The organism is Streptomyces sp. NPDC037288 (genome assembly GCF_055603265.1).
Window position 1 is genome coordinate 60449 of sequence record NZ_JBVJVY010000006.1, and the last position, 113948, is coordinate 174396.

General features: G+C 70.3%; 97 protein-coding genes, 3 tRNA genes and 3 pseudogenes (1 of these 103 cut by a window edge). 57 read left to right on the plus strand and 46 right to left on the minus strand.

What is annotated here, in order from left to right:
* Nucleotides 1-119: 119 nt before the first annotated feature.
* A complete protein-coding gene (locus ACZ7GZ_RS09200) occupies nucleotides 120-1505 on the minus strand; it encodes a serine hydrolase domain-containing protein (protein ID WP_471022323.1) in 1386 nt (461 codons plus the stop codon).
* 39 nt (nucleotides 1506-1544) lie between these two features.
* A complete protein-coding gene (gene dnaB / locus ACZ7GZ_RS09205) occupies nucleotides 1545-3023 on the minus strand; it encodes a replicative DNA helicase (RefSeq protein ID WP_471022325.1) in 1479 nt (492 codons plus the stop codon).
* Nucleotides 3024-3505: 482 nt separating this feature from the next.
* Between dnaB and ACZ7GZ_RS09210 the strand changes: the two genes are divergently transcribed.
* On the plus strand, nucleotides 3506-4843 hold the full coding sequence (locus ACZ7GZ_RS09210) for an MATE family efflux transporter (RefSeq protein WP_471022327.1): 1338 nt from the start codon (nucleotides 3506-3508) through the stop codon (nucleotides 4841-4843).
* Nucleotides 4844-4998: 155 nt separating this feature from the next.
* Here the strand turns inward: ACZ7GZ_RS09210 and rplI are convergent, their stop codons facing one another.
* The 4 genes from rplI to rpsF all read right to left on the minus strand — a co-directional run bounded on the left by rplI (nucleotide 4999) and on the right by rpsF (nucleotide 6708).
* Nucleotides 4999-5445 carry a 50S ribosomal protein L9 gene (rplI, locus tag ACZ7GZ_RS09215; RefSeq protein WP_471022328.1) on the minus strand — a complete coding sequence of 149 codons (447 nt, stop codon included), beginning with the start codon at nucleotides 5443-5445 and terminating at the stop codon, nucleotides 4999-5001.
* A gap of 18 nt (nucleotides 5446-5463) precedes the next feature.
* Nucleotides 5464-5700, minus strand: coding sequence for a 30S ribosomal protein S18 (gene rpsR / locus ACZ7GZ_RS09220; RefSeq protein ID WP_003949403.1), 237 nt, complete (start codon nucleotides 5698-5700; stop codon nucleotides 5464-5466).
* A gap of 57 nt (nucleotides 5701-5757) precedes the next feature.
* On the minus strand, nucleotides 5758-6339 hold the full coding sequence (locus ACZ7GZ_RS09225; protein WP_471022329.1) for a single-stranded DNA-binding protein: 582 nt from the start codon (nucleotides 6337-6339) through the stop codon (nucleotides 5758-5760).
* A 78-nt stretch (nucleotides 6340-6417) separates the two neighbouring features.
* Nucleotides 6418-6708, minus strand: coding sequence for a 30S ribosomal protein S6 (rpsF, locus tag ACZ7GZ_RS09230; protein ID WP_043502363.1), 291 nt, complete (start codon nucleotides 6706-6708; stop codon nucleotides 6418-6420).
* Between the two features lie 271 nt (nucleotides 6709-6979).
* Between rpsF and ACZ7GZ_RS09235 the strand changes: the two genes are divergently transcribed.
* From ACZ7GZ_RS09235 to ACZ7GZ_RS09245, 3 genes are all read left to right on the plus strand, one after another.
* A complete protein-coding gene (locus ACZ7GZ_RS09235; RefSeq protein WP_471022332.1) occupies nucleotides 6980-7291 on the plus strand; it encodes a hypothetical protein in 312 nt (103 codons plus the stop codon).
* 185 nt (nucleotides 7292-7476) lie between these two features.
* Entirely contained in the window at nucleotides 7477-8598 is a 1122-nt protein-coding gene (femX, locus tag ACZ7GZ_RS09240; protein ID WP_031164375.1) for a peptidoglycan bridge formation glycyltransferase FemX, read from the plus strand.
* Between the two features lie 83 nt (nucleotides 8599-8681).
* Entirely contained in the window at nucleotides 8682-9713 is a 1032-nt protein-coding gene (locus ACZ7GZ_RS09245; protein ID WP_471022333.1) for an alanine racemase, read from the plus strand.
* Between the two features lie 78 nt (nucleotides 9714-9791).
* Here ACZ7GZ_RS09245 and ACZ7GZ_RS09250 read toward each other — a convergent pair whose 3' ends face one another.
* Nucleotides 9792-11324, minus strand: a complete 1533-nt coding sequence (locus ACZ7GZ_RS09250) for a glycosyltransferase family 87 protein (RefSeq protein WP_471022335.1) — start codon at nucleotides 11322-11324, stop codon at nucleotides 9792-9794.
* A gap of 242 nt (nucleotides 11325-11566) precedes the next feature.
* Nucleotides 11567-13846, minus strand: a complete 2280-nt coding sequence (locus tag ACZ7GZ_RS09255; protein ID WP_471022336.1) for a transglycosylase domain-containing protein — start codon at nucleotides 13844-13846, stop codon at nucleotides 11567-11569.
* A 789-nt stretch (nucleotides 13847-14635) separates the two neighbouring features.
* On the opposite strand from ACZ7GZ_RS09255, the gene ACZ7GZ_RS09260 reads away from it, so the two are divergent.
* The 3 genes from ACZ7GZ_RS09260 (at nucleotide 14636) to ACZ7GZ_RS09270 (ending at nucleotide 17808) form a co-directional block, all read left to right on the plus strand.
* Nucleotides 14636-15319 carry a PadR family transcriptional regulator gene (locus tag ACZ7GZ_RS09260; RefSeq protein ID WP_471022338.1) on the plus strand — a complete coding sequence of 228 codons (684 nt, stop codon included), beginning with the start codon at nucleotides 14636-14638 and terminating at the stop codon, nucleotides 15317-15319.
* Between the two features lie 43 nt (nucleotides 15320-15362).
* Complete coding sequence (locus ACZ7GZ_RS09265) at nucleotides 15363-16445, plus strand: inositol-3-phosphate synthase (protein WP_471022340.1); 1083 nt, start codon at nucleotides 15363-15365, stop codon at nucleotides 16443-16445.
* Nucleotides 16446-16548: 103 nt separating this feature from the next.
* Nucleotides 16549-17808: an MFS transporter gene (locus ACZ7GZ_RS09270; protein WP_471022341.1), complete on the plus strand. Its 1260-nt coding sequence runs from the start codon at nucleotides 16549-16551 to the stop codon at nucleotides 17806-17808.
* A 114-nt stretch (nucleotides 17809-17922) separates the two neighbouring features.
* On the opposite strand, the gene ACZ7GZ_RS09275 is transcribed toward ACZ7GZ_RS09270, so the two are convergent.
* On the minus strand, nucleotides 17923-19389 hold the full coding sequence (locus ACZ7GZ_RS09275; protein ID WP_471022343.1) for a CCA tRNA nucleotidyltransferase: 1467 nt from the start codon (nucleotides 19387-19389) through the stop codon (nucleotides 17923-17925).
* Between the two features lie 277 nt (nucleotides 19390-19666).
* Here ACZ7GZ_RS09275 and ACZ7GZ_RS09280 point away from each other — a divergent pair, with 277 nt between their 5' ends.
* The 7 genes from ACZ7GZ_RS09280 (at nucleotide 19667) to trxA (ending at nucleotide 29607) form a co-directional block, all read left to right on the plus strand.
* On the plus strand, nucleotides 19667-22045 hold the full coding sequence (locus tag ACZ7GZ_RS09280) for a DUF6049 family protein (RefSeq protein WP_471022344.1): 2379 nt from the start codon (nucleotides 19667-19669) through the stop codon (nucleotides 22043-22045).
* A 45-nt stretch (nucleotides 22046-22090) separates the two neighbouring features.
* Nucleotides 22091-24448, plus strand: a complete 2358-nt coding sequence (gene murJ / locus ACZ7GZ_RS09285; RefSeq protein WP_471022346.1) for a murein biosynthesis integral membrane protein MurJ — start codon at nucleotides 22091-22093, stop codon at nucleotides 24446-24448.
* Nucleotides 24449-24566: 118 nt separating this feature from the next.
* On the plus strand, nucleotides 24567-26288 hold the full coding sequence (locus ACZ7GZ_RS09290; protein WP_471022348.1) for a protein kinase family protein: 1722 nt from the start codon (nucleotides 24567-24569) through the stop codon (nucleotides 26286-26288).
* 26 nt (nucleotides 26289-26314) lie between these two features.
* Complete coding sequence (gene sigM, locus ACZ7GZ_RS09295) at nucleotides 26315-27040, plus strand: RNA polymerase sigma factor SigM (protein WP_471022350.1); 726 nt, start codon at nucleotides 26315-26317, stop codon at nucleotides 27038-27040.
* Nucleotides 27037-27921: an anti-sigma factor gene (locus tag ACZ7GZ_RS09300; RefSeq protein ID WP_471022351.1), complete on the plus strand. Its 885-nt coding sequence runs from the start codon at nucleotides 27037-27039 to the stop codon at nucleotides 27919-27921. The genes sigM and ACZ7GZ_RS09300 overlap by 4 nt, the downstream gene beginning before the upstream one ends.
* A 333-nt stretch (nucleotides 27922-28254) precedes the next feature.
* On the plus strand, nucleotides 28255-29223 hold the full coding sequence (gene trxB, locus ACZ7GZ_RS09305; RefSeq protein WP_471022353.1) for a thioredoxin-disulfide reductase: 969 nt from the start codon (nucleotides 28255-28257) through the stop codon (nucleotides 29221-29223).
* A 51-nt stretch (nucleotides 29224-29274) separates the two neighbouring features.
* The gene (gene trxA / locus ACZ7GZ_RS09310; RefSeq protein WP_471022354.1) at nucleotides 29275-29607 is read left to right on the plus strand and encodes a thioredoxin; all 333 of its coding nucleotides are present in this window, start codon (nucleotides 29275-29277) and stop codon (nucleotides 29605-29607) included.
* Nucleotides 29608-29659: 52 nt separating this feature from the next.
* Here trxA and ACZ7GZ_RS09315 read toward each other — a convergent pair whose 3' ends face one another.
* The 9 genes from ACZ7GZ_RS09315 to rpmH form a co-directional block, all read right to left on the minus strand.
* Nucleotides 29660-30277, minus strand: a complete 618-nt coding sequence (locus tag ACZ7GZ_RS09315; RefSeq protein ID WP_471022356.1) for a GNAT family N-acetyltransferase — start codon at nucleotides 30275-30277, stop codon at nucleotides 29660-29662.
* A 322-nt stretch (nucleotides 30278-30599) separates the two neighbouring features.
* Entirely contained in the window at nucleotides 30600-31700 is a 1101-nt protein-coding gene (locus ACZ7GZ_RS09320) for a ParB/RepB/Spo0J family partition protein (protein WP_471022357.1), read from the minus strand.
* Nucleotides 31697-32770, minus strand: a complete 1074-nt coding sequence (locus ACZ7GZ_RS09325) for a ParA family protein (RefSeq protein WP_471022637.1) — start codon at nucleotides 32768-32770, stop codon at nucleotides 31697-31699. The genes ACZ7GZ_RS09320 and ACZ7GZ_RS09325 overlap by 4 nt, the downstream gene beginning before the upstream one ends.
* A gap of 343 nt (nucleotides 32771-33113) precedes the next feature.
* On the minus strand, nucleotides 33114-33830 hold the full coding sequence (rsmG, locus tag ACZ7GZ_RS09330) for a 16S rRNA (guanine(527)-N(7))-methyltransferase RsmG (protein WP_471022360.1): 717 nt from the start codon (nucleotides 33828-33830) through the stop codon (nucleotides 33114-33116).
* A gap of 117 nt (nucleotides 33831-33947) precedes the next feature.
* The gene (locus ACZ7GZ_RS09335) at nucleotides 33948-34460 is read right to left on the minus strand and encodes a Jag family protein (RefSeq protein WP_471022361.1); all 513 of its coding nucleotides are present in this window, start codon (nucleotides 34458-34460) and stop codon (nucleotides 33948-33950) included.
* 15 nt (nucleotides 34461-34475) lie between these two features.
* Entirely contained in the window at nucleotides 34476-35753 is a 1278-nt protein-coding gene (yidC, locus tag ACZ7GZ_RS09340; protein ID WP_471022364.1) for a membrane protein insertase YidC, read from the minus strand.
* A 3-nt stretch (nucleotides 35754-35756) separates the two neighbouring features.
* Nucleotides 35757-36122, minus strand: coding sequence for a membrane protein insertion efficiency factor YidD (gene yidD / locus ACZ7GZ_RS09345; protein ID WP_471022365.1), 366 nt, complete (start codon nucleotides 36120-36122; stop codon nucleotides 35757-35759).
* The gene (gene rnpA / locus ACZ7GZ_RS09350; RefSeq protein ID WP_471022366.1) at nucleotides 36119-36490 is read right to left on the minus strand and encodes a ribonuclease P protein component; all 372 of its coding nucleotides are present in this window, start codon (nucleotides 36488-36490) and stop codon (nucleotides 36119-36121) included. The genes yidD and rnpA overlap by 4 nt, the downstream gene beginning before the upstream one ends.
* Before the next feature lie 21 nt (nucleotides 36491-36511).
* Nucleotides 36512-36649 carry a 50S ribosomal protein L34 gene (gene rpmH / locus ACZ7GZ_RS09355; protein WP_015659252.1) on the minus strand — a complete coding sequence of 46 codons (138 nt, stop codon included), beginning with the start codon at nucleotides 36647-36649 and terminating at the stop codon, nucleotides 36512-36514.
* A gap of 395 nt (nucleotides 36650-37044) precedes the next feature.
* On the opposite strand from rpmH, the gene dnaA reads away from it, so the two are divergent.
* The 9 genes from dnaA (at nucleotide 37045) to ACZ7GZ_RS09400 (ending at nucleotide 50107) form a co-directional block, all read left to right on the plus strand.
* Nucleotides 37045-39057: a chromosomal replication initiator protein DnaA gene (dnaA, locus tag ACZ7GZ_RS09360; protein WP_471022368.1), complete on the plus strand. Its 2013-nt coding sequence runs from the start codon at nucleotides 37045-37047 to the stop codon at nucleotides 39055-39057.
* 942 nt (nucleotides 39058-39999) lie between these two features.
* Nucleotides 40000-41130, plus strand: a complete 1131-nt coding sequence (gene dnaN, locus ACZ7GZ_RS09365) for a DNA polymerase III subunit beta (protein WP_471022370.1) — start codon at nucleotides 40000-40002, stop codon at nucleotides 41128-41130.
* Between the two features lie 276 nt (nucleotides 41131-41406).
* On the plus strand, nucleotides 41407-42282 hold the full coding sequence (gene gnd, locus ACZ7GZ_RS09370) for a phosphogluconate dehydrogenase (NAD(+)-dependent, decarboxylating) (RefSeq protein WP_471022371.1): 876 nt from the start codon (nucleotides 41407-41409) through the stop codon (nucleotides 42280-42282).
* A 91-nt stretch (nucleotides 42283-42373) separates the two neighbouring features.
* Nucleotides 42374-43495, plus strand: coding sequence for a DNA replication/repair protein RecF (gene recF / locus ACZ7GZ_RS09375; RefSeq protein WP_471022373.1), 1122 nt, complete (start codon nucleotides 42374-42376; stop codon nucleotides 43493-43495).
* Nucleotides 43492-44040, plus strand: coding sequence for a DciA family protein (locus tag ACZ7GZ_RS09380; RefSeq protein ID WP_471022374.1), 549 nt, complete (start codon nucleotides 43492-43494; stop codon nucleotides 44038-44040). The genes recF and ACZ7GZ_RS09380 overlap by 4 nt, the downstream gene beginning before the upstream one ends.
* A 374-nt stretch (nucleotides 44041-44414) precedes the next feature.
* Nucleotides 44415-46511 (plus strand): DNA topoisomerase (ATP-hydrolyzing) subunit B, encoded by a 2097-nt coding sequence (gene gyrB, locus ACZ7GZ_RS09385; protein WP_471022376.1) that lies wholly within the window; start codon nucleotides 44415-44417, stop codon nucleotides 46509-46511.
* A gap of 42 nt (nucleotides 46512-46553) precedes the next feature.
* The gene (gyrA, locus tag ACZ7GZ_RS09390; RefSeq protein WP_471022377.1) at nucleotides 46554-49151 is read left to right on the plus strand and encodes a DNA gyrase subunit A; all 2598 of its coding nucleotides are present in this window, start codon (nucleotides 46554-46556) and stop codon (nucleotides 49149-49151) included.
* Between the two features lie 18 nt (nucleotides 49152-49169).
* Nucleotides 49170-49907: a DUF3566 domain-containing protein gene (locus ACZ7GZ_RS09395; RefSeq protein ID WP_471022378.1), complete on the plus strand. Its 738-nt coding sequence runs from the start codon at nucleotides 49170-49172 to the stop codon at nucleotides 49905-49907.
* Nucleotides 49908-50030: 123 nt separating this feature from the next.
* Nucleotides 50031-50107 (plus strand) — tRNA-Ile (locus ACZ7GZ_RS09400).
* A 196-nt stretch (nucleotides 50108-50303) separates the two neighbouring features.
* Here ACZ7GZ_RS09400 and ACZ7GZ_RS09405 read toward each other — a convergent pair.
* Both ACZ7GZ_RS09405 and ACZ7GZ_RS09410 read right to left on the minus strand, forming a co-directional pair.
* Nucleotides 50304-54368, minus strand: a complete 4065-nt coding sequence (locus ACZ7GZ_RS09405; protein ID WP_471022379.1) for an nSTAND1 domain-containing NTPase — start codon at nucleotides 54366-54368, stop codon at nucleotides 50304-50306.
* Nucleotides 54369-54730: 362 nt separating this feature from the next.
* Nucleotides 54731-55261: a hypothetical protein gene (locus ACZ7GZ_RS09410; protein WP_471022381.1), complete on the minus strand. Its 531-nt coding sequence runs from the start codon at nucleotides 55259-55261 to the stop codon at nucleotides 54731-54733.
* 210 nt (nucleotides 55262-55471) lie between these two features.
* On the opposite strand from ACZ7GZ_RS09410, the gene ACZ7GZ_RS09415 reads away from it, so the two are divergent.
* Both ACZ7GZ_RS09415 and ACZ7GZ_RS09420 read left to right on the plus strand, forming a co-directional pair.
* Entirely contained in the window at nucleotides 55472-55951 is a 480-nt protein-coding gene (locus ACZ7GZ_RS09415; RefSeq protein WP_471022382.1) for a hypothetical protein, read from the plus strand.
* Nucleotides 55952-56105: 154 nt separating this feature from the next.
* On the plus strand, nucleotides 56106-56294 hold the full coding sequence (locus tag ACZ7GZ_RS09420) for a ferredoxin (RefSeq protein WP_471022384.1): 189 nt from the start codon (nucleotides 56106-56108) through the stop codon (nucleotides 56292-56294).
* A 21-nt stretch (nucleotides 56295-56315) separates the two neighbouring features.
* On the opposite strand, the gene ACZ7GZ_RS09425 is transcribed toward ACZ7GZ_RS09420, so the two are convergent.
* Entirely contained in the window at nucleotides 56316-57134 is an 819-nt protein-coding gene (locus tag ACZ7GZ_RS09425; RefSeq protein ID WP_471022385.1) for a glycosyltransferase family 2 protein, read from the minus strand.
* 140 nt (nucleotides 57135-57274) lie between these two features.
* Nucleotides 57275-57631 carry a DUF6344 domain-containing protein gene (locus tag ACZ7GZ_RS09430; RefSeq protein ID WP_471022386.1) on the minus strand — a complete coding sequence of 119 codons (357 nt, stop codon included), beginning with the start codon at nucleotides 57629-57631 and terminating at the stop codon, nucleotides 57275-57277.
* A 349-nt stretch (nucleotides 57632-57980) separates the two neighbouring features.
* Here ACZ7GZ_RS09430 and ACZ7GZ_RS09435 point away from each other — a divergent pair, with 349 nt between their 5' ends.
* Together ACZ7GZ_RS09435 and ACZ7GZ_RS09440 are read left to right on the plus strand one after the other, a co-directional pair.
* Nucleotides 57981-58109 carry a DLW-39 family protein gene (locus ACZ7GZ_RS09435; protein ID WP_003999697.1) on the plus strand — a complete coding sequence of 43 codons (129 nt, stop codon included), beginning with the start codon at nucleotides 57981-57983 and terminating at the stop codon, nucleotides 58107-58109.
* Nucleotides 58110-58507: 398 nt separating this feature from the next.
* A complete protein-coding gene (locus ACZ7GZ_RS09440) occupies nucleotides 58508-59758 on the plus strand; it encodes a hypothetical protein (RefSeq protein ID WP_471022387.1) in 1251 nt (416 codons plus the stop codon).
* Here ACZ7GZ_RS09440 and ACZ7GZ_RS09445 read toward each other — a convergent pair.
* Together ACZ7GZ_RS09445 and ACZ7GZ_RS09450 are read right to left on the minus strand one after the other, a co-directional pair.
* Nucleotides 59722-61182, minus strand: coding sequence for a serine/threonine-protein kinase (locus tag ACZ7GZ_RS09445; RefSeq protein WP_471022388.1), 1461 nt, complete (start codon nucleotides 61180-61182; stop codon nucleotides 59722-59724). The two genes, ACZ7GZ_RS09440 and ACZ7GZ_RS09445, sit on opposite strands and share 37 nt — an antisense overlap.
* 156 nt (nucleotides 61183-61338) lie before the next feature.
* The gene (locus ACZ7GZ_RS09450; RefSeq protein WP_360084580.1) at nucleotides 61339-61887 is read right to left on the minus strand and encodes a helix-turn-helix domain-containing protein; all 549 of its coding nucleotides are present in this window, start codon (nucleotides 61885-61887) and stop codon (nucleotides 61339-61341) included.
* A gap of 183 nt (nucleotides 61888-62070) precedes the next feature.
* On the opposite strand from ACZ7GZ_RS09450, the gene ACZ7GZ_RS09455 reads away from it, so the two are divergent.
* Nucleotides 62071-62143: transfer RNA gene (locus tag ACZ7GZ_RS09455), tRNA-Ala, on the plus strand.
* Between the two features lie 270 nt (nucleotides 62144-62413).
* Here the strand turns inward: ACZ7GZ_RS09455 and ACZ7GZ_RS09460 are convergent.
* Nucleotides 62414-63016, minus strand: a pseudogene (locus tag ACZ7GZ_RS09460) (macro domain-containing protein); the annotation flags it as partial.
* Nucleotides 63017-63120: 104 nt separating this feature from the next.
* On the minus strand, nucleotides 63121-63834 hold the full coding sequence (locus ACZ7GZ_RS09465) for a DUF5324 family protein (RefSeq protein ID WP_471022389.1): 714 nt from the start codon (nucleotides 63832-63834) through the stop codon (nucleotides 63121-63123).
* 280 nt (nucleotides 63835-64114) lie between these two features.
* On the opposite strand from ACZ7GZ_RS09465, the gene ACZ7GZ_RS09470 reads away from it, so the two are divergent.
* Together ACZ7GZ_RS09470 and ACZ7GZ_RS09475 are read left to right on the plus strand one after the other, a co-directional pair.
* The gene (locus ACZ7GZ_RS09470) at nucleotides 64115-64645 is read left to right on the plus strand and encodes a peptidylprolyl isomerase (RefSeq protein WP_471022390.1); all 531 of its coding nucleotides are present in this window, start codon (nucleotides 64115-64117) and stop codon (nucleotides 64643-64645) included.
* A gap of 120 nt (nucleotides 64646-64765) precedes the next feature.
* Complete coding sequence (locus ACZ7GZ_RS09475; protein WP_471022391.1) at nucleotides 64766-65653, plus strand: rhomboid family intramembrane serine protease; 888 nt, start codon at nucleotides 64766-64768, stop codon at nucleotides 65651-65653.
* A gap of 270 nt (nucleotides 65654-65923) precedes the next feature.
* Here the strand turns inward: ACZ7GZ_RS09475 and crgA are convergent, their stop codons facing one another.
* Nucleotides 65924-66178: a cell division protein CrgA gene (gene crgA / locus ACZ7GZ_RS09480; protein ID WP_471022394.1), complete on the minus strand. Its 255-nt coding sequence runs from the start codon at nucleotides 66176-66178 to the stop codon at nucleotides 65924-65926.
* Between the two features lie 102 nt (nucleotides 66179-66280).
* Here crgA and ACZ7GZ_RS09485 point away from each other — a divergent pair, with 102 nt between their 5' ends.
* Genes ACZ7GZ_RS09485 through ACZ7GZ_RS09510 form a run of 6 tightly spaced genes read left to right on the plus strand, consistent with a single transcriptional unit; the run spans nucleotide 66281 to nucleotide 70504 of the window.
* Nucleotides 66281-67075: a DUF881 domain-containing protein gene (locus tag ACZ7GZ_RS09485; RefSeq protein WP_471022395.1), complete on the plus strand. Its 795-nt coding sequence runs from the start codon at nucleotides 66281-66283 to the stop codon at nucleotides 67073-67075.
* A gap of 24 nt (nucleotides 67076-67099) precedes the next feature.
* Nucleotides 67100-67765: a class E sortase gene (locus ACZ7GZ_RS09490; protein ID WP_471022397.1), complete on the plus strand. Its 666-nt coding sequence runs from the start codon at nucleotides 67100-67102 to the stop codon at nucleotides 67763-67765.
* Nucleotides 67766-67817: 52 nt separating this feature from the next.
* On the plus strand, nucleotides 67818-67979 hold the full coding sequence (locus tag ACZ7GZ_RS09495) for a hypothetical protein (protein ID WP_208614037.1): 162 nt from the start codon (nucleotides 67818-67820) through the stop codon (nucleotides 67977-67979).
* Nucleotides 67976-68614 carry an aminodeoxychorismate/anthranilate synthase component II gene (locus ACZ7GZ_RS09500; RefSeq protein ID WP_471022398.1) on the plus strand — a complete coding sequence of 213 codons (639 nt, stop codon included), beginning with the start codon at nucleotides 67976-67978 and terminating at the stop codon, nucleotides 68612-68614. The genes ACZ7GZ_RS09495 and ACZ7GZ_RS09500 overlap by 4 nt, the downstream gene beginning before the upstream one ends.
* A complete protein-coding gene (locus tag ACZ7GZ_RS09505) occupies nucleotides 68611-69711 on the plus strand; it encodes a class E sortase (protein WP_471022399.1) in 1101 nt (366 codons plus the stop codon). Before ACZ7GZ_RS09500 ends, ACZ7GZ_RS09505 begins: the two co-directional genes overlap by 4 nt.
* Nucleotides 69712-69748: 37 nt before the next feature.
* A complete protein-coding gene (locus tag ACZ7GZ_RS09510; protein ID WP_471022400.1) occupies nucleotides 69749-70504 on the plus strand; it encodes a class E sortase in 756 nt (251 codons plus the stop codon).
* A gap of 120 nt (nucleotides 70505-70624) precedes the next feature.
* Here ACZ7GZ_RS09510 and pknB read toward each other — a convergent pair whose 3' ends face one another.
* The 7 genes from pknB to ACZ7GZ_RS09545 all read right to left on the minus strand — a co-directional run bounded on the left by pknB (nucleotide 70625) and on the right by ACZ7GZ_RS09545 (nucleotide 79583).
* Entirely contained in the window at nucleotides 70625-72616 is a 1992-nt protein-coding gene (gene pknB / locus ACZ7GZ_RS09515) for a Stk1 family PASTA domain-containing Ser/Thr kinase (protein ID WP_471022401.1), read from the minus strand.
* Between the two features lie 195 nt (nucleotides 72617-72811).
* Entirely contained in the window at nucleotides 72812-74290 is a 1479-nt protein-coding gene (locus ACZ7GZ_RS09520) for a peptidoglycan D,D-transpeptidase FtsI family protein (protein ID WP_471022402.1), read from the minus strand.
* Nucleotides 74291-74537: 247 nt separating this feature from the next.
* Nucleotides 74538-74882 (minus strand): SH3 domain-containing protein, encoded by a 345-nt coding sequence (locus ACZ7GZ_RS09525; protein ID WP_471022403.1) that lies wholly within the window; start codon nucleotides 74880-74882, stop codon nucleotides 74538-74540.
* A 122-nt stretch (nucleotides 74883-75004) separates the two neighbouring features.
* Nucleotides 75005-76474 carry an FtsW/RodA/SpoVE family cell cycle protein gene (locus ACZ7GZ_RS09530; protein ID WP_471022404.1) on the minus strand — a complete coding sequence of 490 codons (1470 nt, stop codon included), beginning with the start codon at nucleotides 76472-76474 and terminating at the stop codon, nucleotides 75005-75007.
* 27 nt (nucleotides 76475-76501) lie between these two features.
* Nucleotides 76502-78052: a Stp1/IreP family PP2C-type Ser/Thr phosphatase gene (locus ACZ7GZ_RS09535; RefSeq protein WP_471022406.1), complete on the minus strand. Its 1551-nt coding sequence runs from the start codon at nucleotides 78050-78052 to the stop codon at nucleotides 76502-76504.
* Between the two features lie 132 nt (nucleotides 78053-78184).
* Entirely contained in the window at nucleotides 78185-78715 is a 531-nt protein-coding gene (locus ACZ7GZ_RS09540; protein ID WP_450795258.1) for an FHA domain-containing protein FhaB/FipA, read from the minus strand.
* A 10-nt stretch (nucleotides 78716-78725) separates the two neighbouring features.
* On the minus strand, nucleotides 78726-79583 hold the full coding sequence (locus tag ACZ7GZ_RS09545) for an FhaA domain-containing protein (protein WP_471022407.1): 858 nt from the start codon (nucleotides 79581-79583) through the stop codon (nucleotides 78726-78728).
* A gap of 510 nt (nucleotides 79584-80093) precedes the next feature.
* Between ACZ7GZ_RS09545 and ACZ7GZ_RS09550 the strand changes: the two genes are divergently transcribed.
* The 4 genes from ACZ7GZ_RS09550 to ACZ7GZ_RS09565 all read left to right on the plus strand — a co-directional run bounded on the left by ACZ7GZ_RS09550 (nucleotide 80094) and on the right by ACZ7GZ_RS09565 (nucleotide 83138).
* Nucleotides 80094-80177 (plus strand) — tRNA-Leu (locus tag ACZ7GZ_RS09550).
* 218 nt (nucleotides 80178-80395) lie between these two features.
* A complete protein-coding gene (locus tag ACZ7GZ_RS09555) occupies nucleotides 80396-81856 on the plus strand; it encodes a DUF2252 domain-containing protein (protein ID WP_471022408.1) in 1461 nt (486 codons plus the stop codon).
* A 76-nt stretch (nucleotides 81857-81932) separates the two neighbouring features.
* Nucleotides 81933-82739 (plus strand): hypothetical protein, encoded by an 807-nt coding sequence (locus ACZ7GZ_RS09560; protein WP_471022409.1) that lies wholly within the window; start codon nucleotides 81933-81935, stop codon nucleotides 82737-82739.
* A gap of 69 nt (nucleotides 82740-82808) precedes the next feature.
* Complete coding sequence (locus tag ACZ7GZ_RS09565) at nucleotides 82809-83138, plus strand: rhodanese-like domain-containing protein (RefSeq protein WP_471022638.1); 330 nt, start codon at nucleotides 82809-82811, stop codon at nucleotides 83136-83138.
* 121 nt (nucleotides 83139-83259) lie between these two features.
* On the opposite strand, the gene ACZ7GZ_RS09570 is transcribed toward ACZ7GZ_RS09565, so the two are convergent.
* The 6 genes from ACZ7GZ_RS09570 to paaA all read right to left on the minus strand — a co-directional run bounded on the left by ACZ7GZ_RS09570 (nucleotide 83260) and on the right by paaA (nucleotide 88187).
* The gene (locus tag ACZ7GZ_RS09570) at nucleotides 83260-84402 is read right to left on the minus strand and encodes an acyl-CoA dehydrogenase family protein (protein WP_471022410.1); all 1143 of its coding nucleotides are present in this window, start codon (nucleotides 84400-84402) and stop codon (nucleotides 83260-83262) included.
* Between the two features lie 150 nt (nucleotides 84403-84552).
* Entirely contained in the window at nucleotides 84553-85617 is a 1065-nt protein-coding gene (locus ACZ7GZ_RS09575) for a 2Fe-2S iron-sulfur cluster-binding protein (RefSeq protein ID WP_471022412.1), read from the minus strand.
* The gene (gene paaD, locus ACZ7GZ_RS09580; protein WP_471022413.1) at nucleotides 85617-86144 is read right to left on the minus strand and encodes a 1,2-phenylacetyl-CoA epoxidase subunit PaaD; all 528 of its coding nucleotides are present in this window, start codon (nucleotides 86142-86144) and stop codon (nucleotides 85617-85619) included. Before paaD ends, ACZ7GZ_RS09575 begins: the two co-directional genes overlap by 1 nt.
* A complete protein-coding gene (paaC, locus tag ACZ7GZ_RS09585) occupies nucleotides 86138-86869 on the minus strand; it encodes a 1,2-phenylacetyl-CoA epoxidase subunit PaaC (RefSeq protein WP_471022414.1) in 732 nt (243 codons plus the stop codon). The genes paaD and paaC overlap by 7 nt, the downstream gene beginning before the upstream one ends.
* Complete coding sequence (gene paaB, locus ACZ7GZ_RS09590) at nucleotides 86866-87153, minus strand: 1,2-phenylacetyl-CoA epoxidase subunit PaaB (protein WP_014673816.1); 288 nt, start codon at nucleotides 87151-87153, stop codon at nucleotides 86866-86868. The genes paaC and paaB overlap by 4 nt, the downstream gene beginning before the upstream one ends.
* On the minus strand, nucleotides 87150-88187 hold the full coding sequence (paaA, locus tag ACZ7GZ_RS09595; protein WP_471022415.1) for a 1,2-phenylacetyl-CoA epoxidase subunit PaaA: 1038 nt from the start codon (nucleotides 88185-88187) through the stop codon (nucleotides 87150-87152). The genes paaB and paaA overlap by 4 nt, the downstream gene beginning before the upstream one ends.
* A gap of 356 nt (nucleotides 88188-88543) precedes the next feature.
* Between paaA and ACZ7GZ_RS09600 the strand changes: the two genes are divergently transcribed.
* From ACZ7GZ_RS09600 to ACZ7GZ_RS09610, 3 genes are read left to right on the plus strand one after another with little or no spacing between them, the layout of a single operon-like run.
* Nucleotides 88544-89635 carry a DUF5819 family protein gene (locus ACZ7GZ_RS09600; protein WP_471022416.1) on the plus strand — a complete coding sequence of 364 codons (1092 nt, stop codon included), beginning with the start codon at nucleotides 88544-88546 and terminating at the stop codon, nucleotides 89633-89635.
* Nucleotides 89632-90921: an HTTM domain-containing protein gene (locus ACZ7GZ_RS09605; protein ID WP_471022418.1), complete on the plus strand. Its 1290-nt coding sequence runs from the start codon at nucleotides 89632-89634 to the stop codon at nucleotides 90919-90921. Before ACZ7GZ_RS09600 ends, ACZ7GZ_RS09605 begins: the two co-directional genes overlap by 4 nt.
* A complete protein-coding gene (locus ACZ7GZ_RS09610; RefSeq protein ID WP_471022420.1) occupies nucleotides 90918-91673 on the plus strand; it encodes a TrmH family RNA methyltransferase in 756 nt (251 codons plus the stop codon). The genes ACZ7GZ_RS09605 and ACZ7GZ_RS09610 overlap by 4 nt, the downstream gene beginning before the upstream one ends.
* Here the strand turns inward: ACZ7GZ_RS09610 and paaN are convergent.
* Nucleotides 91670-93361, minus strand: a complete 1692-nt coding sequence (paaN, locus tag ACZ7GZ_RS09615) for a phenylacetic acid degradation protein PaaN (RefSeq protein WP_471022421.1) — start codon at nucleotides 93359-93361, stop codon at nucleotides 91670-91672. The two genes, ACZ7GZ_RS09610 and paaN, sit on opposite strands and share 4 nt — an antisense overlap.
* Before the next feature lie 206 nt (nucleotides 93362-93567).
* Between paaN and ACZ7GZ_RS09620 the strand changes: the two genes are divergently transcribed.
* Both ACZ7GZ_RS09620 and ACZ7GZ_RS09625 read left to right on the plus strand, forming a co-directional pair.
* Nucleotides 93568-95085 (plus strand): 3-hydroxyacyl-CoA dehydrogenase, encoded by a 1518-nt coding sequence (locus tag ACZ7GZ_RS09620; RefSeq protein WP_471022422.1) that lies wholly within the window; start codon nucleotides 93568-93570, stop codon nucleotides 95083-95085.
* Nucleotides 95082-95669: a TetR/AcrR family transcriptional regulator gene (locus ACZ7GZ_RS09625; protein ID WP_471022424.1), complete on the plus strand. Its 588-nt coding sequence runs from the start codon at nucleotides 95082-95084 to the stop codon at nucleotides 95667-95669. Before ACZ7GZ_RS09620 ends, ACZ7GZ_RS09625 begins: the two co-directional genes overlap by 4 nt.
* A gap of 3 nt (nucleotides 95670-95672) precedes the next feature.
* On the opposite strand, the gene ACZ7GZ_RS09630 is transcribed toward ACZ7GZ_RS09625, so the two are convergent.
* Nucleotides 95673-96155: an Lrp/AsnC family transcriptional regulator gene (locus tag ACZ7GZ_RS09630; RefSeq protein ID WP_471022639.1), complete on the minus strand. Its 483-nt coding sequence runs from the start codon at nucleotides 96153-96155 to the stop codon at nucleotides 95673-95675.
* Between the two features lie 190 nt (nucleotides 96156-96345).
* Between ACZ7GZ_RS09630 and pdhA (ACZ7GZ_RS09635) the strand changes: the two genes are divergently transcribed.
* The 7 genes and pseudogenes from pdhA (ACZ7GZ_RS09635) to ACZ7GZ_RS09665 all read left to right on the plus strand — a co-directional run bounded on the left by pdhA (ACZ7GZ_RS09635) (nucleotide 96346) and on the right by ACZ7GZ_RS09665 (nucleotide 103913).
* Complete coding sequence (gene pdhA / locus ACZ7GZ_RS09635; RefSeq protein WP_471022425.1) at nucleotides 96346-97500, plus strand: pyruvate dehydrogenase (acetyl-transferring) E1 component subunit alpha; 1155 nt, start codon at nucleotides 96346-96348, stop codon at nucleotides 97498-97500.
* On the plus strand, nucleotides 97497-98501 hold the full coding sequence (locus tag ACZ7GZ_RS09640) for an alpha-ketoacid dehydrogenase subunit beta (protein WP_471022427.1): 1005 nt from the start codon (nucleotides 97497-97499) through the stop codon (nucleotides 98499-98501). Before pdhA (ACZ7GZ_RS09635) ends, ACZ7GZ_RS09640 begins: the two co-directional genes overlap by 4 nt.
* A complete protein-coding gene (locus ACZ7GZ_RS09645) occupies nucleotides 98501-99964 on the plus strand; it encodes a dihydrolipoamide acetyltransferase family protein (RefSeq protein WP_471022428.1) in 1464 nt (487 codons plus the stop codon). The genes ACZ7GZ_RS09640 and ACZ7GZ_RS09645 overlap by 1 nt, the downstream gene beginning before the upstream one ends.
* 33 nt (nucleotides 99965-99997) lie before the next feature.
* Entirely contained in the window at nucleotides 99998-100897 is a 900-nt protein-coding gene (locus ACZ7GZ_RS09650; protein ID WP_471022429.1) for an NTP transferase domain-containing protein, read from the plus strand.
* Nucleotides 100897-102252: a molybdopterin molybdotransferase MoeA gene (locus ACZ7GZ_RS09655; RefSeq protein WP_471022430.1), complete on the plus strand. Its 1356-nt coding sequence runs from the start codon at nucleotides 100897-100899 to the stop codon at nucleotides 102250-102252. Before ACZ7GZ_RS09650 ends, ACZ7GZ_RS09655 begins: the two co-directional genes overlap by 1 nt.
* Before the next feature lie 25 nt (nucleotides 102253-102277).
* Nucleotides 102278-102855, plus strand: a pseudogene (locus ACZ7GZ_RS09660) (NAD(P)-binding protein); the annotation flags it as partial.
* A 77-nt stretch (nucleotides 102856-102932) separates the two neighbouring features.
* Nucleotides 102933-103913 (plus strand): NAD(P)H-quinone oxidoreductase, encoded by a 981-nt coding sequence (locus tag ACZ7GZ_RS09665; protein ID WP_471022431.1) that lies wholly within the window; start codon nucleotides 102933-102935, stop codon nucleotides 103911-103913.
* Nucleotides 103914-104036: 123 nt separating this feature from the next.
* On the opposite strand, the gene ACZ7GZ_RS09670 is transcribed toward ACZ7GZ_RS09665, so the two are convergent.
* Nucleotides 104037-104756, minus strand: a complete 720-nt coding sequence (locus tag ACZ7GZ_RS09670; RefSeq protein ID WP_471022432.1) for a hypothetical protein — start codon at nucleotides 104754-104756, stop codon at nucleotides 104037-104039.
* Nucleotides 104757-104930: 174 nt separating this feature from the next.
* Between ACZ7GZ_RS09670 and ACZ7GZ_RS09675 the strand changes: the two genes are divergently transcribed.
* Nucleotides 104931-105476: a bacterial proteasome activator family protein gene (locus ACZ7GZ_RS09675; protein ID WP_471022433.1), complete on the plus strand. Its 546-nt coding sequence runs from the start codon at nucleotides 104931-104933 to the stop codon at nucleotides 105474-105476.
* A 111-nt stretch (nucleotides 105477-105587) separates the two neighbouring features.
* On the opposite strand, the gene ACZ7GZ_RS09680 is transcribed toward ACZ7GZ_RS09675, so the two are convergent.
* Nucleotides 105588-107216, minus strand: coding sequence for a Stk1 family PASTA domain-containing Ser/Thr kinase (locus tag ACZ7GZ_RS09680; protein WP_471022436.1), 1629 nt, complete (start codon nucleotides 107214-107216; stop codon nucleotides 105588-105590).
* A gap of 343 nt (nucleotides 107217-107559) precedes the next feature.
* Between ACZ7GZ_RS09680 and ACZ7GZ_RS09685 the strand changes: the two genes are divergently transcribed.
* The gene (locus tag ACZ7GZ_RS09685) at nucleotides 107560-109212 is read left to right on the plus strand and encodes a protein kinase domain-containing protein (RefSeq protein WP_471022437.1); all 1653 of its coding nucleotides are present in this window, start codon (nucleotides 107560-107562) and stop codon (nucleotides 109210-109212) included.
* Between the two features lie 127 nt (nucleotides 109213-109339).
* Here ACZ7GZ_RS09685 and ACZ7GZ_RS09690 read toward each other — a convergent pair whose 3' ends face one another.
* Together ACZ7GZ_RS09690 and ACZ7GZ_RS09695 are read right to left on the minus strand one after the other, a co-directional pair.
* Nucleotides 109340-110383, minus strand: a complete 1044-nt coding sequence (locus tag ACZ7GZ_RS09690) for a phosphotransferase (RefSeq protein ID WP_471022438.1) — start codon at nucleotides 110381-110383, stop codon at nucleotides 109340-109342.
* A 92-nt stretch (nucleotides 110384-110475) separates the two neighbouring features.
* Nucleotides 110476-110917: pseudogene (locus tag ACZ7GZ_RS09695) on the minus strand (response regulator transcription factor).
* A gap of 322 nt (nucleotides 110918-111239) precedes the next feature.
* On the opposite strand from ACZ7GZ_RS09695, the gene pdhA (ACZ7GZ_RS09700) reads away from it, so the two are divergent.
* The 3 genes in view from pdhA (ACZ7GZ_RS09700) to ACZ7GZ_RS09710 are tightly spaced (at most 10 nt apart) and all read left to right on the plus strand, a layout consistent with a single transcriptional unit that may run on beyond the window.
* Nucleotides 111240-112448 carry a pyruvate dehydrogenase (acetyl-transferring) E1 component subunit alpha gene (pdhA, locus tag ACZ7GZ_RS09700; RefSeq protein WP_471022441.1) on the plus strand — a complete coding sequence of 403 codons (1209 nt, stop codon included), beginning with the start codon at nucleotides 111240-111242 and terminating at the stop codon, nucleotides 112446-112448.
* Nucleotide 112449: 1 nt separating this feature from the next.
* Nucleotides 112450-113427 carry an alpha-ketoacid dehydrogenase subunit beta gene (locus ACZ7GZ_RS09705; protein WP_450795287.1) on the plus strand — a complete coding sequence of 326 codons (978 nt, stop codon included), beginning with the start codon at nucleotides 112450-112452 and terminating at the stop codon, nucleotides 113425-113427.
* A gap of 10 nt (nucleotides 113428-113437) precedes the next feature.
* A protein-coding gene (locus ACZ7GZ_RS09710; RefSeq protein ID WP_471022443.1) for a dihydrolipoamide acetyltransferase family protein crosses the window boundary here: on the plus strand, nucleotides 113438-113948 show its start. The gene runs 872 nt beyond the window's last position; the window shows 511 of its 1383 coding nt (coding positions 1-511); the start codon lies at nucleotides 113438-113440; its stop codon lies off the right edge, out of view.

The following is a 113948-nucleotide window of genomic DNA, read 5'->3' on the forward strand; positions in this document are numbered from 1 at the left end:
GGGAGGAGTTGGGGGGTGGAAAAACAGAGAGGGAGGGGCAAAGGGGGGGCGGGGAGCGGAAGGGGCCCGGGGGGGGGGGGGGGTTTCTCCCCCACCACCCCCCCCCCACCGCTCAGGCTCTAGCGGATACCCCGCCACCCCTCCGGGTCCACTCCGCCGGGGATCGGCGCCTCGGGGTCGTACGGCTGCCGCGTGAACATGAACGAACCGAGGTCGAGGTGGCTCACAGCCCCGGCCGGACGTCGTACGGGCCGCAGCAACTCTCCGGCGAAGTAACCCTCCAGGCCCGTCCAGGTGCCGTCACCGTTCGAGCGGAAGCGTGCGCGCCGGCCACTGCCGGTCAACGGGCCGAGCGCGAGCAGACCGTCAGCAGTCACCCGCAGGCCGAAGGCATGGGTCCCCCAGTACCACTGCCCGGCCAGCTCAAGGACCGCCGGGTCGACCGCGCGCAACGGACGCCAGGGTTCCGGGATCCGCGGCTCCGCCTCGGCGACGATCCGGACGAGGTCCGCACCGACCGCTCCGAGCAGCGGTCCACTCGTGCAGTTGGCGAGCACCACTGCCGCCACGTCGTCCTCCACACTGATGGTGAGGTTGGCCAGGAAACCCGGCAGCGAACCGGAGTGCCCGACGAGCAGTCGGCCGTCGCGGCGCTGGATCTGCAGACCGAGGCCGTAGGTGGCTCCGTCCAGCACGTCCGCCGTCTCTGCGGGCGCCGCAGGCGTGCGCATCTCCCGCACCGACTCCGTACTCAGTACCCGGTCGTCACCCGCGGCCAGGAACGCGGCGAACCGTGCCAGGTCCCCCGTGGTCGACCACAGCTGACCGGCCGGAGCCATCCTGCCCAGATCCTCCAGCGGCTCCGGCAACATCGCGTCCGCCCACGGATGCACGGCCCATCCGCCGGCATGCGGGGCCTCGGGCTGCGCACTCGTGCGGTGCAGACCGAGCGGCTCGAGGATCTCACTGCGCAGCACCTCCTCCCAGGGAGCGCCACGCAACTCCTCCACCAGTGCTCCGAGCACCGTGTACCCGGGGTTGGAGTAGTGGTGCCGTCGGCCGACGGGGTGCAGCAGGGGCTGTTCACCGAGCACATCGGCCAGTTCCGGACGGAGGGTGCCCGGGGTCCGCTCCCACCAGGGGCCGGGTGACTCGGCCGCCAGCCCCGCGGTGTGGGCGAGCAGGTCCGCGATCGTCGCCTCGCCCGCGCCGGTACCCGGAAGATGCTTCTCCAGGAGATCACCGAGGTCGAGCAGGCCCTCGTCGCGCAAACGCATCACCAGGACGGCCGTGAAGGTCTTGGTGATGGACCCGATCCGGTACTGCACGTTCTCGTCCGGACCGTGGCCGTCCACCGAGGTGCGCGCCCCGTGCCACACGGCCCGCCCGCCCCGCACGACGGCCGCCACCAACGACGGCGACCGTCCTTCGGCCTGTGCGACGGCGATCCGGTGCAACAGGGCTCGCCGGGTCGTGGGCAGCAGCTCTTCCTGAGGTGTCGTCATGGGCCCAGTGTCCCCCGGGTGGATCACCTGGATGGGCGATCAGGTCTGGGCCATGTCCACGAAGCGGGAGTAGTGGCCCTGGAAGGCGACCGTGATCGTGGCGGTGGGGCCGTTTCGGTGCTTGGCCACGATCAGGTCGGCCTCGCCCGCGCGCGGGGACTCCTTCTCGTAAGCGTCCTCGCGGTGCAGAAGGATCACCATGTCGGCGTCCTGCTCGATGGAGCCCGACTCACGCAGGTCGGAGACCATCGGCTTCTTGTCGGTGCGCTGCTCGGGACCACGGTTGAGCTGCGAGAGCGCGATGACCGGGATCTCCAGCTCCTTGGCGAGCAGCTTGAGGTTACGGGACATGTCCGAGACCTCCTGCTGGCGGCTCTCGGCGCGCTTGGAGCCGCCGGACTGCATCAGCTGGAGGTAGTCGATGACGACCAGCTTCAGGTCGTTGCGCTGCTTCAGGCGCCTGCACTTGGCGCGGATCTCCATCATCGACAGGTTGGGCGAATCATCGATGTAGAGCGGTGCGGCCGAGACGTCCGGCATGCGGCGGGCGAGCCTGGTCCAGTCCTCGTCGGTCATCGTGCCGGACCGCATGTGGTGCAGGGCCACCCGGGCCTCGGCGGACAGCAGACGCATCGCGATCTCGTTGCGGCCCATTTCGAGCGAGAAGATTACACTCGGCAGGTTGTGCTTGATCGAGGCGGCTCGCGCGAAGTCCAGTGCGAGCGTCGACTTACCCATGGCGGGACGGGCCGCGATGACGATCATCTGGCCCGGGTGCAGACCATTCGTCAGCGAATCGAAGTCGGTGAAACCCGTCGGCACACCGGTCATCTCGCCACTGCGCGAGCCGATCGCCTCGATCTCGTCGAGGGCGCCTTCCATGATGTCGCCGAGCGGCAGATAGTCCTCGCTGGTGCGCTGCTCGGTGACGGCATAGATCTCGGCCTGGGCGCTGTTGACGATCTCGTCCACGTCGCCGTCGGCCGCATATCCCATCTGCGTGATGCGCGTACCGGCTTCGACCAGGCGGCGCAGCACGGCCCGCTCATGGACGATCTCCGCGTAGTACTCGGCGTTGGCCGCCGTCGGCACGGTCTGGACGAGGCTGTGCAGATACGCGGCCCCGCCGACCTTGTTGATCTCGCCGCGCTTCGTGAGTTCGGCAGCGATGGTGATCGGGTCGGCCGGCTCGCCCTTGGCGTAGACGTCCAGGATCGCCTGGTAGATCGTCTCGTGCGCGGGCTTGTAGAAGTCGTGACCCTTGAGGATCTCGACGACGTCGGCGATGGCGTCCTTCGACAGCAGCATGCCGCCCAGAACCGACTGCTCGGCGTCCAGGTCCTGTGGCGGCACCCGCTCGAAGGAGGAGCCCCCGCGGTCCCAGGAGTCGTTCTCCCGGCCCCGGTCGTGCTGCTCCTCACGGCTCCGGCCGCCGTCACCGCGTCGCCGGGAGGCCGGCAGACGATCACTGGGCCCGGTATCGGCCCACGGATCGTCCAAGGGCTCGGAAATGCTCACCGAGCCACCTCCTCCCCGTCCGCACGGCGGACCTCGCCGTGTCCTCTTTTGTACGGCACGGCACTGACAAATGAGAGGCCCAACTCCGGTTCCGGCGCGTCGGGTTTGTGACGATTCCAGGGCCGAGGGAAGGACGCTTCCCAGGCCTGGGGAAGGAGTGGGCGCCGGACCACGGTAGGCCCGTCGGCACCGTCAGCCAATCTGGTTATCCACAGGCCATGTGGACGACAGCCCGGATGCTGTGGAGAACTCGCCGAAACCTGTGCACGACCCGGTGGACAGCCCTGTGAACAAGCCCTCCCTCCTCCCCACCAGACCGCACTGACCTGCACTTTTATCGTCCACCGGCTGTGCAGAAGAAAAACTTCCCCAGTCGGACCAAGATCGTGTCGAACGGTGCGCCAAAGGACACACCCGGAGAGGAGAGGTAAGGGTCACAAACGCATTGCATCACTTACCTGTGGACGATTAGATTAGTGCACATGACACAGGCTCCCGCGATACCCAAGGCCACCCGCCGGCGGCACGACAGAGAGATCGTCACGCTGGCCGTCCCAGCCTTCGGCGCACTCGTCGCCGAGCCTCTCTTCGTCATGGCGGACAGCGCCATCGTCGGCCATCTCGGGACCGCTCAGCTCGCCGGTCTCGGCGTTGCCTCCGCCCTCCTCACCACCGCGGTGAGCGTCTTCGTCTTCCTCGCTTACGCGACCACCGCCGCCGTGGCCCGGCGCGTCGGCGCCGGCGATCTGCGGGCAGCCATTCGCCAGGGCATGGACGGCATCTGGCTGGCGCTGCTGCTCGGCATCGCCGTCATCGCCGTCGTGCTTCCGCTGGCACCCGGCATCGTGGACCTCTTCGGCGCCTCCACGACCGCGGCCCCTTACGCCACGACGTATCTGCGCATCTCCTCACTGGGCATCCCGGCCATGCTCATCGTCCTCGCCGCTTCGGGAGTGCTCCGCGGACTGCAGGACACCAGGACCCCGCTCTACGTCGCTGGCGCAGGCTTCGTCGCCAACGGCGCACTCAATGCAGGACTCGTCTACGGCGCCGGGCTAGGCATCGCCGGTTCGGCCTGGGGCACGGTCATCGCCCAGTGCGGCATGGCAGCCGTCTATCTGATCGTGGTCGTCCGCGCAGCCCGTCAGCACGAGGCCTCACTTCGCCCGGATGCCGCCGGCATCCGGGCCTCGGCTCAGGCAGGCGTTCCGCTCCTGGTCCGGACACTGTCGCTGCGGGCGATCCTGATGATCGCGACGGTGGTCGCGGCACATCTGGGCGACGCCGACATCGCCGCCCACCAGATCATCCTGTCCCTGTGGAGCCTACTGGCCTTCGCTCTCGACGCGATAGCGATCGCAGGTCAGGCCATCATCGGCCGTTATCTCGGCGCGGACGACGCCCAAGGAGCGCGTGAAGCCTGCCGCCGCATGGTCCAGTGGGGCATCGCGACCGGAGTGATTCTCGGTCTGCTCGTGGTGGCCACCCGGCCGCTCTTCCTGCCACTGTTCACCAACGACTCTGTGGTCAAGGACGCGGCACTGCCCGCACTGCTGATGGTGGCGCTCTCGCAACCCGTCTGCGGGATCGTCTTCGTGCTGGACGGAGTACTGATGGGCGCGGGGGACGGACCGTATCTGGCCGGGGCGATGGTCGTCACCCTAGCGGTGTTCGCTCCCCTCGCCCTGCTCGTCCCGACTCTCGGCGGCGGCCTCACCGCGCTGTGGACTGCGATGACCCTCATGATGGCGATCCGCATGCTGACCCTGTGGCTGCGCACCCGCTCGGGTCGCTGGATCGTCACGGGCGCCACCCGCTGACCGTTTCACTTGGAACAAGCCGGGTGTCGTGTTTCACGTGAAACACCCGCCCTCCTCCACGTTGTGCCCGTGCGAGTCCCACCCAGCCCATACGAAAGGGGCCGTGCCCGTGAAGGCGCGGCCCCTTTCGGAGCTGCTCAAGCAGAGCGCAGCGATCAGGCCGCGACGACCTCGATGTTGACCTTGGCGGCAACCTCGGGGTGCAGACGCACGGACGTCTCGTGGGCGCCCAGGGTCTTGATCGGGGCGGCCAGCTCGATGCGGCGCTTGTCGACCTCGGGGCCACCGGAAGCCTTGATCGCGGACGCGATGTCGGCCGGGGTGACGGAACCGAAGAGACGACCGGCGTCGCCGGAGCGGACGGCCAGGCGGACCTTCACGCCCTCGAGCTGGGCCTTCACCTGGTTGGCCTGCTCGATGGTCTGGATCTCGTGGATCTTGCGAGCGCGACGGATCTGCTCGACGTCCTTCTCGCCACCCTTGGTCCAGCGGATAGCGAACTTCCGCGGGATCAGGTAGTTGCGAGCGTAACCGTCCTTGACGTCGACAACGTCGCCAGCGGCACCGAGGCCGGTGACCTCGTGGGTGAGGATGATCTTCATGAGTGGGTCACCCTTCCCTTAGCGCGCGGTGGACGTGTAGGGCAGCAGCGCCATCTCACGGCTGTTCTTGACGGCCGTGGCGACGTCACGCTGGTGCTGCGTGCAGTTGCCGGTCACGCGGCGGGCACGGATCTTGCCGCGGTCGGAAATGAACTTCCGCAGCATGTTCGTGTCCTTGTAGTCCACGTACGTGACCTTGTCCTTGCAGAAAGCGCAGACCTTCTTCTTCGGCTTGCGCACAGGCGGCTTCGCCATGGTGTTTCTCCTGTGTGATCAAGAAGTTGGGGTACGACCCACCCTTGGTCCGAGGACCTAGAAGGGGGGCTCGTCCGAGTAGCCGCCACCGCCGCCGGAGCCTCCGCCCCAGCCGCCGCCACCCTGCTGCTGGCCACCGGCGGGAGCGCCGGTCGCCCACGGGTCGTCGGCCGGAGCACCGCCGCCCTGCTGGCCGCCACCGGGGCCTGAGCCCCAGCCGCCGCCACCCTGGCCGCCACCGCCGCCGTAACCGCCCTGGCCACCGCGAGCGCCACCGGCGGTCTTGGTGACCTTGGCCGTGGCGTTACGCAGGCTGGGGCCGACTTCCTCGACGTCCAGCTCGTAGACCGTGCGCTTGACGCCCTCACGGTCCTCGTAGGACCGCTGCTTCAGCCGGCCCTGCACGATGACGCGCATGCCTCGCTGGAGCGACTCGGCGACGTTCTCCGCCGCCTGACGCCAGACCGAGCAGGTCAGGAACAGGCTCTCGCCGTCCTTCCACTCGTTCGTCTGGCGGTCGAAGGTGCGGGGAGTGGACGCGACACGGAACTTCGCGACCGCCGCACCGGACGGGGTGAAGCGCAGCTCGGGGTCGTCGACAAGATTGCCGATGACCGTGATGACGGTCTCGCCTGCCATGGGGGAACCTCTCGGCGGGTTTGCTGCTGGCTGCTTGGTGCTGCTACTCGAATCCCGAGATCAGCTGAGCGGGAGAGCTCAGTGCATCTCGGGACGGAGGACCTTGGTCCGGAGGACCGACTCGTTCAGGTTCATCTGGCGGTCGAGCTCCTTGACGACCGCAGGCTCGGCCTGCAGGTCGATGACCGAGTAGATGCCCTCGGGCTTCTTCTTGATCTCGTAGGCGAGACGACGACGGCCCCAGGTGTCGACCTTCTCAACCTTGCCGCCGCCGTCACGGACGACGGACAGGAAGTTCTCGATCAGCGGGGAGACAGCACGCTCCTCGAGATCGGGGTCGAGGATGACCATCACCTCGTAGTGACGCATGTGGAACCCACCTCCTTTGGACTCAGCGGCCACGGTCGCTCCGTGGCAGGAGGGTTGTGATGCGTACGCAACGGTATCGGCCGCCACTGACAATCGGGGGTCCTGAAGGATCCCGCAGTGTTACCTGGGCAGGCGTGGGCAGACACCAGTGCAGACGGTACAGACTACCCGCACACCCGCTTCCGGTTGAAATCCGGGCGTGGAGGCCGTCACCCTGTACACGTCGGGTGTGTACGGCGCTACTATGCGCCGCCTTCCGCAGGAGGTGCCCATGGCACAGACATTGCATCCCAACGTCGCCGGATCCCTCTTCGCCACGGACGGCAAGACCCGTCCGCTTCAGGACACGCTGATGGCGGTGACCTTCGTCCTCGGCGCGCTGTCCCTTGTCACGTCCTTCTTCCCCGGCCTCCACCTGCTCAGCTCGTGGTCGGGTCTGGTGGGCCTCGCCGTCGGCATCTATGGACAGTGGATCTCGGTGACCACTCGGGAACGCTTCGTTCTGATCCTGGGTCTCGGCGCTGCGGGAGTAGGTTTCCTGATCAGCATGTCGCACGGCGGGCTGTTCGGCGGACTCCTCTGAAGCCGACCGCCGGGCGACGCCCGCACCACGCCTTTTCGAACACCGCGAACCGCCCCGGTCGCCCGCCCGGCCGGGGCTAAGGCCCGTACGCCCAGTCGGGGCGTTCGCAAGGCGCAGTAGGCTTCGGCGCGAGAGCCGGAGCCCCTGTACCCATGGGGACACACCAGCCCGAGGAGCGCCCCGACATGAGCCTGACCCTGAGGACCATCAGCCGCGAGCAGCATCTGGCCTACATCCAGAGCCTGCCGTCGGCGAGCCACATGCAGGTCCCGGCCTGGGCCGATGTGAAGGCGGAGTGGCGCTCGGAGAACCTCGGCTGGTTCGACGAGCGCACCGGCGAGATGGTCGGCGCGGGCCTGGTCCTCTACCGCCAGCTGCCCAAGATCAAGCGCTACCTCGCCTACCTCCCCGAGGGCCCGGTCATCAACTGGTTCGCGCCGAACCTGGACGACTGGATCCAGCCGATGCTGGCGCACCTGAAGCAGCAGGGTGCCTTCTCGGTGAAGATGGGCCCGCCTGTGATCATCCGCCGCTGGAACGCGGAAACGATCAAGAAGGGCATTCAGGACCAGGACGTGAAGCGCCTGCGCGACATGGAGGCCGACTTCATCGAGCCGCGCGCGTTCGAGGTGGCCGACAAGCTGCGCCGTATGGGCTGGCAGCAGGGCGAGGACGGCGGCGCCGGTTTCGGCGACGTGCAGCCGCGCTACGTCTTCCAGGTGCCGCTGGCCAACCGGTCCCTGGAAGAGGTCCACAAGAACTTCAACCAGCTGTGGCGCCGCAACATCAAGAAGGCCGAGAAGGCCGGCGTCGAGGTCGTCCAGGGCGGCTACCAGGACCTGGCCGAGTGGCAGAGGCTGTACGAGATCACGGCGGTGCGCGACCACTTCCGGCCCCGCCCGCTGTCGTACTTCCAGCGCATGTGGACGGCCCTCAACACCGAGGACCCGAACCGGATGCGGCTGTACTTCGCCCGCCACAACGGCGTGAACCTGTCCGCGGCGACGATGCTGATCGTCGGTGGACACGTCTGGTACTCCTACGGCGCCTCCGACAACATCGGCCGTGAGGTCCGGCCCTCGAACGCGATGCAGTGGCGGATGCTGCGCGACGCCTACGCGCTCGGCGGCACCGTCTACGACCTGCGCGGCATCTCCGACTCGCTGGACGAGACGGACCACCTCTTCGGTCTGATCCAGTTCAAGGTCGGCACCGGCGGGCAGGCCGCCGAGTACCTCGGCGAGTGGGACTTCCCGCTGAACAAGCTGCTCCACAAGGCCCTCGACATCTACATGTCGCGCCGCTGAGCCGCGGGCGTTTGGTTCCATAGGCTCCACAGCGTTCACACCTCTGATACACCGCAGCCACGAGAAAGGTTCCAGGTCCGGCCATGGCGCTCACGCTCTACGTCGACACCGCGCGCTGGCGGGCGCACCACAAGCACGTGCACGAGCAGTTCCCGGGCCTGGTCCCGGTCTGCAAGGGCAACGGCTACGGCTTCGGGCACGAACGGCTGGCGGAGGAGGCCACGCGACTGGGCGCGGACCTGCTCGCGGTCGGCACGACGTACGAGGCCGCGCGTATCAAGGACTTCTTCAGCGGTGACCTGCTGGTGCTGACGCCGTACCGGCGCGGCGAGGAGCCCGTACCGCTGCCCGACCGGGTGGTGCGCTCGGTGTCGTCGGTCGACGGCGTGTACGGCCTCGTCGGGGCGCGGGTCGTCATCGAGGTGATGTCCTCGATGAAGCGCCACGGCATCAGTGAGCAGGACCTGCCCCAGCTGCACCAGGCCATCGAGAACGTCCGGCTGGAGGGCTTCGCCATTCATCTGCCGCTGGACCGCACCGACGGTTCGGACGCCGTCGAGGAGGTCATCGGCTGGATGGACCGGCTGCGCGCCGCCCGGCTGCCGCTGCACACGATGTTCGTCAGCCATCTCAAGGCCGATGAACTGGCCCGGCTGCAGCAGCAGTTCCCGCAGACCCGGTTCCGTGCCCGCATCGGCACTCGGCTGTGGCTGGGGGATCACGACGCGACCGAGTACCGCGGTGCCGTTCTGGACGTCACACGTGTGGCCAAGGGCGACCGGTTCGGCTACCGGCAGCAGAAGGCGGCCTCCGACGGCTACCTGGTGGTCGTGGCAGGCGGAACGTCGCACGGCGTGGGCCTGGAGGCCCCGAAGGCCCTGCACGGCGTCATGCCGCGCGCCAAGGGCGTCGCACGGGCCGGCCTCGCCACGGTCAACCGGAACCTTTCTCCGTTCGTCTGGGGCAGCAAGCAGCGCTGGTTCGCCGAGCCGCCGCACATGCAGGTGTCGATCCTGTTCGTCCCGTCGGACGCTCCGGAGCCGCAGGTCGGCGACGAGCTGGTGGCCCATCTGCGGCACACCACCACACAGTTCGACCGGCTCGTGGACCGCTGACCCGGCCAGAACGGCAAGAGGCCGTACACGCCGTGTGCGGGTACGGCCTTCTTCATGGCCTTCCGCCGGCGTGTTCGCTCAGAGCGAACGATCCTCGGGGGACGGCGGGACGGGCCTGCCCCAGTCCACCTGAGGACCCCCGAAGTGGGCGGCGTGCCGCGGTGGATGGGCTGCCGCGCCGAACACGAGGACGTCCTGCGCGCCGTCGAGCACCCCGCCCGACGGGTCGTCGTCGCCCGACCGGCGCACCACGTCCCGCTCCGGCATGAGGATGTCCCGCACGACGACGGCGCACAGGTACAGCGTGCCCACCAGATGCAGCACGATCGCCCATTGATAGCCGTGCGTGGGCAGACCCTTGTGGGCGTCCCCGCTGGTCGTGTAGGCGAGATACATCCAGATGCCCAGGAAGTACGCCACCTCGCAGGCCTGCCAGATCAGGAAGTCGCGCCACTTGGGCCGGGCCAGGACCGCCAGCGGCACCAGCCACAGGACGTACTGCGGTGAGTAGACCTTGTTGGTGAGGATGAACGCCGCCACCATCAGGAAGGCCAGCTGCGCGAAGCGGGGCCGGCGCGGAGCGGTGAACGTCAGTGCGGCGATACCGAGGAAGCACAGCACCACCAGCACCAGGGCAGCGGTGTTCACGAAGCCGGTGCCGGGCGGGTTGCTGGAGTTCTGCGCCCAGACCAGCCAGAACGACCCGAAGTCGACGCCCCGTTCCTGGCTGAACGTGTAGAACTTCGACCAGCCCTGGAAGGCGAAGAGCATCACCGGCGCGTTCACCACGAGCCAGGCTATCGCCGCGCCGCCCACGGCCTGGGTGTACTCCCGCCACTTGCCGGCCCGCCAGCACAGCACGAACAGCGGGGCGAGCAGGAACACGGGGTAGAGCTTGGCGGCCGTGGCGAGGCCCAGGAGAACACCGAAGGCGACGGGACGGCTACGGGACCACATGAGCATCGCCGCCGCCGTGAGCGCCACGGCCAGCAGATCCCAGTTGATGGTCGCGGTGAGCACGAAAGCGGGCGCCAGGGCGACCAGCAGGCCGTCCCAGGGGCGCCGGCGGTGGGTGCGGACCACACAGACCGCGATGACGGCCGCGCAGACCATCAGCATCCCGGCGTTGACGAACCAGTACCACTGCTCCTGGCGCTGGATGCTGCCGCTGTGCGGGGTCAACCAGGACGCCACCTCCATGAACACGCCGGTCAGCACCGGGTATTCGAGGTAGTCCATGTCGCCCGAGAGCTTGTCGAAGTACGGCACGAGATGATCGGCGAATCCACGCCCCTGGTAGAGGTGCGGGATATCCGAGTAGCAGGCATGCGTGTACTGACTGCTCGCGCCGAAGAACCAGGCACTGTGATAGCAGGGCGCCTTCTGGACCAGGCCGAGGGCGAACATGCCGATCGCCACGAGCGCGACGACCCGTACGGGGGTCCACCAGGAGGTCGCGAGCAGGGCACGCCGCCCCAGCGGACCGCCGATCAGCTCACTGCCTGCCCGGGCGATCTCGTCCTCACTGGTCGGCCGCACCGGTTCTGCCGTGACGGGCCGCACGGGCTCGGGCTCGTGCATGCTCGCGGGCATCATCTCTGCACTGGGCATGGGCCACATCCTGCCGTATCGAGCTGTGAGCGCCGCGAGGCCTGCACCCCTTTCTTCGCCAGTCCGGCAGGCGCCTCGGGTTCCGTTTCGACCCGTGGCTGGAACTACGGCTCCATACCCAAGGGCTTCCACGAACGACCCGTCCCAGCTTTTCGGCCATCCGAAACGGCGGCCGCAGACAAGCACGGAGGCCGGTGTTCGGCACCTGAAAGGGTGCCGAACACCGGCCTGCGGCCATTCGGTCAGCCTGTCGGCCCGCCGAAGATGCCTCCATTGCCATTGCCACGGGTGTTACCGCCGGGTCCGGTCGTGTCCGTGACGCTGGGCGACGGATCGGTGCCTCCGGTGGTGCCGCCCGTGTCCGTGCCGCCGTTACCGTTGCCGTTGCAGGGGTTGCCCCAGCTCCACTGGCAGGTGTCGCTCGCCGACGGGGACGGAGACGGAGACGTGTCGCTGGGCGACGGGCTCGGCGAGTCGCTCGGCGTCGGGCTCGGCGTGATGCTGACGGTCGGGGTCGGAGTCGGGGACGGTGCTCCGACCTCGTCCTGCGTCTCGCCGATCTCGGTGGCGGCCGGGAAGCCGGGGTCGTTCTGCCCCTTCAGCGCGGCCTTCATGTACTCGGTCCACACCGACGTCGGGATGTCACCACCGTGGATCGACGGGACGCCGGCCGTGCCGTTCATGGACAGCAGCTCGTGGTCCTTCGGGTTCTCACGGAACATCGCCACCGACGTGGACAGCTGCCGGGTGTAGCCGACGAACCAGGCCGACTTGTTGCTGTCGGTGGTACCGGTCTTGCCCGCCGCCGTACGGCCCAGGGCCTTGGCGTTCTGACCCGTACCGTTCTGGATGACGTTCTGCAGGACGTCCGTGACGTTGTTCGCCACGTTGGCCGTCATCGCCGTGGTGACCTTCGGCTGGGTGAAGCCCGGCAGCTCCTGGCCGTCCTTCTTCACCGAGATCACGGAGTACGGGTCCGTGTGCTGGCCGGACGCGGCGAAGGTCGCGTACGCGTCGGCCATGCGGATCGCGCTCGGGGTGGAGGTGCCGATGGCGAACGATGGATTGAGGCTCTTGGGCATGCTCTGATCCAGGATTCCGGATGCTCGGGCAACACCCCTCACCTTCTCCAGCCCCACGTCCACGGCAAGCTGCACGAAGGGAGTGTTGATGGACTGCTCCATCGCCTTGCGCAGGGTGATGTATCCCCAGGCACGCTTGCTCTCGTTGTTCTGGTAAAAGGTCGAGTTGTCCCTGGTGAGATAGACCGACCCGTCCGGCTTGTACACCTTGAGATGGTCGTTGCCGTTGTACTTGCTCAGCGGGGAAATTCCCTGCCCCTCGGACCTGTAGGTCCCGTCCTCCATGGCCGCGGCGAGGACAAACGGCTTCCACGTCGAACCGACCGGGACACCGGAGGTGTCGGCGTTGTTCGTGAAGTGGCCGTTCTCGTAGCCGTCACCGCCGTAGAGAGCGACGATCGCGCCGTTGTTGGGCCTCACCGACGCCGCACCGAACTGGACGTACTTGTCCAGGTCGCGGCGCTTCGGATCGATCCGCTCCTTCTGGATCTTCTTCACGGCCGCGCTCAGCTCGTTGACCTTGGCCTTGTCGAAGGTCGTCTTGATCTGGTAGCCGCCCCTGTCGAAATCCGCCTCCGAGATGTCGGAGTGGGCGAGGACGTACTTCTTCGCCGTGTCGACCAGGTAGCTGATCTGGCCGGTCATCCCCTTGGTCGCCTTGCGGCCGTCGGGCATGGGGTACTTCGCGATGGCTTTCTGGTAGGCGTCGTCGCTGAGGTGGTGATCGTTGTGCATCTGCTCGAGGATCCACTGCCAGCGTTCCTGCGAGCGCTTCTTGTTGGCCGTCGCGTTCGCCGAGGGGTCGAGATCCGCGTTGCCGGCCGGGTCGAAGTACGTCGGGCCCTTGAGCAGCGCTGCGAGGACCGCGCACTGGCTCGGCGTCAGGTCCACCGCGTTCTTGCCGTAGTACGTCTGCGCAGCCGCCTGGATGCCGTACGCGCCCCGGCCGAAGTACGACGTGTTGAGGTACCCCTGCAGGATCTGGCTCTTCTTGAGCTTCGTCCCCACCTTGATGGAGATGAACAGCTCCTTGAACTTACGGGTGACCGTCTGCTGCTGGCTCAGATAGGTGTTCTTGACGTACTGCTGGGTGATCGTCGAACCACCCTGGGTCTGGCCGCCCCGCGCCATGTTGACCACGGCGCGCGCGATGCCCATGGGGTCGACGCCCGAGTCCTGGTAGAAGCTCTTGTTCTCGGCCGAGATCACGGCCCACTGCATGGCGTCGGGAATCTGGTCGATGCTGACGTTCTGCCGGTTGACGCCCGTGCCCGTGGCCACCATCTGCTTGCCGTCGGCCCAGTAGTAGACGTTGTTCTGGGACTTGGCGGCATCGTTCTCGTTGGGGATCGAGACCATCGCGTAGCTGACGCCGACCAGCGCCACCAGGCTTCCGACGAAACCGATGAAGAGCCCGGAGACGAGCTTCCAGGAGGGCACCCAGCGGCGCCAGCCGTACCTTCCGGCACGGGGATAGTCGATCAGCCGCTTCTTGCCGGGTGCGGTCGACGCACGACCCCTGCCGCGCCCGGGACCGGTCGGGCCGCCGGGAGTGCCGCGCCGGCCACCCGGGCCGGCGTTGTCCGCGCCTCTGCGGCGACTGCCTCTCTGCGCCGCCCGGCGGGCCTCGGCACGGCCACTGTAGGGACGCTCGTCACCTCCCGGACCACTGGCACCCGACCCATAGGAACTGGACCCATAGGAGTCGGCTGGGGACCCGGTGGCGCCCCGCGGTGCCGCGCGGCGACCGGAGGCCGAGCCGGACGGGTCGCGTCGGGCCGCGGCACGTCCGCCTCCCTGCGGCTGCGGCGGTTTGCGACGGTGCTCGCTCATCGAACGATTACTCCTCGGGCAGGCGCACCCGTGCGCGCCTGGAACGGCGGCTGGTTTCCGGTCCCCCCGAAGTACGGATGTGGTCGGTTCTGCATTCACCCGTACTGCACCGGGGACGAGGACGCTCCCCGGGCGTCACGCGGTTCCCGGTGGTGTGCATGCCGCACAGACTACGCATCCCCAAAACCTGCCGAGCCCTGAAGTTCACCCCAAATCGTGCAACTTGCATCGTATGAATCGGTGATGTGATCCCGTTCACCACCGTCACCCTTGTCGCCCGCGGAAGGCCGTTCTATCGTCATGATGTATCGAGTCGATACATCAGCGCGAGATAAAGACGCTGAGAGGTACTGCGAGACCCGCGGGAGCGATCAGCGGGACCGAGAGGAGGCGACGATGAGCCGACGTTCCGGCATCCTCGAGTTCGCCGTGCTCGGCCTGCTCCGCGAGTCCCCGATGCACGGCTATGAGCTGCGCAAACGGCTCAACACGTCCCTGGGTGTGTTCCGGGCGTTCAGCTACGGAACCCTGTATCCCTGCCTCAAGACACTGGTCACCAACGGCTGGTTGATCGAGGAACCGGGCAGCACCCACGAGGACGCCCTCGCCGCTCCGCTCGCCGGACGCCGCGCCAAGATCGTCTACCGGCTGACGGCGGAGGGGAAGGAACACTTCGAGGACCTGCTCTCGCAGACCGGCCCCGACGCGTATGAGGACGAGCACTTCGCCGCACGCTTCGCCTTCTTCGGGCAGACGTCGCGCGATGTGCGCATGCGCGTCCTGGAAGGCCGGCGCAGCCGCCTGGAGGAGCGCCTGGAGAAGATGCGCACCTCCCTGGCGCGCACGCGGGAGCGCCTCGACGACTACACACTCGAGCTCCAGCGCCACGGGATGGAGTCCGTGGAGCGCGAAGTGCGCTGGCTGAACGAGCTCATCGAGAGCGAGCGGGCCGGACGGGACCTGCGGGGTTCCGTGTCCGGGGGGTCCGCTCAGCAGGACACCACCACTGGATCGACGGGCGGCCTGCCCCGTCCCGGGGACACCCCCCGGACGGATACGCCCGGCGACACCGCCACGTGAGTCCCAATCAGGGCCTCACTCGTACACACAGGGAGCAACCGGAATGGGTTCGGTTCGCGTAGCCATCGTCGGCGTGGGCAACTGCGCTGCGTCGCTGGTGCAGGGAGTCGAGTACTACAAGGACGCCGACCCGGCGTCGAAGGTCCCCGGCCTGATGCACGTGCAGTTCGGTGACTACCACGTGCGCGACATCGAGTTCGTCGCCGCGTTCGACGTGGACGCCAAGAAGGTCGGCCTCGACCTCGCGGACGCGATCGGCGCCTCCGAGAACAACACCATCAAGATCTGCGACGTGCCCACCTCCGGTGTCACCGTCCAGCGCGGTCACACCCTCGACGGCCTCGGCAAGTACTACCGCGAGACCATCGAGGAGTCCGACGCCGAGCCGGTCGACGTCGTCCAGGTCCTGAAGGACAAGCAGGTCGACGTCCTGGTCTGCTACCTGCCGGTCGGATCCGAGGACGCGGCGAAGTTCTACGCCCAGTGCGCCATCGACGCCAAGGTCGCCTTCGTCAACGCCCTCCCGGTCTTCATCGCCGGCACCAAGGAGTGGGCGGACAAGTTCACCGAGGCCGGTGTGCCGATCGTCGGTGACGACATCAAGTCCCAGGTCGGCGCCACCATCACGCACCGCGTCATGGCGAAGCTGTTCGAGGACCGCGGTGTCATCCTCGACCGTACGATGCAGCTGAACGTCGGCGGCAACATGGACTTCAAGAACATGCTCGAGCGCGAGCGCCTGGAGTCCAAGAAGATCTCCAAGACCCAGGCGGTCACCTCCCAGATCCCCGACCGGGACATGGGCGCGAAGAACGTCCACATCGGCCCGTCCGACTACGTGGCCTGGCTCGACGACCGCAAGTGGGCCTACGTCCGCCTCGAGGGTCGTGCCTTCGGTGACGTCCCGCTGAACCTGGAGTACAAGCTCGAGGTCTGGGACTCCCCGAACTCCGCCGGAGTCATCATCGACGCCGTGCGCGCCGCGAAGATCGCCAAGGACCGCGGCATCGGCGGCCCGATCCTGTCGGCGTCCTCCTACTTCATGAAGTCCCCGCCGGTCCAGTACTTCGACGACGAGGCCCGCGAGAACGTCGAGAAGTTCATCCGCGGTGAGGTCGAGCGCTAAAACCCTGAGGGGAATCGCTCGCACCAGAACGCTCCTGCCAGGGCTGTGAAGGTCCCCGGGTCCACCGACCCGGGGACCTTCCGCATGTGTGAGGCTGTGCCCCATGCCCGTCGTCCGTGACCTGCGCGTCCTGTTGCGCCTGCGGTACTTCCGACGTCTGCTGTACATCCGCCTCCTGTCCCAGGGCGCCGACGGCGTCTACCAGGTCGCGCTCGCCGCGTACGTCGTCTTCTCCCCGGAGAAACAGACCTCGGCCACCGCCATCGCCTCCGCGATGGCAGTCCTGCTGCTCCCCTACTCCCTGGTCGGCCCGTTCGCCGGCGTCCTGCTGGACCGCTGGCGGCGCCGACAGGTCTTCGTATACGGCAATCTGCTGCGCGCCCTGCTGGCCGCGGTCACCGCCGCGCTGATGGCCGGCCACGTTCCGGACTGGCTGTTCTACGTCTCCGCGCTGTGCGTCACGGCCGTCAACCGCTTCGTCCTCGCCGGGCTGTCCGCGTCCCTGCCCCGCGTGGTGGACGCCGAGCGTCTGGTGCTCGCCAACTCGCTGTCGCCGACGGCCGGAACGCTCGCCGCGACCGCGGGCGGCAGTCTGGCCTTCGGCGTACGGCTCGTGGCGTCGGGATCCGACGCGGCGGTGGTCCTCCTCGGGGCCTTCCTCTATCTGTGCGCGGGACTCAGTGCCCTCACCATGGCGCCCACGCTCCTCGGCCCCGACCAGCAGCCCAAACCGCAGATGTCCACCGCCCTCGCGGACACGGCACGCGATCTGCTCGCGGCTGTCCGCCACCTGGCCGCACCCCAGCGGAGAGAAGCCGCCTGGGCTCTGGCCGCGATGACGCTGATGCGCTTCTGCTACGGCGCGCTGCTGGTCCTTCTGCTCATGCTCTGCCGGTACGCCCTCTCCACGACACCCGAGGAGGGGCTCCGACTGCTCGGACTCGCACTGGCGGTGTCCGGTGCGGGGTTCTTCGCGGCGGCTGCGGTGACACCGTGGGCGGCGGGACGCCTCGGTCCCGGGCGGTGGATCGCGGTGTGCTCCGGCGCCGCCGCCGTACTGGAGCCTGCACTCGGGCTCACCTTCGCCGCCGGCCCTCTCCTTGCCGCGGCCTTCATCCTGGGTCTGATCACTCAGGGCGCCAAGATCGCCACGGACACCATCGTCCAGGCCTGCGTCGACGACGCGTTCCGCGGCCGGATCTTCTCCCTGTACGACGTCCTCTTCAACGTGGCCTTCGTCGTCGCGGCCGGAGTGGCAGCTGCGATGCTGCCGCCGGACGGCCGCTCGACACTCCTGGTGATCCTGGTCGCCGTCCTGTACGGCGGGGTCGCCACGGCTTTGGCTCGCTTCGAGCGTCGCTGAGGCAGTGGCCGGGAAACGGAGAGGGCGATGTTTCACGTGAAACATCGCCCCTCGACGTCGGAAGCCCCGGGCGGTGTTTCACGTGAAACATCGCCGAGCCCGGCACGGCAGAGTTCAGCTCTGCTCTGCCCACCAGTCCTTGAGAGCCCTCACGGCCGCGTCATGCTCCATCGGGCCGTTCTCCAGCCGTAGCTCCAGCATGTGCTTGTAGGCCTTGCCGACGACAGGGCCGGGCCCGACACCCAGGATCTCCATGATCTGGTTGCCGTCGAGGTCCGGGCGGATCGCGTCCAGTTCTTCCTGCTCCTGCAGCTGGGCGATGCGCTCCTCCAGGCCGTCGTAGGCCTTCGAGAGCGCGGCCGCCCTCCGCTTATTGCGGGTGGTGCAGTCCGAGCGGGTCAGCTTGTGCAGGCGATCCAGCAGCGGACCCGCGTCACGGACGTAGCGCCGCACCGCCGAGTCCGTCCACTCTCCGGTGCCGTAGCCGTGGAAGCGCAGGTGAAGTTCGACCAGCCGTGAAACGTCCTTCACCAAGTCGTTGGAGTACTTCAGGGCGGTCATGCGCTTCTTGGTCATCTTGGCACCGACCACCTCGTGGTGGTGGAACGAGACCCGGCCGTCCTTCTCGAAGCGGCGCGTCCGCGGCTTGCCGATGTCGTGCAGTAGCGCCGCCAGCCGGAGCGTGAGATCGGGACCGTCCGTCTCCAGGGCGATCGCCTGCTCCAGGACGATCAGCGTGTGCTCGTAGACGTCCTTGTGCCGATGGTGCTCGTCCCGCTCCAGGCGCAGCGCCGGCAGCTCGGGCAGCACGTGACCCGCGAGCCCGGTGTCGGCGAGCAGCCTCAGTCCCTTGCGTGGGTGTGCGGAGAGAATCAGCTTGTTCAGCTCGTCCCTGACCCGCTCGGCCGAGACGATCTCAATGCGTCCGGCCATGTCCGTCATCGCGGTGACGACCTCAGGGGCCACCGTGAAGTCCAGCTGGGCGGCGAACCGCGCGGCCCGCATCATCCGCAGGGGATCGTCCGAGAACGACTCCTCGGGCGTACCCGGTGTCCGCAGAACCCGGGCCGCGAGATCCTCAAGGCCACCGTGCGGGTCGATGAACTCCTTCTCGGGCAGCGCCACGGCCATCGCGTTGACCGTGAAGTCCCGGCGGACCAGATCCTCCTCGATGGAGTCGCCGTACGACACCTCGGGCTTGCGCGAGGTGCGGTCGTAGGCCTCCGACCGGTAGGTGGTGATCTCGATCTGAAAGTGCCCATCAGTGTCTCCGACACGGGCACTCTTGTGCGCGCCCACGGTGCCGAAGGCGATGCCGACCTCCCAGACAGCGTCCGCCCATGGCCGCACGATCTTCAGTACGTCCTCGGGGCGGGCGTCGGTCGTGAAGTCCAGGTCGTTGCCGAGCCGGCCGAGCAACGCGTCGCGCACCGATCCGCCGACCAGGGCGAGCGAGAACCCGGCCTCCTGGAATCGGCGGGCGAGGTCATCGGCGACGGGCGCCACCCGCAGCAGCTCGGCGACCGCGCGCTGCTGCGCCTGGCTCAGGGCAGAGGGAGTGTCTTCGTTGGGGTTCGGCACAACAGAAGAGGGTACGTGCCCCGGCGACCAGGGGCGCCCTCCATTTCCTCCAGCGACGGCCCTGGCAGGGTTGCGGACGGCTCCCGGCATACCCACCGCAAGCATCGCTCTCGCGACGTTCGGAAGCTCTCGGCTCGATACTGGATATAGAGGACGGGCCGTCGAGGATCCTCGATCTTGTGGAGGAGACCGCGGCACTTCCCCTCAGCGCACATCGTTACCATGCGTGGACGCACATTCCGACGACCACTGACGACGACGAGGGACGGGCGAGCGCGTGGCCGAGGCGGCAGACTTCCAGGGGACCAGTGCCTCACCTGCCCGCCGGTGGCTGCGGCGCACCGGCGCGCTGCTCGCGGGGGCGCCTCTGCTGGCCGGGCTGCTGCAGCTGCCGGCCGCAGCGCCCGCCCAGGCCGCCTCCTCGGACACGGTGTCCGTCTCCCTGGACTCGCTCGGCCCCAGCGCCCCCACGGACGGGGACACGCTGACGGTGTCGGGCACGGTGACCAACAACGGCAAGCAGACGGTCACCGGTGCCCACGTGGGTCTGCGGGTGGGGCCCATGCTGAACACCCGCTCGGAGATCGACTCGGTCGCCCGGCACTCCGACGACCTGCAGGGCGGCACCGGCTCCGAGGTCGGCGGCAAGTACGAGGAGAAGTTCGCCAAGCTGACCCCCGGCGTCGCCGAGCACTTCAGCATCTCCGTCCCCGTGGACAAGCTCGACCTCGGCGACGACGGCGTCTACGAGTTCGGTGTCTCCCTCTCCGGTCAGACCGCCACGCAGCCCTGGGACCAGGTGCTCGGCATCCAGCGGACGTTCCTGCCGTGGCAGCCGTCCGAGGCCGACACCAAGACCAGGACGACGTTCCTGTGGCCTCTGCTCTCCACCGTCCACATGACGGCCAAGACGGGCGCCGGCGAACTGCAGACGCCGGTGTTCCTCAACGACGACCTGGCCAAGGAACTGGCGCCGGGCGGGAGGCTGGCCCAGATGGTGGATCTGGGCAAGGACCTCGACGTCACCTGGGTGATCGACCCGGACCTGCTGGCCTCGGTGGACAGGATGGCGACGGGCAACTACCGGCTGCCGGGTGACGGAGACACCACCACGCCCGGCCCGCGGGAGCACCAGGCGGTCGCCAAGCAGTGGCTGGCGAACCTGCAGAAGGCGGTGGCGGGCAAGGAGGTCGTCGCGCTCCCCTTCGGCGACCCTGACCTGGCCTCCCTTGCCCACAACGGCACCAGCGTCACCGGCTCACTCAGCCACCTCAAAGACGCCACCGACGTCGCCGCCATCACGGTCAAGACCGTGCTCCACGTCACGCCGAGCACCGACTTCGCCTGGCCGGTGGAGGGTGCCGTGGACCCGGCGATCATGAAGGTCGCGACCTCGGCCGGGGCCGACCGCGTGATCGCCCGCAGCGACAGCCTCCAGGAGACGGCCGGGCTGTCGTACACGCCTTCCGCCGCCCGCCCGGTCGGCGGTGGCACCACGGCGGTGGTCTCCGACGCCCGGCTGTCCACGGCCTTCGAGGACGATCTGACGAAGGCGGACTCGGCCACGCTCGCCGTGCAGGAGTTCCTGGCCCAGAGCCTCGAGGTGAACGCGCAGACGGACAAGCAGCGCAGCATCGTCGTCGCCCCGCAGCGCATGCCCACAGGGAGCCAGGCGCAGGCGATGGCGGCGGCGCTGAAGGCGCTCCAGGGCGGGAACTGGTCCCAGTCCCAGGATCTCGGCGCGGCGGCCAAGGACAAGCCCGACCCGGAGGCCACCACACGCATCCCGTCCGGGTCCGCCTATCCCTCCTCGCTACGCTCGCGGGAGCTGCCGCGAGCGGCCTTCGAGCAGATCGCGCGCACGCAGGGCAAGCTCGACAGCTTCCAGGTGATCCTCTCCGACCAGTCCCGCGTCGTGACCCCCTTCGGGCGGGCCATAAACCGTGAGATGTCCGCGTCGTGGCGGGGCAGGAGCGCGGAGGCGGGCAGCTACCGGGACGGCGTCGAGGGCTGGCTCGATCACCTGGCCGACCAGGTCAAGCTGATCGACAAGTCGGAGACCAAGCTCTCCGGCCGCAGCGCCACCATCCCGGTGACCGTCCAGAACAACCTCGTCCAGCCCGTCGGCCATCTGGTCCTGCGTCTCACCTCGAGCATGCCGACCCGCCTGAAGATCGGCGGCAAGGCGTACTACGAGCAGCCGGTCGAGATCTCCGGCGGGCACAGCCAGTCCGTGAAGTTCACCACCTCGGCCAACGCCAACGGCCGGGTCACCGTGGTCGCTCAGCTGTACACCGAGGACGGCGTGAGGTACGGCGACCCCGTCAGCTTCGACGTGAAGGTCACCGAGATCACGCCCACCGTGATGCTGGTCATCGGCGGCGGCGTGCTCCTCCTCGTCCTCGCCGGATTCCGGATGTACACCCAGCGCAAGCGCGCCGCGGCCCGCCGCAAGGAGGACGGCACCGGCACGGCGGACGAGAGCACCGACGAGCCGGGGAACCCCGACACCCCCATGGATCGTCTCCCGGAAAAGCCGGAAGAATCCGGCTCGCCCTCCGGGGCAGACGACCCGGAGCACCCGAGTGACCCTGCGCCGGACACCGCACCGGAAAGCACCGACCCGTCCGGGACGGGTGAGAGAGTGGACCGTTGAGCGATGTCGTGGCCGGTGAGCCAGGGACGATGAGGTGGGGTAAGCATGAACGCGCCGTACGACGGTGATCGCGGCCAGGGCGCGGCCGGCTCGGGCTACCCCGAGACGCCGCCGGAGCCTGGTCAGGTACCGCCGCAGCAAGCGGCGGACATGTACCTCCAGGACGCCTACGACCAGGACCCCTACCGGGCGCACGACCTGGCCGCGCAGGACCCGGTCGCCGAGGCGCTCTACGACCGCGCCGCACACCCGCCGCCCCCTGCGGGCAGCTACGAGCAGCAGCAGCCCCTGTACGGCCCGCCCGCCCCGTCGCCCTACGCGCCCGATCCGCAGGTATGGGCGCAGACGCCGGCACCGGAACCGGAGAGTGCGACCCCGTACATGCCGTACGGCGACGACCCCCGCACGACCCAGTTCGTGGGCGTGGACGACCTGGTCACGCACTCGGGCGAGGAGTACCACGAGCCGGACGCCTTCGCGCACCTCTTCAAGGACCAGCAGCAGAGCGGTGGGCAGGCGCCCATGAACCCGTCCGGCTTCCCCGGAGCGGCCGCCGCTCCGTCCACCGGGTACGGTCCCGCCGGCCAGTACCCGGCGGACGGGCAGGGCCCCCAGCAGGGCACCCCGTACGCCGAGGCCCCCTACCCGGCTGCCCCGGCGAACCCGATGCAGCCCCCGGTGCCCGCCCCGGCACCGGCACCGGATCCCGCAGGTCCGAACACGGATACGGCGGCCGTGGCGGCAGCGGCTCCCGCCGCGCCCGCGAAGAAGGGCGGCAAGGCCGCCGGGCTGCTGAAGTCCAGTGCCGTGATGGCGGCGGGCACGATGGTCTCCCGTCTCACCGGCTTCATCCGCTCCGCACTGATCGCCGCAGCGCTCGGCCTCGGTTTCCTCGCCGACTCCTTCCAGGTGGCCTACCAGCTGCCGACGATGATCTACATCCTCACCGTCGGCGGCGGGCTCAACTCCGTCTTCGTGCCGCAGCTGGTGCGGTCCATGAAGGAGGACGAGGACGGCGGCGAGGCGTTCGCCAACCGCCTGCTGACCCTTGTGATGGTGGCCCTGGCCGCGCTGACCGGTCTGGCGATGTTCGCGGCGCCGCTGCTGGTGCGGTTGCTGTCTCCCACCATCGCCAGCAACCCGGCCGCAAACGAGGTGGCGGTCACCTTCACCCGCTACTTCCTGCCCTCGATCTTCTTCATGGGCATCCATGTGGTGATGGGACAGATCCTCAACGCCCGCGGCAAGTTCGGCGCGATGATGTGGACGCCGGTCCTGAACAACATCGTCATCATCGTCTCGCTCGGCTTGTTCATCTGGGTCTACGGCAGCGCCGCCAACTCCCACCTGGACGTCACCAACATTCCGCCTCAGGGGCAGCGGCTGCTCGGTGTGGGTGTGCTGCTCGGACTGGTCGTCCAGGCGCTGGCGATGATCCCTTATCTGCGCGAGACCGGCTTCCGGATCCGGCTGCGGTTCGACTGGAAGGGCCATGGCCTGGGCAAGGCCGCCATGCTCGCCAAGTGGACGGTCCTGTTCGTCCTCGCCAACCAGGCAGGCGCCATGGTCGTCACCCGTCTGTCCACCGCCGCCGGCAAGGACTCCGGCGTCAAGGGCACCGGCTTTGCCGCCTACGCCAACGCCCAGCTCATCTGGGGTCTGCCGCAGGCCATCATCACGGTGTCTCTGATGGCCGCCCTGCTGCCGCGCATCTCGCGCGCGGCCGCCGAGGGGGACGCCGGTGCCGTCCGCGACGACATCTCGCACGGCCTGCGCACCACCGCCGTCGCCATCGTCCCGATCGCGTTCGGTTTCCTCGCGCTCGGAATCCCGATGTGCACCCTGATCTTCGGTTCCGCGGGCACCGGCTCGGCCACCAACATGGGCTACATGCTGATGGCCTTCGCCCTGGGCCTGATCCCGTACTCGGTGCAGTACGTCGTCCTGCGGGCCTTCTACGCCTACGAAGACACCCGCACCCCGTTCTACAACACCGTCATCGTGGCGGCGGTGAACGCGAGCGTCTCCGTGCTGTGCTACTTCCTGCTGCCGGCCCGCTGGGCGGTCGCGGGTATGGCCGCCGCGTACGGTCTGAGCTACGCGATCGGCGTGGGCGTCGCCTGGCGCCGGCTGCGCAAGCGGCTCGGCGGTGATCTGGACGGTACCCGGGTGCTGCGGACGTACGCGCGCCTGTGCATCGCCTCGGTGCCCGCGGCCCTGCTCAGCGGCGCAGCCTGCTACGGCATCGGGCACACCCTCGGCCAGGGCGTCGTCGGGTCCTTCGCCGCGCTGCTCGCCGGTGGTGCCGTTCTGCTCGGCGTCTTCTTCGTCGCCGCCCGCCGGATGCGCATCGAGGAACTGAACTCGCTCGTGGGCATGGTCCGCGGACGTCTGGGCCGCTGAGGCGGGGGTAGGTGCACAACCATCGTCCGCCGCCGTGTGTCGTGCATAGCAGCGGACTGTGGGCACAATTGGTTTCGGCGTCGGACAGCGTGCAACGGATGGGGAGGCAGGGACGACGGTGGCGGAACGGAGCACAGCTGCCGTCGACGTGGCAGACAACAGCGGTGAACAGCCGCTGACCGCCAAGGCGGACCAGTCCACGGCCGACGGGGTGGCCAAGAACCCGGAGCGGGACACGAACAGCGACGAGGCACGGGGGAGCGGCGAGAGCGAGGGGCCCGGGAAGAAGGCCTCGCCTCCCGAACTGCACAGCGGTCACAAGCTCGCCAGACGCTACCGACTGGAGGAGTGCGTCACCCGTCTGGACGGATTCAGCAGTTGGCGTGCCGTCGACGAGAAACTCCGTCGTGCCGTCGGCGTGCATGTCCTTCCCGCGGACCATGCGCGGGCCCGTTCCGTCCTGGCTGCCGCCCGTTCCTCCGCGCTGCTCGGCGATCCGCGCTTCGTACAGGTCCTGGACGCCGTCGAGGAGAACGACCTCGTCTACGTCGTGCACGAGTGGCTGCCCGACGCCACCGAGCTGACCACGCTCCTCGCGACCGGCCCGCTGGAGCCGCATGACGCCTACCAGTTGGTCAGTCAGGTGGCCTCCGCCATGGCCGCCGCGCACCGCGAGGGCCTCGCCCATCTGCGGCTGAACCCGAACGCCGTGCTGCGCGCCTCGACCGGCCAGTGGCGCATCCGGGGCCTCGCCGTGAACGCCGCGCTGCGCGGCATCAGCTCCGACACCCCACAGCGCACCGACACCGAGGCGATCGGCGCCCTGCTGTACGCCGCGCTGACCGAGCGCTGGCCGTACGAGAGCGACGCGTACGGTCTGTCCGGCCTCCCCAAGGGCGTCGGTCTGATCGCACCGGACCAGGTGCGGGCCGGGGTGCACCGGGGCCTGTCCGAACTGGCCATGCGCGCACTCGCCAACGACGGGGCCACCGCCTCCCGTCATGAGGCTCCGTGCACCACGCCGGAGGAGCTGGTGAAGGCGATCGGCGAGATGCCCCGCATCCGCCCGCCGGAGCCGGCGTTCACCGCTCCGCCCGAGTACCAGCGCACGACCTACCAGCAGGGCACGTACGGCCGACCGGCGCCGCACCCCGGCGTGGCCCAGCCGATCGTGACCCCGCCGCCCCCGCTGCAGAGCCGCACCGGCAAGGCCCTGAAGTGGGCGGTGTCCGCCCTCCTCATCGCCGCCCTCGGTCTGGGCAGCTGGCAGCTGGCGGACGCCCTGATGGACCGGAGTGGCAAGCCGGAGAACCCCAACAAGAGCCAGACGACGAACGACGGCGGCAAGGGCGCCGCGAAGCCGAAGCCGCAGCCCATAAAGATCCAGAACAGCCGGGAGTTCGTAGCCGAGGGCGGCGCCCAGAACTCCGGTGCCGAACCCAGGACCTACGACGGCGACCCGTCGACGTACTGGAAGACCAAGAGCTTCGACGCGGGCCCGCAGATCGCGCCGTACAAGCCGGGTGTCGGCATCGTGTACGACTTCGGCTCGGCGAAGAATCTCAGCACCGCCGCCCTCGACCTGCGCTTCGGCAGCGACCACACGACGATCGAGCTGTACGCTGCGGACTCGTTGACGCCGGCGTCGCTGGGCTCCATGACGAAGATCGGCAGCGTCACGACCACAGGCACCAGCGCCACGGTGAAGGTCACCAAGTCGGTCAAGACGCAGTACGTCCTCGTCTGGCTGACGGCCGTGCCGTACTCGGGGTACGACTCCACCCTGTACGCCCGCGCCGGCTGGAAGCAGGCCATCGGCGAAGTCAAGTTCACAGGCTGACGTCGCACCCGGACCGGAGGGGGCAGATGGCGGAGGACGCCGGATACGACGGAGTGAGCGACAAGGATCTGCTCGCCCGCCATGTGGAAGGCGACTCCCATGCCTTCGGTGAGATCGTCCGGCGGCATCGGGATCGGCTCTGGGCGGTCGCGCTGCGGACGCTGGGGGACCGCGAGGAGGCCGCCGACGCGGTCCAGGACGCCCTGGTGTCGGCCTACCGGGCCGCCCACACCTTCCGGGGCCAGTCGGCTGTCACGACGTGGCTGCACCGCATCACGGTGAACGCCTGCCTGGACCGTGCCCGCAAGGCAGCCTCGCGGAAGACCGCTCCGGTTGACGACACCGAGCGGCTGGAGCAGCTGCTGGAGCCGCACGAGTCGGCTTCGGCGCCGGCCGAGCGGAACGATGTGCACCGCCAGCTCCTCGAAGCACTCGGCACGCTCCCGCACGACCAGCGGGCCGCCCTGGTCCTCGTCGATATGCAGGGGTATCCCGTGGCCGAGGCCGCCCGGATCCTCGAGGTACCGACGGGCACGGTGAAGAGCCGGTGCGCCCGGGGAAGAGCCCGGCTGCTGCCTCTGCTGGCTCATCTACGGCCCGAAGGTTCCGGAAGCGGAAAAGAACCCGGCGCGGGACGGAACCGGGTGGAGGGGACATCCGTCCCACCGGCAACGGAGACTCCGAACAGGAGCCCCGAGGACGCGGGACCGAGCGATTCAGCCGTAGTGAAGGGCGGAGGTGGGCGAGCGTGACTTCCACGACAGACACGGCCGGGCACCCGGACGTCGAGGAGATCTCCGACCTCACCGAAGGCCTTCTCCCTCCGGACCGCAGCAGCGCCATACGACAGCACCTCGACTCGTGCGAGCTGTGCGCCGACGTCCATGCCTCACTGGAGGAGATCCGAGGACTGCTGGGGTCCGTATCGGAAACCGTGCGCATGCCGGCCGGCGTGGCCGGTCGTATCGATGCGGCGCTCGCCGCCGAGGCCCTGCTCAGCGCCTCCGAAGACGACATCATCGGTCATGTTTCACGTGAAACACCGGTTACGGCTTCGCGCCCCGCCGGACGCCCACAGGGGGCAACCGGGCCAGGACGGAAGAAGAGCGGACGCAGCCGCCGGAGGACCGTCGTCCTCGGGGGTGTGTTGACCGCGGCCGTGCTGGGTGCCGGGGCTCTGGTAGTCCAGGTGTTCGGCAGTGGGACGTCAACCACGACGGCTCACGACAAGCCGAGTCCGTCCAGCAGCGCCTTCTCCGGTGTCAGTGTCCAGAACCAGGTGCGGGACCTGTTGGCTTCGAACAAGGACATCACACCGCGAGACACCGGTCAGCGACCACGCTCCGGCACCGACTCCGGACGGGACACGCCGGGGGGCACAGAGAGCGCCAACACACTGCTTCAGACCGAGATCCCGGTACCTAGCTGTGTCCGGCGGGCCATCCCCCGGGGTGACCGCGCTCTGGCCTCGAAGGTGGGCAGCTACGCCGGGAGGAGCGCCTACCTCGTCGTCGTACCCGATGCCCATGACAGTGCCCGGGTCACGGCTTATGTCGTCGACGCGGCCTGTATGCGTCAACCTCCCACGGCCTCGGGCACCGTCCTCTTGAAGGAGTCCTACCCTCGCTCCTGAAATCCGCACAGTCCTACAGTCGGAATCCGTTCCCCCACAGGCTGTGCACCTCTGGCCGTGACCGGAACCCTCTCCCCGGCTGCCGCATGCCAGCTTCGCACCAGCGGCCATGGTGCCGACCGCGGAATACTTCGTCCCCGCCACGCACGTTAAGCGTCTCGCCAGACAGATTCGTGAGGTGGCAAAGTCTTGGCGCTGTCCGTGGCCTCGACGCATGCGTGCGCCCCGACACAGCGGGAATGCGCGCCCCGTAGGATCCGTTGGGTGGGGTGGGAGCTCTGAAAGGCGCTCCCACCGGTCGACAGACGCAGACCAGAGACGAGGAAACAAGCCGTGAGCGACGTCCGTAACGTGATCATCATCGGCTCCGGGCCCGCAGGCTACACGGCGGCGCTCTACACCGCGCGCGCGTCGCTGAAGCCCCTGGTGTTCGAGGGCGCCGTCACCGCCGGTGGCGCGCTGATGAACACCACCGAGGTCGAGAACTTCCCGGGCTTCCGCGACGGCATCATGGGCCCCGACCTCATGGACAACATGCGGGCGCAGGCCGAGCGTTTCGGCGCCGAGCTGGTCCCGGACGACGTCGTCTCCGTGGACCTCGCCGGTGAGATCAAGACCGTCACCGACACCGCCGGCACGGTGCACCAGGCGAAGGCCGTCATCGTCACCACCGGCTCCCAGCACCGCAAGCTGGGCCTGCCGAACGAGGACGCGCTCTCCGGCCGCGGTGTCTCCTGGTGTGCCACCTGTGACGGCTTCTTCTTCAAGGACCAGGACATCGCGGTGATCGGCGGCGGCGACACCGCGATGGAGGAGGCGACCTTCCTCTCGCGCTTCGCCAAGTCCGTGACGGTCGTCCACCGCCGGGACACCCTGCGCGCCTCCAAGGCGATGCAGGAGCGCGCCTTCGGAGACCCGAAGATCAAGTTCGTGTGGGACAGCGAGGTAGCCGAGATCCAGGGCGAGCAGAAGCTCTCCGGTCTGAAGCTGCGCAACGTCAAGACCGGCGAGCTGTCGGAGCTGCCCGTGACCGGCCTGTTCATCGCGATCGGCCACGACCCGCGCACCGAGCTGTTCAAGGGCCAGCTGGACCTGGACGAGGAGGGCTACCTGAAGGTCACCTCCCCGTCCACCCGTACCAACCTCACCGGTGTCTTCGCCGCCGGTGACGTGGTCGACCACACCTACCGCCAGGCGATCACCGCCGCCGGCACCGGCTGCTCCGCTGCTCTCGACGCCGAGCGCTTCCTCTCCGCCCTCGCGGACGAGGACAAGGCGGAGCCCGAGAAGACCGCCGTCTGACCTTCCCTCTTCCCCCTCGCCTCACCGCACGATCGAGTTAAGGAGCCCGCCGTGGCCGGCACCCTGAAGAATGTCACTGACGATTCCTTCGAGCAGGACGTCCTCAAGAACGAAAAGCCCGTCCTGGTGGACTTCTGGGCCGCCTGGTGCGGCCCGTGCCGCCAGATCGCCCCGTCCCTCGAGGCAATCGCTGCCGAGTACGGCGACAAGCTCGAGATCGTCAAGCTGAACATCGACGAGAACCCCGGTACGGCCGCCAAGTACGGCGTCATGTCCATCCCGACCCTGAACGTCTATCAGGGTGGCGAGGTCGCCAAGACCATCGTCGGCGCCAAGCCGAAGGCCGCGATCGTTCGCGACCTCGCAGAGTTCATCGCCGAGTGACGTTTCACGTGAAACACGAATGGGCCAACCCGGATGGGTTGGCCCATTCGCTTTAGAGGGGTCGCAGCGCAGGCTCCTTCTGTACCGCTCCCAGAAGCCGGTCGAGCGCCATCTCCACGTCTTCCTTCCACGAGAGCGTCGAGCGCAACTCCAGCCGCAGCCGAGGATGTGTGGGGTGCTGCCGGACCGTCTTGAACCCCACGGCCAGAAGATGATCCGCCGGCAACAGGCAGGCGGGTTCCTTCCAGCGGGCGTCGCCGAAGGCCTCGATCGCCCTGAAGCCTCGGCGCAGCAGATCCTTGGCGACCGTCTGCACGAGCACCCGGCCCAGCCCCTGGCCCTGATAGCCGGGCATGATGAACGCCGTCATCAGCTGCACGGCGTCCGGCGAGACGGGGCTTGTGGGAAAGGCCGTCGAGCGTGGGACATAGGCCGGAGGGGCATAGAGCGCGAAACCCACCGGCACGTCGTCGACGTACACCACCCGGCCGCACGACCCCCAGTCCAGGAGGACGGCGGAGATCCAGGCCTCCTTCTCCGCGGCGGAAGTGCCCGCCTTTACCGCCGCTTCACCGCTGACGGGGTCCAGCTCCCAGAAGACACACGAGCGACAGCGTGAGGGAAGGTCCTGAAGGTTGTCCAGCGTGAGCGGCACGAGCCGACGCCCCATGAAGGCTGTTCCTCGCTTCCTTCGCCCGCCGCATCGCAAGCGGCTGTCAGAGCGCTCCGCTCCCTGAGAAGGCTGCCGACGAATCCGCCGACCGCTCCAAGGCCCAGGCCCGCGCTCACCAGTCCGGTGCGGCTCATCGATCGCATGGCCCCCGACTCCCCACTCAGAGATGCAGACGCTGTCCGGTGGATGTGCCATACCCGATCGCATCGTATCCACGATGCGATTCCCTCGATACCGACTCAAAGCAAAGAGTGGGCCGTGTTCCGGTACACACCGGACACGGCCCACTCTCTGTACGACCGAGTCGGTTGAGCGAGGGTCAGTCGTCCTGGTCCTCCGCCGCGTTCTCCTGCAGCTCGCCCTGCAGCACTGGCCCCTCGTCCGGCGCGAGGGTGCTCAGGATCCGCTGCAGATCGTCCACGGAGGCGAACTCGACGGTGATCTTGCCCTTCTTCTGGCCGAGGTCGACCTTCACCCGGGTCTCGAAGCGGTCCGACAGGCGGGTCGCCAGTTCGTTCAGTGCCGGCGAGAGTCGGGAGCCGGCGCGCGGGCCCTTGGAGCGCTGAGGCTTCTGGGGCCGCGAGCCCATGAGGGTCACGATCTCCTCGACGGCTCGCACGGACAGCCCCTCGGCCACGATGCGGTGAGCCAGCCGGTCCTGCTCCTCGGGGTCTGTCACGGAGAGCAGGGCTCGGGCGTGACCGGCGGAGAGAACCCCGGCGGCAACCCGCTTCTGAACCGTCGGCGAGAGCTTCAGCAGACGCAGGGTGTTGGAGACCTGGGGCCGGGAGCGCCCGATCCGGTCGGCCAGCTGGTCGTGCGTGCAGTTGAAGTCCTTCAGCAGCTGGTCGTAGGCGGCGGCCTCTTCCAGCGGGTTCAGCTGCGCGCGGTGCAGGTTCTCCAGCAGCGCGTCCAGAAGGAGCTTGTCGTCCTCCGTGGCACGGACGATCGCCGGGATGGCCTCCAGGCCGGCCTCACGGCAAGCCCGCCAGCGGCGCTCACCCATGATCAGCTCATAGCGGCCGGGCCCCAGCTGCCGTACCACGACGGGCTGCAGCAGACCGACCTCCTTGATGGAGGTCACCAGCTCGTGCAGCGCGTCCTCGTCGAAGACATCACGCGGCTGGCGGGGGTTGGGCGAGATCACATCCAGAGGGATCTCGGCGAAGTGCGCGCCCATCGGAGGAGCTGGCGTCTCGGTGACCGGGGTTGCCGGGGGCTCCTCGGTTTCATGTGAAACAGGCGGCAGCGTGGCCACCTTCGCCGCGGCGACTCCACGGTCAGTCGTCAGCACCGGGACCGCTGCCGGGGAGGTGGAAGCTCCGCCTCCCAGCGCGGCCGGAGCCGGGGTCTTCTCGGTTGGGGCAGCGGGGATCAGTGCGCCGAGCCCACGGCCCAGCCCCCTCCGTCGCTCACTCACTGGATCCCCTCCACCATGCTCGGGTCGTTCTGGGCGCCGATGTGGGCCTGGCTCGCGTCGTAGCTGATGCCAATGCCTCTCAGCGCGATTTCTCGGGCCGCCTCAAGATACGAGAGGGCACCGCTCGATCCAGGATCGTAAGTCAGCACCGTCTGCCCGTAGCTCGGCGCCTCGGAGATACGGACCGAACGGGGAATGCTCGTCCGCAGCACCTCGTCGCCGAAGTGGGTGCGCACCTCTTCCGCGACCTGGGAGGCGAGACGCGTCCGGCCGTCGTACATGGTGAGCAGGATGGTCGACACATGCAGCGTGGGGTTGAGGTGCCCCCGCACCAGGTCGACGTTGCGCAGCAGCTGGCCCAGACCCTCGAGCGCGTAGTACTCGCACTGGATCGGGATCAGGACCTCCTGGCCCGCGACCAGCGCGTTGACCGTCAGCAGGCCGAGCGAGGGCGGACAGTCGATGAGGATGTAGTCCAAGGGCTGTTCGTACGCCTGGATCGCCCGCTGCAGCCGGCTCTCCCGGGCCACCAGCGACACCAACTCGATCTCGGCACCGGCGAGATCGATGGTGGCGGGAGCGCAGAAGAGACCTTCCACATCGAGGACCGGTTGGACGACCCCGGCCAGAGGCTTGCTCTCCACCAACACGTCGTAGATGGAAGGGACTTCGGCGTGGTGGTCGATCCCGAGGGCGGTGGATGCGTTGCCCTGTGGGTCGAGGTCGATCACCAGGACACGGCTGCCGTGCAGAGCCAGCGAAGCGGCAAGGTTGACGGTCGTCGTCGTCTTGCCCACGCCCCCCTTCTGGTTGGCGACCACGATGACTCGGGTCTGCTCCGGTCGCGGCAGACCTTCGCCGGCGCGGCCCAGAGCCTCTACCGCCAGTTGGGCCGCACGACCGATGGGAGTGTCGTCCATCGGAGGCGGTGTTTCACGTGAAACATCCGCCCCCATCGACTCGGTACGGGGACCGGGGACCGGATCGGTCATCGGTCCCGCGATGTTGGCGTCGGACCGCAAGGATTCACTCTCCTCGACTTCAGGCTCGCAATGAACAGAGCCTCCCATGCCTTCGGGGTCGTGAACCAGTGAGGCCTGGTCTTCTGTGGAGAAATCCACCTCTGTGGACAGCTCCGTGCCTCTGGAGAGGGACGAAGTGCCGGGAGAGACGGGCTCCTCCCTCAGGGAACCGAGGGGCTTGCGGTCGCGTGGTTCGGCCGCAGCGCGGCCGCGACTGATGATGCCGTGAAGCAGTGAGCGACGTTTCACGTGAAACACGATGCACAGCGGCGGCGACCGGACCTTCGCGACACTCCGACCTGCGTAGGTTTGGCAGCTTGTGTGGAGTACGTCTCGTCGTCAGGACGGATCAGAGGCGCCCACGCCTCCCGGCATGGACGCCTCCCTCAAATCAGCGGCGTCGACGGACCCGGCCGGTCCGGGCCGCCTTCGCCCGCTTCGCCGCGAACCGCACACCGCCGGGGCTCTCGCCGACCTCGACCCGCACGACGGTGGACAGGGGGTCCACCACTCCCTCGCCCACGTGCAGGATGGACGTTTCCACCGCTCCGAGCTTGCTGAGTGCCGTGGCCGCGGCCTTCAGCTCCTCCTCCGCGGTGTCTCCCTTGAGCGCGAGCATCTCGCCGTAGGGACGCAGCAGCGGGATACCCCACGTGGCCAGACGGTCCAGCGGGGCCACGGCCCGGGCGGTCACCACATGGACCGGCGGCAGCTTCCCCAGAACCTCCTCGGCGCGGCCCCGCACGACCGTGACGTGATCCAGACCGAGCAGCTCGACGACCTCGGTGAGGAAGTTGGTGCGCCGCAGCAGCGGCTCCAACAGCGTGATGTTCAAGTCCTCCCGCACCAGAGCGAGCGGAATGCCGGGCAGTCCGGCGCCGGAGCCGACGTCGCAGACCGTCACTCCCTCGGGGACCGCCTCGGAGAGCACCGCACAGTTCAGCAGATGCCGCTCCCACAGGCGGGGCACTTCCCGCGGGCCGATCAGGCCACGCTGCACGCCCGCCTCGGCGAGCAGCTCCGCGTAGCGGACCGCATCGGCGAAGCGATCACCAAAAACTTCCCGCGCCTGTTCGGGCGCGGGGGGAAGCTCCGCTGCCTCCGTCACGGGGACCGTCCTTCCGTACAGCGCCGGCGCATCGCGCACCGGCCACCAGAACTACCAGGCTGACAAAGTTCGGCCCCGTCTGCTCAACAGACGGGGCCGGTGGAACGTGGGTGCCGATCAGGCGGGCAGTACGACGACGAACCGCTGCGGCTCCTCGCCCTCCGACTCGCTGCGCAGCCCCGCGGACTTGACCGCGTCGTGCACGACCTTGCGCTCGAACGGGGTCATCGGCTTGAGCTTGACGGGCTCACCGGTGCTCTTCACCTCGGCGGCGGCCTTGGCTCCGATCTCGGACAGCTCGGCCCGCTTCTTGGCCCGGTAACCCGCGACGTCGAGCATCAGCCGGCTGCGTTCGCCGGTCTCCCGGTGCACGGCCAGGCGCGTCAGCTCCTGCAGTGCCTCCAGCACCTCGCCGTCCCGGCCGACCAGCTTCTGCAGGTCGCGGCTGCCGGTGTCACTGATGATCGACACGGAGGCGCGGTCGGCCTCGACATCCATGTCGATGTCGCCGTCGAGGTCGGCGATGTCCAGCAGACCCTCCAGGTAGTCCGCCGCGATCTCACCCTCCTGCTCCAGGCGGGTGAGGGTGTCTGCACCCTCGGCAGCGGCGGAGGTGGTGCCTTCCGTCACGGGATGGGCTCCTTCTTACTTCTTGGACGGGGACTTGGGCCGCTGCGGGCCACCCTTGCGCTGGCCGGACTGGGCCTTGCTGCGGGTGCCGGAGCCGGGCTTCGGGGGCTGCTGGGCAGCGGCGGGCTTGGCGTCCTGCGGCTCGTCGGACTTCTCCAGCGAGGTGGTCCCGCCGGCCTGCTTGGTCCCACCGGTCTGACGCTGGGACTTGGACTGACGCTTGGGCTGCTGGCGCCGCGCCGCGGTACCGGCCGCCGCCGAGGTGGTCTCCGCACCGTCCGCGGTCTGCGCCTCGGCCTGGGTGACGCTCTTCACCACGGTGCCGTCGGCCTGGGCGGCGAGACCGGCCTTGTTCAGGGCGTTGATGAACTTGCGCTCGAACTCGTTGCGGTCGCGGCCCTTGGCGACGATCGCCTTGACGATGGTCTTCTCGCTGCGGCGGCGGACCTTGCCGACGTGCGTGACGTGCTTGGTCAGGCGCTCCAGGTAGGCGGCCTGGGCCTTGGAACCCGGGGTCGGGTTGTTGCGGATGACGTACATCTGCTGGCCCATGGTCCACACGTTGGTGGTCAGCCAGTAGACGAGGACACCGACCGGGAAGTTGATACCGAAGACGGCGAACATGACCGGGAAGACGTACATCAGCATCTTCTGCTGCTGCATGAACGGCGTCTTGACCGTCGTGTCGACGTTCTTCGTCATCAGCTGGCGCTGCGTGTAGAACTGCGACGCCGACATCAGGACGATCATGATCGCGGTGACGACCCGGACGTCGGTCAGCGTGGCGCCGAGCGCGGCGACCTTGTCCGCGCTGTCCGTGAACTTCGCAGCGAGCGGGGCGCCGAAGATGTGCGCCTGACGGGCGCTGGCGAGCAGCGGCTCGTTGATGACGCCGATGGTCTTGCCCGTCGCGATGCCGTTGAGCACGTGATACAGGGCGAAGAAGAACGGGGACTGCGCCAGGATGGGAAGGCACGAGGAGAGCGGGTTGGTACCCGTCTCCTTGTACAGCTTCATCATCTCTTCGGACTGACGCTGCCGGTCGTTCTTGTAGCGCTCCTGGATCTTCTTCATCTCCGGCTGGAGCGTCTGCATCGCGCGCGTCGACTTGATCTGCTTCACGAAGAGCGGGATCAGGCAGATGCGGATCAGGATCACCAGGGACACGATGGACAGGCCCCAGGCCCATCCGGTGTTAGGGCCGAAGATCGCCCCGTACACCTTGTGGAACTGGACGATGACCCAGGAGACGGGCCAGGTGATGAAACTGAAGAGGCTGGCAATCGTGTCCACTAATCATGCTCCTTGGGCATGGGACGAAGTCTCTGCGGCCGGGCTCGGAGGAAGCTCGGAAGAGAGCTTCTCTTCGGTGGCCGGTTCGGCGGCGGAGGTCCCGCCCCTGCGTGCACGCCAAGCGTCGCGCAGCATTTCGTGCCACCGCGGGCGCTTGCGCGGCGGAACATGGTCCACACCGCCCAGCGACCACGGATTGCACCGGAGGATGCGCCAGGCGGTGAGCGCCGTTCCCTTGATCGCACCGTGCCGGTCGATGGCCGTGTAGCCGTAGTGGGAGCACGACGGGTAGTACTTGCACACCGGCCCCAGCAGTGGACTGATCGTCCACTGGTACAGCTTGATCAGAGCCAGCAGCGGGTACTTCATCGCGCGCCCCCTCCCAGCAGCCGCTGAAGGGCGGCATCCAGGTCTCGGGCCAGCTGTGCGTGGTCTGCGTCGCCCGATCCGGGCAGCGCTCGTACGACTACCAGGCTACCGGGGGGAAACAGGGCGACTCGGTCACGCATCAGATGACGCAGTCTGCGCTTCACTGTGTTGCGCACGACCGCACCACCCACCGCCTTGCTGACGACGAAACCCGCACGCGTCGGGGGAGCGCTCTCCCCAGGCGCGTGCGGGTCCGTGGCACCGCTACGAAGGTGGACGACGAGAGTCGGGCGTCCTGCCCGGCGTCCTCGTCGGACCGCGGTCGCGAAGTCCTCGCGCCGCCTCAGCCGATGCTCGGTAGGCAGCACGACGTCATGACCTGATCAGGATCAGGCGGACAGGCTGGCGCGACCCTTGGCGCGACGGTTCGCGAGAATCGCGCGGCCGGCACGGGTGCGCATCCGCAGGCGGAAGCCGTGGGTCTTCGCGCGACGACGGTTGTTCGGCTGGAAGGTGCGCTTGCTCACTCGGGGGCTCCAGAAAGAATCGGTAGTGGCGGGGTGCCGTCTTGGCTGTCACCGTGCGCCCACGAGTAGCTCGCGTCACGCCCGAGTGCACCGCTTCCCGATCACCTGACGTGACCTGTGCCCATCGGAGGCAGGCGGCAGCAGCCATCGACAACTCGACCTGGTTACGGTACGCGGGGCTACGCCATCCGGTCAAACCGAGGGTCACGGAGAGACACTATCCACAGGCTGGGGACAACAACTTGAACCGCACCCGCCGCGCTGACTACCGTGGCTGAACTCCGATTCGTTCTTTTGTCCCCCGCCCTGGCGGGTTTGACCCACCGACCACCCGATGTACCCCCCGACCCGTCCCGTGATCACACGTTCGTGGGACCTGTGAGAGAGCGTGCCCTGTGGCTGACGTACCTGCCGATCTTGCCGCAGTGTGGCCACGAGTACTGGAGCAGCTCCTCGGAGAGGGCCGCGGACAGGGTGTCGAGGCGAAGGACGAGCACTGGATCCGGCGCTGCCAGCCGCTCGCGCTGGTGGCGGACACCGCGCTGCTCGCCGTACCGAACGAATTCGCGAAGGGCGTACTGGAGGGCCGTCTCGCACCGGTCGTCAGCGAGACGCTGAGCCGCGAGTGCGGCCGTCCCATCCGCATCGCGATCACCGTGGACGACTCCGCCGGCGAGCCGCCGGCTCCCGCGGCGCCGGTGCAGCAGACGCCGAAGCCGCGCTACGAGGAGCCCGAGCTGCCGTCCGGCCCCTCGTACGAGGAACGGCCGTACGAGGAACGACCGTACGAGGGCTACGGCCGCCACCGCGCCCCGGAGCAGCCGCCGGCAGAGCAGCAGCCCCGCGCCGATCAGCTGCCGCCCGGTCGCGCCGACCAGCACCCGGTCGTGCGCCCGGCGTATCCCTCCGAGTACCAGCGCCGCGAGCCCGGCACCTGGCCCCGTCCCGCGCAGGACGAGTACGGCTGGCAGCAGCCGCGGCTCGGCTTCCCCGAGCGCGACCCGTACGCCTCGCCCTCGTCCCAGGACGCCTACGCCTCCGGACCGGACGTCTACGGCCCGCCGTCGCCGGACTACCGCTCGCAGGGCATGGACCGGCCGTCGTACGAGCAGCAGCGCGGCGAGTACGACAGCCCGCGCGCGGACTACGACTCCGGGCGCGCAGACTATGACTCCGCACGGCCCGAGTACGAGCCGTCGCGCACCGAGTACGACCAGCGCGATCCCGTCCGCCGTGAGCTGCCCGAGCAGCCGCCGGGCGGCGGCCCGGCGCACCGCGGCGGTCCGGGCCGCCCGGACCTGCCCCCGCCCGGCGGCCCCGGAGCGCCCGGCCCGCTGGCCGCACAGCCCGCGCCGGCGAGCGGGCCCGGCGAGCCGACGGCACGGCTGAACCCCAAGTACCTCTTCGACACGTTCGTCATCGGCGCCTCCAACCGGTTCGCGCACGCGGCCGCGGTCGCCGTCGCCGAGGCACCGGCGAAGGCCTACAATCCCCTCTTCATCTACGGGGAGTCGGGACTCGGCAAAACGCACCTGCTGCACGCGATCGGGCACTACGCGCGCAGCCTCTACCCGGGCACACGCGTGCGGTACGTCAGCTCGGAGGAGTTCACCAACGAGTTCATCAACTCCATCCGCGACGGCAAGGGCGACAGCTTCCGCAAGCGCTACCGCGAGATGGACATCCTGCTCGTCGACGACATCCAGTTCCTCGCGGACAAGGAGTCGACGCAGGAGGAGTTCTTCCACACCTTCAACACGCTCCACAACGCGAACAAGCAGATCGTGCTGTCCTCCGACCGGCCGCCGAAGCAGCTGGTCACGCTGGAGGACCGGCTGCGGAACCGTTTCGAGTGGGGTCTGATCACCGACGTCCAGCCGCCCGAGCTGGAGACACGCATCGCGATTCTGCGCAAGAAGGCGGTACAGGAGCAGCTGAACGCGCCGCCGGAGGTGCTGGAGTTCATCGCCTCCCGGATCTCGCGGAACATCCGTGAGCTGGAGGGTGCGCTGATCCGGGTGACGGCGTTCGCCTCGCTCAACCGGCAGCCGGTGGACCTGGGCCTGACCGAGATCGTCCTGAAGGACCTGATCCCCGGCGGCGAGGACTCGGCTCCGGAGATCACGGCCACAGCGATCATGGCGGCCACCGCGGACTACTTCGGACTGACGGTGGAGGACCTGTGCGGTACGTCGCGCGGGCGGGCGCTGGTCACCGCGCGGCAGATCGCCATGTATCTGTGCCGTGAGCTGACGGATCTGTCGTTGCCGAAGATCGGGGCGCAGTTCGGTGGGCGGGACCATACGACCGTGATGCACGCCGACCGGAAGATCCGGGCGCTGATGGCTGAGCGGCGGTCCATCTACAACCAGGTCACCGAGCTGACCAACCGCATCAAGAACGGCTGACGTGCGCTGACGCCGGTCGTACGCCGACGCTGAGGGCGCCTTCGGGAACACCTGTCCCGGGGGCGCCCTTCGGCATGCCGGGCTGTCGACAGGGCCGCTGTCCTCGTGGGTGCCCGGTGCGGGTGCCGGGCACAGGTGGGGTCGCATCCCCGCGTCGGCGGGTTCCTCGCTCGCCACCGTGCGTTCGATTTGCTGCAGGGTTACGGCCACCCTCCACAGATTCGGTGACTTTCTTCCGTCCACATCCTGGGGACTGTGAAGTTGTCCCGAACGGCATCCACAGGCAGCTGGTTCATATGCTGTTCGCCCAGCTCAGCACCCTGTGGAATCGTGGACGAACGATCTCCACAGCCTGTGGAAAAAGAAAGGATCCACAGGCTGTGCACGGAGTTGTCCACCGCCGACCCACAGGCCGGCGCCGGTTGTCCCCAGTGATCCCCAGCTTCTCCACATGGCTGTCCACTGTTCGGCAACGCGACGCACCCCCTCACCGCGTCGAGTGAAAGCCGTCACACGAAGGTGCCGGGTTGGGGTGTGGGAAACGTGGGTAAACCTGGGGACGCAGCTGGGGAGAACTGCCCTCAGGCTGTGGGCGGCGTGTGCAGAACTTTCTGTTCTCCACAGATACCCCCGGTTGTCCACCGCCTCCACCCACAGGCCCGGTGGACAAAATTTCTGCCCTGAGCTGGGCAAACGCGGTTATCCACGGTATCCACAGGCCCTACTACTACTCCCGACTAGAGAGAGTTCGGCAATCGTTTTGAAGCGGGGCCTGTGCACAACTCGCCGTCTCGCGCCCGGCTGCCCCTCGGAGCGACTTGACCCCGACAGGCACCTACTGTCAGTGCGGTGCGTCAGACTGGTCCCCGGTGTCCCTCCCTTCGCAGTGGGCGGTGACACCGAGTCGGAGGACTCAGTAGCAACAGCAGGAGGCGGCTTACGGTGAAGATCCGGGTGGAACGCGACGTACTCGCGGAGGCAGTGGCGTGGGCGGCACGCAGCCTCCCGGCCCGTCCACCGGCGCCTGTCCTCGCCGGCCTCCTCCTCAAGGCCGAGGACGGCCAGCTGAGCCTGTCGAGCTTCGACTACGAGGTTTCCGCGCGGGTGTCCGTGGAAGCCGAGGTCGAGGAGGACGGCACCGTCCTCGTCTCCGGCCGGCTGCTCGCCGACATCTCCCGCGCTCTCCCCAACCGGCCGGTGGAGATTTCCACAGACGGTGTACGGGCGACCGTGGTCTGTGGATCCTCCCGGTTCACCCTGCACACCCTGCCGGTGGAGGAGTACCCGGCACTGCCGCAGATGCCGAACGCCACCGGCACCGTCCCCGGCGAGGTCTTCGCGGCCGCCGTCTCCCAGGTGGCCATCGCCGCCGGCCGTGACGACACGCTGCCCGTCCTCACCGGTGTGCGCATCGAGATCGAGGGCGACACGGTCACCCTGGCCTCCACCGACCGCTACCGCTTCGCCGTCCGCGAGTTCCTGTGGAAGCCGGAGAACCCGGACGCCTCCGCGGTCGCCCTGGTTCCGGCCAAGACGCTGCTGGACACCGCCAAGTCGCTCGGTGCCGGTGACAGCGTGACGCTGGCGCTGTCCGGGTCGGGCGCGGGCGAGGGGCTGATCGGTTTCGAGGGCGCGGGGCGTCGTACGACCACGCGACTGCTCGAGGGCGACCTGCCGAAGTACCGCACGCTGTTCCCGACGGAGTTCAACTCCGTCGCCGTGATCGAGACCGCGCCCTTCGTGGAAGCCGTCAAGCGTGTGGCGCTGGTGGCCGAGCGGAACACCCCGGTGCGGCTGAGCTTCGAGCAGGGGGTGCTGATCCTGGAGGCCGGGTCCAGCGACGACGCACAGGCTGTGGAAAGGGTCGACGCCCAGCTGGACGGCGATGACATCTCCATCGCCTTCAACCCGACGTTCCTGCTGGACGGTCTGAGCGCGATCGACTCGCCGGTGGCTCAGCTGTCGTTCACGACGTCCACGAAGCCGGCGCTGCTCAGTGGGAAGGCGGCGTTGGATGCCGAGTCCGACGACGCGTACAAGTACCTGATCATGCCGGTGCGGCTCAGCGGCTGATCGTCCGTCCACAGCTGTGGACAGCGCCGGGTGCCTGTTGTGGGTGCCGGGCGCTGGTGCCGGCCGGGGCGGGTCGCTTGCCGGTGCTGCCCGGGTGCCGCCTGCGCCCACGCCGCTCAGCAGCACGACTGGCCGCGGCTGCGCCGGTGAATCCACAGGTCAGGGGCCTATCGCATGAGCGCGTATGCCCACAGCTGTGCGGGAGTGGTCGGGTTTAGGCTCGGCTCGGCACGAAGGTGCCTCTCCTGCCACACAGCGACCTAAGGAACACAACTGATGGAGCTCGGTCTCGTCGGCCTCGGCAAGATGGGCGGCAACATGCGCGAGCGGATCCGCCGCGCGGGCCACACCGTCATCGGATACGACCGCAACGCGGACCTCGCGGATGTCCACAGCCTGGAAGAGCTTGTGGGCAAGCTCAGCGGTCCGCGTGTGGTCTGGGTGATGGTCCCGGCCGGCGAGCCCACCCAGTCGACCATCGACCAGCTCGCCGAGCTGCTGGAGCCCGGCGACGTGGTCGTGGACGGCGGCAACTCCCGCTGGACGGACGACGAGAGGCACGCCGAGGAGCTGGCGGCCAAGGGCATCGGCTTCGTCGACTGCGGCGTCTCCGGCGGCGTCTGGGGCCTGGAGAACGGGTACGCGCTCATGTACGGCGGCGACGCCGGGAACGTCGCCAAGGTGCAGCCGGTCTTCGACGCGCTGAAGCCGGAGGGCGACTTCGGAGCGGTGCACGCCGGCAAGGCCGGCGCGGGCCACTTCGCGAAGATGGTCCACAACGGCATCGAGTACGCGATGATGCAGGCCTACGCCGAGGGCTGGGAGCTGCTGGAGAAGGTCGACTCCGTCACGGACGTCCGCGAGGTGTTCCGCTCGTGGCAGGAGGGCACCGTCATCCGGTCCTGGCTGCTGGACCTCGCCGTCAACGCCCTCGACGAGGACGAGCACCTGGAGGGCCTGCGCGGTTATGCACAGGACTCCGGTGAGGGACGCTGGACCGTGGAGGCCGCGATCGACAACGCGGTGCCGCTGCCGGCGATCACCGCGTCGCTGTTCGCGCGGTTCGCCTCCCGTCAGGAGGACTCGCCGCAGATGAAGATGATCGCCGCGCTGCGCAACCAGTTCGGCGGGCACGCCGTAGAGAAGAAGTAATCCACAAGGACCCGTGGGGATCCACCGGGCCGCTTTGCGAGCCCCGCGATCCACAGTCCATCAGCACTCCGGGGAAGGCCGGCGGAACACCATGCACGTCACGCATCTTTCGCTGGCCGACTTCCGCTCGTACGCCCGGGCCGAGGTTCCGCTCGACCCGGGTGTCACCGCCTTCGTCGGCCCGAACGGGCAGGGCAAGACCAATCTGGTGGAAGCGGTCGGATACCTCGCCACCCTCGGCAGCCACCGGGTCGCCTCCGACGCCCCCCTCGTCCGCATGGGCGCCGAGCGCGCCGTCATCCGGGCGCAGGTCCGCCAGGGGGAGCGGCAGCAGCTGGTCGAGCTGGAGCTGAACCCCGGCAGGGCCAATCGCGCCCGCATCAACCGGTCCTCGCAGGTCAGACCGAGGGACGTGCTGGGGATCGTACGGACCGTGCTGTTCGCGCCGGAGGATCTCGCGCTGGTCAAGGGCGATCCCGGGGAACGGCGGCGGTTCCTCGACGAGCTGATCACGGCCCGGTCGCCGCGCATGGCCGGTGTGCGGTCCGACTACGAGCGCGTCCTGAAGCAGCGCAACACGCTGCTCAAGACGGCCGCTCTCGCGCGCCGGCACGGCGGGCGGTCCATGGATCTGTCCACGCTCGACGTGTGGGACCAGCACCTCGCGCGCGCGGGCGCCGAACTGCTCGCGCAGCGGCTGGACCTGATCGCCGCGCTGCAGCCGATGGCCGACAAGGCGTATGAGCAGCTGGCCCCCGGCGGTGGGCCGCTGGCGCTGGAGTACAAGCCGTCCGCGCCCGGCGAGGCCCACGCGCGCGAGGATCTCTACGCCCAGCTGATGGCGGCTCTGGCGGAGGCGCGCAAGCAGGAGATCGAGCGCGGGGTCACCCTCGTGGGGCCCCATCGGGACGATCTGGTCCTCAAACTCGGTCAGCTGCCGGCCAAGGGGTACGCCTCGCACGGCGAGTCCTGGTCCTACGCGCTCGCTCTGCGGCTGGCCTCGTACGACCTGCTGCGGGCCGAGGGCAACGAGCCGGTGCTGGTCCTGGACGACGTCTTCGCCGAGCTGGACACGCGCCGCCGCGAGCGGCTGGCCGAGCTGGTCGCGCCCGGTGAGCAGGTGCTCGTCACCGCGGCCGTGGACGACGACGTACCGCATGTGCTGGCCGGGGCGCGGTACGCCGTGGCCGGCGGGACGGTGGAGCGCGTATGAGCACCGACGGACCCGCCCCCGAGAAGGCCTCCGAGAAGGCTCCGGAACCCTCCGGTGTCGACCTCGCGCGCGTGGCGTTGCGCGCGGCGAAGGAACAGGCACGCGCGCGTGGTGACGCGGCACGGCAGAAGAAGCAGGCGCGGCGGGGCGGTGGCCTGCGCTCCGGCGCGCGCGCCGACGGGCGCGATCCCATGGCGCTGGGTGCCGCGATCAACCGGCTGCTGACCGAGCGCGGCTGGGAGACCCCCGCGGCGGTGGGCGGTGTGATGGGCCGCTGGCCGCAGATCGTCGGCGAGGACCTGGCCAAGCACTGTGTGCCGCAGCGCTACGACGAGGACGAGCGGGTGCTGGTCGTGAGTTGCGACTCGACGGCCTGGGCGACCCAGCTGCGCCACCTCGCGCCCGCGCTGGTGGCCCGCCTCAACGAGGACCTGGGGCACGGCACCGTGCGGATGATCAAGGTGCTCAACCCGGGCGGACCGGCCCGCCGCTACGGCCCGCTGCGGGCCCCGGGGAGCTCCGGACCCGGCGATACGTACGGGTGACGTACATCACGTCCAGGAGGGGGACCGTGCCGTCGGCGTGGCGCCGTATCACAGGTGGGGAGAGCCACCGCGGCACGGGCGGATCGCCATCTGACCCCCCAGTAGCCAAGGGTTGACGGCCCGAAGCGCTGAGTGCCGCTGTGAGCCCCTCGGAGCCCCCATCCGCATATCGGGACCCGGTCGAGGTCGGTTCAGGGCGGCACATGGGGACTCAGGTACCGGCAAACCCCCATCGATGTCAGAGCTACCGGTAGACTGGAAGACAATCCCGCCCCATCGTGGGGACCGCCCGGGAAAAGCTGAGCAACGCTGATCAAGGCTTACCAACGCAACATGCCGCAGCCGCTCCGGCAACCTGCCGACGAGCCCGGCTCGTGCTGTGCCAGAAAGGGCGCTTCGTGGCCGATTCCGGCAACCCCAACGAGAACATCCCGTCCACCGACGCAGGCGCGAACGGCGAGCCCGCCGAGGCCGCCGTGAACGCCGAGGCCACCGCCTCGGCTTCGTACGACGCCAGCGCCATCACCGTGCTCGAAGGGCTGGACGCGGTCCGCAAGCGGCCCGGCATGTACATCGGTTCCACGGGCGAGCGCGGTCTGCACCACCTGGTGTACGAGGTCGTCGACAACTCGGTCGACGAGGCGCTGGCCGGGTACGCGGACACGATCGACGTCACGATCCTCGCCGACGGCGGCGTCCGGGTCGTCGACAACGGCCGTGGCATCCCGGTGGGCATCGTGCCCTCCGAGGGCAAGCCGGCCGTCGAGGTCGTGCTGACCGTGCTGCACGCGGGCGGCAAGTTCGGCGGCGGCGGTTACGCCGTCTCCGGCGGTCTGCACGGTGTGGGCGTGTCCGTCGTGAACGCGCTGTCCACGAAGGTCGCCGTCGAGATCAGGACCGACGGCCACCGCTGGACGCAGGACTACAAGCTCGGCGTTCCGACGGCCCCGCTGGTCCAGCACGAGGCGACGGACGAGACCGGCACCTCGGTCACCTTCTGGGCCGACCCCGACATCTTCGAGACCACCGAGTACTCCTTCGAGACGCTGTCGCGGCGCTTCCAGGAGATGGCCTTCCTCAACAAGGGCCTGACGCTCCGGCTCACCGACGAGCGCGAGTCGGCGAAGGCGGTCGCCGGCGCGGACGAGGCGGGCGCGGACGAAAAGGCCGAGGTCAAGACCGTCACGTACCACTACGAGGGCGGCATCGTCGACTTCGTGAAGTACCTCAACTCCCGCAAGGGGGAGGCCGTCCACCCGACGGTGATCGACCTGGAGGCCGAGGACAAGGACAAGAGCCTGTCCCTCGAGGTCGCGATGCAGTGGAACAGCGGCTACAGCGAGGGCGTGTACTCCTTCGCGAACATCATCCACACGCACGAGGGCGGTACGCACGAAGAGGGCTTCCGTGCCGCGCTGACGTCGCTGATCAACAAGTACGCGCGCGACAAGAAACTGCTGCGTGAGAAGGACGACAACCTCACCGGTGACGACATCCGTGAGGGTCTGACCGCGATCATCTCGGTGAAGCTGAGCGAGCCGCAGTTCGAGGGCCAGACGAAGACCAAGCTGGGCAACACGGAGGCCAAGACCTTCGTGCAGAAGGCGGTCTACGAGCACCTCAACGACTGGCTGGACCGCAACCCGGTCGAGGCCGCGGACATCATCCGCAAGGGCATCCAGGCGGCCACCGCGCGCGTGGCGGCCCGCAAGGCGCGCGACCTGACGCGCCGCAAGGGGCTGCTGGAGTCGGCGTCCCTGCCGGGCAAGCTCTCCGACTGCCAGTCGAACGACCCCACCAAGTGCGAGATCTTCATCGTCGAGGGTGACTCCGCCGGCGGCTCGGCCAAGTCCGGCCGCAACCCGCAGTACCAGGCGATCCTCCCGATCCGCGGCAAGATCCTGAACGTGGAGAAGGCCAGGATCGACAAGATCCTGCAGAACCAGGAGATCCAGGCGCTGATCTCGGCCTTCGGCACGGGTGTGCACGAGGACTTCGACATCGAGAAGCTCCGCTACCACAAGATCATTCTGATGGCGGACGCCGACGTCGACGGCCAGCACATCAGCACCCTGCTGCTGACCTTCCTGTTCCGCTTCATGCGGCCGCTGGTCGAGGCCGGGCACGTGTACCTGTCCCGTCCCCCGCTGTACAAGCTCAAGTGGGGCCGGGACGACATCGAGTACGCGTACTCGGACCGTGAGCGCGACGCGCTGATCGAGATGGGCCGGCAGCGTGGCAAGCGCGTCCGCGAGGACTCGATCCAGCGCTTCAAGGGCCTTGGCGAGATGAACGCCGAGGAGCTGCGCGTGACCACGATGGACCAGGAGCACCGGGTCCTCGGCCAGGTCACCCTGGACGACGCCGCACAGGCCGACGACCTGTTCTCGGTCCTCATGGGCGAGGACGTCGAAGCCCGCCGCGCGTTCATCCAGCGCAACGCCAAGGACGTCCGCTTCCTCGACATCTGAGTCGGTCTCAGCTGACCGCACCAGGAAGGATCTTCACCAGCAATGGCCGACGAGAACACTCCAGAGACTCCTGAGACCGAGGGCGGCGAACTCGCGATGCGTGTCGAGCCCGTGGGGCTCGAGACGGAGATGCAGCGCTCGTACCTGGACTACGCGATGTCCGTCATCGTGTCCCGTGCGCTGCCCGACGTCCGGGACGGCCTCAAGCCCGTCCACCGGCGCGTGCTGTACGCGATGTACGACGGCGGCTACCGCCCCGAGCGCGGCTTCTACAAGTGCGCCCGCGTCGTCGGCGACGTCATGGGCAACTACCACCCGCACGGCGACTCCTCGATCTACGACGCGCTGGTGCGCCTCGCGCAGCCGTGGTCGATGCGGATGCCGCTGGTGGACTCCAACGGCAACTTCGGCTCGCCGGGCAACGACCCGGCGGCGGCGATGCGCTACACCGAGTGCAAGATGGCGCCGCTGTCGATGGAGATGGTCCGGGACATCGACGAGGAGACCGTCGACTTCACGGACAACTACGACGGCCGCTCCCAGGAGCCGACCGTTCTGCCGGCCCGCTTCCCGAACCTGCTGATCAACGGCTCGGCCGGTATCGCGGTCGGCATGGCGACCAACATCCCGCCGCACAACCTGCGCGAGGTCGCGTCCGGTGCCCAGTGGTACCTGGAGAACCCCGAGGTCTCGCACGAGGAGCTGCTGGACGCGCTCATGGAGCGCATCAAGGGCCCCGACTTCCCGACCGGCGCGCTCGTCGTCGGCCGCAAGGGCATCGAGGAGGCGTACCGCACCGGTCGTGGCTCCATCACGATGCGCGCGGTGGTCGAGGTCGAGGAGATCCAGGGCCGTCAGTGCCTGGTGGTCACCGAGCTGCCGTACCAGGTGAACCCGGACAACCTGGCGCAGAAGATCGCCGACCTGGTCAAGGACGGCAAGATCGGCGGCATCGCGGACGTCCGCGACGAGACGTCGTCCCGCACCGGCCAGCGCCTGGTGATCGTGCTGAAGCGGGACGCGGTCGCCAAGGTCGTGCTGAACAACCTGTACAAGCACACCGACCTGCAGACGAACTTCGGCGCCAACATGCTGGCGCTGGTCGACGGCGTGCCGCGGACGCTGTCCCTGGACGCGTTCATCCGCCACTGGGTGACGCACCAGATCGAGGTCATCGTCCGCCGTACGCGCTTCAGGCTGCGCAAGGCCGAGGAGCGGGCGCACATCCTGCGCGGTCTGCTGAAGGCCCTGGACGCGATCGACGAGGTCATCGCGCTGATCCGGCGCAGCGACACCGTCGAGATCGCGCGCAGCGGCCTGATGGGCCTGCTGGAGATCGACGAGATCCAGGCCAACGCGATCCTGGAGATGCAGCTGCGGCGTCTGGCGGCCCTGGAGCGGCAGAAGATCGTCCAGGAGCACGACGAACTCCAGGCGAAGATCAGCGAGTACAACGAGATCCTCGCCTCGCCGGTCCGCCAGCGCGGGATCGTCAGCGAGGAACTGGCCGCGATCGTCGAGAAGTACGGCGACGACCGTCAGACCAAGCTGATCCCGTACGAGGGCGACATGTCCATCGAGGACCTGATCGCCGAGGAGGACATCGTCGTCACCGTCACGCGTGGCGGCTACGTCAAGCGGACCAAGACGGACGACTACCGGGCGCAGAAGCGCGGCGGCAAGGGCGTGCGCGGCACGAAGCTGAAGGAAGACGACATCGTCGACCACTTCTTCGTCTCCACGACCCACCACTGGCTGCTGTTCTTCACCAACAAGGGCCGGGTGTACCGGGCGAAGGCGTACGAGCTGCCCGAGGCAGGCCGGGACGCGCGCGGGCAGCACGTGGCGAACCTGCTCGCCTTCCAGCCGGACGAGGCGATCGCCGAGATCCTGGCGATCCGCGACTACGAGGCGACGCCGTACCTGGTGCTGGCCACCAAGTCCGGTCTGGTCAAGAAGACGCCTCTGAAGGATTACGATTCGCCCCGCTCCGGCGGTGTGATCGCGATCAACCTGCGCGAGCGCGAGGACGGAACGGACGACGAACTGATCGGTGCGGAACTCGTCTCGGCCGACGACGATCTGCTTCTGATCAGCAAGAAGGCACAGTCGATCAGGTTCACCGCCTCGGACGACACCCTGCGCCCGATGGGCCGCGCCACGTCCGGCGTCAAGGGGATGAGTTTCCGCGCAGGCGATGAACTTCTGTCGATGAATGTTGTTCGACCCGGTACGTTCGTGTTCACTGCCACCGACGGTGGGTACGCGAAGCGGACCGCCGTCGACGAGTACCGTGTCCAGGGCCGCGGCGGCCTCGGCATCAAGGCCGCCAAGATCGTGGAGGACCGCGGTTCGCTCGTCGGCGCGCTGATCGTCGAGGAGAGTGACGAGATCCTCGCGATCACCCTCTCCGGCGGTGTGATTCGCACGCGAGTCAGCGGGGTCAGGGAGACGGGCCGTGACACCATGGGCGTCCAACTGATCAACCTGGGCAAGCGCGATGCCGTGGTCGGTATCGCACGTAACGCCGAGGCGGGGCGCGAGGCGGAGGAAGTCGACGGCGACGTGGCCGTGGACGAGACCGCCGAAGGCGCCGCGACCACCGGCACGGACGAGGGCGAGGCACCCTCGGCTGAGTAGCACGAGGAGTGAGTCATCGTGAGCGGAGCCACGGGCGCCGGATCGGCCGGTACCTCCACGGGTACGGAAACGGACGGCGGCGGCCGTGGCTCCGCCGCGAACGGGACGGGTGCGGGGAGCGTGACCGATCCGCACACGACCAACCTCAAGCCGGTGCAGGTGTCCGGTACGGACTCCTCCGGCACGTCTGGAACCAAGGGGGGCACTGTGACGGACACCCGAGGCCCGGCCGCGGCCGGCGAGGCCCAGCAGCCGTCGTCCCCGCTCCCCGGTGAGCGGCGCCCGGAGCAGCCCGCCGGGCCGTACCACCCGCCGCAGGCCTATCCGGCGCAGGCCCCGGCCGGCGCCGTACGCCGGCCCCGTACCGGCGCGCGCACGGCCCCGCGCACCCGTAAGGCACGGCTGCGCGTGGCCAAGGCCGACCCGTGGTCGGTGATGAAGGTCAGCTTCCTGCTCTCCATCGCGCTCGGCATCTGCACGATCGTCGCCTCGGCGGTGCTGTGGATGGTCATGGACGCGATGGGCGTGTTCTCGACGGTGGGCGGCACGATCTCCGAGGCGACCGGCTCGAACGAGGCGAACGGCTTCGACCTCCAGGCGTTCCTGTCGCTCCCCCACGTCCTGATGTTCACGACGATCATCGCGGTCATCGACGTGGTCCTGGCCACGGCGCTCGCGACGCTCGGCGCGTTCATCTACAACCTCTCCGCGGGCTTTGTGGGCGGCATCGAGCTGACCCTGGCGGAGGACGAGTGACCCCGCTCCGACGCCCTGCGGGCCCCTGACCTGACGGTCCCCCGACAACCGATTTTGGGACTGACGTGGTCGTGCGCTAATCTTCAGGAGTCAGCGCGCGGGACACACACCGCACAGCGCGGCGGGGCTATAGCTCAGTTGGTTAGAGCGCATCCCTGATAAGGATGAGGCCACAGGTTCAAATCCTGTTAGCCCCACCAGTTCGAAGACCCCCAGCCGGTATCGGCTGGGGGTCTTCGGCGTTCTGGGGCCCCGGCTGCCGGGAACGGAACGTGCACAGGAAAAGGCCCGACCGCTGGCGACGGGGGATGCACCAGCGATCGGGCTGTGGCCAAGGGTAACAAGCCTGAGCGCCTGGCGGGGGAAGTCAGGCAGGAAATAAGTCAGGTTCGTCGATCAGGGACCGCAGGGCGGGTCGTAGGAGAGGCGGGGCAGGTACTCGTGCCACTTCTGCGGGGTCAGTACGCCCCGCGTGACCGTGCAGATGTGCTCGATCGCCGTGTCGGCGTCCAGGCTCAACAGGCGGACCGTGTCGGTACCGCTGGAGAGCCCGAGGACATTGCTCCTGCGGCTGAACGTCAGGAAGGTGCCCGACCTGGCGTTGGGGCTCATCGACTGGCCGATGGGGGTCGCCGAGGCGGGGTCCGTGACGTTCCAGAGCCGGACGGTGTTGTCGTTGCCACCGCTGGCCAGAACATGCCCGTCCCGGCTGAACGTCAGCAGCTTGACCGCCTCGGTGTGGCCGGTGAGCGGCGCGCCCAGCGCGGTCGCCGAGGCGGAGCCGGTGACGTTCCACAGCCGGACCGTGTCGTCGTCGCCGCCGCTGGCCAGCACGTGCCCGTCCGGGCTGAAGGCGATCGCGTTGACCGGTCCCGAGTGGTCCGTGAGCCGGCCGCGCGCGGTCGGCCGGGCCGGGTCGGTGACGTTCCAGAGGCGGACCGTGCTGTCCGCGCTGCCGGAGGCGAGGGTCCGGCCGTCGGGACTGAAGACGATGGCGTTGACGTAGCCCCGGTGGCCCGTCAGCGGCTTGCCGAGCGCGGTGGGGTGCGCGGGGTCGGTGATGTCCCACAGCTGGATGGTGGTGTCGTCGTAGGCGGTGGCCAGGGTGCGGCCGTCCGGGCTGAAGGCGAGCGTGGCCGGCCCCGCGAAGCGTGTCCGCAGGGCGATGGGCGATCCGGCGGCGACCGGGTGGGACGGATCGCTGACGTTCCACAGATACACCGCATGGTCGTAGGTGAGGACGGCGAGAACGCGGCCGTCGGGGGAGAACCGCAGCGCACGATGGCCGGCGTCTCCCCGCATGAACGGCTTGCTCAGCAGCACCGGACGGTCGGGCCGCGTCACGTTCCACAGCCGGAGCCTGCCGTCCCGCGCCGCGGTGCCCAGCACCCGTCCGTCCGGCCGGAAGGCGCCGGTGCGGCCGATGATGTCCGAGGCCGGCAGCGACCACAGACGTACCTTGCTGTCGCCGCTGCCGGTGGCCAGGGTCCGCCCGTCGGGGCTGAACCCCAGGGCGTACATCTCCCCGCTGCTGCCCGCGAGCGGCTCTCCGACCTGCGAGGGGGACAAGGGATCGCTGACGTTCCACAGGCTCGCCGTGCTGTCCGCGCTCGCGGCGGCCAGCCTGCTGCCGTCCGGGCTGAAGGCCACCGACCAGATCGGTGCGGCGTGGCCGGTCAGCGGTGAGCCGAGCGCGGACGGGCGGGCGGGGTCGGCGACGTTCCACAGCCGGATGGTGTCGTCCGCGCTGCCGCTGGCCAGGGTGCGGCCGTCCGGGCTGAACGCCACCGAGTGCACGATGTCCGTATGGCCCTTCAGCGCCGTGCGGTACGGCCGCGGCCGGCGCGGGTCGGCCGTGTTCCACAGCAGGATCGTGTCGTCGTCCCCGCCCGCCGCGAGAGTGCGGCCGTCGGGACTGAACGCCAGACTGCGCGCCGCGGCGGTGTGCCCGCGCAGGACCTGGAGCTGCTGCGCCCGGCGCGGGTCGGCCGTGTTCCACAGCCGTACCGTGTGGTCCTCGCCGGCCGAGGCCAGGGTGTGTCCGTCCGGGCTGAACGCGATCAGGTAGATCGTGCCGCGGTGGCCGGTGAGCGGCTTGCCGATCGGTGCCGGGCGGGCGGGGTCGGTCACGTCCCAGAGCCGGATCGTGCCGTCGTCGCCGGCGCTCGCGAGCGTGTGCCCGTCCGGGCTGAAGACGGCGCTGCTCACCCAGCTGGTGTGGCCGGTCAGCGGCTTGCCGAGCGGCGCGGGCCGACGCGGGTCGGCCACGTTCCACAGCCGGACGGTCCGGTCGTAGCTGGCCGTGGCCAGGGTCTTGCCGTCGGGGCTGAACGAGGTGAGGTAGACGGCACCGGTGTGGCCGGACAGCGGGGTGGCCAGCGGCGCGTTCACGATCGAGATCAGCCTGCTGTACGTCCCCTCGTCGTCCGGGCGCAGCCGGTGGGCGACCAGGTCGAGCTGGGCGGCCAGGGACGGATCCGTGCGTTCGACCCGGTCGGCCTCGGCGACCACCTGCTCGAACACGGCGTCGTCCCGCTGCTTCCAGGCGATCACCGCCGTACCGCCCGCGACCAGGGCCAGCGCCACCAGCGCCGCCACCGCGGCGCGGCTGAGCCACACCGAGCGCCTGCGCAGCCGGACCGCCGCGGCCAGGAACTCCACCGCGCTGCGGGTCAGATACGTGTCCCCGGCCGACCTCGCCCAGCCGCGCGCCTGCTCCAGCCGGGACCCCCGGTAGAGCAGCGAGCTGTCCCGGCCCGAGTCCTCCCAGGCCCGGCCGTCCTCCTCCAGCCGCTGGCGCAGCAGCTGATCGCCCCGGTCGTCGTCGATCCAGTGCCGCAGCCGGGGCCAGGCGTGCAGCAGCGCCTCATGGGTGATCTCCACGGTGTCCGCGTCCAGCGTCACCAGCCGGGCCCGTACGAGGGCCTCGAGGGACTCCTCCGTCTTGCCGGGGTCCGCCGACTCCTGCGCCAGCTGCCGCCGGGTGCCCCGCCGCCGGGTGGCCTGGGTGTCCTCGCCCAGCCTGACCAGCCGCAGCAGGAGCAGCCGGGCGGCCGTACGGGCCGCGGGGTCGAGCCCCGACCAGGCACGCTCGGCGGTCGCCGCGACGGCTCCCTGGATCCCGCCCGCCGCGCGATAGCCGGCCAGTGTGAGCCGTCCGGCCTTGCGGCGCTGCCAGGTGGCGAGCAGGGCGTGCGACAGCAGGGGCAGCACGCCCGCGTCGTGCGCACCGCGCGGTCCGTCCGCGCTCACCTCGCGGATGATCAGCTCGGCGAGCCCCGGTTCCAGCTCCAGCCCCACCGCCTTGGCCGGTCCGGTCACCGCGTCGCGCAGTTCGGCGCTGGTCAGCGGGCCGAGCACCATGTGCCGGTGCTGGAGCGCGTCGGCGAGTTCCGGGTAGCCGAGACACTGCTCGTAGAAGTCGGCACGGATACCGAGGACGACGAGCACCGGGGCGGGCCCGTCCGGGCCGGCGGGCGGGGTGCAGGCGGCGTGCAGGAGCTGGAGGAACGTACGCCGGTCCGCCTCGTCGGGGCAGAGGGTGAACGCCTCCTCGAACTGGTCCACGATCAGGACCGGCCGGCTCTCGCCGCTCCCCTCGCGGCGCGCCCACGCCGCCACGGCCTCTCGCGCCGCCCGCGCCACGCGTGGAGCGTCGGAGCCGGGAACCGCCGGGTTCTCCGTCGCCTCCTGCTCGGCGCGGCGCGCGTCGGCGGCGACGGCGCCGAGGTCGGGGATACGGCGAACCAGCTCACCCAGCGGGTCGGCACCGGGGACGAGGTGCAGCACGCAGTCGGCGGTGCCGTTGCCGGGGGTGGGGGGCGCTACGCCCGTGCCCTGGCCGTCGCGCAGGGCACCCCCGCGGACGGCGGGGACCAGGCCGGCGTTGAGCAGGGACGACTTCCCCGCTCCCGAGGCGCCCACCAGCATCACCAGGCCGCCGGTCCGCTCCGCGGCGCGCAGCTGGGCGACGAGCGCGCTCGTGCTCCGTTCCCGGCCGAAGAACCAGCGGGCGTCCTCCTGCCGGTACGGCGCCAGCCCGCGGTAGGGGCACACGCCGCCGGCGACGGGCGGGGCCGGGGCGGGCGGCGGCCGGTTCTCCTCGGCGGGCGGTGCGGGCCGGTCGCCGACCGGGTCGGCCAGCGCGCGCTCCCACAGCCGCTGCCAGTGCGCGAGGTCGTACAGGCCCGGGGACACCGGCGCGGGCCGCAGCCGCCGTGCCTCCGGGATCAGGATGTGCAGCACCGCCGCGAGGGCGGTGAACTGGGCCGGTACGTTCCTGGCCCGGCGCCAGTCGCTGATCCGCTGCGCGGACACCCGCACCGGCCGCCCGCGCTCGTCGACCCGCTGCAGCCGTACGACCGCCTCGGCGACGCTCTTGAGGGGAGGATTTCCAGCCTCCTTGTACAGCAGCGCGAGCCGCTCGGCGAAAGCTGTGCGTGTCCCTGAGTCGGAACTCAAGGTCCCACCCCTTTACTTTCCCCCCGCGTCTGGACGTCCGGACCGGAAAACCCACCTTATACGTCTGACCTGCGGATAAGCACGGGGCAGGGGTGCTGAGGTCTCCTCGGCGCGGGCAACAGATGGCAGGATCCGGACCCGTCAGCGGACCCCTTGCACACCGTCCGGACAGGCCACGGACCTGTGCGTGGAGAGAGGGCCCGTGGCACCGACTCATCTCGGCCAACTTCCCCCCTTCTTCGATCCGCGCCGAGCCGACGCGGCACGGGTCGACACCTCGCACCGTCCGGCACCGGTCCCCACGAGGGGAGGGACCGGTGCCGGCGGGCGGGGGTGTGGCCTTTCCGGCCTCCTCCGGCTTCTCAGCCGTCCGCCGGGTGGACGTCGAGCCAACCGGCCGCTCGGGCCGCGGCCACGGCGTGCCGCTCGGCCTCCTCGGCGGAGGCGTTCAGGGCCGCGTTCCGCCCCCGTGCACTGCCGCCGGCCGCGACCGCGGCGGCCTGGGACGCCGCGAGCGCCGCGCGCAGGGCCGGGGCGGACGCCGTGGCGCTGCCGGTGCTGTCAGCGCTGTCCCGTGTCGCGGCCACCTGCGCGGCCACCTGCGCGGCCAGCGCCGCCGTCGCGGCGGTGTTGCGGGCGCAGCGGGCGTCGGCCGCCGGGTCCGGGGCGCTCGCGGCCAGCGCGGCGAGCGACTCGGCCGACAGGCGCAGCGCGCTGGCGGCCCGGCCGACGGGGTCCCTCGGTACGGCCTCGGCCGCGTCCTCGCCGACACCGGCGTACCGGCACGCGGCGACCGCACGGTCGTAGGCGCTGTGCGCGCGGGCCGCGTGCAGCCCCCGCAACGCCTCGGCGTCGGTGACCGCTCCGGCCGCCGTCTCTTCCCGTCCGCTCATCCTCGGCCTCCCTCGTCCGGGACGACACCGCACCCCCCGCTCCGGGGTGCGGGCAGGGTGCCACGTCGGACGCGAAGAGGCCAGAAGCACGGGGGGCCGGGCGCCGGCGAGGCGGGCGGGCCCTGGATATCTGACTGACCGTCAGATATGGTCGGTCCGCCTGCGGTTCCCCAAGGGCTGGGTCCGGCTGCTCCCGAAGGGGTGAGTGACATGCACAAGCGTCCCCCGTGCCCGCGACCACCCGGTGCGCCGCGCTGGGTCGCGATGTTCCACCGGCCCGCGCGGGACTCCTGGACGGTGGGCGCCGAGTCGCCCGACCGGGACCCCGTGCTGTACGCCGTCGGAGACATGACCCAGACCGTGCGGGCGCGTGGCGAGGAGGTGACGGTCGCGCTGTGGGGGCCCGAGGACGGTGCCTGGCGCCTGTACGACACCCCGGCCGCGGTCGGCAAACCCGCCCCCGCCGCCACGACCGGCCGGCCCGCGCCCGGCTCCGGTGAACCGGCCAAGCTCGCGGAACGCATGACGGACCGCCGGCACCAGGTGCTCATGGCCGGTCTGAGCAAGGCGGGCCTGTACGACCTGAGCGCCGAGGACGGCGAGGCGGTACGGGCCATGACCGACCTGCTCGACGAACCCACGGTCCGCCGGGTGGCCCACTGGCTCTCGCTCGCGGGTGGGGGGCGGTAGGGAGCGGCCGGCCGCAGGCGGCGTGGCTGCGGCCGCAGGCCGGGAGGCGGTGGTCGGTTCGGGGCGCCTTGCGGCGGGCAGGGACGTCCTGGAGGTCACCGAGTCGACCCGCGGCCGGACCCGTCGGCCGGGGTCGTTGACGACTGGAGGACGTATGAAGGTCTCCGTCGACCGCGCGCTGTGCTACGGCTCCGCCGAGTGCGCGCACCGGGCGCCGGCCGTGTTCGCGTTCGAGGACGGATACGGGGTCGTACGGCCGGGCCGGGCGGAGTCCACCGACGACCCGCAGGTCAGGGAAGCGGCCGAGAAGTGCCCCGCGCAGGCGATCCTGCTCGGTGAGTGACGCGGTGGGCGGCCACCCGGCTCATCGAGCGGCCGGCCGGCCGGCCGGGTAGGCCCAGGTGAGGTCGGCCAGCGCGCGGGCCCGGGCCTCCGCGACCGCCATGCGGGCCTCGCGCTCGACGGGGTCGACATGCGACGCCTGGCCCGTGACCTGCCCCTCCCACTTCCGGTACAGCAGGCCGGCCTCCGCCGAGAACCAGCCGCGGCTCACCGCGTCCAGCGCCAGCAGCAGGCCCGTGTCCTCGGAGGCCGGCAGGGCCATCCAGCCGCCGAGCGCGAGGAGCAGCTCCCGCCGGACGCACAGGCTCGCCGGATGGACCGGCGCACGGAAGCCGTTCTGTTTCCAGTGGCCGAGAACGGCACCGCGTTCGAGAGGGCCGTCCTCCGGGTCGCCGGGGAAGCCCGCCGTCGTGCCGTCGGGCAGCAGGTCGAGGGCCCGGGACGTCGTCCAGCCGACGGTGGGATCCGCCTCCAGCACGGCCAGATCGCGGGTCAGCGCGCCCGGCGTGAGCTGGTCGTCGGCGTCCAGGACCTTCACATACGCGCCCCCTGCGCGCGCCAGCGCGATCGTACGGGCGACTCCCGGCCCGCCGGGCCGTCCCTGGCCGAAGCTCACGCGTGCGTCGTCGGGGACATGGGGGCGGACCTGGTCCGTGCTGCCGTCCTCCTGGATCACCCACTCCCACTCCCAGTCACCGGGGAGCCGCTGCCGGCACAGGGAGGCGTAGGCGTCCGGCAGGAACCGCGCGGAAGGGCCGTGGACAGCGGTGACGACGGTGACGCGCCGGGTCACGGCAGCACTCACCACCTGGTGCTGAGGTGCGGTCGGTGTGTCGCTCATGGTCCCAGGTAACAACAGCCCATGGGCGGGAACAGCGCGAGACCCCCGGCCAACCCGGCCGGGGGTCTTTCCGTTTCGACTGATGCGTACGCAAGTCGCCGTGGTGTCGAGACGTTGCGGTACTGCGAGGGGCGGGAGGGTCAGCAGTCGAGTCTGGCAGCCGAGGCCTGTTCGGGGATGGTCACGGTCTCCGCCTGGCCGTCGGGGAGGGGCCGGTGCCGGCACCTCGGGGACTTTCCGTGGGCCTCGGCCCGGATGCGCTGCTTCATCGTGGGGGGCAGGGCCCTGCCGTGGGACCAGGCCCAGTGATGTGTCGCCGGGATCGTCGGGACCGCCGGGATGGTGCGGTGCGCGGTGCCGGTACGGGGGTTCTCGCTGCGAGGCGCGGCCGCCGCGGTGGCGGCGGACGAGGCGGCGACGAGTCCGAGCGCCGTGCAGAGCGCGAAGAAGGCGGCGACGATGGCGGTCCACAGCTTCATGACCTTGTTCTCGGTCATGGCCCCTCACTTTCGGGTTGGGCGATTTGCGTACTTTCCTCATGATGTGTATGTGGGCCGTGAAGTGGTGGACCGACGCCCGTGGCGCGTTGATGTTCCGATGAACACCACCCGGATGGACGCAGGGGGACCGGAAAACCCCCGAAACCTCGTGAGGACGAGCGAAAAGGGAGCGGGGTAACCGTCCGTGGAGGTGTGATCACCCTCCGATCGGAACGGCGCCGGACCTGGCCTATTGCTCTGCCGGAGGCGGGAGTTGGGGCTCGACGTAGGTCACCGATCGATATCGGTCGGTGTGTATAGTCGGGCGCCAGAGGTCCCCTACGTCAAGGAAAGACGAGGTCGCGCGGTGAAGAAGCTGCTCCTGGTCGCACTGGCCGCCATCGGCGGGCTCCTCGTGTACCGCCAGATCCAGGCGGATCGCGCCGAGCAGGATCTGTGGACGGAGGCGACTGACTCCGTGCCCACGGGTTCGTGAGTGCCGACACCAGAGTCTGAACAGACCCCGACCGCGCCTTCGCGGTCGGGGTTTTGCGTTGCCCCGCGGCTCCACGCGCTGCGGCTTACCCGTGTTGCGGGGGCCCGCCGGGTGCGGTAGGCGTTCGCGGAACGCTGGGCCGTCGCGCGGATCCGCTGCGGGGCGTTGCCGGGCTTTTCGGACGGCCGTACGCGTTGCCCGGATGGGGCAAGGGCGCTCGGGGCAGGATGGGACGCGGTCCGGTACGGCGAGCGCGCCGGCCGCGCGGCGACGACAGGGGAGGGCGGCAGGTGCGGGGGCGAGGGCGACGTACGGCGTGTGGGCGGCGGTACGGTCGCCGGGCGGTCCCCGGCATTCTGCGGACGGCCCTGGTTCCGGGGCTGTGCGCGCTGCTCGTTGTGCCGGCCGGCAGCGCGTCCGCGACCGCCGCTGACTCCCCGCAGCCGTACGCCTTCGCGCCCGGTGCCCGTACCGTCGCGGGCGCGGCAGGCACCGGCACGGCCGAACGGCTGGAACCCGGCCGTACCTACCGCAGCACCCTGCCGAGGAACGGCACGCTCTACTACCGGCTCGACCTCACGGCCGCCGACACGGCGTACGTCCCCGTCACCGCCGTACCCCCGCCGGACACCACCGTTTCCGCCACCGACGGCATCAGGGTGTCCCTCCGGGACGCGCACGGCACGCCCTGCTCCTTCGCCTTCGCCCGCTTCGGCGCCGGGCTGAGCGCGCGCCCGGTCACCGCGCTGGGGCGGCGGGAGGCGGACAAGACGGTGTGCCGGGGCGGAGGGACGTACTACGTGCTCGTCCAGCGCCTGGACGCCGAGGGCCCCGGTACGGCGGTCCCGGCGCAGCGCTGGGACCTGGAGATCGCGCCCGTCACGGAACCGCGCCCGGCCCGGGCCGGGACCACCTCCGCGCCGCCGGCCTGGGACTCCGCCACGCCCGGGCAGCCCACCGGTGAGCCCCGCGACCGTTCCGGCGGCACCGGGTTCGCCTCGGCCCGCCCGCTGGACCAAGGGGTCTGGCGGACCGCGCTGGTGCCCGGCGAGACGCGGTTCTACAAGGTGCCGGTCGACTGGGGCCGCCAACTGCACGCCTCCGTCGAACTGGACGGGGCCCAGGGCCACGGCTACGTCGGCGGCGCCCTGAACCTGTCCGTCTACAACCCCGTCCGCGGCTACGTCGAGGACGCCGCCGTCGGCTACACCGGCACCCGGAAACCCGCCGTGCTCGCCCCACTGCCGCCGGTGGAGTACGCCAACCGCTACGCCGCGCCCGCCGCCGTGACCTCCGTCCGTTTCGCCGGCGACTACTACCTGGTCCTGCACCTCAGCGAGCAGATGACCGGCCTGTTCGGGCAGGGGCCGTTCGGTGTGACGCTGCGGGTCGGGGTGGCCGGGCAGGCGCACGCGGGACCGCGGTACGCCGGGCGGACCGTGCCGGGTGACGTGTTCACGGTCACCCAGCAGGACCGGGAGGCGGCGCTGACCGGGAGCCCCGGGGGCGGGGGCGGCGACCGTGCGATGAAGCTGGTCGCGATCGGCGGGATCGGCCTGGGAACGGTGCTGCTGGCGGTGCTGGCCGGCTGGACGGTGGCGGCCCGGCGGGCTCAGACGCGGGTCAGCGCCCAGAAGCCCACCGCGTAGCAGGCCAGCGCCAGCAGCAGAATCGGGATCGCGGCCTTGGCCGGCGGCCCGGCCCGCCTGCTCCGGCGCGCACGGCGCGCCCTGTGCCCTCGGGGGACCACGGCGGAAGCGGGCGCGCCGTAGACCGGCTGGGCCGGAGAGGGACCCTGCGCGTCGTGAGCGGTGTACGCCGCGGTGGAGGTATCGGCACGGTGTGTCTGCAGCGCGCTCGGGGAGGGGATGTGGGGGGTGAAGTACGGCTGGTGGGCCGGGGGTTGAGGGGGAAGTGAGGGCTGCGGAACGTACGGGGAGTAGGGGAAGGGAACACCGGTGGACTGAGATACCTGCTCCTGGGGCGGCGGCAGACGGAAGCTGCCGGTGTCCGAGGGGGAGCCCGTGGTGTCGGTGGTGTCGGCGGTGTCGGCGGTGTAGGCGGTGCCGGTGTGGCCCGGCAGCGCAGCCGCGGCCCCGGAATCGGCGCCCGTGCCGGGGCCCGCATCCGCATCCGTATTCGCCTGCGCATCAGGGTCTGCGGCCATTCCCGGGGCCACTCCGGACGCCCTCTTGAGCGGTCCTTCGGGGGCGAACCCGGGTGGAAGCGGCGGGAGTTGGTCGAAGATCTCGATGGACTCGTCGTCGGTCTCCGGCTCCGGCAGGAGTTCCGCGGCGGAGGCGAGGGCCTTGCGCGCCCCCGTGGCGGTGCGGAAACGCGCGGCCGGGTCGGGCTGGAGCAGCGTGGCGACGACCTGCCAGAGCGGTTCCGGTATGCCCTTGGGCGGGCCGGGCGTCCCCTGCTCCGCGAAGTACTGCACGAGCGCCTTGGTGTCGGGCTTGGCGCCTTCGAGCAGATACAGCGCCACCAGGCCCACGGCGAACAGGTCCGTGGGAAAGTCGGGTTCCGCGCCGAGCATCTGCTCCGGCGCCAGGTAACCGGGCGTACCCACCACGAGGTTGGTCTCCGTCAGGCGGGGTTCGCCGAGCCGCATGGCGATCCCGAAGTCGGACAGCCGCAGCCGCGGCCTGCCGGTTCCGGTGGCTTCGAGGAGGACGTTGGCGGGCTTGACGTCCCGGTGGATGACGCCTTCGGCGTGGACGGCGGCGAGACCGGACAGGAGCTGGTCGAGCAGGGTGCACACGAACGCCGGCGGCAGCGGGCCGTAGTCGCCCACGAGGTGGACCAGCGAACCGCCGGCGACCAGGTCCATGGTGAAGAGGACCTGGTCGTCGTCGGCGGCCCAGCTGGCCGGGGCGAGGACATGCGGATGATCGATCCGCAGGGCCTGCTCGCGTACGAAGCGGAGCAGCGAGTGGGCGTCGCGCTGCTGGAGCACCTTGGCGGCCACATAGCGCCGTCGGCGGTGGTCCCAGGCTCGCCATACGGCACCCACGCCCCCGCGTCCGATCGGGTCGGCCAGCTCGTAGCGTCCGGCGAACACCTCACCCATGGCAGCCCATCGCTCCTCCCCCTGAACCCGTGGCCCGTCCCCCGGCCCCTGCTTCCCCTACCCCGCGTCTCCCCCCTGTCACGCCGGTCCCCCCGCGTCCACGAACCGGCCCCCGCCCGGGTGACCGGACCCCCTCCGGTCAGCGGGCCGGGTGTCTCAGTTCTGGTGGGACTGGTAGTGCGCGACGGCGTCGGAGGTGCGGCCGGCGCCATAGACCCGGAGGAACTCCGCCAGTTCGGGATGGGCCGGGGCGAGGCTGTCCGCGGCGTCGATGATGTCGCCCGCGGCGGCCACCGAGCGCAGCAGCGACTGGATCTCGCGGACCACGCGCTTGACGGTCGGCGCGCCCGAACCGCTCGTGGTCTGCGTGGTGTTGCTGAGCACGGAACCCCCCTGCGACTTCTTGATCTCGTCCATGCGCTCGGTCGCCTCGGCGGCGCTGACACTGCCGTCCGCGACCTGGGCCGCCAGCTCCTGCAGCAGCTGCACCCGCTGGACCACGGCGGGATTGCCGATCTTCGCGCGCTGGCCGCTCATCAGCTGCGAGAGCATCGGGGCGGACAGCCCCAGGACCGCGGCGAGACGGGCCTGATTGAGCCCGAGATCGTCGATGAGCTTACGGAAGAGCGCCCCCAACGGCTCCCCGTACCAGTTCCGCTGCAGCTCCCGCGCTCTCGCGGTGGCTTCCTGCTGTGCGGCGTCCATTGCGTCTCCCCATCGCTTCCCCTGAAAAACCGCGGTTCGCTGTAGCGAACCACGTCGAGCATCTTACGGAGAGTGGTCATCCGCGGGGACCCCCAATCTTTTTGCGGGATACCCGGGGTGACCCGGTACTCTGGTCTCCGGCGCCCGCCGGAACACGGTTCCTCCGGCAGGCCGCTGCTTTCCGGGGCCTTAGCTCAGTTGGTAGAGCGCCGTCTTTGCATGGCGGATGTCAGGGGTTCGACTCCCCTAGGCTCCACCCGTGAAATGCCCTCTGACCTGGGGAAACTCAGTTCAGGGGGCATTTTTGGCGACGGCGGCGGCGAGGCGGGACTCGTCAAGGCGGGTGCCCAAGGCGCGTACGGTCTGTGTCGAGCCCGCGAAGACGTCCTCATCAGCGTCAGCAGGGTCGGTATCCGCTGGCCGCAGGCGCACCGGCGCCGATGTCCACTGGCGGGCCCCGGCGGGTGACGCGAGCCGCCCAGGGGGCTCCCCCACTGCACCCCGCCCGAGCGACCCGTCCCTCCAGTCAGACGGACCGGCCGGGCGCCGACTGGCCGCGCGCCGGGCGGGTCCTGGCCGGGATCCGCTCCAGCACCCGCGCCGCCTCCGCGTCCCGTACCACGAAGTGCACGTCCCAGCGCGCCCCGCGCGCCAGTTCCGCCCCGACGGCGCTCCACACCGCGGCGGCGCTCACCGGGTACGGAAGCCCGCCGCGCCCCGAGCCGAGCAGCGGGAAGCACACCGAGCGCAGCGGCGGGGCGTGCCGGTCGTGCTCCCCGGCCGGCAGCGCGAGCGCGCGCGAGGTGGCGCGGGTGATGTCGGCGGGCAGCACGTCGTAGTCGTTGGTGCCGGCCCGGGGTACGGCCACCGCCGCGTGGCAGACGCGCCGTACGCCGTACGCGGCCATGGCTCCCGAACCGGTCGCCGCCACCGTGCCAGGCACCAGCGGACGCCCCCAGGTGCCGTGCCGGGCCGCCCAGGTGCGCGGCTCGTCGTGGACCGGGTCGTCCAGCAGGTCGCCGGTCACCCCGCGCACGGAGGCGGCCCGGCGCAGCGAGGCGGAGACCGAGGACTTGTACGGCTCGGGCAGCGCGAAGTAGGTGTTGGCCGGGGAGACCACCACGTCCACCCGGCACACCCGGCCGCGACCCACAGGGCCCCTCCGGTCACCGAGAGGTGACCGGAGGGGCCCCGGACTGCTTCCGAGCACCCCGCAGGAACGGGGCCGGACCGCTACTGGTCGTCCCGGTCCGCGGCATCCTCCTCCGCCTGCTTCGCCTGTACCTCGGGATCCAGCCCCGAGGCACTGCTGCCGTCCACCGAGCTGAGCCGGCCGCCCGACTCGGGCACCTCGGTCGCGGCGGGCGGTTCCACCAGCCAGTCGGGGTTGGCCTGCTTGTCCCACCACTTCCAGGCCGCGAAGGCGCCACCGGCCAGTGCGGTCAGCACCGCCAGCACCTTCACCGCCCGGCCGGCCCTGGACCGGCGCTCGTGCCTGCGGGCCAGCTTGTGGATCTCCTCCGCCGAGACCTGGCCGCGCAGTGCGGCGAGCGTCGCGGCTCCCGCGGCGGCGCCCCGCGCGGCTGCCTCGTCACGGACCGGACCGGTCGCGGCCACGGCCTGCTCGATCTTCGGACGCGAGTAGTCGGCGGCCTGCCGGGCCGCCTTACGGGCGCGCACGGCGGCCTCGTGCGCCGCCAGGTCCACCTTCGGCGGCACATGCGCACGGGCCTGTTCCAGACGTGGGGCGAGCCGGGCGTCGTACTGCTCGCGGGCCTGTTCGGCGGCCTGCGAGACCACGGGCGCCAGCCGTACGCGTGCCTCATGCGCGTAGAGCGCGGCACGCTCCTTGGCCGTGTCGGCGTAAGGCGCCACCACTTCCGCGGCGTGCAGCACGCTGTCCTTTGCCGAGCCGGTCGCGGCGCGCACGCTGTCGATGCGGGTCACGGGTTCCTCCTCCTCGGTGGCGTACGGTATTTCGACTTTCCACCCTTTTACGGATCATGCCTGTCCGCGGTCCGCGCGGCATGCGAGGGCGGGCATACGGGTGCTGATCGCTCCCATCGACTCGATCCGGCTGATAACCGGGCAACCCGAGCCTGCCTCGACCCTGCCACGAAACACCGCCCGGCGCTGCCTTGCGGGCGGAACCCGTGGCCGCAGGACGACGGACGGGCCCGGCCGTGCGAGGATCGGGGAGTCACAGGAAGACAACGGAAGGCAGATCGTGGCCGAGCAGCTTTACGCCACCCTGAAGACCAACCACGGCGACATCGAGGTGCGGCTCTTCCCGAACCACGCGCCCGAGACGGTCAAGAACTTCGTCGAGCTGGCCCAGGGCGAGCGCGAGTGGACGCACCCCGGCACCGGTGAGAAGAGCAAGAAGCCGCTCTACAACGGCACGATCTTCCACCGCGTCATCAGCGGCTTCATGATCCAGGGCGGCGACCCGCTGGGCAGCGGCATCGGCGGCCCCGGCTACAAGTTCGGGGACGAGTTCCACCCGGACCTGTCCTTCAACAAGCCGTACCTGCTCGCCATGGCCAACGCCGGCCCGGGCACCAACGGCTCGCAGTTCTTCATCACCGTCTCCCCGACGACGTGGCTGAACCGCAAGCACACCATCTTCGGCGAGGTCACCGACCCGGCCAGCCAGAAGGTCGTCGACGCCATCGTCAGCGTCCCCACCGGCCGCAACGACCGTCCGGTCAACGACGTCGTCATCGAGTCGGTCGTCGTCGAGAAGCGCGAGGGCTGAGCGCCCCACCGCTGCCCGGCCGGTACATCCCGCAGGGAACCAATCGCCCCGCTCGTCCGTACCAAGGATGAGCGGGGCGGGGCATTGCCGGGGCAGTCCCACGACGAGCAAGGGGAACCGATGGACGAGGCCGCAGCCCGCGCGCAGGGCGCCCACCGCGCGCCCGGGTGCTACCGCCACCCGGACCGCGAGACCGGCGTGCGCTGCACCCGCTGTGAGCGCCCCATCTGCCCCGAGTGCATGATCAGCGCCTCGGTCGGCTTCCAGTGCCCCGAGTGCGTGCGCGGCGGCAGCGGCACCGGACACCCACCGACCGCCGCCCAGCCGCGTACGATCGCCGGCGGCACGCTCACGGCCGACCCGCGACTGGTCACCAAGATCCTGATCGGCGTCAACCTCGCGGTGTTCCTGGGACAGATCGCCCTCGGCGACCGCCTCACCAACCGGTTCGAGCTGATCGGACAGGCCTACACCCCTCTGCTCCCCGGGGTCCAGGGCATCGCCGAGGGCCAGTACTACCGCCTGCTGACCGCGATGTTCCTGCACGGCGGCTACGCCCACATCCTCTTCAACATGCTCAGCCTGTGGTGGATCGGCGGCCCCCTGGAAGCGGCCCTCGGCCGCGTCCGCTATCTCGCCCTCTACCTCGTCTCGGGCCTCGCCGGCAGCGCTCTCACCTATCTGCTCGCCGCACCCAACCAGCCCTCCCTCGGCGCCTCCGGAGCGATCTTCGGCCTCTTCGGCGCGACCGGCGTGTTGATGCGCCGGCTCAACTACGACCTGCGCCCGCTCATCGCCCTGCTGGTGATCAACCTGATCATCACCTTCACGTGGGCGAACATCGCCTGGCAGGCCCATATCGGCGGCCTGGTCGCCGGTGTCGTCACCGGGTACGCCATGGTCCACGCCCCGCGCGAGAGACGGACGCTGGTCCAGTACGGCACCTGTGCCGTCGTACTCGCCGCCGTGGCGGTTCTCGCGCTGGTCAGGACCGTACAGCTCACCTGATACCGAACCGTTGTCCACAGGGCGTGGCGAATCTTGTGCACGGAGTGCGGACACAGCTGCGCCCCCTGCCGCTCGGATGTGTTTCCGCAGGTCAGGCCGGGGGCGAACAGATGTATAGGGAACACTGGGCCAGTCACACCGGCGTCAACGCCAGATGAGTTATCCACAGATGGTCGTTCTTTTTCCCCAGGCGATTCCCCAGGTGGGAAAACCTGTGGATAACTCAGTGGAGAGCTCTGGGTAGAGGTGGCACGACGGCGCTGGTGAGGGCTACTTCCACTGCGTGGAGACGCCGAAGCCGGCGGCGATGAAGCCGAAGCCGACCACGATGTTCCAGTTGTTCCAGGAGTCGATGGGCAGCGTGCCGTCGGTCACGTAGAAAACGACGATCCAGGCCAGGCCGATGACGAACATGGCCAGCATGACAGGGGCGACCCAGGAGTGGCTGTTCAGCTTGATCGCCTGTGCCTGCCTCACCGGCGGCGGCGTGTAGTCGGCCTTCTTGCGGATACGTGACTTCGGCACGAGGGTCTCTCCTGTCGATGCGCTGCGTGGCCGCGCAGGGAACTGGGTCGGGCGCGTCCGTTAGCGTAGTGCTTCCGTGGCGCCGAAAGAGATAAGGGTACGTTGAGCAATTCTGCCGACTCCCCCGGGACGGGATCAACGGGTTCCGGCCCCGGTCCCGGCCGCGGGCTGCGCGTCCGGCCGGTGCGCATCCTCACCGCGGCTGTGTTCGCGCTGGCCGGGCTCATCTTCTTCACCAGCTTCAACACGGCCAAGGGCACGGACATCCGGCAGGACGGCTCCCTGCTGAAGCTGTCGGACCTGATCCAGCAGCGCAGCCGTAAGAACAAGGAACTGGACGAGTCCAACGCGGCCCTGCGCGGGAGCGTGGAATCCCTCGCCGAGAGCGACGACGGCAGCACCAGGGCACAGGACCGCAGGCTCAGCGGGCTGGAGAAGAACACAGGCACCCAGAAGCTCACCGGCCGGGCCGTCACCGTCACCCTCAACGACGCCCCGCCCAACGCCACGGCCAAGCTCCCCGGCTATCCCGAGCCGCAGCCCGACTACCTGGTCATCCACCAGCAGGACCTGCAGGCCGTGGTGAACGCCCTCTGGCAGGGCGGTGCCCAGGGCATCAAGGTCATGGACCAGCGGCTGATCTCCACCAGCGCGGTGCGCTGCGTCGGCAACACGCTGATCCTCCAGGGGCGTGTCTACTCACCGCCGTACAAGATCACGGCGGTCGGGGATCCGGACAGGCTGCAGCAGGCGCTCGCGGCGAGCAAGGCGATCCAGACCTACATGGTGTACGTCAACGTCTACGGCCTCGGCTGGAAAGTCACCGACGACGGGACGGTGACTCTTCCGGGCTACTCCGGCACAGTGGATCTGCACTACGCGAAGCCAGTGGAGTAGCAGGTCCCCTGTCAGGAGCCGCCGGTGCGCGTGATCATCCGGACCGTCAGCGAGCTGTGTGTCACCGTCGGCGCCCTGATCGTGCTCTTCGTCGCCTACGTGCTCTTCTGGACGGGCGTGCGGGCCGAGGGCGCCATGAACGACCAGATCGATCAGCTGCACCGGCAGTGGTCGAAGGGGAACGCGCAGCCGGTCGCCGTGACGAAACCGGAGCGCTACCACTACGGCAAGGCCTTCGCGATCATGTACATCCCACGGCTCGGTTTCACGTGGAACAAGCCGGTCCTGGAGGGCACCGGACGGGACGTGCTGGCGAAGGGCCTCGCCCACTACCAGGGGACCGCCCGGCTCGGCCAGGTGGGCAATTTCGCGGTGGCCGGTCACCGTCGCACGTACGGCGACCCGTTCCTGCACTTCCCGAGGCTGCGGCCAGGGGACGCCGTCGTGCTCACGGACGGGACGACCTGGTTCACGTATCGGATCGACAAAGGCCCCCACAAAACCGTGCCGACGGACGTTGAGGTGATCGATCCTGTGCCACGTACGTCCGGGTACACGCGTCCGGGCCGCTATCTGACGCTGACCACGTGCGATCCGGAATGGGGGCACAGTCACCGGCTGATCGTCTGGGCGCACCTGGACTCCACACAGTCTGTGGAGGCAGGCGAACCGAGGGCTCTGCGCCGTTAGTCTGTTGGCGTACGGCGTGAGTCCGGTGCCGTGGGGAGATGGAAGGAACGGCATGTACGGCTGGATCTGGCGGCATCTGCCGGGGAACGTGTGGGTGAGGGCGCTGATCTCCCTCGTACTGGTCCTGGCCGTGATCTACATCCTCTTCCAGTACGTCTTCCCGTGGGCCGAACCGCTTCTGCCCTTCAACGATGTGACGGTGGACAACCAGTGAGTGCGCGGATTCTCGTCGTCGACAACTACGACAGCTTCGTCTTCAACCTCGTGCAGTACCTGTACCAGCTGGGCGCCGAGTGCGAGGTGCTGCGCAACGACGAGGTGTCGACGGCGCACGCCCAGGACGGCTTCGACGGGGTGCTGCTCTCGCCCGGACCGGGGACGCCGGAGGAGGCGGGGGTGTGCGTGGACATGGTCCGCCACTGCGCCTCGACCGGGGTGCCGGTCTTCGGGGTGTGCCTGGGCATGCAGTCGATGCAGGTGGCCTACGGCGGTGTGGTGGACCGGGCGCCCGAACTGCTGCACGGCAAGACCTCGCAGGTCGAGCACGAGGGCAAGGGCGTCTTCGCGGGCTTGCCCTCCCCCTTCACCGCGACCCGCTACCACTCCCTGGCCGCCGAGCCGGCGACGGTCCCGGCCGAGCTGGAAGTGACCGCCCGCACGCACGACGGCATCATCATGGGCCTGCGGCACCGGGAACTCCCGGTCGAGGGCGTGCAGTTCCACCCCGAGTCGGTGCTGACCGAGCACGGTCACCGGATGCTGGCCAACTGGCTGGTGGAGTGCGGTGACCAGGGTGCCGTGGCGAGGTCGACGGGGCTGGCCCCGGTGGTGGGCAGGGCCACGGCGTGACCGCACTGCGCCCGGAGCGGGAGACCGATGCCTCGTACGGGGATCAGTCGTACGAGGCTTCCGGTGCGCTTGGGGACTGGGACGCGGCGGGCGCGGCGTACCAGGAGCCGTACGGGGAGCGGCAGGGGGCACCGCACGAGCGGCCCTACCGGTCGCCCCTGGACGACGAGACGATGGCGCTGCGGGTCACCGATCCGCCGCCGGGCCCGGAGAGCGGGCCCATACGCGCCTCTGAGGCCTCTGCGGTCCTCTCCGGCCCCTCTGCCACCGGAACCGCGGTCGGTGGGCGGGCGGCCCGCAGAAAGGCCGCCAAGCGGCGCGGTGGGCGCCATGGCGGCGGCCGGGAGGCTGCGCCCGCCGAGACCCCGCAGTCCGGCAGACCGCTGTCCCGGGTGGAGGCGCGGCGGCAGGCGCGGCTGCGCAAGCCGGGCCCGGCCGTCGTCGCGAGCCGGGCGATCGGCGAGATGTTCATCACCACCGGCGTCCTGATGCTGCTGTTCGTCACCTATCAGCTGTGGTGGACCAACGTCCGCGCCCATGCGCAGGCGGGCAGCGAGACGCACCAGCTCCAGGACGACTGGGCCAGCGGCAAGCGCAATCCGGGTGTCTTCGCGCCGGGGCAGGGCTTCGCCATCCTGCACATCCCCAAGCTGGACGTGGTCGCACCGATAGCCGAGGGCGTCAGCAACCGGGAGGTGCTCGACAAGGGCATGGTCGGGCACTACGGCGAGGCCCCGCTGAAGACGGCGATGCCCGGTGACAAGACCGGCAACTTCGGACTCGCCGCCCACCGCAACACGCACGGTGAGCCGTTCCGGTACATCAACAAGCTCCAGACCGGCGACGCGGTCGTGGTCGAGACACAGGACACGTACTTCGTGTACAAGGTGACGTCGACTCTGCCGGTGACGTCGCCGTCCAACACCAGCGTGCTGAACCCCATTCCGAGGGGCTCGGGTTTCACCGAACCGGGCCGCTACATCACCCTCACCACCTGCACGCCGGAGTTCACGAGCAAGTACCGGCTGATCGTCTGGGGCAAGATGGTCGAGGAACGCCCGCGCAGCAAGGGCAAGCCGGACGCGCTCATCGAGTAGGGCATCGTAGGGCCGAAGCGAGTAAGGGCAAGGAACTGTGGCAGCGACCGCCGACGACACCGAAGAACACACGGACGCGTCCGATCCGAATCCCGCCCCGCGCGGCCGGCGTCCCGGCCGCGTCGCCACGGCGGTCAGCGTTCTCGGTGAACTCCTCATCACAGCAGGCCTGTTGCTGGCCCTGTTCGTCGTCTACTCCCTGTGGTGGACGAACGTGATAGCGGATCGCAAGGCGGACAAGCGGGCCGACCAGGTCCGCGAACACTGGGCCCGTGCGGCGGACTCCGGTCCGGGTGCGCTGGACACCAAGGACGGCATCGGGTTCCTGCATGTGCCGTCGATGCGGAACGGCGAGGTCCTGGTCGAGAAGGGCACGGGCGTGGACGTCCTCAACGACGGCGTGGCCGGCTACTACACGGACCCGGTCAGGGCGACCCTCCCCATGACCGGCAAGACCGGCAACTTCGCCCTCGCCGCCCACCGCGACGGTCACGGCGCGAAGTTCCACAACATCGACAAGATCAGGAAGGGCGACCCGATCGTCTTCGAGACGCGGGACGACTGGTACGTCTACAAGGTCTACTCGGTCCTGTCGGAGACCTCGAAGTACAACGTCAAGGTCCTCTCCCCGGTCCCGAAGGAGTCCGGCAAGAAGAAGCCGGGCCACTACATCACCCTGACGACCTGCACGCCCGTCTACACCTCGGAGTACCGCTACGTGGTGTGGGGCGAACTAATCCGGGTGGAGAAGGTGGACGGCAAGCGGACGCCGCCGAAGGAGCTGTCGCGGTGATGTCCCGGAGTCGCCGGCGACCTTGGTGGTAGTTCCTTCACCGGGGTCGCCACGAGTGACGACGGCCCCGGGGTTCCGAAGAACCCCGGGGCCGTCGTGACAGCGAAGTGCGGTGTCCGGTCAGCCGGTGTTGCCGCCGAGGATGCCGCCGTTGTCGTTCCCGCCGCCTCCGAAGTCGAAGGTGTTCAGGACGATCTGGGTGTTACTCGGATCGGCCTGGGTTCCGGCCGGCGGGTTCTGCTGGAGGACCCGGGCCTTGTCGTCGTTCGGTCCGTTGACCTGGATGTTCGTGTAGCCGTTCTGCTGAAGGATCTGCTCGGCCTCCTTCAGGGTCTTCCCGGTGACGTTCGGTACCTGTCCCTGTGTCTGCTGGCCGCCCTGGAACTTGCCGACGTTGAGGGTGACCGCCGAGTTCTTGGGCACCTGCTGGTTCGCCTGCGGGTTGGTCGAAAGGACCTTGCCGTCGTCGTCCTGGTTGGGAGTGGGGGTGTCGGCGCAGGTGGCGGACAGGCCCAAGGTCTGCAGCTCAGCCTTCGCGTCGTCGCAGGACTTGCCGACGAGATCGGCGGGGATGGTGACCTTCTCCACGGGCTTGGCGACCGTGAGGGTGATCGTGGTGCCCTTCTGCCTGCTCGCGCCGCCCTTCGGGTTCTGGTCGATGACCACGTCGGGCGTCCGGTCCGACTCCTGGGTCTGCTTCACGACGTTGAACCCCTTCTCCTTCAGCTGGGACTCAGCGTCGGAGAACGGGGCGCCGCGGACGTCCGGTACGAGGACCTTGGGGGCGCCCGTCGAGATCACCAGGTCGACGCTGCTGTTCTTGTCGACCTTGGTGTTCTTGTCGGGGTTCTGCGAGCAGACGTTGCCCTTGGGCTGATCGTTGCAGGGCTTGGCGGAGGTTCTGACCTTCAGGTCGACGTTCTCTGCCATCTTCCTGGCCGTGCCCTCGGGCTGGCCGACGAAGTTCGGCACCGGCACCTTGCCGTCCCCGGTGTTGCCGCCGCTCGCCACCCACTTCCCGATCAGGATCGCGCCGATCAGGACGAGGATGCCCGCGACCACCAGGAGGATCGTGGAGGTGCTGGACTTCTTCTGCTGCCGGCCGCGGCGGCCGGAGCCGTCGTCGTAGCCGTAGCCGCCGTCGTCCGGGTTCATCGGCGGGAGCATGCTCGTGGCGCCCGCGCCGGCGTCGGGGCGCAGGGCCGTGGTCGGCTGGTCGTCGGGGTAGCCGCCGTAGCCCACCGCACCCATCGCGGCCGTCGCCGCGACCGGCTGGCCGTCCAGGCAGGCCTCGATGTCGGCGCGCATCTCGTCGGCCGACTGATAGCGGTAGTTCGGGTCCTTGACCAGCGCCTTCAGGACGATGGCGTCCATCTCGGGGGTGATCTCCGGGTCGAAGACCGACGGGGGCTGGGGCTCTTCCCGGACGTGCTGGTAGGCCACCGCCACCGGGGAGTCGCCCACGAAGGGGGGCCGTACCGTCAGCAGCTCGTAGAGCAGGCAGCCGGTCGAGTACAGGTCCGACCTCGCGTCGACCTGCTCGCCCTTCGCCTGCTCCGGCGACAGGTACTGGGCCGTGCCGATCACCGCCGCCGTCTGGGTCATGGTCATGCCGGCGTCGCCCATGGCGCGGGCGATGCCGAAGTCCATCACCTTGACCTGGCCGTTGCGGGTCAGCATGACGTTGGCCGGCTTGATGTCACGGTGGACGATGCCGTTGCGGTGGGCGTACTCCAGGCCCTGGAGGATGCCGATGGTCATTTCCATCGCACGCTCGGGCAGGAGTTTGCGGCCGGAGTGGAGCAGCTCGCGGAGCGTGGAGCCGTCTACGTACTCCATGACGATGTACGGGATCGAGACCCCGTCGATGTAGTCCTCGCCCGTGTCGTAGACCGCGACGATCGCGGGATGGTTGAGCGAGGCGGCCGACTGGGCCTCCCGGCGGAACCGGGCCTGGAAGGACGGATCACGCGCGAGGTCCGCGCGCAGCGTCTTCACCGCCACGGTGCGGCCGAGCCGGGTGTCATGCGCGAGGTAGACCTCCGCCATGCCACCACGGCCGAGCACCTGGCCCAGCTCGTACCGGCCGCCGAGGCGACGCGGCTCTTCCATAGTTCCCTACCAGCCCTCTCCGTCGGTCTCGGCCGCCCACGTGTCGTGTGCGGCCGGAGGCTGCCGTCCGGGCCTACCGTACCCGGCTCGCTTTGTGTGACCTGGCCAAGCCCGCAACCCGATACAGGACCGGTATCACAACGTGCGGCGATGTGAAGGAGACGTGACGGGTGTCACTCCCTGAGGCAGGCGCCGTCACTTCTTGGAGTTGATGACCGCCTGCATGACGTTCTTCGCGATCGGCGCCGCCAGACCGCCACCGGAGATGTCGTCGCGGTGGGCGCTCTCGTCCTCGATCACCACGGCCACGGCGACCGGCGAACTGCCGTCGGGCAGCTTGGCGTAGGAGATGAACCACGCGTACGGGTTGGCGCTGTTCGCCACGCCGTGCTGCGCGGTACCGGTCTTGCCGCCCACGGTGACGTTCGGGATCTGCGCCCTCGTACCGGTGCCCTGCTTGACGACCGTCTCCATCATGTCCTGCAGGATCTGCGCGTTGGCCGGCGACAGCGGCCGGCTCATCTCCTTCGGCTCGGTCTTCTCGACCGGGTCGAGGTTGGAGGACTGCAGCGTGTCGACCATGTACGGCTTCATCAGCTTGCCGTCGTTGGCGACCGCCGAGGCGACCATGGCCATCTGCAGCGGCGTCGCGGCGGTGTTGTACTGGCCGATGGAGGACAGCGCGGTCTGCGACTGGTTCATGCCGTCGGAGAACGTCGACGCGTAGGCGCGGACCGGGATGAACTGCTCGGAGGTGAAGCCGAACTTCTTCGCCTCCGCCAGCATCTTGTCGTTGCCGAGGTCGGAGCCGATCTTGCCGAAGACCGAGTTGCAGGACCAGCGCAGCGCCTCCCGCAGGGTGGCGTTCCGGCAGGGGATGTTGCCCTCGTTCTTCAACGGGGTCGTCGTACCCGGCATGATCCACGGCAGCGGCGAGTTCGTCTGCTCGGTGTCCGACTTGTACAGCCCGTTCTCCAGCGCCGCCGCCGCGGTGACCACCTTGAAGGTGGAGCCCGGCGGGTAGGTCTCGCGCAGCGCCCGGTTCAGCATCGGGTCCGCCGGGTTGTTCTTCTTCTGGAGGCTGTTCCAGGCCTTGGCGTCCGTGTCGGTGGAGTTGCCCGCGAAGGACGAGGGGTCGTACGACGGGTAGGAGGCCAGCGCCAGGATCTTGCCGGTGGACGGCTCCAGGGCGACGACCGCGCCCTTGCCGCCCTGCTTGGACAGCCCGTCGTACGCCGCCTTCTGCGCGGCCGCGCTCAGCGTGGTGACGACGTTGCCGCCCTGCTGCTGCTTGCCGGTGACCATGTCCAGCGTCTTGCGGAAGAAGAGCCGGTCGTCGTTGCCGGTGAGGATGCCGTCCTCGACGCCCTCGAGGAAGCTGCTGTTGAAGGCCTGCGAGGAGTAGCCGGTGACCGGGGCCCACATGGGGCCGTTCTTGTAGGTGCGCTTGTACTTGAAGTCGCCGTGCTTGGTCTCGACCGAGCCGGTTATGGGGTCGCCGTCGACGATGATGTCGCCCCGCTGATGCGCGTACCGCTCGATGTTCACGCGGCGGTTGTCCGGGTCGGCGCGCAGTTTGTCGGCCTGGACGTACTGAAGCCAGTTGTCGCGGATCAACAGCGCCAGGACGAGAAGTCCGCAGAAGATCGCGATTCGGCGCAGTGGCTTGTTCACATCCGGCCTTTCCACAAGCTAACAGGTGCGCCTGTTGCTTCAGTCTCTCGGTGCCGATGGTCCTGGCGCTCATCCTTGGCCGCCCACAGTTTAGAGGCAGCGGCTGTGTGGCCCGGGCATGCCGTCCACAGCGACTGATCAGTAGACGCACCGGCGGCATGACGGGTTCCGGAAACGACGGACGGCTTCCGGTTCCGGCAGGTGCCGGTCCCGGAAGCCGTCCGTCAGGAACGCGCCGAGGGGCCGTTCAGCACTTCGGCGGGTTGCCGCTGGCCACGTTGAAGTAGTAGTCGGACGTGTAGCCCCAGACGTTCGCGCTGGAGCTGTTGTCCTTCACGTACCACCAGAGGTTGTCGCCGTAGACGCCCTCACCGCGGACCCAGCACTTCACGAAGGCGCCGTCGCCCTTGTACGCGCGGTCCACGACCGGCATGTCGGTGCTCGGCCCCTTGCGGATCTTGACGTTGTCCGTGTTCCAGCTGCCCCCGTACGCCCCGGCCGCCTGCGCGCTCGTGGCGCTGGTCACCGTGAACAGTGCGGCGCCGAGCGCGGCGGCCGCGCCCACCGCGAGGCGCTTGCCGCGCGTACCCATGCGAAGCATGAGATCCCCCATGTGTGTCGGTCGTCCCATCCCGTGATCACGGGACGGGGATGGTCGTCCGTCACTCTAGTGGGTGACCCGCAGCACAACGATCTTGATATGGGTGATCAGGATCACTCGACGGAACCGGCGCCGCCGGGGCGGACCACCTGGGTCATCTCGGCGTCGGGGTTCGTCGCGGGGGTGGGCGCCGGGCGGCGGGCCGTGTCGCTGATGCGGATCAGGATCCCGATCAGTGCCCAGTTGGCCAGCACGGACGAACCGCCGTACGCGACGAACGGCATCGTCATACCGGTCAGCGGGATGAGCCCCATCACACCGCCGGCCACGACGAACACCTGCAGGGCGAAGGCGCCGGACAGGCCGACGGCGAGCAGCTTGCCGAACGGGTCGCGGGCGGCGAGGGCGGTGCGCAGGCCACGCTCCACGATCAGGCCGTAGATCAGCAGCATCGCCATGATGCCCGCCAGGCCCAGCTCCTCGCCGAAGGTCGCGAAGACGAAGTCGGAGTTGGCGGCGAACTTGATCAGGTCCGAGTGTCCCTGGCCCCAGCCGGTGCCAAGGGTGCCGCCGGAGCCGAACGCCCACAGGGACTGCTGCAGCTGGTCGGAGTGGATGAAACCGTCGTGGGTGATCTGGCGGCTGAGCTGGTACTCGCGCATCGGGTCGAGCCAGGCCTGCACACGCGTCTTGATGTGCGATTCGAAGCTCGCCACGCCGACGGCACCGACCGCGGACATCAGCAGACCGAAGACGATCCAGCTGGTCCGTTCGGTGGCGACGTACAACATGATCACGAACATGCCGAAGAACAGCAGCGACGTGCCGAGGTCGGTCTCGAAGACCAGGATGAGGATCGAGATCGCCCAGACGACCAGGATCGGGCCGAGGTCACGGCCGCGCGGCAGGTACAGGCCCATGAAGCGGCGGCTGGCGAGGGCCAGCGCGTCGCGCTTCACCATCAGGTAACCGGCGAAGAAGACCGCGAGGACGATCTTGGCGAACTCGCCCGGCTGCAGGGAGCCCAGGCCGGGGACCCGGATCCAGATCTTGGCGCCGTAGATGTCGGCCCCGAGGCCCGGCACCAGCGGCAGGATCAGCAGGACCAGGGCGCAGAACATCGAGATGTAGGTGTAGCGCTGCAGGACCCGGTGGTCCTTCAGGAAGATCAGCACCGCGGCGAACAGGGCGATGCCCAGGGCGCTGTACAGCAGCTGACGGGGCGCGGCCGGGGCGTAGCCCTTCAGCGACTGCAGCAGCTTCGACTGGTCCAGCCGCCAGATCACGACGAGCCCGAGCCCGTTGAGCAGGGTCGCCAGCGGCAGCAGCAGCGGGTCGGCGTACGGCGCGAACTTCCGCACGGCGAGGTGGGCGACGCCGGCCAGCAGGCCGAGACCGAGGCCGTACTCCAGCAGCCCGGCGGGCACCTTGCTGCTGATGGCCAGGCCCACGTTGGCGTAGGCGAAGACCGGGATGGCCACGGCGAAGACCAGCAGGGCCAGCTCGGTGTTGCGGCGGCTCGGCGCACCGATGGCGCCGATCGTGGACGTGTGGTGCGTCGGCGAGTTAGTCGTACTGCTCATCGTGTGACGGGGCCTCTCGCGGCTCGGCTACTGCTTGCCGCACTGATCGACGACCTTCTGCTCATCCTCGGAGAGGCTCGGGCCGGGATTCGGAGTGTGGGACGTGGACGGGGGCTTCGACGGCGATGCCGGGGGCGTCTTGGACGCACCCGACGACGGGGTCGGCGTCGGTGATGCCTTGGACGTGAAGGCGGTACGGGTGGTTCCCGTGGTGCCTCCGGCCTCGCCCTGCCCCGTCTTCGCGTTCCGCTCGGACTCGGCGGCCTGGCGCTCCGCGTGCTTCCTGCACGCGGAGGCCTGCACGGACAGTGCCTCGATCTTCGCCTGGGCCTGCTGCAGACCGCCCGCGGCGATCGTGGCCTTCACCTGCTTCTGCTGGTAGGGCGGCAGGTACTTGAGTTCGATCTCCGGATGGTCCTTCTCCACCTTCGACAGCGACACCCAGGCCAGGTCCTGGCTGATCCCCCGGTACAGCGCCACGTGCTCGCCCTTGGCGCCGACGTAGTACTGCGTCTGCGTCCAGCGGTAGCCGCCGTAGAGGCCACCGCCGATGACGGCGAGGGCGAGGACGCCGTAGAGGGATCTCTTCAGCCACTTGCGCCCGCCGCGCGGCTTGGTGAAGTCGCCGTCGGCGTAGTCGCCGAAGCTGCCGTTCGGGATGTACCCGGTGGTGTCGCCGGAGCCCGGCGGGCCGAACTCGCCGCCGCCGTGCCCGTGCTGCTGCCGGCCCAGGTGGGAGGCGCGGCCGGCCGGGGTCTGCATGATGCCGTTGTCGTGCAGGTGGTGCTGGTTCTCGGCGACCGCGCCGACCACGACCGGCTGGTCGGACAGCTGCCCGGCCATGGTGTCGCCGGTGTCCAGGTCGAGGACGTCGGCGACGATGACGGTGATGTTGTCGGGGCCGCCGCCGCGCAGCGCGAGCTGGATCAGCTCCTGCACGGTCTCCTGCGGACCCTGGTAGCTGGCGAGGGTCTCCTCGATCGTCTGGTGGGAGACGACGGTGGACAGCCCGTCGGAGCAGATCAGATAGCGGTCGCCGGCCCGGACCTCGCGGATCGACAGGTCGGGCTCGACGTGGTCGCTGCTGCCGACGGCGCGCATGAGGAGGGACCGCTGCGGATGCGTGGTCGCCTCCTCCTCGGTGATCCGGCCCTCGTCGACGAGCCGCTGCACCCAGGTGTGGTCCTGGGTGATCTGGGTGAGGACGCCGTCCCGCAGCAGATAGGCCCGCGAGTCACCGACGTGCACCAGACCGAGCCGCTGCCCGGTCCACAGCAGTGCCGTCAGGGTCGTCCCCATGCCTTCGAGCTGGGGGTCCTCCGCGACCATGGAGCGCAGCTGGTCGTTGGCGTGCTGCACGGCCGTGCCGAGTGAGGTGAGGAGGTCGGAGCCGGGCACGTCGTCGTCGAGCGTGACCAGGGTGGAGATCACTTCGGAGGAGGCGACCTCGCCGGCGGCCTGGCCGCCCATGCCGTCGGCGATCGCGAGCAGCCGCGGACCGGCGTAACCGGAGTCCTCGTTGTGCCCGCGGATCATGCCTTCGTGCGATCCGGCGGCAAAGCGCAGTGACAGACTCATGCGCACCTCGCCCGTCGGCTCCGAATGCAGCCGGTCGTGTCGAGCCACACTGCCCACCCTCCGGTCGGGAGCGCGCCGGAGACCAGGGTGCGGCCTGCCGCTGCGTGCTCGCTCCGCTCGCTCATTGTCGTACTACTTCCGCAGCTCGATGACGGTCTTGCCGATGCGGATCGGCGCGCCCAGCGGGATCGGCGTGGGAGTCGTCAGCCGGGACCGGTCCAGGTAGGTGCCGTTGGTGGAGCCCAGGTCCTCGACGATCCACTGACCGTCGCGGTCCGGATAGATCCTGGCATGGCGGCTGGAGGCGTAGTCGTCGTCCAGCACGATCGTGGAGTCGTGTGCCCGGCCCAGGGTGATCGTCTGGCCCTGCAGCGCGACCGTGGTGCCGGTCAGTGTGCCTTCCGTCACGACCAGCTTGCTGGGGGCGTTGCGGCCGCGCCGGCCGCCGCCCTGCTGGCCACGCTGCTGCCCTCGCTGCTGCGGGGGCGCGGCGGCCTGCTGCCGGGGCGCCTGCTGCTGGCGGCCGGCCTCCCTACGCGATCCGCGCTGGGTGACGCGCGTACCGAACAGGTCGCTCCGGATGACCTGCACGGCCACGATCACGAACAGCCACAGTACGGCCAGGAAACCCAGCCGCATGACCGTGAGGGTCAGCTCTGACATTGCCCCCGCTTCACCCTTCGGCTTGCCTATAGATAACGGTGGTGCTGCCCACGACGATCCGCGAGCCGTCGCGGAGCGTAGCGCGGGTGGTGTGCTGCCCGTCCACCACGATGCCGTTGGTGGAGCCGAGATCCTGGATCGTCGAGGGCGTTCCGGTCCGGATCTCGCAGTGCCGGCGGGAGACGCCGGGGTCGTCGATCCGCACGTCGGTGTCGGTGCTGCGGCCCATCACCAGGGTCGCGCGGGAGATCTGGTGGCGGGTGCCGTTGATCTCGATCCAGTAGCGGGTGTGCCCGCCGCTCATCGGGGCGGCCGCGGGCCGCTGGGTGGCGGGCTGGGGGTAACCGTAGCCGCCGGGGCGGGCGCCGGGCGGCGGCGCGGACGGCATCGGGGGCGCTCCGGCGGGCGCGTTCGGCGGGTAGCCGTAGCCGCCGCCCGGGCCGCCCTGCGCGGGGCGGCCGGGGGCCGGGGCCGCCGGAGCCTGCTGGCTGCTGGAGGAGGCGAGAGTGCGCGAGCGCACCCGGTACAGGCCGGTGTCCAGGTCGTCGGCCTTCTCCAGGTTGACCTTGATCGGGCCCATGAAGGTGTAACGCTGCTGCTTGGCGTAGTCGCGCACCATGCCGGCCAGCTCGTCACCGAGCTGCCCGGAGTAGGGGCTGAGGCGCTCGTAGTCCGGCGCGCTCAGCTCCACGATGAAGTCGTTCGGTACGACGGTCCGGTCGCGGTTCCAGATCGTGGCGTTGTTGTCGCACTCGCGCTGGAGCGCGCCGGCGATCTCCACGGGCTGCACCTCGGACTTGAAGACCTTGGCGAAGGTGCCGTTCACCAGACCTTCGAGACGCTGCTCGAACTTCTTCAGGACTCCCATGGGGCACCTCCTCCGTCCCTGCCGTTGCCTTGCCCTGCTGTGTGCGCTGCCTTGCCCGGTTGTGCTGGTACTGCTTACTGATCGTATCTACGCGCCCGGCAATCAGCCGGTTCCCCCAGCGACTCCCCTTCGAACTCCCGGCGCGCACTCCTGCTGCCATGGATCGTAGAGGCGGGCGAAGACCAGTGTCCCGCACCCGGCTGTGGACCCGGCCCGCCTCCTGGGGAGATGCCCGGGACCGGTACGAGGTTGATACGTGAAACAGGTCTCCCTGATACGCGGACGGGGGCAGAGGCGGCGGCCGGGGCCGGGGTGACGGCGGGTGCGGAGGCAGGGCCGGGGCCGCGGTGGCGGCGGGTGCGGAGGCAGGGGGCCGGGGGTGTGGCGGCGGTGCGGTGCCGCCGGGCGGCGGGCGGAAAGGGATGTGAACCCACCCCATACGACGTGCTAATGTTCTGGATGTCGGAAGGGGCCGGCCCGAAAGGGACGGGACCGGAAGACACACCCAATGCGCGGGTGGCGGAATAGGCAGACGCGCTGGATTCAGGTTCCAGTGCCCGCAAGGGCGTGGGGGTTCAACTCCCCCCTCGCGCACAGAGAGGCTACGGGCCCATCGTGAAAACGGTGGGCCCGTAGTCGTATATGCGCCCACATGTACGGCCCGTGGTCGTATCCCCAGCTCCTTCCGATGTGAGGAAGCTCTCCCGCCGGCTCGCCGCCGGCGCCGGGTTGTCCACAGCTCGTCGTCCACAGCTCGTTGTCCACAGGGCCTGACGCGTTCCGCACGCCGGTTGTACGGTCTGCACGAGTTGATGTTCGTGCCGAAGGGCGTGGGGGAGGCGGTCGCGGTGACCGGAACCGGTGGGGAAGTGATCGCGGACGGGCAGATGCGCCGGCTGCCGCGGGTGCGCGGATTCGCCCAGTGGCCGCGGCAGGGCTCACCCAAGGAGGAGGGCAAGGCGCTGCGGACCAGCGTGCCGCGCGCCGCGCACCGCATGCTCGACCTGGACACCTCCCGCCCCGACGCGGTGAGCGCGGTCACCGCCTCCAACGCCGGCCGGATCCCGGAGCTGACCCCCATCCGCGTCGGCCGCATGGCGGCCACCCCGTTCGCCTTCCTGCGCGGCTCGGCCGGACTCATGGCCCACGACCTGGCCCGCACGCCCATGACCGGCATCGGCGCCCAGATATGCGGAGACGCCCACGCGGCCAACTTCGGCCTGTACGGCGACGCCCGCGGTGACCTCGTCATCGACCTGAACGACTTCGACGAGACCGTGCACGGCCCCTGGGAGTGGGACCTGAAGCGGCTCGCGGCCTCCCTGGTGCTCGCCGGGCGGGAAGCCGGCGCCGACGAGGACACCTGCCGCGCGGCCGCACGCGACGCGGTCGGCGCCTACCGCCGCACCATGCGGCTGCTGGCCAAGCTGCCCGTCCTCGACGCCTGGAACGCCATCGCCGACGAGGAACTGGTCTCCCACACCGACGCCCACGACCTGCTCGGCACCCTGCAGCGCGTCTCGGAGAAGGCCCGCGCCAACACCAGCGGCCGGTTCGCGGCGAAGTCGACCGAGGCGGCGGCGGACGGCGGACGCCGGTTCGTGGACGCCTCACCGGTCCTGCGCCGCATCCCCGACGCCGAGGCCCACGCCGTCGCCGCGTCCCTGGAGGAGTACCTGACGACCCTGTCCGAGGACCGGCATCCCCTGCTCGCCCGGCACGCGGTGCACGACGTGGCCTTCCGGGTCGTCGGCACCGGCAGCGTCGGCACCCGCTCCTACGTCGTGCTGCTCCTCGACCACCGTGAGCAGCCGCTGGTGCTCCAGGCGAAAGAGGCCCGGCCCTCCGCGCTCGTCCCGCACCTGGCCACGGCCGGGTTCGAGGCGCCCCCGGCGCAGCACGAGGGCCGCCGGGTGGTCCTCGGGCAGAAGCGCATGCAGGTCGTCAGCGACATCCTGCTCGGCTGGACGACCGTCGACGGGCGCCCCTTCCAGGTGCGCCAGTTCCGCAACCGCAAGGGCAGCGTGGACCCCGCCGCCCTCGCCGCCGACCAGATCGACGACTACGGCCGCATGACCGGCGCCCTGCTGGCCCGCGCCCACTCCCACAGCGCCGACCCACGGCTGATCGCCGGGTACTGCGGCAAGAACGAGGAACTGGACGAGGCGACAGCCACCTTCGCCGTCACCTACGCCGACCGCACGGAGGCGGACCACACCGAACTGGTCAAGGGAATCCGGGAGGGGCGGATCGCGGCTGAGCTGGGAGTCTGAGGCCTGACTGAGGGGCTCAGAGGGCGGAACCGCATCTCCCCGAGGGACACGGGGCCGCATCGCCTACCCTGGTCGCGTGACGACCCCGGAAGCCGATCAGGCCCCGCGGCCCGAGGAACGGCTCGAGCGGGCCGTACGGGCCGCCGAGCAGGCGTTGATCGAGTACGAGATCGCCGTCGAGACGTTCCGTGTCGAGGTCGAGAACTTCTCCCGGCTGCACGAACAGAGACTCGGCCCGCTCTACGCCCGCATCGAGGAGCTGGACGCCGAGATCGCCGAGGCGAAGGCCGCCCGCACCGGTGACCCGGAGGACATCCGCCGCGCCGAGGAGGCCCGCGCCCGGGTGATGCCGATCCCCGGCGTGGAGGAACTGCTGCACGGCTGGATGGACGGCCACGGCCTGTTCCCGGAAGCCGCCGCCATGCTGACCGGCCAGGCCGTACGGCCCCCGCAGCGGGTGCGGCCCAGCGAGGAGGCCCGCAAGCTCTACCGCGAGCTGGCCCGCAAGTCCCACCCCGACCTCGCACAGGAGGAAGAGGAACGCCGCCGGCGTGAGGAATTCCTCACCCGCCTCAACGCGGCCTACGCCCGCGGTGACGAGGCACTGCTGAAGGAGCTGGCCGAGGAGTGGGCCGCCGGCCCGGTACCGCCCGAGCGGCGACCGAGCCCCGCCGAGGAGCTGTACGCCCGCCTCGAATGGCTCGCCCAGCGCAAGGAGATGCTCACCCTCGTCGCCCGCGAACTGGAGGAGGGCGCGATCGCCGGCATGCTCCGGCTCGCCCCGGACGACCCCGACGGGCTGCTCGACGAGATCGCCGACAGGCTGCGCGCCGACATCGCCCAGCGGGAGGCGGAACTGGCGGCCCTGCAGGGGCGGGACTGAGCCGCACCGCGGTTCCGGACGCCCGCGGGACCTTCGGGTAGCGTCGGGGACATGAATTTCGCAGCTCGTGTGCCCACGGTCGAGATCACGGACCTCAAGGACGGTGACTTCCTGCTGGACGTCCGCGAGGACGACGAGTGGCAGGCGGGCCACGCCGAGGGAGCACTGCACATCCCCATCAGCGAGTTCGTGGCCCGCTACGGAGAGCTGACCGACGCCGCCCCGCAGGACGGCCGCGTCCACGTCATCTGCCGCTCCGGCGGCCGCTCGGCGCAGGTCACCATGTACCTGGTCCAGCAGGGCATCGACGCGGTGAACGTCGACGGAGGCATGCAGGTCTGGCAGGCCGCGGGCCGCCCGGTGATCACAGACGACGGCGGGCCGGGCCTGGTGCTGTAGCTCGTCCTGGCGGTCGCCGGGCTCGGTGTTGTAGCCCGCCTCGGGTTCCGGCCCGCCTTCGTGTTGTAGCCCGCCCCGGCGCCCCGGCGCCCCGGCGCCCCAGAGCCGCGGGGCCGCGGGGTCAGCCCAGCGGATGGGCGGCCAGCAGGTCCCCGAGGCTCTCCTCGTGCGCCGCAGCCGGGCCGAGCGCCAGCTCCAGGTGCTTGGCCCAGGCGTGATAGCGGTGCAGCGGGTAGTCGGTGTCGGCCCCGAACCCGCCGTGCAGATGCTGCGCCGTCTGCACCACCCGGCGTACCCCCTCCGCCGCCCAGATCTTCGCCACCGCGACATCCCCGGCCACCGGCAGCGCCCCCGGTGCCCCGGAGGCGATCCGCCAGGCGGCCTGCCAGAGCGTGGCCTCCATGGCGCGCAGATCGACGTACCGGTCTGCGGCCTGTACGGCCACCGCCTGGAAGGTCGCGATCGGATACCCGAACTGCTCCCGCTTGCCGGTGTACTCGGCGGTCATGCGCAGCACCCGCTCGCCCAGACCGAGCGCCAGCGCGCAGGTGCCGGTGGCCAGCAGCCCATACAGCCACGCCCAGGCGCCGTCGGCCTCGATGACCTCGCCCGCCTCGATCCGTACCGACGCGAGCCGCACTTCGGCCAGCCGCTCCCCGCTGGTGGACACCTGCTCGGCGAGGACCACCCCGTCCCGCTCGCGCGGTACCAGCGCGAGGACGGTCCGGTCGGCGGCCGTGCCCTCGACGTGGGCCGGTACGACGACGAGGTCCGCGTCGTACGCCCACGGCACCGCCGTCTGCACCCCGTCCAGCACCCAGGCCGAGCCCTCCCGCCCTGCGCCCACGGCCAGTTCGGCCGGGTCGTGGCCACTGCGGCCGTTCGCCGCGACGGTCAGCACCAGTTCGCCCCGTCCGGCCGGAGCCAGGAGGCGTTCCGCCAACTCCGCACCGCCATAGGCCTGTACGGCCGCTGCCGCCGCGCTGTGCTCCAGCAGCGGCACCCGGGCGAGAACCTTGGCGGACTCACGCAGCACCAGGCACAGCGCGATCGCGTCCAGACCGGAACCGCCGTGTGCCTCGTCGAGCAGCAGACTCAGCAGGTCCGCCTCGGCCAGCCGGGACCACAGCCGACGGTCGAAGCCCTCGGCCACGGCTCCGGTGGTGAGCGCCGGGCTGGGCACCGCGTCCGGCACCACGTCGGCGAACACCCCGCGCGCCGCCTCGGCCGCCGCCCGCTGCTCCTCGGTGAAGGTGAAGTCCACGGCCTATCCCTCCGACGGTGCGGTCACCTGACGGGGCGTCAAGATAGAACAGGTTCTAGGAGAAGGGAACGGTGCGGAGCCGCTGTGTTCCTGGGGGCCTCCCTCCCCTCCCCCCTCCCCACCCCAAGCCGAGTCGGCCCCGTGCAGGCCTCAGCGGTCGAAGTCCAGCTCCACCTGCTCCGTCAGCGGATGCGACTGGCAGGCCAGTACATATCCGGCTTCCGTCTCCTCCGTCTCCAGTGCGAAATTGCGGTCCATGCGGACCTCGCCCGAGACCAGGAAGGCGCGGCATGTCCCGCACACCCCGCCCTTACAGGCGTAGGGCGCGTCGGGGCGGTTGCGCAGGACCGTCTCCAGCAGGGACTCGCCCTCCCGCACCGGCCAGGTGCCACCGCGCCCGTCGAGCCGGGCGATGACCGTGCTGTGGGCGGGCGTCCCGGTGGCGGCGGCCGGCGGCGAGCCCGCGTCCACATGGAAGATCTCCTGGTGGATACGGGACCGGTCCACGCCCAGCTCGCGCAGCGCCTTCTCCGCGCCCTGCACCAGTCCGAACGGCCCGCACAGGAACCAGCCCGTGACGTCGCCGACCGGCAGCAGCGCGGGCAGCAGTCCGGTGAGCCGCTCCCGGTCGAGCCGGCCGGACGGCAGGCCCGCCTGCTGCTCCTCGCGGGAGAGCACGGTCACCAGCTGAAGCCGCTCGGGGTAGCGGTCCTTCAGGTCGGCGACCTCCTCCAGGAACATCGTCGAGGCGGCCGTGCGGTCGCTGCGTATCAGGCAGAACCGGGACGCCGGCTCGCGTGCCAGCAGTGTGGCGACGATGGACAGCACCGGGGTGATGCCGCTGCCGCCGACGACCGCCGCGTACAGCCCCGGCGCCGGTTCCAGGGTGAAGCGACCGGCCGGGGTCATCACCTCCAGCTCGTCGCCGACGTTGATCTCCTTCAGCGCGTAGGTGGAGAAAGCCCCTCCGTCCACCAGCCGCACGCCCACTGTCAGGCTGTCCGGGCCCGCGCCGGCCGGGTCGGGCGCGGGGGAGCAGATCGAGTACGTGCGCCGGATCTCGGTGCCGTCGACCCGTCGGCGCAGCGCCAGGTGCTGGCCGGCCGCGTGCCGGTACTCCTCGCGCAGTCCGGGCGGGACGGTGAAGGTCAGGGCGACGGAGTCGTCGGTGATCCGGTCGACCGCGGCCACCGGGAGCGGGTGGAAGCGTGCCATCACAACTCCTTGAAGTGGTCGAACGGTTCACGGCAGGCGAGGCAGCGGCGCAGGGCCTTGCACGCGGTGGAGGAGAACCTGCTCAGCAGCTCGGTGTCGGCGGATCCGCAGTGCGGGCAGCGGACCGGTTCGGCCTGCGTCTGGTGCGTGCGCGTCGGGCCGAGGGTCAGCGGAACCGGGCCGGGGGCGCTGTGCACGCGCGGGGGAGCGATGCCGAACTCCCGGAGTTTGGAGCGGCCTTCGGGGCTGATGTCGTCGGTCGTCCAGGCCGGTGCGAGCACCGTGCGGACTGTGACCTCGCGCATGCCGTGGGCCCGCAGCACCCGTTCGATGTCCACGCTCATCGCCTCGATGGCGGGGCAACCGGTGTAGGTGGGGGTCAGATCGACCTCGACCGTGTCGCTGCCGAGGAGGCGTACCGCGCGTACCACTCCCAGCTCCTGGAGCGTGAGCACCGGCAGTTCGGGGTCGGGGACCGAGCCGGCCAGCTCCAGCAGCTCCGCTTCCAGGGCGGTGGCGGTCACCATGACGCCCCCGGGTGGCTGCGGTGCAGATGCTGCATCTCGGCGAGCATCCGTCCGAACGGCTCGGTGTGCAGGCCCTGCCGGCCGGCACCGGCCGACCAGGCGCCGGTGCGCGGGCCCTCGGGGAGGGGGAGGGTCGCACGGGTGAGGACGTCTGCGACGGATTCCTGCCAGCGTGCGTCCAGGCCGGCCCAGTCGGCGTCGAGGCCCTCCACCGGCTGGAACAGCTCACCGGTGAACCTCCACAGCGCCTCGCAGGCGCGGCGCATCCGCTCGTGGCTGGTCTCCGTGCCGTCACCGAGGCGGAGCGTCCACTGCTCGGCGTGGTCGCGGTGGTAGGCGACCTCCTTGACCGCCTTCGCGGCGAGGGGTGCGAACGGGCCGTCGCCTGCGGTCAGTTCGGCGTAGAGCAGGTGCTGGTAGGTGGAGAAGTACAGCTGGCGGGCGATCGTGTGGGCGAAGTCGCCGTTCGGCTGCTCGACCAGCTGGAGGTTGCGGAAGGCCCGCTCCTCGCGCAGGTAGGCCAGTTCGTCCTCGTCACCGGCCAGGGACAGCAGCACCCGCGCCTGCCCGAGCAGGTCGAGGGCGATGTTGGCGAGGGCGACCTCCTCCTCCAGGACGGGGGCGTGCCCGGCCCACTCCCCCAGCCGGTGGGAGAGCACCAGGGCGTCGTCGCCGAGGGCGAGCGCGGCGGTCACCGGGACGGTGGCGGGGCCGGTGGCGGTCACAGGTGCTTCACCCCTTCCGGGATCTCGTAGAAGGTCGGGTGCCGGTACGGCTTGTCGGCGGCCGGTTCGAAGAACGGGTCCTTCTCGTCCGGCGAGGACGCGGTGATCGCGGCGGCCGGTACGACCCAGATCGACACGCCCTCACCGCGGCGGGTGTACAGGTCGCGGGCGTTGCGCAGGGCCAGTTCCGCGTCGGGGGCGTGCAGGCTGCCGGCGTGGGTGTGGGAGAGGCCGCGCCGGGAGCGCACGAAGACCTCCCACAGGGGCCAGTCGGTGGTGCTCATGCTCGCTGCGCTCCTGTCTCGTGTCCTGCCGCACCGGTGCCGTCCGTGCCGCCGGTGTGTTTGGCCGCGTAGGCGGCGGCCGCTTCCCGCACCCATGCGCCCTCGGTGTGGGCGCGCCGGCGCTGGGTGATCCGCTGTTCGTTGCACGGGCCGTTGCCCTTGAGGACCTCCCAGAACTCCGTCCAGTCGATCGGGCCGAAGTCGTGGTGCCCGCGCTCCTCGTTCCACCGCAGGTCCGGGTCGGGGAGGGTGAGGCCCAGGGACTCGGCCTGGGGGACGCAGATGTCGACGAAGCGCTGGCGCAGCTCGTCGTTGGAGTGGCGCTTGATCTTCCATTCCATCGACTGTGCCGAGTGCTGGGACTCGTCGTCGGGCGGGCCGAACATCATCAGCGAGGGCCACCACCAGCGGTCGACGGCGTCCTGTGCCATCGCGTGCTGTTCCGGGGTGCCCTTGCTGAGGGCCAGCAGCAGCTCGTAGCCCTGGCGCTGGTGGAAGGACTCCTCCTTGCAGATCCGCACCATCGCGCGGGCGTACGGGCCGTAGGAGCAGCGGCACAGCGGCACCTGGTTGGTGATCGCGGCGCCGTCCACCAGCCAGCCGATTGCGCCGACGTCGGCCCAGGTCAGCGTCGGGTAGTTGAAGATCGAGGAGTACTTCTGGCGGCCGCTGTGCAGCTTGTCCAGCAGTTCGTCGCGGCCGGTGCCGAGGGTCTCGGCCGCGCTGTACAGGTACAGGCCGTGGCCGGCTTCGTCCTGGACTTTGGCCATCAGGATCGCCTTGCGCCGCAGGGAGGGCGCGCGAGTGATCCAGTTGGCCTCCGGCTGCATGCCGATGATCTCGGAGTGGGCGTGCTGCGCGATCTGCCGGACCAGCGTCGCGCGGTACGCGTCGGGCATCCAGTCGCGGGGTTCGATGCGTTCGTCTGCGGCCACGGCCGCGTCGAAGGCGTGCTGGTAGGCCGCCGTGTCGACGGTGTCCGGTGCGCCGTCCGCCTCCGTGCGGGCCGTGCGCTGCGCGGCTGCTGTGGCCATGCGGTCCCCCTGACTTCGGGCTCTTCGGTGAACCTTTCCCGACCGATCGTTCGGTCCGTGCGGAATCAATGGTGTGCCGGGCCGGTGTGGGGTGTCAACCGCTGTGGAAAACTCGGTGGGCGGCCTGTGGACAAGGAAGTGGGAGGGCGCGTACGGCGGGGTGCTGGAGCCGTACGGCGTGGCGAGGACCACGGCCGGGTCCCGTACCCGGGGCTGCGCCCGGTGGCCGGGGCTGAGTACCGTTCCGTGGACGCCGGGAGTGGCGTACGTGAATCATGGGGTGGTCGTGGCGGGCGCCGCATCACGGAGCCGGGCCACTGAGCCGAACGAATGAGCCGAAACGGGGACGGGGCGGAATGGACGCGTACGACGAGGACCCGCGGGCCCGACTCGGGCCCAGCGGGTCGGCGGGGGCGCGTCTCCCGGAGGAATCCGCAGCCGACGCCGACCGCCCAGCCGACGCCGACCGCCCAGCCGACGCCGACCGCCCGGCCGACGCGGACACCCCGGAGGACGCGGACGCGGCGGCCCGGGAGGATGCGGCGGCGGCCGACGGCTCCCGCGACGCGGACGGCGCGCAGGCGGCCCCGGTGGCGCGGGGAGGGCGAGAGGTCGCTGCAGCCCTGCCTTCCCAAGCGGCCCGGAGCAACCGCGAGGCTCGGCGGGCCCACACCGCGCGGAAAGACGCCCAGGCCTCGTCGGCCACAGCAGTCACGACGGCTCAGACGGATGAGCCCGGTGTGCCCGCACCCCCGGCCGCAGCGGCCGGGTCCGACGTCACTCCGCCGCCCCCCGCCCCCCGTACCGGGGTAGCCGCCCTCTCCCCCCGCTATCAGGTCGCCGCGGCGCTGGCGCTCGCGGTGGTGGGTGTTGCCGCCTGTGTGCATCTGCTGATGGTGTTTCTCAGCCTCGCCCCTGAGAACACGGTCACCAAGCAGCACGGCAAGGCGGTGGAGCAGTGGGTGTACCCGGAGTTCGAGCAGAACTGGAAGCTGTTCGCCCCGAACCCGCTGCAGCAGAACGTCGCCGTCCAGGTGCGGGCCGAGGTGCAGATGAAGGACGGCAGCCTGCGCACCACCGGCTGGACCGACCTGTCCGCCCGGGACGGCGCCGCCATCGACGGCAACCCGGTGCCCAGCCACACCCAGCAGAACGAGCTGCGCCGCGCCTGGGACTTCTTCGCCGCCACGCACACCGCGGACAACCGTCCCGTCGGCACGCGCGGTTCCCTCTCCGAGCAGTACGTGCGCCGGATCGTCGTGATGCGCCTGTACCGGAGCGATCCGATCAGCCGGGACGGCGTCATCCAGCGGGTGCAGGTCCGTTCCAGCACCACCAACGTGCAGCCGCCCGCCTGGAGCCGTGAGCGGGTGTCCGACAAGCCGGTCTACCGCGTGGTGCCCTGGTGGACGGTGACCCCCGACGAGGCCGCCGGAGGTGTGCGGTGAACCAGTTCTCCCTGAGCCTGTCGCGCGGGATCGCCCGTGTGACCGGGGCGGCCCTGGGGCCGTACCAGAGCGCCGTGATCCGCATCGGCTTCGCCGGGACCTGGCTGCTGTTCCTGCTGCGCGAGTTCCCCCACCGCCAGGAGCTGTACGGCCCGGCCGGACCGTGGGGCTGGAACCTTGCCAAGGAGCTGACCGCCGACAACCACGCCTTCACGACTCTGCTGTGGTCCGACGGGCAACCGTGGTTCGAGTGCTGCTACGCGCTGGCGATACTCGCCAGTGCGGCGCTGCTGCTCGGCTGGCGTACCCGGACGGCGTCCGTGCTGTTCATGGTGGGTGTGCTGTCGCTGCAGAACCGCAGCGTCTTCGTCGGCGACGGTGGCGACAACGTCCTGCACCTGATGTCCCTGTATCTCGTCTTCACCCGGTGCGGACAGGTGTGGTCCCTGGACGCGCGGCGGGCGGCGCGCGCCGGGGCGGCACGCGCGCGTGGGGAGCGGGTTCCCGCCGACCGGTCGGGGCCGGCCCTGTGGGCAGTGCTCGGCCTGGCGCTGCTCCTGGCGACGTTCACCGGCCGCTTCGACAACGGCTGGCTGATTCCGGCGCTGCTGTGGACGGCCTGGGCCGTGCTCGGCCTGTGGTGGGCCGTCGGCCGCTGGGTGAAGTCCCCCGAGCCGCGGATGCTGCTGGACGTCATCGCCAACGTCCTGCACAACGGCGCCCTGTTCGTGATCATGGCGGAGGCCTGTCTGATCTACGCGACGGCCGGCTGGTACAAGATCCAGGGCTCGCGCTGGCAGGACGGCACCGCCGTCTACTACCCCCTCCACCTGGACTACTTCTCGCCCTGGCCCGGACTCGCCGACCTGATGTCCTCCAGCGGAACGGTCATGATGGCCGCCGCCTACGGCACGGTCATGGTGCAGGTCGCCTTCCCGTTCACCCTGTTCAACCGGCGGGTCAAGAACGTCCTGCTGGTGGTGATGATGCTCGAGCACGCGGTGATCGCGGTCGTCCTCGGACTGCCGTTCTTCTCCCTGGCGATGATCACCGCGGACGCGGTCTTCCTGCCTACGCCGTTCCTGCGCCGGCTGGGCGCGCTGGTGGCACGCGCGCGTGCGCGGATCGTCCGGCGTGACGACCGTACGGTGCCCGCACCCCGCTCCTCCCCCGAAGAGGCGCCTGAAGAGGCGCCCGAAGAGACGCCTGAGGAGAGCGCGCAGGGCCGATGGGGGTCGTCCCCCCGTGCGAGCGCGGCCGAGCGTGGGGCAGAGTTCACCGCATGACCGACCCGCTGACCCGCTGGCGCGCGCACGCCGATGCCGCCGTGCTGCTCGACGGTTTCCATGCCCTCAAACACGCGCTGCGTTTCGGGGCCCAGATCCCGGTGGCGGTCACCACCGACCGGCGGGCCGCGCTCGCCCTCGCCGGGGAACTGGCCGACGACGTACGGGACGCGCTGGACACGCTGCTCACGGAGGTGTCCGCGCAGATCTACGCCTCCCTCGTCCCGCGGCCCCACCCGACCGGCGTGGCCGCGCTCGCCGTACGGCCGTCACGCGAGGACAACCTGCGCGCGCTGGCCCGCACGCCGCGCACCGCCCCGGTCGTGGTCCTGGACAACCCCCGCAACCTGGGCAACGCCGGTGCCGTGATCCGGCTGGCCGCCGGCTTCGGGGCGACCGGGGTGGTCACCACGGGCACGCTCGACCCCTGGCATCCCACGGTGGTCCGCGGCGGCGCCGGCCTGCACTTCGCGACCGCCGTGGAACGCCTCGGCGTCGACGAGCTGCCGGCCGGGCCGCTGTTCGCGCTCGACCCGGAGGGCGAGGACATCCGCGGCACCAGGCTGCCCGACGACGCCGTGCTGGCGTTCGGCTCGGAGCGCAGCGGACTGTCGGCCGAGCTGCGCGCGCGTGCCGACCATCTGCTGGCCCTGCCGATGCGCCCCCAGGTCTCCAGCTACAACCTCGCCACCAGCGTGGCGATGACGCTGTACCACTGGAGCGCGACCGGGGGCGCGGTCCCGGCTCCCTAGGCCTCCCGACGCACCTCGACGACCCGGAACCGGTTCGCCACGAACGCGCCGTCGCACAGCGCGGCGTTCGCCGCCGGGTTGCCGCCCGAGCCGTGGAAGTCGGAGAACGCCGCCGTCTGGTTGACGTACACCCCGCCGGTCAGGTTGAGCGACAGCTGGGCCGCCTCCTGCAGGCACACCTCCTCGACGGCCTGCTCGACCCCGGGGTCGGTGGTGTAGGCGCCGACCGTCATCGCGCCCTTCTCGCGGACCGTGCGGCGCAGCAGCTCCACGGCGTCGGTCACCGAGTCGACGGCGACGGCGAAGGAGACCGGGCCGAAGCACTCGCTCATGTAGGCGGCCTCGTCGTCCGGCTTGGCGCCGTCCAGCTTGACGAGAACGGGCGTACGGACCACCGCGTCCGGGAACTCCGGGTTGGTGATCTCTCGGGAGGCGAGGGCGACTTCACCGAGGCCGGCGGCGGCTTCCAGGCGGGCCTTGACGTCGGGGTTGACGATGGCGCCCAGCAGCGCGTTCGCGCGCGTGTCGTCGCCGAGGAGGCCGTCGACCGCGCGGGCGATGTCGGCGCTGACCTCGTCGAAGGTCTTGGCGCCCTGCTCGGTCCGGATGCCGTCCCTGGGGATCAGCAGGTTCTGCGGGGTGGTGCACATCTGGCCGCTGTACAGGGACAGCGAGAACGCCAGGTTGGACAGCATGCCCTTGTAGTCGTCCGTGGAGTGCACGATCACCGTGTTGACGCCGGCCTTCTCGGTGTAGACCTGCGCCTGGCGGGCGTTGGCCTCCAGCCAGTCACCGAAGGACGTCGACCCGGTGTAGTCGATGATCCGGATCTCGGGGCGGGTGGCGAGGGTCTTGGCGATGCCCTCGCCGGGGCGCTCGGCGGCCAGCGCGACCAGGTTCGGGTCGAAGCCGGCCGCGGCGAGCACGTCCCGGGCCACCTGCACGGTCAGCGCGAGCGGCAGCACCGCGCGCGGGTGCGGCTTGACCAGGACCGCGTTGCCCGTCGCCAGGGAGGCGAACAGGCCCGGATAGCCGTTCCAGGTCGGGAAGGTGTTGCAGCCGATGACCAGGCCGATGCCGCGCGGCACCGGCGTGAACCGCTTGCTGAGGACGAGCGGGTCACGCTTGCCCTGGGGCTTGTTCCACTCCGCCGTCCCGGGCGTGCGGACCTGCTCCGCGTACGCGTACGCCACCGCCTCCAGGCCGCGGTCCTGGGCGTGCGGGCCACCCGCCTGGAACGCCATCATGAACGCCTGGCCGCTGGTGTGCATGACCGCGTGCGCGAACTCGTGCGTCCGGTCGCTGATCCGCTTGAGGATCTCCACGCAGACCGCGGCCCGCAGCTCGGCGCCCGCGTCCCGCCAGGCCTGCTGTCCGGCCTTCATCGCGGGCAGCAGGGTGTCGACGTCCGCGTGCGGGTAGGTCACGCCCAGCTCGATGCCGTACGGCGAGACCTCACCGCCCACCCAGTCGTCCGTGCCGGGCTGGCCGAGGTCGAGGCGGGAGTTCAGCAGGGCGTCGAAGGCGGCCTTGCCCGCCGCCGCGTCCAGGCTGCCGTTCTCGCCGTAGGCCTTGGGATGCTCGGGATGCGGGGACCAGTACGCGCGCGTACGGATCGCTTCCAGGGCCTGGTCGAGAGTGGGCCGGTGCTTCGCGATCAGCTCGTCGGTGGTCAGTTCGGCGGCCATACGGGACCAACTCCTCGTCGGGAGAACTCGTCGTCGAGTTCATGACCTGGGCAGAAACATGGACAGGCAATCGAGGGGTGCGGCGCGAAGCGCCTCGATCAGGGTGATGACGGGCGGGACGGTCAGAGCTAGAGTAACCGAACGATCGGTCGGGACAAGGGGGTCCGCCGCATCTGTGGAAAACGTCGTGCGGGAGGATCGCGCACATGACAGCACTCGACCTCAGCAGCCCCGTGGCCGTCGTCGGCACCGGGACCATGGGCCAGGGCATCGCCCAGGTCGCGCTGGTCGCCGGCCACCCGGTGCGGCTGTACGACGCCGTCGCCGGGCGCGCCCGGGACGCGGCCGCAGCGATCGGCGCCCGCCTCGACCGGCTCGTGGCCAAGGGGAAGCTCACCGGTGCCGACCGGGACGCGGCCCGCGCCCGCCTCGAGCCGGCGGAGAGCCTTGCGGAGCTGGCGGACTGCGGGCTGGTCGTCGAGGCCGTCGTGGAGCGGCTGGACGTCAAACAGCAGCTCTTCGGCGAGTTGGAGGAGGTCGTCGCCGAGGACTGCCTGCTCGCCACCAACACCTCCTCGCTGTCGGTGACGGCCATCGGCGGCGCCTTGCGTCATCCCGGCCGCTTCGTGGGACTGCACTTCTTCAATCCGGCGCCGCTGCTGCCGCTGGTCGAGGTCGTCTCCGGGTTCGCCACCGACGTCACGTCGGCCACGCGCGCGTACGAGACCGCCCGCGCCTGGGGCAAGACCCCGGTGGCCTGCGCCGACACCCCGGGGTTCATCGTCAACCGGATCGCCCGGCCGTTCTACGCCGAGGCCTTCGCGGTCTACGAGGCCCAGGCCGCCGACCCGGCCACCATCGACGCCGTCCTGCGCGGGTCCGGCGGCTTCAGGATGGGCGCCTTCGAGCTGACCGACCTGATCGGGCAGGACGTCAACGAGTCCGTGACCCACTCCGTGTGGCAGTCCTTCTTCCAGGACGTGCGCTTCACCCCGTCCCTGGCCCAGCGGCGGCTGGTGGAGTCCGGCCGCCTCGGCCGCAAGACCGGGCACGGCTGGTACGACCACGCCGAAGGCGCCGAGCGCCCCGAGCCGCACACCGCCGACAAGGAGCAGCCGCCCGCGTACGTCGTCGCCGAAGGCGGCCTCGGCCCCGCGGCCGAACTGCTCACGCTGATCCGCGAGGCGGGCATCCAGGTCCGCGAGGAGGACGAGGACAACGGCACCCGCCTGGTGCTGCCGAGCGGTGGCCAGCTGGTCCTCGCCGACGGGCAGACCTGTGTGGAGTTCCGGGACGTCGTCTACTTCGACCTCGCCCTGGACTACCGCGCGGCCACCCGCATCGCGCTGTCCGCGTCTGCCGACACCTCGCCGCAGACCCTCACCGAGGCCACCGGCCTCTTCCAGGCCCTCGGCAAGGACGTCAGCGTCATCGGCGACGTCCCCGGCATGATCGTCGCGCGTACCGTCGCCCGTATCATCGACCTCGCCCATGACGCCGTCGCCAAGGGCGTGGCCACCGAGGAGGACGTCGACACGGCCATGCGCCTCGGTGTGAACTACCCGCTCGGCCCCTTCGAGTGGGACCGCAGGCTCGGCCGCGAGTTCGCGTTCGACGTCCTGGACGAGATGCACGAGCGCGACCCCTCCGGACGTTACGCACCCTCCCTCGCGCTCTACCGCCACGCGTACGCCATCGACGACAAGCGGGAGGGCACCTCATGACCACGGCCAGGCGCGACACGTACACACCCGAGACGCTGCTCTCCGTGGCCGTGCAGGTCTTCAACGAGCGCGGCTACGACGGCACCTCCATGGAGCACCTCTCCAAGGCGGCCGGCATCTCCAAGTCCTCGATCTACCACCACGTCAGCGGCAAGGAAGAGCTGCTGCGCCGGGCGGTCAGCCGCGCCCTGGACGGTCTGTTCGCCATCCTGGCGGAGGAGCACGCGTGCGTGGGGCGCCCCGTCGACCGGCTGGAACACGTCGTGCGGCGCATGGTCGAGGTGCTCATAGGCGAGCTGCCGTACGTGACGCTGCTGCTGCGCGTGCGCGGCAACACCGCGACCGAGCGATGGGCGCTGGAGCGGCGCCGCGACTTCGACCACCGGGTAGCGGAACTGCTGAAGGCCGCGGCGGCCGACGGGGACGTACGCGGCGACGTCGAGGTCCGCCTGGCCACCCGGCTGGTCTTCGGAATGATCAACTCGATCGTGGAGTGGTACCGGCCGGACCCGCGGGGCGCCGGTGACCGGGAGGTGGCCGACGCGGTGGTGCGGCTGGCCTTCGCGGGCCTGAGCCGGGACTGATCCTCACCCGTCGGGTTCCAGGTCCTCCTCCTCGAACACCAGCAGCGTGCGGGTGCTGAGCACTTCGGGGATCGCCTGGAGCCGGGTGAGCACCACCTCGCGCAGCGCCCGGTTGTCGGGCGTGTGCACCAGCAGCAGTACGTCGAAGTCGCCGCCCATGAGGGCGATGTGGGAGGCGCCGGGCAGCTGCCTGAGCTGCTCGCGGACCGTGCGCCAGGTGTTCTGGACGATCTTCAGCGTGATGTACGCCGACGTGCCGTGGCCCGCCCGCTCGTGGTCCACGCGCGCGCTGAACCCCCGGATGACGCCGTCCTCGACGAGCCGGTTGATGCGCGCGTAGGCGTTGGCACGTGAGACGTGGACGCGTTCGGCGACGGACCGTATCGAGGCGCGGCCGTCCGCCTGGAGGATCTTCAGGATGTCCTGGTCGATGGCGTCCAGCGGGCGGGGCGGCAACGGGGCGCCGCCCTGCGGTCCGTCGGCCATTTGTTCAGCTGACATTGCCCCCCGCTCCCTCGCCGTGGACGTCCTGCATTCATTGCAGGCTGTGGAGAACCGTTTGTCCACAGCCTGGAGGCGCCTGTAGCCAAAATGTGCCGACGACCGAACAATCGGTTGGTGAGGCGCCTCACAGTCGACGCGTCTCCCGTAGCCGCTCCCAAGAGGAGGTGCCGTCATGACGGTTCTGGAGCAGCGGGGCGTGTACCGGCCATCGCCGCCGCCCGCCTGGCAGCCCCGTATGGACCCCGCGCCGCTGCTGCCCGACGCCGAGCCGTACCGCGTCCTCGGCACCGAGGCGGCCGCCAAGGCCGACCCGGACCTGCTGCGCCGGCTGTACGCCCAGCTGGTGCGCGGCCGCCGCTACAACACGCAGGCCACCGCGCTCACCAAGCAGGGCCGCCTCGCCGTCTACCCCTCCAGCACCGGCCAGGAGGCCTGCGAGGTCGCCGCCGCCCTGGCGCTCGAAGAGCGCGACTGGCTCTTCCCCAGCTACCGAGACACCCTCGCCGTCGTCGCCCGCGGTGTGGACCCCGTAGAGGCCCTCACCCTGCTGCGCGGCGACTGGCACAACGGCTACGACCCCCACACACACCGCGTGGCCCCCCTCTCCACCCCGCTGGCCACCCAGCTCCCGCACGCCGTCGGCCTCGCGCACGCCGCCCGCCTCAAGGGTGACGACGTGGTCGCGCTCGCCCTGGTCGGCGACGGCGGCACCAGCGAGGGCGACTTCCACGAGGCGCTGAACTTCGCCGCCGTCTGGCAGGCGCCGGTCGTCTTCCTCGTGCAGAACAACGGCTTCGCCATCTCCGTCCCGCTCGCCAAGCAGACCGCCGCGCCCTCCCTGGCCCACAAGGCCGTCGGATACGGCATGCCCGGCCGGCTGGTCGACGGCAACGACGCCGCGGCCGTGCACGAGGTCCTCAGCGACGCGGTGCGGCACGCGCGCACGGGCGGCGGCCCCACCCTGGTGGAGGCGGTGACGTACCGGATCGACGCCCACACCAACGCCGACGACGCCACCCGCTACCGCGGCGACGCCGAGGTCGCGGCCTGGCGCGCCCACGACCCGATCCACCTGCTGGAATCCGAGCTCACCGCGCGCGGGCTGCTCGACCAGACCGGGATAGAGGCCGCCCGGCAGGACGCCGAGGCGATGGCCGCATCCTTGCGTGAACGCATGAACCGCGACCCCGAACTGGACCCCATGGCCCTCTTCGACCACGTCTACGCCGAGACCACCGCGCAGCTGCGCGAACAGCGCGACATGCTCCGGGCCGAGCTGGAAGCCGAGCAGGAGCAGCACGGCGCGCTGGAAGGCGGCGCCCGATGACCACCGTCGCCGTCAAGCCCGCCACCATGGCGCAGGCCCTCACGCGCGCGCTGCGCGACGCGATGGCCGCCGACCCCTCCGTGCACGTCATGGGCGAGGACGTCGGCACCCTCGGCGGTGTCTTCCGGGTCACCGACGGCCTCGCCAAGGAGTTCGGCGAGGACCGCTGCACCGACACCCCGCTCGCCGAGGCCGGCATTCTCGGCACCGCCGTCGGCATGGCCATGTACGGGCTGCGCCCGGTGGTGGAGATGCAGTTCGACGCCTTCGCCTACCCGGCGTTCGAGCAGCTCATCAGCCATGTCTCCCGGATGCGCAACCGCACCCGCGGGAGGATGCCCCTGCCGATCACCGTCCGCGTCCCCTACGGCGGCGGCATCGGCGGCGTCGAGCACCACAGCGACTCCTCCGAGGCCTACTACATGGCCACACCGGGCCTGCACGTGGTCACGCCCGCGACCGTCGCCGACGCCTACGGCCTGCTGCGCCGGGCCATCGCCTCCGACGACCCGGTCGTCTTCCTGGAGCCCAAGCGGCTGTACTGGTCCAAGGACTCCTGGAACCCCGAGCACCCCACCGACGTGGAACCCATCGGCCGCGCGGTGGTGCGCCGCCCCGGCACCAGCGCCACGCTCATCACCTACGGCCCCTCCCTGCCGGTCTGCCTGGAGGCCGCCGAGGCCGCGCAGGCCGAGGGCTGGGACCTGGAAGTGGTCGACCTGCGCTCGCTGGTGCCGTTCGACGACGAGACGGTCTGTGCGGCGGTGCGGCGCACCGGACGTGCGGTCGTCGTCCACGAGGCCACCGGCTTCGGCGGACCGGGCGGCGAGATCGCGGCCCGGATCACCGAGCGCTGCTTCCACCACCTGGAGGCGCCGGTGCTGCGCGTGGCCGGCTTCGACATCCCCTACCCGCCCCCCATGCTGGAGCGGCACCACCTGCCCGGCGTCGACCGCATCCTGGACGCCGTGGCCCGGTTGCAGTGGGAGGCCGAGGGCTGATGGCACAGGTGCTGGAATTCAAGCTCCCCGACCTCGGCGAGGGACTCACCGAGGCGGAGATCGTCCGCTGGCTGGTCCAGGTCGGCGACGTCGTCGCCGTCGACCAGCCGGTCGTCGAGGTCGAGACGGCCAAGGCGATGGTCGAGGTGCCCTGCCCCTACGGCGGTGTCGTCACCGCCCGGTTCGGCGAGGAGGGCACCGAACTGCCGGTCGGCGCACCGCTGTTGACGGTGGCCGTGGGTGAACCGGCCGCGGACACCGAGCCGCAGGGATCCGGCAACGTCCTGGTCGGATACGGCACCTCGGAAACGCCGGCCCGGCGCCGGAGGGTACGGCCGACCCCGGCGGTGACGGGTGCCGCGAACGGCGCCACCGGTGCGGACAGCGCGCGGACCACGAGCGCGCCCTCGGGGACCGGCCCGGACAGGCGGCAGAGCCCGGCTGCGGCCTCCCGGGCGGGGCGACCGGACGCAACAGCGGCCTTCACGGACACGGCGCTCAACGGGACGGCCCACGCGCGCGTGGGCGCACGTCACGACGAGGGTCCGGTGCCCGTGATCTCCCCGCTGGTGCGCCGGCTGGCCCGCGAGGGCGGTGTGGACCTGCGGCAGCTGGCGGGCTCGGGCCCGGACGGGCTGATCCTGCGCGCGGACGTCGAGGACGCCCTGCGGACCAGGGTGACCCCGGGCAGCCGTACGGCCGGGGCGCCCGCCCCGGTGAGGCACAGCCCCGCCGCGGCCCTGCCGGCACCCGCCGCTTCGGGCACGCGCGCCGCGGGCATCCGCATCCCCCTCAAGGGCGTGCGCGGTGCTGTCGCCGACAAGCTCTCCCGCAGCCGCCGGGAGATCCCGGACGCCACCTGCTGGGTCGACGCCGACGCGACCGAACTCATCCGCGCGCGTGCCGCGATGAACGCCGCGGGAGGGCCGAAGATCTCCCTGCTCGCGCTGCTCGCCCGTATCTGCACGGCCGCACTCGCCCGGTTCCCCGAGCTGAACTCGTATGTCGACGCCGAGGCCCGCGAGGTCGTCCAGCTCGACCATGTCCACCTCGGGTTCGCCGCGCAGACCGAGCGCGGACTCGTCGTACCGGTCGTCCGGGACGCCCACGCGCGCGACGCCGAGTCGCTGACCGCCGAGTTCGCCCGGCTCACCGAGGCCGCCCGCGCCGGGAAGCTGACACCGGGGGAACTCACCGGCGGGACCTTCACGTTGAACAACTACGGGGTCTTCGGCGTCGACGGTTCCACGCCGATCATCAACCACCCCGAAGCGGCCATGCTCGGCGTCGGCCGGATCGTCCGCAAACCGTGGGTCCACGAAGACGAGCTGGCGATACGACAGGTCGTCCAGCTTTCGCTCACCTTCGACCACCGGGTGTGCGACGGCGGCACAGCGGGCGGATTCCTGCGGTACGTGGCGGACTGCGTGGAACATCCGGCGGTGCTCCTGCGCACCCTGTGACACACGCGGGGCCCCTCGGGACATACTCGGGGGGTGACCGACAACGCCCCCACCGCCCCCGCGACGCCGGTGCCGTACGACGCCGTCGTGCTGGCCGGCGGCGCCGCCCGGCGGCTCGGCGGGGCCGACAAGCCCGGTCTGCGGGTCGGCGGCCGGGCGCTGCTCGACCGGGTCCTCACGGCCTGCGCGGGCGCCCGTACGACCGTCGTGGTGGCCGACCGACGGCCCACCGCCCGGCCGGTGCGCTGGGCGCGCGAGGAGCCGCCCGGCGGCGGACCGGTCGCCGCGCTGGCGGCAGGCCTCGCCCTCACCACCACCGAGCACGCCGTCGTGCTCTCCGCCGACCTGCCCTTTGTCCAGCCGGACACGCTGCGGCGCCTGCTGACCGCCCTGGGCGGCACCGGGGCCGACGGCGCGCTGCTCACCGACGCCGACGGCCGCGATCAGCCGCTCGTGGCCGCCTACCGCACCGCCGCGCTCCGCCGCGAGCTGGCCGCCCTCGCGGCCGGCCCGGACGGCCTGACCGGACTGCCCCTGCGCCGGCTGACCGGCGCCCTCCGCCTCACCCGCGTCCCGGACCCGCTCGCGTCCTTCGACTGCGACACCTGGGACGACATCGCCGACGCCAGGGCACGCATCAGGGAGCATGGGCACGTGTTGGATGAATGGATCTCCGCAGTCAAGGACGAACTGGGCATCGACCTGGATGTCGACACCGGCGTCCTGCTCGACCTGGCCCGGGACGCCGCGCACGGCGTGGCCCGGCCCGCCGCCCCGCTGACCACCTTCCTCGTCGGCTACGCCGCGGCCCAGGGCAAGGGAGGCCCCGAGGCGGTCGCCGAGGCCGCGCGCAAGGCTGCCGCGCTCGCGCTGCGCTGGGAAGAGGAGAACAACCAAGGCGACAGCGGGGGCCCGAGCGCCCCGGGCGCCTGATGACCGCCCCCGGAACGCGGGCCCAAGCGCCCGCCGACGACAGCGACGACCTCGATGTCGAGGAGGCCCTGGCCCTGGTGAGGGAAGCCAAGGACGACCAAGGAGGCCAGGGCCAGGTGCCCGCCCGGGCGCCTGACGCACACAGCGAGCGGCACCGGGCCACCCCCTGGCCCAAGGCCCGCGAGATCGCCGCTCGCGCCGCCCGCGCCCGCGTCCGCCCCGCCCCTGTCACCGTGCCGCTCGCCGACGCCCTCGGCCTCGCCCTGGCCGCCCCGCTCGACGCGCTGACCGACCTGCCCTCCTTCGACACCTCCGCGATGGACGGCTGGGCGGTCGCCGGACCCGGCCCCTGGGACGTACGGGACGAGGGAGTGTTCGCCGGACATGCGCAGCCCGAGCCGCTCACCGACGGCGAGGCGGTCCGCATCGCGACCGGCGCCCGCATCCCGGCCGACACCACGGCCGTCCTGCGCAGCGAGCACGGTCGGATCGACGCACAGGGCCGGCTCCACGCCACCCGGGAGATGGCGCACGGCCAGGACATCCGCCCGCGTGCCCAGGAGTGCCGCAGCGGTGATCAGTTGCTGCCCCTGGGCACCGTGGTCACCCCTGCCGTCCTGGGCCTGGCCGCGGCGGCCGGATACGACACCGTCACCGCCGTACCGCGCCCGCGTGCCGAAGTCCTCGTGCTCGGCGACGAATTGCTGAACGAGGGCCTGCCGCGCGACGGGCTGATCCGGGACGCGCTCGGTCCCATGCTGCCGCCCTGGCTGCGCGCGCTCGGCGCCGAGGCCGTCGCGGTGCGCCGGATCGGCGACGACGCCGAGGCCCTGCACCGGGCCGTCACCGGTTCCGGAGCCGACCTCATCGTCACCACCGGCGGCACGGCGGGCGGCCCCGTCGACCACGTCCATCCCATCCTGGAACGCATCGGCGCCGAACTCCTCGTCGATGGCGTCAAGGTGCGACCCGGCCATCCCATGCTGCTGGCCCGCACCAAGGACAACCAGCACCTCGTCGGCCTGCCCGGCAACCCCCTCGCGGCCGTCTCCGGCCTGCTCACGCTCGCTGAGCCGCTGCTGCGCACCCTCGCCGCCCACCCGGCGCCCGAGCCGTACACGCTGCCGCTCAGGGAGGCGGTCCAGGGGCACCCGTACGACACCCGGCTCATCCCCGTGGTGCTGCGCGGCGACCTTGCCGTACCGCTGCACTACAACGGTCCGGCCATGCTCCGTGGCGTCGCCGCGGCCGACGCGCTGGCCGTCGTACCGCCGGGCGGGGCCCGGCAGGGCGAGGAGGCGGAGCTGATCGATCTGCCGTGGGCGGCGGCCGGCATCGGGGTGTGTTTCACGTGAAACACCCGGGCCGCGACGCCATCGCCTGGTCGACCCGAGCGCCAAGGCGGTCGACGCCGCGACCGCCGAGGGCTACGCGGCGGTCGTGGGCGACGCGATCCGCAGTGACGTGCTGAAGCAGGCCGAGGTGCACAAAGCGCGCCAGATCATCGCCGCCCCGCAGCGCGACGACACCGCGGCCCTTGTCACGCTGACGGCCCGGCAGCTCAACCGGGGCGCGAAGATCGTGGCCGCCGTGCGCGAGGAGGAGAACGCGCCGCTGCTCAAGCAGTCCGGGGCGGACGCCGTCATCACCAGCGCCAGCGCGGCCGGGCGGCTGCCGGCCTGTCCGTACTCAGCCCCGCCGCCGGCATGGTCATGGAGGACCTGATCCAGCAGGGCAGCGGGCTGGACCTCGAGCGCCCGGTGGTCCGCAGTGAGGTGGGCAAGCGGGCGCGCGAGACCGACGACCTCGTCCTGAGCGTCGTCCGCGGGCACCGCGTGCTCGGTTACGACGACCCGGCCGTCGGCACTCTTCAGCTGACCGACCGGCTCATCACGGTCGTCCGCGCGACCCCCGGTGCCCGGGTCACCCCGGCTGCCCGGCCCCTGACCCGCGACTGACGCCGCGGTGTCCCGGACATCCGGGAGCGAGCGGGTCTGCTCCCAGGACGCCGGGCGTGGGGAGTAGCGTCACGCGCATGCATGCGATCACGATTCCCGAACCCGGTGGTCCCGAGGCGCTGGTGTGGGCGGAGGTCCCCGACCCGGAGCCCGGCGAGGGTGAGGTGCTGGTCGAGGTGGTGGCCAGTGCTGTCAACCGCGCCGACATCATGCAGCGGATGGGCTTCTACGACCCGCCGCCCGGTGCCTCCCCCTACCCCGGCCTGGAGTGCTCCGGCAGGATCGCCGCGCTCGGCTCCGGTGTGTCCGGCTGGGCCGTCGGCGACGAGGTGTGTGCGCTGCTCGCGGGCGGCGGTTACGCCGAGAAGGTCGTCGTACCGGCCGGGCAGCTGCTGCCCGTGCCCGAGGGCGTCGACCTCAAGCAGGCGGCCGCGCTGCCCGAGGTGGTCTGCACGGTCTGGTCCAACGTGTTCATGATCTCCCATCTGCGGCCCGGTGAGACGCTGCTCGTGCACGGTGGGTCCAGCGGCATCGGGACCATGGCCATCCAGCTCGCCAAGGCAGTCGGGGCCAAGGTCGCGGTGACGGCCGGTACGAAGGAGAAGCTGGAGCGCTGTGCCGAGCTGGGCGCGGACATCCTCATCAACTACCGAGAGCAGGACTTCGTCGCCGAGATCAAGCAGGCCACCGGGGGTGCGGGGGCCGATGTGATCCTCGACAACATGGGGGCGAAGTACCTGGACCGCAATGTCCAGGCGCTCGCCGCCAGCGGACGCCTCGCGATCATCGGTCTGCAGGGCGGGGCCAAGGGCGAGTTGAACATCGGCGCGCTGCTCGGCAAGCGGGCCGCGATCAGCGCGACCTCGCTGCGGGCACGGCCGCTCAGTGAGAAGGCGGCGATCGTGGCCGCGGTGCGGGAGCATGTGTGGCCGTTGGTTGCCGGGGGGCATGTCCGGCCGGTTGTTGATCGAGAGCTGGCGATGGGGGAGGCGGCCGAGGGGCACCGCGTGGTGGAGGAGAGCGGGCATGTCGGCAAGGTGCTGCTGGTGACGCCGTGACGCTCGGGTGCCGTGACGCTGGGGTGCCGTGACGCGGTGACGCCGTGACGCTGGGGTGCTGGTACGGCGCCCTGTGCCGGCTGGCCGGGGGTGGGGTTCGCCAGGTCTGTGTCTGTGGCCGCGTCAGCCTCTGCGGAGCCTGAGGGCCAGGAAAGCCAGGCCCAGGCCGAGGCCTATCAGGACCAGGCCGCTGCCCAGGGGGAGGATCTGCAGGACCGGCTCGGTCGTGTTCCCGTTCTGCTGGGCGGCGTTCTGGCCCGGGGCCCTGGCGGGGTCGAGGCCGGCCTCGTGAGGGACGGCCGACGGTGTCGTGGCCGGGAGGTCCGCGGTCTCCGGCTCCTCCGGCCGGCCGGAGTCCGGGGTCCGGGTGGGCGCGGGGTCGTCGTCGCCCTCCACCTCGGCCGCGGGCCCGTCCGGCCGGCCCGGCCTCAGCCGGCCCTCGCCGGCACGACTGCCCGCACGGGTCGGCTCGACGGCCGCCGGGCGGTACGAGGCGGAGGCGGAGTCGGAGGGTATGGGAATGAGCGTGGGACCAGCGGTGGGCAAGCCGTGGTGGTCATGATCGTGACCGGGCGGCTCCGGGGGGACGGGGCGCTCAGGGCGCTCGGCACCGGCAGCCCCCGCGTGTGCGTGGACCGCCGGCCCCGATGACCCTGGGTGCCCCGAGGGCTCCGCGGAGGCGGGCCGGGGCGGGTGACCCGGGGCGGTGGCGTTCCCGGGTGCTGGCCCGGCGGCGTACGCCGCCGTGGCGTACAGGGTGACGGTGCCGTACGCGGGAAGGGCCGCTCCGAGGACGAGCAGCAGCCGTACGCAGGGGAACGTGATGCGCAGCCATGGAGTCACGCCGGTGACCTCCCTGAGCCCCGATGTCGTGGTCGATGAATAACGGACGGAAATAAGCCTCACATTCAATGGCAAACAGGGCATTTCAGAATGCTCCGTTGGGTCTAAACGGTGGATCACCCCCACGAGGGGGCACCACGGTGATGAGGTGTACGGGTGCGAGAGAATGGCGGCATGGAGATGCCGAGGAACGAACGGTCGCCGGAGAGTCCCCAGATCCTCGTCGTGGGCCAGGACGGGATGGCGCTCGGCGGCGGCAACGGGGACGACGACTCCCGAGAGACTCCGCTGACGGAGCAGGTCGAGCAGCCTGCCAAGGTCATGCGGATCGGCAGCATGATCAAGCAGCTCCTGGAGGAGGTGCGCGTGGCCCCTCTGGACGAGGCGAGCCGGGTGCGGCTGAAGGAGATCCACGCCAGCTCGGTGAAGGAGCTGGAGGACGGCCTCGCGCCGGAGCTGGTCGAGGAACTCGAGCGGCTCTCCCTGCCGTTCACCGACGACGTGACCCCGAGCGACGCGGAACTGCGGATCGCCCAGGCACAGTTGGTGGGCTGGCTGGAAGGCCTCTTCCACGGGATCCAGACGACGCTGTTCGCCCAGCAGATGGCCGCGCGGGCCCAGCTGGAACAGATGCGCCGCGCACTTCCGCCGGGCATGAGCGGCCACGAGGGCGGCGACGAGCACCGCGCCGGCGGCCGTTCGGGCGGGCCGTACCTGTAACGACCCGAGCCGTACCCGAAATAACGCAGGCCGTACCTGAAACGAGCGGGGCCCGGCACGGAAAGTGCCGGGCCCGACCTTTGGACGAGAAGCCTGTCAGTGGTTCGGTTCTCAGGCGGGATTGCCGGTCGAGACGCTCAGCTCGATGGTGCCCGGGTTCTTCGGGTCCAAGTCCGTGCCCGCGGAGGGGAACTGGTCCAGCACCGTGCCGTCGCCCCACGTGTTGCCGTCCACGGGCTTGATCGTGTACTTCCAGTGCGCGGCCTGGAAGCACGCCTTCACGGAGGTGATGTCCTTGTACTGGAAGTTGGGCAGTTCGATCTTGTCGGGGTCGTTGATGGACTCCTGCGGCTGCGTGCACTTCTCCTTGTCGATCACCCGGCTCGTGTCCGGCCCGCGATAGCCCGGCTTGTGGGAGCTGGACGCGGAGGCACTCGCCCCGCCCTGGCCGCCCTTGTCGTCACTGCCGTTGTTCAGCGCCAGCGCGACCACCAGGGCGACGACCGCGACGAGCGACACCGCGACCGAGCCGATGATCACAGGCTTGTTGCTCCTGCCCCCGCCGGAGCCCGGAGCGGACGGCTGCGGCGAGATCGTGTACGGCGGCGGGGTCGGCGCGGCCTGCGGAGCCTGCGGGCCGTAGCCCACGGGAGGCGGCGTCTGGTAGCCGCCCTGCTGCGGGTAGCCGTACGACGGGGCGGGTGTCTGCGGTGCGCCGTACGGACCTGTCGCGTACGGCGTCTGCACCGGTCCGGGGGCCGCCTGGGCGGTCTGGTCGACCGGCGGGAACACCGCGGAGCCGACGCCCGCGCCGCTCTGCGTCGGCGCTGCGCCCGGCACAATGCTGGGCGCGGCCGCCTGGAAGGAGGCCGCGACGCGCAGGCACTCGTCGCGCATGGCCTCGGAGGTCGGGAAACGCTCGTTCGGGTTCTTCTTCAGCGCGCGGGCGACCAGGGCGTCCACCGCCGGCGGCAGGGACCGGTTGATCGACGAAGGAGCCACCGGCTCCTCCTGGACATGCGCGTAGGCGATCGCCAGCGGTGAGTCCGCCTCGAACGGCAGCCGCCCGGTGACCAGCTGGAACAGCATGATGCCGACCGAGTACAGGTCGGAGCGGGCGTCCACGCCGCGGCCGAGGGCCTGCTCGGGCGAGAGGTACTGCGGGGTGCCGACGACCATGCCGGTCTGCGTCATCGACGTCACACCGGACTGCATGGCGCGGGCGATGCCGAAGTCCATGACCTTGACCACGCCGCGCTTGGTCACCATCACGTTGCCCGGCTTGATGTCGCGGTGGACCAGCCCCATCTCGTGGCTGATCTCCAGCGCCGCCAGCACGTCCGCGGTGACCTTGAGCGCCTTGTCGGCGGGCATCGCGCCGTACTGCCGGATGTCCTCCTCGAGGACCGAGCCCAGCGGGCGGCCCTCGACGTACTCCATGACGATGTACGGAGTCGTCAGACCACCGAGGTCGTCCTCGCCGGTGTCGAAGACGGAGACGATGTTGGTGTGCGTGAGCTTGGCCACGGCCTGGGCCTCGCGGCGAAAGCGCTCGCGGAAGGCCTGTTCCCGGCCGAGTTCCGTGTGGAGCGTCTTGATCGCCACCTGGCGGTCGAGCACGGCGTCGTACGCCAGGTGCACCGAGGCCATGCCGCCCTCGCCGAGCAAGTCGCGCAGCTGGTAGCGGCCGCCGGCCAGCGCCTGCCCCGCGTAACGCCCGTGTGCGCCGTCCTGGCTCATCTCTCCGCGTCCCCCACTGGCCGTCCGGCGCGTTCGCTCATCGCACGGGCCTTGATCGAATGTGTCATTCCCGGCCAAGTCTGCCCCAGGGCACTGACACGTCAAGCGCGGTGCCCGTTCCGTGACCGTACGCGAAAGAAGCGTCGCGCAAGCGTTACAGGGGGCGTACGACCGGCACACAGAATTTGCACGACAGCGCGTGCTACGGGTTTCATGGCCGGTCATGCTCCGGACGGTCCGGCTTCCGGTTCCGAACCGGTGGCTCGCGCGGAGGCTGTAGCGTGGCCGACGGAGACCGTAACAACACCGCGCGCACCGCGGGCAGAAACGACGGCGAGGACTGATGGCACAGACGCAGCGCGCCCAGGGCCCGTCCGACCCCGAGGCGAGTGGCGGCGGTATGTCGGACGCGCCGGAGATGTGGGGCAACGGCGGGCTCGTCGGCGACGGCCGGTACCGGCTGACCCACCGGCTCGGCCGCGGCGGCATGGCCGAGGTCTTCGCGGCCGAGGACGTCCGTCTGGGCCGTACGGTCGCGGTCAAGCTGCTCCGCGCGGACCTTGCCGAGGACCCGGTCTCCAAAGCCCGCTTCACGCGCGAGGCGCAGTCGGTCGCGGGCCTCAACCACCACGCGATCGTCGCCGTGTACGACTCCGGCGAGGACGTCGTCGGCGGCCAGTCCGTGCCGTACATCGTCATGGAGCTGGTCGAGGGCCGCACCATCCGCGATCTGCTGCTGAACGCCGAGGCGCCGGGTCCCGAGCAGGCCCTGATCATCGTCTCCGGGGTGCTGGAAGCGCTTGCCTACTCGCACCAGCACGGCATCGTGCACCGCGACATCAAGCCCGCCAACGTGATCATCACCGACAGCGGTGCCGTCAAGGTGATGGACTTCGGCATCGCGCGCGCCCTGCACGGCGCCTCGACAACGATGACGCAGACCGGCATGGTCATGGGCACGCCGCAGTACCTCTCCCCGGAGCAGGCGCTCGGCAAGGCCGTGGACCACCGCTCCGACCTGTACGCGACCGGCTGCCTGCTGTACGAACTGCTCGCGCTCAGGCCCCCGTTCACCGGCGAGACGCCGCTGTCGGTGGTCTACCAGCACGTCCAGGACATCCCGACCCCGCCCTCGGAGTTCTCCGACGGCTGCCCGCCGGAGCTGGACGGCCTGGTCATGCGCTCGCTCGCCAAGGAGCCGGACGACCGGTTCCAGACGGCCGAGGAGATGCGCGGCCTGGTCCAGTACGGCCTGCAGATGCTCTACGAGGCGGGCGGCCACACCGGCACCTGGAACACCGGCCCGGTGGAGGCCCACGACGGCCGGCACACCCCGGCGGGCGGCTTCACGGGCACCACCGCGATGCAGCACCCGGGCGAGTTCGGCCCCGGGACCGCGCAGATCCCGCAGCCGATCCTGCCCCAGGGCTACGGCAGCGGCGACGACGGCGGATTCGAGGGGCACGGCAACAAGGGCAGCGGCAAGGGCAAGGTGTGGATCCTCGCCGTCCTCGCGGTCATCGCGATCGCGGCGGGTGTCGCGCTCGCGCTCAAGGGCACGGGCACCGGCAAGGGCACCGGCACGGACACCAAGCCGACGACGACGCACTCGAAGCCGGCGAAGGAGCACTCGGACTCCCCGACCCCGTCGGACGACACCACCGACCAGCCGTCGGACCCCGCCACCGACAACGGCTCGGACACGAGCTCTGGCGGCTCCGGCTACACGCCGTCGGACCCGCAGACCTCGCAGTCGCAGTCCACGGGGCCCACCGACGAGCCGACGGACCCGGAGACCTCCCCGTCGGAGCCCACGGACCCCACGACCGGCGGCACGATCGGGGGCACCGACGACGGCGGCACGGACGCGGGTACCACCGACGGCGGCACCACCACCGGGAACACGGCGGACGGCGGCACGGACGCGGGTACCACCGACGGCGGCACCACCACCGGGAACACCGCGGACGGCGGCACGGGCATCCCCACCAGTTGAAGGACACCCACCGCGCCCGCGACAGCGACACCCTGACGCGATCCGGGCGCGCGGGTGCGGTCGTGCTGAGTGATCCGGCCCGTGGTGGCGGTCGCGTCGAGGTGACCCGGCCCGTGGCCGCGGGCGCTCACCGTACGAACGCGTCGCAGACCGCGTCGTACTCGCGGGTCCACCACACCGCGAGCGCCGACGCGGCCGGGAACTGGCAGTCCGCGCGCGTGTCACCGCGTTCGTAGTGCCAGCGCAGCATCCAGAAGTCGTTCAGCCGCTCCCACCACACCCGGTGCACGGCCGCCGCCAGCTCCGAGGGCGTGGCGCCGGCCGCGCGCCGGTACGCGCGCGCGTACGCGCGCACCTTCGGCAGGTCCAGGGCGCCCGCGGGCCGTACGAAGAAGATCGCGGCGGCGCGTACGGCCTCCTCGGCGCGGGGCTGCACGCCGAGCCGGTCCCAGTCGACGATGGCCGCCGGGGCGTCGTCCTTGTAGAGCAGGTTGAACGGGTGGAAGTCGCCGTGCACCCAGCCCACCGAGCCACCGCGCGGCGGGCGCCGGTCGGCGTGCTGCTCCAGGAGCGCGCGGCGTTCCAGCAGGCGGTGCCGGGCCAGTTCGTCGAAGGCGTCGGCGGGGCGGTGGCGGCGCACCTGGGCGAGCAGGTCGTCGATGAGGGCGAAGGTGTCGTCCGGGTCGGCGCTCTCCACGGGGTGGGGGCTTGTGGCCGGCCGCGTGCGCCCCTTGGGCGGCATCACGCGCTCCAGACAGGCGTGCACGGCGCCCAGCAGCGCCCCGAGCCGTGCGCTCTCCCCGCGCGTGAGCTGGCCGCCGTGGCGGTGCCTGCCGTCGATCCAGGGGTGCAGGGCGTAGGCGTGGCCGCCGACGACGGCGACCGTGCGGCCCTCGCGGTGCGCGAGCGGCACGGAGACCGGGACGCCGAGGTCGGCCAGGCGCTGGGTGGCGCGGTTCCGGCGCTCGATGGCGGCCGGGTCGGCGGTGTCGGGGTCGAAGTGGTGCTTGAGGAAGTAGCGGCCGCGGGTGGTGCACAGCCGGTAACCGCGGTTCAGCAGGCCCTGGTCGACGGGCTCACAGGTGAGGGCGGTACCGGCGGCGTACAGGCGGAGCAGGGCGCTGAGAGGGGGCGCATGGGGTACGAGGGGTGGTACACAAGAGCGCGGCACGCCGCAGATGCTAGGGCACGAAAAGCCGCTGTGAGCTGGGGCTTGTCACAGGCAGTCGCCGATGATCGCTTTCGGTCACGCGGCAGGCTTTATCAGAGAGTTCCGTCGCTTCCGCTCTTTTCCACCTGCATCCGGGCGGCATAAGCGGCGGCCTGCGAGCGGCGCTGCCTACCGAGTTTGGAAAGCAGACCCGAAACGCAATTCTTGATCGTCTTCTCGGTGAGATGCAAACGCCCGCCGGTCTGGCGTTGGTGAGTCCTTCGCCGATCAGTACGAGGATTCTCCGCTCCCGCTCGGTCAGCTGCGCGAGTCTGTCGTCCTTGCGCGCCGCGCCGCCGCTGCCGTCCGGGAGCCGCACGTCCAGCACCGCTACGTCGGGCCGGGTGGCCGGAATGCGCACCAGCGCGTCGGCCGCCGTGCCGGCCTCGCCGGCCACCTCGATGTCCGGTTCGACGGAGGGCGTTCGTGCACGCCGCGGCGGACCACCTCGTCGCCATCGAGGAGAAAAACTCTGATTTTTCCCTCTTCGCGCACGGAATCAGTCTCACACGCAAACTCTTCCCGTGAGCTGGGTCTGCGGGATAACGTGCCCGTGCTCCGGCCTTTCGCAAGGCTGTGACCAGCGCGCTTCCAGGCTTCTCCGATTTACTTGGAAATCCAAGCAAAATCGCAGGTCAGGTGGGGTTTCACAGAAATGTGGAGCACTGGGTAACGTGTTGGTTGCAGGGCGCTCGCCGGGGCACCTGTCACGCCTGTTCCCGGCCGAGTGGCACCCACCCCGTGCCCGGTGGTCGAAACAGGTGAGCCGCACTGGCCTACCGGCAACCCCGGGGGCCGGAACGACGGAGGAGCACACGTGACCGTGGACAGCAGTGCCGCGCGCAAGCCGCGACGCAGCGCCGCAGGCAAGGCCGGCACCACCGGCACCGAGACCGGCACCCGCAGCACCGCCGGGCGCGCCACGCGCGCGAAGAAGAACACCGAGCCGGAGCTCGTACAGCTGCTGACGCCCGAGGGCAAGCGGGTCAAGAACGCCGAGTACGACGCCTACGTCGCCGGCATCACACCCGAAGAGCTGCGCGGCCTGTACCGCGACATGGTGCTCACCCGCCGCTTCGACGCCGAGGCCACCGCCCTGCAGCGCCAGGGCGAGCTGGGCCTGTGGGCCTCCCTGCTGGGCCAGGAGGCCGCCCAGATCGGCTCCGGCCGGGCGCTGCGCGACGACGACTACGTCTTCCCGACCTACCGCGAGCACGGTGTCGCCTGGTGCCGCGATGTCGACCCGACCAACCTGCTCGGCATGTTCCGCGGCGTGAACAACGGCGGCTGGGACCCCAACAGCAACAACTTCCACCTGTACACGATCGTCATCGGCTCCCAGACGCTGCACGCCACCGGCTACGCGATGGGCATCGCCAAGGACGGCGCGGACAGCGCGGTGATCGCCTACTTCGGCGACGGCGCGAGCAGCCAGGGCGACGTCGCTGAATCGTTCACCTTCTCCGCGGTCTACAACGCGCCCGTGGTGTTCTTCTGCCAGAACAACCAGTGGGCGATCTCCGAGCCGACCGAGAAGCAGACCCGTGTGCCGCTCTACCAGCGGGCGCAGGGCTTCGGCTTTCCCGGCGTGCGCGTGGACGGCAACGACGTGCTGGCCTGTCTGGCGGTCACCAAGTGGGCGCTGGAGCGCGCCCGCGACGGCGAGGGCCCCACCCTCGTCGAGGCGTACACCTACCGCATGGGCGCCCACACCACCTCCGACGACCCCACCCGCTACCGCGGCGACGAGGAGCGCCTCGCCTGGGAGGCGAAGGACCCGATCCTGCGCCTTCGCCGGTACCTGGAGGCCTCAAACCACGCGGACGACGGATTCTTCGCGGAACTCGAGACCGAATCCGAGACGTTGGGCAAACGAGTGCGCGAAGCGGTCCGCGCCATGCCCGACCCGGACCACTTCGCCATCTTCGAGAACGTGTACGCGGACGGGCACGCGCTCGTCGACGAGGAACGAGCCCAGTTCGCCGCCTACCAGGCGTCGTTCGCGGACGCAGAAGGGGGTCACTGACATGGCCGAGAAGATGGCGATGGCCAAGGCCATCAACGAGTCGCTGCGCCGCGCCCTGGACACCGACCCCAAGGTCCTGGTCATGGGCGAGGACGTCGGCAAGCTCGGCGGCGTGTTCCGGGTGACGGACGGCCTGCAGAAGGACTTCGGCGAGAGCCGCGTCATCGACACCCCCCTCGCGGAGTCCGGCATCGTCGGCACCGCGATCGGCCTCGCCCTGCGCGGCTACCGCCCGGTGGTGGAGATCCAGTTCGACGGCTTCGTCTTCCCGGCCTACGACCAGATCGTCACCCAGCTCGCGAAGATGCACGCGCGTTCGCTGGGCAAGGTCAAGATGCCGGTCGTCGTCCGCATCCCCTACGGCGGCGGCATCGGCGCGGTCGAGCACCACTCGGAGTCCCCCGAGGCCCTGTTCGCCCACGTGGCCGGCCTGAAGATCGTGTCTCCGTCGAACGCGTCGGACGCGTACTGGATGATGCAGCAGGCCATCCAGAGCGACGACCCGGTGATCTACTTCGAGCCCAAGCGCCGCTACTGGGACAAGGCAGAAGTGGACGTCGAGGCGATCCCCGCGCCCCTGCACAAGGCGCAGGTCGTCCGCGAGGGCACCGATCTGACCCTGGCCGCCTACGGTCCGATGGTGAAGCTCTGCCAGGAGGTCGCCGCCGCGGCGGCCGAGGAGGGCAAGTCCCTGGAGGTCCTGGACCTGCGCTCGGTCTCCCCCCTCGACTTCGACGCCATCCAGGCCTCGGTGGAGAAGACCCGCCGCCTGGTCGTGGTCCACGAGGCGCCGGTGTTCTTCGGCTCCGGCGCGGAGATCGCCGCCCGGATCACCGAGCGCTGCTTCTACCACCTCGAAGCCCCCGTGCTCCGGGTCGGCGGCTACCACGCCCCGTACCCGCCGGCGCGCCTGGAGGAGGAGTACCTGCCGGACCTGGACCGCGTGCTCGACGCCGTCGACCGCTCGCTGGCGTACTGAGGAGAGGGTCGTGACGACGATGACGGAAGCGTCCGTACGCGAGTTCAAGATGCCGGACGTCGGCGAGGGACTCACCGAGGCCGAGATCCTCAAGTGGTACGTCCAGCCGGGTGACACGGTCACCGACGGCCAGGTGGTGTGCGAGGTCGAGACCGCCAAGGCGGCCGTCGAACTCCCCATCCCCTACGACGGCGTGGTCCGCGCCCTGCACTTCCCCGAGGGCACCACGGTGGACGTGGGCACGGCCATCATCGCGGTGGACGTGGCGGGCGGGGCGGCGGCACCGGAGGCGGAACAGCCCAAGGCCGAGCCCGCTCAGCCGACCGAGGAGGAGCCGAAGCCGCAGGGCCGCCAGCCGGTCCTCGTCGGCTACGGCGTGGCGACCTCCTCCACCAAGCGCCGCCCCCGCAAGGGCCCGGAGGTCACCGTCCCGGCCCCGGCCCAGGCCGTCCAGTCCGAGCTGAACGGCCACGCGCCGGTCACCGAGAAGCCCCGCCCGCTGGCCAAGCCGCCGGTGCGCA

What these genes read in the sequence shown, in the direction of transcription:
- ACZ7GZ_RS09415 (WP_471022382.1), top strand. Translation starts at nt 55,472, where the DNA reads ATGCACAAGCGTCCCCCGTGCCCGCGACCACCCGGTGCGCCGCGCTGG.
- ACZ7GZ_RS09540 (WP_450795258.1), bottom strand. Translation starts at nt 78,715, where the DNA reads ATGTCAGAGCTGACCCTCACGGTCATGCGGCTGGGTTTCCTGGCCGTA.
- ACZ7GZ_RS09260 (WP_471022338.1), top strand. Translation starts at nt 14,636, where the DNA reads ATGAGCCGACGTTCCGGCATCCTCGAGTTCGCCGTGCTCGGCCTGCTC.
- ACZ7GZ_RS09210 (WP_471022327.1), top strand. Translation starts at nt 3,506, where the DNA reads ATGACACAGGCTCCCGCGATACCCAAGGCCACCCGCCGGCGGCACGAC.
- ACZ7GZ_RS09495 (WP_208614037.1), top strand. Translation starts at nt 67,818, where the DNA reads ATGTACGGCTGGATCTGGCGGCATCTGCCGGGGAACGTGTGGGTGAGG.
- yidD (WP_471022365.1), bottom strand. Translation starts at nt 36,122, where the DNA reads ATGAAGTACCCGCTGCTGGCTCTGATCAAGCTGTACCAGTGGACGATC.
- ACZ7GZ_RS09250 (WP_471022335.1), bottom strand. Translation starts at nt 11,324, where the DNA reads ATGCCCAGTGCAGAGATGATGCCCGCGAGCATGCACGAGCCCGAGCCC.
- ACZ7GZ_RS09655 (WP_471022430.1), top strand. Translation starts at nt 100,897, where the DNA reads ATGACCGCCCCCGGAACGCGGGCCCAAGCGCCCGCCGACGACAGCGAC.
- ACZ7GZ_RS09620 (WP_471022422.1), top strand. Translation starts at nt 93,568, where the DNA reads ATGACAGCACTCGACCTCAGCAGCCCCGTGGCCGTCGTCGGCACCGGG.
- pdhA (WP_471022425.1), top strand. Translation starts at nt 96,346, where the DNA reads ATGACGGTTCTGGAGCAGCGGGGCGTGTACCGGCCATCGCCGCCGCCC.
- femX (WP_031164375.1), top strand. Translation starts at nt 7,477, where the DNA reads ATGAGCCTGACCCTGAGGACCATCAGCCGCGAGCAGCATCTGGCCTAC.
- ACZ7GZ_RS09625 (WP_471022424.1), top strand. Translation starts at nt 95,082, where the DNA reads ATGACCACGGCCAGGCGCGACACGTACACACCCGAGACGCTGCTCTCC.
- ACZ7GZ_RS09535 (WP_471022406.1), bottom strand. Translation starts at nt 78,052, where the DNA reads ATGAGTCTGTCACTGCGCTTTGCCGCCGGATCGCACGAAGGCATGATC.
- ACZ7GZ_RS09630 (WP_471022639.1), bottom strand. Translation starts at nt 96,155, where the DNA reads ATGGCCGACGGACCGCAGGGCGGCGCCCCGTTGCCGCCCCGCCCGCTG.
- ACZ7GZ_RS09410 (WP_471022381.1), bottom strand. Translation starts at nt 55,261, where the DNA reads ATGAGCGGACGGGAAGAGACGGCGGCCGGAGCGGTCACCGACGCCGAG.
- ACZ7GZ_RS09325 (WP_471022637.1), bottom strand. Translation starts at nt 32,770, where the DNA reads ATGGGAGGCTCTGTTCATTGCGAGCCTGAAGTCGAGGAGAGTGAATCC.
- ACZ7GZ_RS09245 (WP_471022333.1), top strand. Translation starts at nt 8,682, where the DNA reads ATGGCGCTCACGCTCTACGTCGACACCGCGCGCTGGCGGGCGCACCAC.
- paaN (WP_471022421.1), bottom strand. Translation starts at nt 93,361, where the DNA reads ATGGCCGCCGAACTGACCACCGACGAGCTGATCGCGAAGCACCGGCCC.
- ACZ7GZ_RS09555 (WP_471022408.1), top strand. Translation starts at nt 80,396, where the DNA reads ATGTTCGTGCCGAAGGGCGTGGGGGAGGCGGTCGCGGTGACCGGAACC.
- rpsF (WP_043502363.1), bottom strand. Translation starts at nt 6,708, where the DNA reads ATGCGTCACTACGAGGTGATGGTCATCCTCGACCCCGATCTCGAGGAG.
- murJ (WP_471022346.1), top strand. Translation starts at nt 22,091, where the DNA reads ATGAACGCGCCGTACGACGGTGATCGCGGCCAGGGCGCGGCCGGCTCG.
- ACZ7GZ_RS09675 (WP_471022433.1), top strand. Translation starts at nt 104,931, where the DNA reads ATGGAGATGCCGAGGAACGAACGGTCGCCGGAGAGTCCCCAGATCCTC.
- rpsR (WP_003949403.1), bottom strand. Translation starts at nt 5,700, where the DNA reads ATGGCGAAGCCGCCTGTGCGCAAGCCGAAGAAGAAGGTCTGCGCTTTC.
- ACZ7GZ_RS09270 (WP_471022341.1), top strand. Translation starts at nt 16,549, where the DNA reads ATGCCCGTCGTCCGTGACCTGCGCGTCCTGTTGCGCCTGCGGTACTTC.
- ACZ7GZ_RS09235 (WP_471022332.1), top strand. Translation starts at nt 6,980, where the DNA reads ATGGCACAGACATTGCATCCCAACGTCGCCGGATCCCTCTTCGCCACG.
- ACZ7GZ_RS09265 (WP_471022340.1), top strand. Translation starts at nt 15,363, where the DNA reads ATGGGTTCGGTTCGCGTAGCCATCGTCGGCGTGGGCAACTGCGCTGCG.
- ACZ7GZ_RS09645 (WP_471022428.1), top strand. Translation starts at nt 98,501, where the DNA reads ATGGCACAGGTGCTGGAATTCAAGCTCCCCGACCTCGGCGAGGGACTC.
- paaD (WP_471022413.1), bottom strand. Translation starts at nt 86,144, where the DNA reads ATGGTGACCGCCACCGCCCTGGAAGCGGAGCTGCTGGAGCTGGCCGGC.
- gyrA (WP_471022377.1), top strand. Translation starts at nt 46,554, where the DNA reads ATGGCCGACGAGAACACTCCAGAGACTCCTGAGACCGAGGGCGGCGAA.
- paaB (WP_014673816.1), bottom strand. Translation starts at nt 87,153, where the DNA reads ATGAGCACCACCGACTGGCCCCTGTGGGAGGTCTTCGTGCGCTCCCGG.
- ACZ7GZ_RS09575 (WP_471022412.1), bottom strand. Translation starts at nt 85,617, where the DNA reads ATGGCACGCTTCCACCCGCTCCCGGTGGCCGCGGTCGACCGGATCACC.
- ACZ7GZ_RS09225 (WP_471022329.1), bottom strand. Translation starts at nt 6,339, where the DNA reads ATGGCAGGCGAGACCGTCATCACGGTCATCGGCAATCTTGTCGACGAC.
- ACZ7GZ_RS09425 (WP_471022385.1), bottom strand. Translation starts at nt 57,134, where the DNA reads ATGAGCGACACACCGACCGCACCTCAGCACCAGGTGGTGAGTGCTGCC.
- ACZ7GZ_RS09640 (WP_471022427.1), top strand. Translation starts at nt 97,497, where the DNA reads ATGACCACCGTCGCCGTCAAGCCCGCCACCATGGCGCAGGCCCTCACG.
- ACZ7GZ_RS09680 (WP_471022436.1), bottom strand. Translation starts at nt 107,216, where the DNA reads ATGAGCCAGGACGGCGCACACGGGCGTTACGCGGGGCAGGCGCTGGCC.
- ACZ7GZ_RS09525 (WP_471022403.1), bottom strand. Translation starts at nt 74,882, where the DNA reads ATGGGTACGCGCGGCAAGCGCCTCGCGGTGGGCGCGGCCGCCGCGCTC.
- ACZ7GZ_RS09705 (WP_450795287.1), top strand. Translation starts at nt 112,450, where the DNA reads ATGGCCGAGAAGATGGCGATGGCCAAGGCCATCAACGAGTCGCTGCGC.
- sigM (WP_471022350.1), top strand. Translation starts at nt 26,315, where the DNA reads ATGGCGGAGGACGCCGGATACGACGGAGTGAGCGACAAGGATCTGCTC.
- paaA (WP_471022415.1), bottom strand. Translation starts at nt 88,187, where the DNA reads ATGGCCACAGCAGCCGCGCAGCGCACGGCCCGCACGGAGGCGGACGGC.
- ACZ7GZ_RS09430 (WP_471022386.1), bottom strand. Translation starts at nt 57,631, where the DNA reads ATGACCGAGAACAAGGTCATGAAGCTGTGGACCGCCATCGTCGCCGCC.
- gnd (WP_471022371.1), top strand. Translation starts at nt 41,407, where the DNA reads ATGGAGCTCGGTCTCGTCGGCCTCGGCAAGATGGGCGGCAACATGCGC.
- pknB (WP_471022401.1), bottom strand. Translation starts at nt 72,616, where the DNA reads ATGGAAGAGCCGCGTCGCCTCGGCGGCCGGTACGAGCTGGGCCAGGTG.
- recF (WP_471022373.1), top strand. Translation starts at nt 42,374, where the DNA reads ATGCACGTCACGCATCTTTCGCTGGCCGACTTCCGCTCGTACGCCCGG.
- ACZ7GZ_RS09445 (WP_471022388.1), bottom strand. Translation starts at nt 61,182, where the DNA reads ATGGGTGAGGTGTTCGCCGGACGCTACGAGCTGGCCGACCCGATCGGA.
- rplI (WP_471022328.1), bottom strand. Translation starts at nt 5,445, where the DNA reads ATGAAGATCATCCTCACCCACGAGGTCACCGGCCTCGGTGCCGCTGGC.
- ACZ7GZ_RS09545 (WP_471022407.1), bottom strand. Translation starts at nt 79,583, where the DNA reads ATGGGAGTCCTGAAGAAGTTCGAGCAGCGTCTCGAAGGTCTGGTGAAC.
- ACZ7GZ_RS09600 (WP_471022416.1), top strand. Translation starts at nt 88,544, where the DNA reads ATGGACGCGTACGACGAGGACCCGCGGGCCCGACTCGGGCCCAGCGGG.
- ACZ7GZ_RS09380 (WP_471022374.1), top strand. Translation starts at nt 43,492, where the DNA reads ATGAGCACCGACGGACCCGCCCCCGAGAAGGCCTCCGAGAAGGCTCCG.
- ACZ7GZ_RS09475 (WP_471022391.1), top strand. Translation starts at nt 64,766, where the DNA reads ATGGACGAGGCCGCAGCCCGCGCGCAGGGCGCCCACCGCGCGCCCGGG.
- ACZ7GZ_RS09450 (WP_360084580.1), bottom strand. Translation starts at nt 61,887, where the DNA reads ATGGACGCCGCACAGCAGGAAGCCACCGCGAGAGCGCGGGAGCTGCAG.
- ACZ7GZ_RS09530 (WP_471022404.1), bottom strand. Translation starts at nt 76,474, where the DNA reads ATGAGCAGTACGACTAACTCGCCGACGCACCACACGTCCACGATCGGC.
- ACZ7GZ_RS09200 (WP_471022323.1), bottom strand. Translation starts at nt 1,505, where the DNA reads ATGACGACACCTCAGGAAGAGCTGCTGCCCACGACCCGGCGAGCCCTG.
- ACZ7GZ_RS09610 (WP_471022420.1), top strand. Translation starts at nt 90,918, where the DNA reads ATGACCGACCCGCTGACCCGCTGGCGCGCGCACGCCGATGCCGCCGTG.
- ACZ7GZ_RS09665 (WP_471022431.1), top strand. Translation starts at nt 102,933, where the DNA reads ATGCATGCGATCACGATTCCCGAACCCGGTGGTCCCGAGGCGCTGGTG.
- ACZ7GZ_RS09420 (WP_471022384.1), top strand. Translation starts at nt 56,106, where the DNA reads ATGAAGGTCTCCGTCGACCGCGCGCTGTGCTACGGCTCCGCCGAGTGC.
- ACZ7GZ_RS09685 (WP_471022437.1), top strand. Translation starts at nt 107,560, where the DNA reads ATGGCACAGACGCAGCGCGCCCAGGGCCCGTCCGACCCCGAGGCGAGT.
- ACZ7GZ_RS09315 (WP_471022356.1), bottom strand. Translation starts at nt 30,277, where the DNA reads ATGGGGCGTCGGCTCGTGCCGCTCACGCTGGACAACCTTCAGGACCTT.